The sequence below is a fragment of the Spirochaetae bacterium HGW-Spirochaetae-1 genome (genome assembly GCA_002839375.1).
Taxonomy (GTDB): domain Bacteria; phylum Spirochaetota; class UBA4802; order UBA4802; family UBA5550; genus PGXY01.
In genome coordinates this window covers 246063-361405 of record PGXY01000002.1, presented here as the reverse complement: position 1 = coordinate 361405, position 115343 = coordinate 246063, and the positions used below count along the sequence as shown (strand labels likewise).

Annotated in this window: 98 protein-coding genes and 2 tRNA genes (1 of these 100 only partly in view); 58 read left to right on the top strand and 42 right to left on the bottom strand. The window is 47.2% G+C overall.

The features are described from left to right. Positions 1-115, bottom strand: the beginning of a protein-coding gene (locus CVV44_03585; GenBank protein PKL40698.1) for a hypothetical protein. 494 nt of this gene lie to the left of the window's left edge; only the first 115 of its 609 coding nucleotides appear in the window; it begins with the start codon at positions 113-115; the stop codon falls past the left edge of the window. Between the two features lie 258 nt (positions 116-373). On the opposite strand from CVV44_03585, the gene CVV44_03580 reads away from it, so the two are divergent. The 3 genes from CVV44_03580 (at position 374) to CVV44_03570 (ending at position 2176) form a co-directional block, all read left to right on the top strand. Then, positions 374-745: a hypothetical protein gene (locus CVV44_03580; GenBank protein ID PKL40697.1), complete on the top strand. Its 372-nt coding sequence runs from the start codon at positions 374-376 to the stop codon at positions 743-745. Between the two features lie 80 nt (positions 746-825). Beyond that, on the top strand, positions 826-1617 hold the full coding sequence (locus CVV44_03575; protein PKL40696.1) for a TIGR02757 family protein: 792 nt from the start codon (positions 826-828) through the stop codon (positions 1615-1617). Positions 1618-1723: 106 nt separating this feature from the next. Next, positions 1724-2176: a hypothetical protein gene (locus tag CVV44_03570; protein ID PKL40695.1), complete on the top strand. Its 453-nt coding sequence runs from the start codon at positions 1724-1726 to the stop codon at positions 2174-2176. A 36-nt stretch (positions 2177-2212) separates the two neighbouring features. Here CVV44_03570 and CVV44_03565 read toward each other — a convergent pair whose 3' ends face one another. Continuing rightward, positions 2213-3382, bottom strand: coding sequence for a 2-hydroxyacyl-CoA dehydratase (locus CVV44_03565; GenBank protein PKL40694.1), 1170 nt, complete (start codon positions 3380-3382; stop codon positions 2213-2215). A 263-nt stretch (positions 3383-3645) separates the two neighbouring features. Here CVV44_03565 and CVV44_03560 point away from each other — a divergent pair, with 263 nt between their 5' ends. From CVV44_03560 to CVV44_03515, 10 genes are all read left to right on the top strand, one after another. Continuing rightward, positions 3646-4386 carry a hypothetical protein gene (locus CVV44_03560; protein ID PKL40693.1) on the top strand — a complete coding sequence of 247 codons (741 nt, stop codon included), beginning with the start codon at positions 3646-3648 and terminating at the stop codon, positions 4384-4386. Between the two features lie 142 nt (positions 4387-4528). Then, complete coding sequence (locus tag CVV44_03555; protein ID PKL40692.1) at positions 4529-5692, top strand: MBL fold metallo-hydrolase; 1164 nt, start codon at positions 4529-4531, stop codon at positions 5690-5692. Between the two features lie 12 nt (positions 5693-5704). Next, positions 5705-6877: an NAD(P)/FAD-dependent oxidoreductase gene (locus CVV44_03550; protein PKL40691.1), complete on the top strand. Its 1173-nt coding sequence runs from the start codon at positions 5705-5707 to the stop codon at positions 6875-6877. A gap of 112 nt (positions 6878-6989) precedes the next feature. Continuing rightward, positions 6990-7397, top strand: coding sequence for a transcriptional repressor (locus CVV44_03545; GenBank protein PKL40690.1), 408 nt, complete (start codon positions 6990-6992; stop codon positions 7395-7397). A gap of 476 nt (positions 7398-7873) precedes the next feature. Continuing rightward, a complete protein-coding gene (locus CVV44_03540) occupies positions 7874-8032 on the top strand; it encodes a rubredoxin (GenBank protein ID PKL40689.1) in 159 nt (52 codons plus the stop codon). A 78-nt stretch (positions 8033-8110) separates the two neighbouring features. After that, positions 8111-9436, top strand: coding sequence for a cytochrome ubiquinol oxidase subunit I (locus CVV44_03535; protein PKL40688.1), 1326 nt, complete (start codon positions 8111-8113; stop codon positions 9434-9436). Positions 9437-9452: 16 nt separating this feature from the next. Further along, positions 9453-10451 (top strand): cytochrome d ubiquinol oxidase subunit II, encoded by a 999-nt coding sequence (cydB, locus tag CVV44_03530; GenBank protein ID PKL40687.1) that lies wholly within the window; start codon positions 9453-9455, stop codon positions 10449-10451. A gap of 58 nt (positions 10452-10509) precedes the next feature. Next, a complete protein-coding gene (locus CVV44_03525; protein PKL40686.1) occupies positions 10510-10887 on the top strand; it encodes a desulfoferrodoxin in 378 nt (125 codons plus the stop codon). A 158-nt stretch (positions 10888-11045) separates the two neighbouring features. Further along, positions 11046-11198 (top strand): transcriptional regulator, encoded by a 153-nt coding sequence (locus tag CVV44_03520; GenBank protein ID PKL40913.1) that lies wholly within the window; start codon positions 11046-11048, stop codon positions 11196-11198. Positions 11199-11298: 100 nt separating this feature from the next. Beyond that, on the top strand, positions 11299-11877 hold the full coding sequence (locus CVV44_03515; protein ID PKL40685.1) for a rubrerythrin family protein: 579 nt from the start codon (positions 11299-11301) through the stop codon (positions 11875-11877). Positions 11878-11951: 74 nt separating this feature from the next. On the opposite strand, the gene CVV44_03510 is transcribed toward CVV44_03515, so the two are convergent. The 4 genes from CVV44_03510 to CVV44_03495 form a co-directional block, all read right to left on the bottom strand. Beyond that, positions 11952-12332, bottom strand: a complete 381-nt coding sequence (locus tag CVV44_03510; GenBank protein ID PKL40684.1) for a hypothetical protein — start codon at positions 12330-12332, stop codon at positions 11952-11954. A 252-nt stretch (positions 12333-12584) separates the two neighbouring features. After that, complete coding sequence (locus CVV44_03505) at positions 12585-13271, bottom strand: DNA-binding response regulator (protein ID PKL40683.1); 687 nt, start codon at positions 13269-13271, stop codon at positions 12585-12587. A gap of 8 nt (positions 13272-13279) precedes the next feature. Continuing rightward, positions 13280-14668 (bottom strand): hypothetical protein, encoded by a 1389-nt coding sequence (locus tag CVV44_03500; GenBank protein PKL40682.1) that lies wholly within the window; start codon positions 14666-14668, stop codon positions 13280-13282. Positions 14669-14691: 23 nt separating this feature from the next. Beyond that, positions 14692-15645 carry a hypothetical protein gene (locus tag CVV44_03495; protein ID PKL40681.1) on the bottom strand — a complete coding sequence of 318 codons (954 nt, stop codon included), beginning with the start codon at positions 15643-15645 and terminating at the stop codon, positions 14692-14694. 265 nt (positions 15646-15910) lie between these two features. On the opposite strand from CVV44_03495, the gene CVV44_03490 reads away from it, so the two are divergent. Continuing rightward, the gene (locus CVV44_03490) at positions 15911-18631 is read left to right on the top strand and encodes a UPF0182 family protein (protein PKL40680.1); all 2721 of its coding nucleotides are present in this window, start codon (positions 15911-15913) and stop codon (positions 18629-18631) included. Then, positions 18632-20191: a 4-alpha-glucanotransferase gene (malQ, locus tag CVV44_03485; protein PKL40679.1), complete on the top strand. Its 1560-nt coding sequence runs from the start codon at positions 18632-18634 to the stop codon at positions 20189-20191. It begins immediately after the preceding gene. Between the two features lie 15 nt (positions 20192-20206). On the opposite strand, the gene CVV44_03480 is transcribed toward malQ, so the two are convergent. From CVV44_03480 to CVV44_03455, 6 genes are all read right to left on the bottom strand, one after another. Further along, a complete protein-coding gene (locus CVV44_03480) occupies positions 20207-20725 on the bottom strand; it encodes a hypothetical protein (protein PKL40678.1) in 519 nt (172 codons plus the stop codon). A 48-nt stretch (positions 20726-20773) separates the two neighbouring features. Next, positions 20774-21970, bottom strand: coding sequence for a hypothetical protein (locus CVV44_03475; protein ID PKL40677.1), 1197 nt, complete (start codon positions 21968-21970; stop codon positions 20774-20776). Between the two features lie 20 nt (positions 21971-21990). Further along, entirely contained in the window at positions 21991-22221 is a 231-nt protein-coding gene (locus CVV44_03470) for a hypothetical protein (protein ID PKL40676.1), read from the bottom strand. Then, entirely contained in the window at positions 22221-22784 is a 564-nt protein-coding gene (gene efp / locus CVV44_03465; GenBank protein PKL40675.1) for an elongation factor P, read from the bottom strand. The genes CVV44_03470 and efp overlap by 1 nt, the downstream gene beginning before the upstream one ends. A 9-nt stretch (positions 22785-22793) precedes the next feature. Further along, positions 22794-23867 carry a hypothetical protein gene (locus CVV44_03460; protein PKL40674.1) on the bottom strand — a complete coding sequence of 358 codons (1074 nt, stop codon included), beginning with the start codon at positions 23865-23867 and terminating at the stop codon, positions 22794-22796. Between the two features lie 165 nt (positions 23868-24032). After that, a complete protein-coding gene (locus CVV44_03455) occupies positions 24033-24392 on the bottom strand; it encodes a single-stranded DNA-binding protein (protein ID PKL40673.1) in 360 nt (119 codons plus the stop codon). Between the two features lie 156 nt (positions 24393-24548). Here CVV44_03455 and CVV44_03450 point away from each other — a divergent pair, with 156 nt between their 5' ends. After that, positions 24549-25118: a TIGR00730 family Rossman fold protein gene (locus CVV44_03450; protein ID PKL40672.1), complete on the top strand. Its 570-nt coding sequence runs from the start codon at positions 24549-24551 to the stop codon at positions 25116-25118. A gap of 15 nt (positions 25119-25133) precedes the next feature. On the opposite strand, the gene CVV44_03445 is transcribed toward CVV44_03450, so the two are convergent. Then, positions 25134-26114 carry a hypothetical protein gene (locus CVV44_03445; protein PKL40671.1) on the bottom strand — a complete coding sequence of 327 codons (981 nt, stop codon included), beginning with the start codon at positions 26112-26114 and terminating at the stop codon, positions 25134-25136. Continuing rightward, positions 26104-26940, bottom strand: a complete 837-nt coding sequence (locus CVV44_03440) for a hypothetical protein (protein PKL40670.1) — start codon at positions 26938-26940, stop codon at positions 26104-26106. The genes CVV44_03445 and CVV44_03440 overlap by 11 nt, the downstream gene beginning before the upstream one ends. 395 nt (positions 26941-27335) lie before the next feature. Between CVV44_03440 and CVV44_03435 the strand changes: the two genes are divergently transcribed. The 5 genes from CVV44_03435 (at position 27336) to CVV44_03415 (ending at position 32441) form a co-directional block, all read left to right on the top strand. Then, positions 27336-28052, top strand: coding sequence for a hypothetical protein (locus CVV44_03435; GenBank protein ID PKL40669.1), 717 nt, complete (start codon positions 27336-27338; stop codon positions 28050-28052). 172 nt (positions 28053-28224) lie between these two features. After that, positions 28225-28809 (top strand): hypothetical protein, encoded by a 585-nt coding sequence (locus tag CVV44_03430; GenBank protein PKL40668.1) that lies wholly within the window; start codon positions 28225-28227, stop codon positions 28807-28809. Positions 28810-28991: 182 nt separating this feature from the next. Then, complete coding sequence (locus CVV44_03425) at positions 28992-29825, top strand: magnesium/cobalt efflux protein (protein ID PKL40667.1); 834 nt, start codon at positions 28992-28994, stop codon at positions 29823-29825. 4 nt (positions 29826-29829) lie between these two features. Further along, a complete protein-coding gene (recO, locus tag CVV44_03420; GenBank protein ID PKL40666.1) occupies positions 29830-30564 on the top strand; it encodes a DNA repair protein RecO in 735 nt (244 codons plus the stop codon). A gap of 86 nt (positions 30565-30650) precedes the next feature. Beyond that, positions 30651-32441 carry a hypothetical protein gene (locus CVV44_03415; GenBank protein ID PKL40665.1) on the top strand — a complete coding sequence of 597 codons (1791 nt, stop codon included), beginning with the start codon at positions 30651-30653 and terminating at the stop codon, positions 32439-32441. Here the strand turns inward: CVV44_03415 and CVV44_03410 are convergent. From CVV44_03410 to CVV44_03390, 5 genes are all read right to left on the bottom strand, one after another. After that, complete coding sequence (locus CVV44_03410; GenBank protein PKL40664.1) at positions 32428-33303, bottom strand: short-chain dehydrogenase; 876 nt, start codon at positions 33301-33303, stop codon at positions 32428-32430. The two genes, CVV44_03415 and CVV44_03410, sit on opposite strands and share 14 nt — an antisense overlap. A 79-nt stretch (positions 33304-33382) precedes the next feature. Beyond that, on the bottom strand, positions 33383-34165 hold the full coding sequence (locus tag CVV44_03405) for a short-chain dehydrogenase (protein PKL40663.1): 783 nt from the start codon (positions 34163-34165) through the stop codon (positions 33383-33385). Positions 34166-34319: 154 nt separating this feature from the next. Continuing rightward, entirely contained in the window at positions 34320-35156 is an 837-nt protein-coding gene (locus tag CVV44_03400; GenBank protein ID PKL40662.1) for a hypothetical protein, read from the bottom strand. 33 nt (positions 35157-35189) lie between these two features. After that, the gene (locus CVV44_03395) at positions 35190-35897 is read right to left on the bottom strand and encodes a hypothetical protein (protein PKL40661.1); all 708 of its coding nucleotides are present in this window, start codon (positions 35895-35897) and stop codon (positions 35190-35192) included. A 134-nt stretch (positions 35898-36031) separates the two neighbouring features. Further along, positions 36032-37819: a hypothetical protein gene (locus CVV44_03390; protein ID PKL40660.1), complete on the bottom strand. Its 1788-nt coding sequence runs from the start codon at positions 37817-37819 to the stop codon at positions 36032-36034. A gap of 224 nt (positions 37820-38043) precedes the next feature. On the opposite strand from CVV44_03390, the gene CVV44_03385 reads away from it, so the two are divergent. The 3 genes from CVV44_03385 to CVV44_03375 are packed head-to-tail and all read left to right on the top strand — an operon-like array spanning position 38044 to position 41878. Then, a complete protein-coding gene (locus tag CVV44_03385; protein PKL40659.1) occupies positions 38044-39726 on the top strand; it encodes an adenylate/guanylate cyclase domain-containing protein in 1683 nt (560 codons plus the stop codon). Beyond that, on the top strand, positions 39705-41048 hold the full coding sequence (locus tag CVV44_03380; protein PKL40658.1) for a hypothetical protein: 1344 nt from the start codon (positions 39705-39707) through the stop codon (positions 41046-41048). The genes CVV44_03385 and CVV44_03380 overlap by 22 nt, the downstream gene beginning before the upstream one ends. Then, complete coding sequence (locus tag CVV44_03375; GenBank protein ID PKL40657.1) at positions 41045-41878, top strand: hypothetical protein; 834 nt, start codon at positions 41045-41047, stop codon at positions 41876-41878. The genes CVV44_03380 and CVV44_03375 overlap by 4 nt, the downstream gene beginning before the upstream one ends. Before the next feature lie 52 nt (positions 41879-41930). Here the strand turns inward: CVV44_03375 and CVV44_03370 are convergent, their stop codons facing one another. Next, positions 41931-42995 (bottom strand): hypothetical protein, encoded by a 1065-nt coding sequence (locus CVV44_03370; GenBank protein ID PKL40656.1) that lies wholly within the window; start codon positions 42993-42995, stop codon positions 41931-41933. Positions 42996-43223: 228 nt separating this feature from the next. Between CVV44_03370 and CVV44_03365 the strand changes: the two genes are divergently transcribed. The 10 genes from CVV44_03365 (at position 43224) to CVV44_03320 (ending at position 54517) form a co-directional block, all read left to right on the top strand. Further along, positions 43224-43592: a hypothetical protein gene (locus CVV44_03365; GenBank protein ID PKL40655.1), complete on the top strand. Its 369-nt coding sequence runs from the start codon at positions 43224-43226 to the stop codon at positions 43590-43592. Positions 43593-43694: 102 nt separating this feature from the next. Beyond that, a complete protein-coding gene (locus CVV44_03360; protein PKL40654.1) occupies positions 43695-44174 on the top strand; it encodes a hypothetical protein in 480 nt (159 codons plus the stop codon). Further along, positions 44174-45025 carry a hypothetical protein gene (locus tag CVV44_03355; GenBank protein ID PKL40653.1) on the top strand — a complete coding sequence of 284 codons (852 nt, stop codon included), beginning with the start codon at positions 44174-44176 and terminating at the stop codon, positions 45023-45025. The genes CVV44_03360 and CVV44_03355 overlap by 1 nt, the downstream gene beginning before the upstream one ends. 298 nt (positions 45026-45323) lie before the next feature. Then, entirely contained in the window at positions 45324-45851 is a 528-nt protein-coding gene (locus CVV44_03350; protein PKL40652.1) for a hypothetical protein, read from the top strand. 175 nt (positions 45852-46026) lie between these two features. After that, positions 46027-47817 (top strand): long-chain fatty acid--CoA ligase, encoded by a 1791-nt coding sequence (locus CVV44_03345; protein PKL40651.1) that lies wholly within the window; start codon positions 46027-46029, stop codon positions 47815-47817. Positions 47818-47976: 159 nt separating this feature from the next. Beyond that, positions 47977-49005, top strand: a complete 1029-nt coding sequence (locus tag CVV44_03340; protein PKL40650.1) for an ABC transporter permease — start codon at positions 47977-47979, stop codon at positions 49003-49005. Between the two features lie 3 nt (positions 49006-49008). Next, positions 49009-49833: an iron ABC transporter ATP-binding protein gene (locus CVV44_03335; GenBank protein ID PKL40649.1), complete on the top strand. Its 825-nt coding sequence runs from the start codon at positions 49009-49011 to the stop codon at positions 49831-49833. A gap of 434 nt (positions 49834-50267) precedes the next feature. Beyond that, positions 50268-51212 carry a hypothetical protein gene (locus CVV44_03330; protein PKL40648.1) on the top strand — a complete coding sequence of 315 codons (945 nt, stop codon included), beginning with the start codon at positions 50268-50270 and terminating at the stop codon, positions 51210-51212. 96 nt (positions 51213-51308) lie between these two features. Continuing rightward, positions 51309-52100: a hypothetical protein gene (locus CVV44_03325; protein PKL40647.1), complete on the top strand. Its 792-nt coding sequence runs from the start codon at positions 51309-51311 to the stop codon at positions 52098-52100. 32 nt (positions 52101-52132) lie between these two features. Then, positions 52133-54517, top strand: coding sequence for a hypothetical protein (locus CVV44_03320; GenBank protein ID PKL40646.1), 2385 nt, complete (start codon positions 52133-52135; stop codon positions 54515-54517). A 6-nt stretch (positions 54518-54523) separates the two neighbouring features. Here CVV44_03320 and CVV44_03315 read toward each other — a convergent pair whose 3' ends face one another. Together CVV44_03315 and CVV44_03310 are read right to left on the bottom strand one after the other, a co-directional pair. Beyond that, positions 54524-55270, bottom strand: coding sequence for a hypothetical protein (locus CVV44_03315; GenBank protein PKL40645.1), 747 nt, complete (start codon positions 55268-55270; stop codon positions 54524-54526). Beyond that, a complete protein-coding gene (locus CVV44_03310) occupies positions 55267-56493 on the bottom strand; it encodes an iron ABC transporter substrate-binding protein (protein PKL40644.1) in 1227 nt (408 codons plus the stop codon). The genes CVV44_03315 and CVV44_03310 overlap by 4 nt, the downstream gene beginning before the upstream one ends. 56 nt (positions 56494-56549) lie before the next feature. Here CVV44_03310 and CVV44_03305 point away from each other — a divergent pair, with 56 nt between their 5' ends. The 5 genes from CVV44_03305 (at position 56550) to CVV44_03285 (ending at position 66048) form a co-directional block, all read left to right on the top strand. Continuing rightward, complete coding sequence (locus tag CVV44_03305; protein PKL40643.1) at positions 56550-60374, top strand: hypothetical protein; 3825 nt, start codon at positions 56550-56552, stop codon at positions 60372-60374. A gap of 258 nt (positions 60375-60632) precedes the next feature. Further along, positions 60633-61928: an adenylosuccinate lyase gene (locus CVV44_03300; GenBank protein PKL40642.1), complete on the top strand. Its 1296-nt coding sequence runs from the start codon at positions 60633-60635 to the stop codon at positions 61926-61928. 285 nt (positions 61929-62213) lie between these two features. Next, complete coding sequence (hypB, locus tag CVV44_03295; GenBank protein PKL40641.1) at positions 62214-62885, top strand: hydrogenase accessory protein HypB; 672 nt, start codon at positions 62214-62216, stop codon at positions 62883-62885. A 34-nt stretch (positions 62886-62919) separates the two neighbouring features. Beyond that, positions 62920-65631: a pyridine nucleotide-disulfide oxidoreductase gene (locus CVV44_03290; GenBank protein PKL40640.1), complete on the top strand. Its 2712-nt coding sequence runs from the start codon at positions 62920-62922 to the stop codon at positions 65629-65631. Between the two features lie 75 nt (positions 65632-65706). Beyond that, the gene (locus tag CVV44_03285) at positions 65707-66048 is read left to right on the top strand and encodes a hydrogenase nickel incorporation protein HypA (protein PKL40639.1); all 342 of its coding nucleotides are present in this window, start codon (positions 65707-65709) and stop codon (positions 66046-66048) included. 50 nt (positions 66049-66098) lie between these two features. On the opposite strand, the gene CVV44_03280 is transcribed toward CVV44_03285, so the two are convergent. After that, positions 66099-66524: a hypothetical protein gene (locus CVV44_03280; GenBank protein PKL40638.1), complete on the bottom strand. Its 426-nt coding sequence runs from the start codon at positions 66522-66524 to the stop codon at positions 66099-66101. Continuing rightward, the gene (locus CVV44_03275) at positions 66521-67303 is read right to left on the bottom strand and encodes a class D beta-lactamase (protein PKL40637.1); all 783 of its coding nucleotides are present in this window, start codon (positions 67301-67303) and stop codon (positions 66521-66523) included. The genes CVV44_03280 and CVV44_03275 overlap by 4 nt, the downstream gene beginning before the upstream one ends. 391 nt (positions 67304-67694) lie before the next feature. On the opposite strand from CVV44_03275, the gene CVV44_03270 reads away from it, so the two are divergent. Beyond that, positions 67695-69944 (top strand): alkaline ceramidase, encoded by a 2250-nt coding sequence (locus CVV44_03270; protein ID PKL40636.1) that lies wholly within the window; start codon positions 67695-67697, stop codon positions 69942-69944. Between the two features lie 287 nt (positions 69945-70231). Here the strand turns inward: CVV44_03270 and CVV44_03265 are convergent, their stop codons facing one another. From CVV44_03265 to CVV44_03250, 4 genes are all read right to left on the bottom strand, one after another. Beyond that, positions 70232-72253, bottom strand: coding sequence for a transmembrane ion channel (locus CVV44_03265; GenBank protein PKL40635.1), 2022 nt, complete (start codon positions 72251-72253; stop codon positions 70232-70234). A 48-nt stretch (positions 72254-72301) separates the two neighbouring features. After that, complete coding sequence (locus CVV44_03260) at positions 72302-75334, bottom strand: hypothetical protein (GenBank protein ID PKL40634.1); 3033 nt, start codon at positions 75332-75334, stop codon at positions 72302-72304. Between the two features lie 338 nt (positions 75335-75672). Continuing rightward, positions 75673-75846: a hypothetical protein gene (locus tag CVV44_03255; protein PKL40633.1), complete on the bottom strand. Its 174-nt coding sequence runs from the start codon at positions 75844-75846 to the stop codon at positions 75673-75675. 113 nt (positions 75847-75959) lie between these two features. After that, a complete protein-coding gene (locus CVV44_03250) occupies positions 75960-77537 on the bottom strand; it encodes an arylsulfatase (GenBank protein ID PKL40632.1) in 1578 nt (525 codons plus the stop codon). Positions 77538-77828: 291 nt separating this feature from the next. Between CVV44_03250 and CVV44_03245 the strand changes: the two genes are divergently transcribed. The 6 genes from CVV44_03245 (at position 77829) to CVV44_03220 (ending at position 87233) form a co-directional block, all read left to right on the top strand. Beyond that, positions 77829-78170 (top strand): hypothetical protein, encoded by a 342-nt coding sequence (locus CVV44_03245; GenBank protein PKL40631.1) that lies wholly within the window; start codon positions 77829-77831, stop codon positions 78168-78170. A 355-nt stretch (positions 78171-78525) separates the two neighbouring features. Continuing rightward, positions 78526-79851 (top strand): tRNA (N6-isopentenyl adenosine(37)-C2)-methylthiotransferase MiaB, encoded by a 1326-nt coding sequence (miaB, locus tag CVV44_03240; GenBank protein PKL40630.1) that lies wholly within the window; start codon positions 78526-78528, stop codon positions 79849-79851. Continuing rightward, positions 79841-80965, top strand: coding sequence for a hypothetical protein (locus CVV44_03235; GenBank protein PKL40629.1), 1125 nt, complete (start codon positions 79841-79843; stop codon positions 80963-80965). Before miaB ends, CVV44_03235 begins: the two co-directional genes overlap by 11 nt. Continuing rightward, positions 80955-83546, top strand: a complete 2592-nt coding sequence (locus CVV44_03230) for a DNA mismatch repair protein MutS (GenBank protein PKL40628.1) — start codon at positions 80955-80957, stop codon at positions 83544-83546. Before CVV44_03235 ends, CVV44_03230 begins: the two co-directional genes overlap by 11 nt. Before the next feature lie 368 nt (positions 83547-83914). Then, positions 83915-85141 carry a cAMP-binding protein gene (locus CVV44_03225; GenBank protein ID PKL40627.1) on the top strand — a complete coding sequence of 409 codons (1227 nt, stop codon included), beginning with the start codon at positions 83915-83917 and terminating at the stop codon, positions 85139-85141. After that, on the top strand, positions 85113-87233 hold the full coding sequence (locus tag CVV44_03220) for a hypothetical protein (protein ID PKL40626.1): 2121 nt from the start codon (positions 85113-85115) through the stop codon (positions 87231-87233). The genes CVV44_03225 and CVV44_03220 overlap by 29 nt, the downstream gene beginning before the upstream one ends. Here CVV44_03220 and CVV44_03215 read toward each other — a convergent pair. Genes CVV44_03215 through CVV44_03205 form a run of 3 tightly spaced genes read right to left on the bottom strand, consistent with a single transcriptional unit; the run spans position 87230 to position 89657 of the window. Continuing rightward, on the bottom strand, positions 87230-87754 hold the full coding sequence (locus tag CVV44_03215) for a 3-isopropylmalate dehydratase small subunit (GenBank protein PKL40625.1): 525 nt from the start codon (positions 87752-87754) through the stop codon (positions 87230-87232). The genes CVV44_03220 and CVV44_03215 overlap by 4 nt on opposite strands. Positions 87755-87767: 13 nt before the next feature. Beyond that, positions 87768-89054 (bottom strand): 3-isopropylmalate dehydratase, encoded by a 1287-nt coding sequence (locus CVV44_03210; GenBank protein PKL40624.1) that lies wholly within the window; start codon positions 89052-89054, stop codon positions 87768-87770. A gap of 18 nt (positions 89055-89072) precedes the next feature. Further along, positions 89073-89657 (bottom strand): XRE family transcriptional regulator, encoded by a 585-nt coding sequence (locus CVV44_03205; GenBank protein ID PKL40623.1) that lies wholly within the window; start codon positions 89655-89657, stop codon positions 89073-89075. Positions 89658-89911: 254 nt separating this feature from the next. Here CVV44_03205 and CVV44_03200 point away from each other — a divergent pair, with 254 nt between their 5' ends. Continuing rightward, the gene (locus tag CVV44_03200) at positions 89912-90361 is read left to right on the top strand and encodes a hypothetical protein (protein PKL40622.1); all 450 of its coding nucleotides are present in this window, start codon (positions 89912-89914) and stop codon (positions 90359-90361) included. Between the two features lie 4 nt (positions 90362-90365). On the opposite strand, the gene CVV44_03195 is transcribed toward CVV44_03200, so the two are convergent. From CVV44_03195 to CVV44_03185, 3 genes are read right to left on the bottom strand one after another with little or no spacing between them, the layout of a single operon-like run. Then, positions 90366-92864: an ATP-dependent Clp protease ATP-binding protein ClpC gene (locus tag CVV44_03195; GenBank protein PKL40621.1), complete on the bottom strand. Its 2499-nt coding sequence runs from the start codon at positions 92862-92864 to the stop codon at positions 90366-90368. Continuing rightward, positions 92857-93924 carry an ATP--guanido phosphotransferase gene (locus CVV44_03190; GenBank protein ID PKL40620.1) on the bottom strand — a complete coding sequence of 356 codons (1068 nt, stop codon included), beginning with the start codon at positions 93922-93924 and terminating at the stop codon, positions 92857-92859. Before CVV44_03190 ends, CVV44_03195 begins: the two co-directional genes overlap by 8 nt. Next, positions 93921-94469, bottom strand: coding sequence for a hypothetical protein (locus tag CVV44_03185; GenBank protein ID PKL40619.1), 549 nt, complete (start codon positions 94467-94469; stop codon positions 93921-93923). The genes CVV44_03190 and CVV44_03185 overlap by 4 nt, the downstream gene beginning before the upstream one ends. 315 nt (positions 94470-94784) lie before the next feature. On the opposite strand from CVV44_03185, the gene CVV44_03180 reads away from it, so the two are divergent. From CVV44_03180 to CVV44_03150, 7 genes are all read left to right on the top strand, one after another. After that, the gene (locus tag CVV44_03180; protein PKL40618.1) at positions 94785-96032 is read left to right on the top strand and encodes a hypothetical protein; all 1248 of its coding nucleotides are present in this window, start codon (positions 94785-94787) and stop codon (positions 96030-96032) included. Between the two features lies 1 nt (position 96033). After that, complete coding sequence (locus CVV44_03175; protein PKL40617.1) at positions 96034-96678, top strand: hypothetical protein; 645 nt, start codon at positions 96034-96036, stop codon at positions 96676-96678. A gap of 162 nt (positions 96679-96840) precedes the next feature. After that, on the top strand, positions 96841-97635 hold the full coding sequence (locus CVV44_03170) for a hypothetical protein (protein ID PKL40616.1): 795 nt from the start codon (positions 96841-96843) through the stop codon (positions 97633-97635). A 96-nt stretch (positions 97636-97731) separates the two neighbouring features. Next, complete coding sequence (locus tag CVV44_03165; protein ID PKL40615.1) at positions 97732-98292, top strand: chalcone isomerase; 561 nt, start codon at positions 97732-97734, stop codon at positions 98290-98292. 250 nt (positions 98293-98542) lie between these two features. After that, positions 98543-99586: an N-acetyl-gamma-glutamyl-phosphate reductase gene (locus CVV44_03160; GenBank protein ID PKL40614.1), complete on the top strand. Its 1044-nt coding sequence runs from the start codon at positions 98543-98545 to the stop codon at positions 99584-99586. 66 nt (positions 99587-99652) lie between these two features. After that, positions 99653-101434, top strand: a complete 1782-nt coding sequence (gene ptsP / locus CVV44_03155) for a phosphoenolpyruvate--protein phosphotransferase (GenBank protein PKL40613.1) — start codon at positions 99653-99655, stop codon at positions 101432-101434. Between the two features lies 1 nt (position 101435). Continuing rightward, a complete protein-coding gene (locus CVV44_03150) occupies positions 101436-102191 on the top strand; it encodes a hypothetical protein (GenBank protein ID PKL40612.1) in 756 nt (251 codons plus the stop codon). Positions 102192-102251: 60 nt separating this feature from the next. Here the strand turns inward: CVV44_03150 and CVV44_03145 are convergent, their stop codons facing one another. From CVV44_03145 to CVV44_03110, 8 genes are all read right to left on the bottom strand, one after another. Next, the gene (locus tag CVV44_03145; GenBank protein PKL40611.1) at positions 102252-104699 is read right to left on the bottom strand and encodes an endopeptidase La; all 2448 of its coding nucleotides are present in this window, start codon (positions 104697-104699) and stop codon (positions 102252-102254) included. Positions 104700-105022: 323 nt separating this feature from the next. Continuing rightward, complete coding sequence (locus CVV44_03140; protein ID PKL40610.1) at positions 105023-106279, bottom strand: ATP-dependent Clp protease ATP-binding subunit ClpX; 1257 nt, start codon at positions 106277-106279, stop codon at positions 105023-105025. Positions 106280-106293: 14 nt separating this feature from the next. Next, positions 106294-106875 carry an ATP-dependent Clp endopeptidase, proteolytic subunit ClpP gene (gene clpP, locus CVV44_03135; GenBank protein ID PKL40609.1) on the bottom strand — a complete coding sequence of 194 codons (582 nt, stop codon included), beginning with the start codon at positions 106873-106875 and terminating at the stop codon, positions 106294-106296. Between the two features lie 250 nt (positions 106876-107125). Continuing rightward, positions 107126-108490 (bottom strand): trigger factor, encoded by a 1365-nt coding sequence (tig, locus tag CVV44_03130; protein ID PKL40608.1) that lies wholly within the window; start codon positions 108488-108490, stop codon positions 107126-107128. 410 nt (positions 108491-108900) lie between these two features. Continuing rightward, positions 108901-111501: a hybrid sensor histidine kinase/response regulator gene (locus CVV44_03125; protein ID PKL40607.1), complete on the bottom strand. Its 2601-nt coding sequence runs from the start codon at positions 111499-111501 to the stop codon at positions 108901-108903. 148 nt (positions 111502-111649) lie between these two features. Continuing rightward, a tRNA-Gly gene (locus tag CVV44_03120) sits at positions 111650-111721 on the bottom strand. A 14-nt stretch (positions 111722-111735) separates the two neighbouring features. Next, positions 111736-111817 (bottom strand) — tRNA-Leu (locus CVV44_03115). 77 nt (positions 111818-111894) lie between these two features. Continuing rightward, positions 111895-112395: a hypothetical protein gene (locus tag CVV44_03110; protein PKL40606.1), complete on the bottom strand. Its 501-nt coding sequence runs from the start codon at positions 112393-112395 to the stop codon at positions 111895-111897. A gap of 57 nt (positions 112396-112452) precedes the next feature. On the opposite strand from CVV44_03110, the gene CVV44_03105 reads away from it, so the two are divergent. The 4 genes from CVV44_03105 (at position 112453) to CVV44_03090 (ending at position 115257) form a co-directional block, all read left to right on the top strand. Further along, a complete protein-coding gene (locus tag CVV44_03105; GenBank protein ID PKL40605.1) occupies positions 112453-113205 on the top strand; it encodes an RNA pseudouridine synthase in 753 nt (250 codons plus the stop codon). A gap of 55 nt (positions 113206-113260) precedes the next feature. Beyond that, positions 113261-113755 (top strand): hypothetical protein, encoded by a 495-nt coding sequence (locus tag CVV44_03100; protein ID PKL40604.1) that lies wholly within the window; start codon positions 113261-113263, stop codon positions 113753-113755. 60 nt (positions 113756-113815) lie between these two features. Beyond that, complete coding sequence (gene alr / locus CVV44_03095) at positions 113816-114964, top strand: alanine racemase (GenBank protein PKL40603.1); 1149 nt, start codon at positions 113816-113818, stop codon at positions 114962-114964. A gap of 92 nt (positions 114965-115056) precedes the next feature. Then, positions 115057-115257 carry a hypothetical protein gene (locus CVV44_03090; GenBank protein ID PKL40602.1) on the top strand — a complete coding sequence of 67 codons (201 nt, stop codon included), beginning with the start codon at positions 115057-115059 and terminating at the stop codon, positions 115255-115257. Positions 115258-115343 lie beyond the last annotated feature (86 nt).

The following is a 115343-nucleotide window of genomic DNA, read 5'->3' as shown; positions in this document are numbered from 1 at the left end:
CCGTCATAGCCTCGGCTGCAACGCCCTGCTCGGCAAGTGTATTAAGAATGGTGCGGGCAACACCTATGGTGGAGCCCGATTTAGTCGAATAGACAATGAGGATTTTTGAGTTCATTTTTTCTCCTGCTGGATTAGCGACACATTTACAAAATTCATCTATAAAAATCAGTCAAGCAGTAAACAGGGCCGGCTGTCTATAATCAGACCGGATTACTTGCATAATACAATAAAAATGCAATAAAACATCACAAAAGCATGAAAAACCTTTGACATTTCATAGAATTCATTTAAGAATTGTACTCAAAATCAGTATTATGTCTTAATATAAGATATAACTATTAATTTTTTTACTATTATTCATGTTGAGGGTTCCATGTCAGACGCAAAAGATAGAAGAAAGTATAACCGCTTCCGGATTGAAGATGGAGCCTATGCGATTATCAGTCATGATGTATCCCGTCTGGGTCATATCATCGACATAAGTGAAAAGGGGATTTCCTTCAGCTATCTCGGCAGCGACACCATTGAGCAGAATGAAATTGATATAGATATATTCATGTACCATCACAATTATTACCTTGATAAGGTTCCTTCCAAGGTTGTTTCCAATTTTCGGATTACCAATGATTCCCTTTTCAACTTTGTCACCCTTATGCGCTGCTGTCTTGAATTCAAAGACATGCCCGAGGAGAAACAGGCTGAAGTGGAATATCTCATAAAAACCTTTTCAACGGGCGACAACTGAATCAGGCCCGGCCTGCGGAATACCATAGCTCTCCTGACTGAACAACCCCGCACACTATTTACACAGCAGGAATAATATTTATGCCCCGGTTAACGCGTCCGATTCTCGATACCATATACAGAAAGTACAACAGGAAAGAACTGGTTTCCCCCGATCCCCTGCAGTTTCTCTACGAGTATCCCCGGAAAGAGGACAGGGAAATCGCTGCCCTTATAGCCTCATCCCTGGCCTACGGCCGTGTAGCGCAGATATTGACATCGGTATCACGCGTCCTCGAAGCGGCGGGTCCTTATCTTCGCGACTTTATCCTCGATAACGGCGATAATCATTTCCGCCGGGAATTCCGGAATTTCAAACATCGCTTTACCACGGGTGAAGAGATGTCGGCCCTGTTCATCGGCCTGAAAAAAATCCTGGAGACTCATGGATCGCTGGAGTCCTGCTTTGTATCATACCTTGAGCAAGGAGCACCATCTCTGCTGCCGGCCATCACTGCATTCACAAAAGAAATCAGGCATGCATCAGCCATGCCGGCAAGCAGTCTCATTTCCGACCCCTCAAAGGGAAGCGCCTGTAAAAGGCTGCACCTTTTCCTGCGCTGGATGGTCCGTGAAGACAGTGTTGATCCCGGCGGGTGGAAAAATATCCAGCCCTCGATGCTCATTATTCCCCTTGATACACATATGCACTATTTTGGAACCTGTTATGGATTCACGTCGAGAAAGGCAGCCGATCTGAAAACCGCCCTGGAGATCACTGAAGGGTTTTCCAGGCTTAACAGCGGTGACCCGGTAAAATACGATTTTTCCCTTACGCGGTTCGGAATCCGAAATGATCTCTGCTGGGATGACCTTGAGTCCATGATAAAGTAACAGAATTTTTTATCGATACGGTAAAATGAATTGCCCTCCCGGGGCTTCATGATATAACTTAATGATATTTTCCAGAACGGAGATCAAATCCTGATAGATTACAATATTGGAGATCCGTATGACAAATAAAGAGCTTCTGTCTCCCTGCGGATTATATTGCGGTGTGTGCGGCATCTATTATGCCGACAAAAAAGATGATGCGGCACTGAAGATCAAATTCGCCGCAGCCTACGGGGACACCCCGGACAAAATAGCCTGCAACGGCTGCCTTTCTTCCTCCCCATACTGGTTCTGCAAATCCTGTCCAATCAAGAGCTGCACATCGGGAAAGGGTATTGAAGGATGTCACCAGTGCGGTGAATTTCCCTGCTCCACAATTGAATCCTTCCCCATCCCGGAGGCAAGGAAAAACATGCTGCGCGCCATTCCAAGATGGCGCGAGCTGGGTACGGAAAAATGGATCATGGAAGAGGAAAACCTCTTCACCTGCAAAAAATGCGGCTCACTGAATTTCCGTGGCGGCCGCAAATGCAGGCAATGTGGAGAGATGATGATCTGATATCAGGGACCGTCAAATGAGACCTGCCCATTCTTTTTAATTTTTTACTATGGTCTCAAAAAGGGCTTCGACCCTGTTTCTGATCTGAGCCGCATCGGAGCCGCTGTAATCTGTTTCTATTTTCAGGAAAGGAAGATGGTGTTTTTCCCTGACATGCGTTCCTACCTTATAGGATTCAACATTATATGAATGACAGGCGTGAAGCACAACGTCGATAACCACATCAATGCTGAACTCATCTATCATTCGGGACAGCTCATCAAGCCTGCGGCCATTGGGAGTCATGCATGAACAGGGCAGCGAGAGATATTTTTTCGACAGCGCCATGAGAGGATCAGCGGCATTCTCCTCCGTATCGGTGACATAGGGCTTCATGCCCGTACATGAATCAATGGCAACAACGGCCCCGCCGGCCTCTTCAATGATTTTAAACACTTTCGTTGCATCGCCGCCCAGGGGGCTCCCTGTAACCAGGACGCGGGGCGCTCCGGAGCGTTCACTGTAGGCCCCGTCTTTTACACGCTGTTCCAGTTTCTGCAATACTTCTTCCAGTACCGGTTTCATATCCTTTCCCGTAGCAACCATGGCCAGAAAAGTCAGGTCATAGACTTCGCCCCAGGTCATTACCGATGGTTTGCGTGCGGCATATGTAAAGATTTTCCGCATCATGCGGTTTTTTTCATTGGTGTCAATAATGGCTTTGTGAATATCCTCATCATTGGCCTTCCTGTTCAGGTTGATTTCGAGAAAATCTTTTACCTTGCCGATCATGGCGCCCCACCCTTCCTGCGCTTCACGCGTATCAGGGACCTGGGGAAGGTCCATAACATGGGTCGGCTTGATATCGGCGATGAGTTCGAACATCTTCTTTTTACCATCGCAGGTAGTTTCACCGATAACAACGTCCGATATCGAATAGAAAGGACACTTGTCGGTCTTGATGAAACCGTAACTCGATTTGATGAGAGGACACAGGTTCCCGGGCAATACCGATTCTCCCGCCTCGATAGTTGCCTGGGCAAAGGCGCAAAGGACAGCCGGATATGCACCCATGGCATGAATCACCTCTATGGGCGCATAGCCGCAATAGAGGCCCGCTACAGGACTACCCTGTTCACGTTTGCTCAAAATATACTGCAGGGATCTTTTTGCCGGCGCTCCCTGAAATTCATCATTAAAAAGCGGTTCTACATTCTGATCTTTCATTGGCTTCCTCTGTTATTATAATTTCAAAAACATGACGTACTCTGCGTTGTCTCTGAACAACAAATTGTGAAGCCGTTTATGTCAATTATTTTTTAAATACTTATTATTCTATTATTTGATTTACAAAGTCTTGACTACAGCACTGAATTTATTAAACAATCAAAAGCAATGGAATAGCCGGCTGTTGCCATTGACAGAATGAAAATATGTTGCCAATTATCATGCGTGCTTTACATTCGGGAAAAAACTGAGGCGGTTATTTCATGGACAGGTTCCGATGGTACATTTCAATGGTAGCGGGATTGTTGGTTATTTCTTCTGTGACCTATTTCGCCCAGATAACCCTTTTTCATAAATCGGAAGACACTTTCTTCTATATGATGCAGGATTTCGCCTTTGTTCCCGTCCAGGTTGTCTTTGTAACCCTTGTGCTGGACCGTCTCCTCAAAAAGCAGGAAAAACAATCCCTCCTGAAGAAATTGAACATGCTCATCGGAATATTCTTCTACGAAATGGGCACGGATATCATAACGACTCTGAAAAAATGTACTGCCAACTTCAATGATGTAAGCAGCCATCTGCAAATTACTCCCTCCTGGACCGAAAAAGAATTTGAAACACGGTTGAAATTTTTCTCTTCATTTAATTATTCAACTTCCCTGACCCCCGATTTCCTCAGGGAAATGAAGGCAATCCTGATACGGGAAAAGGAGTCCATCCGGGACATGCTGAAAAATCCCAATCTCCTGGAGCATGAATCCTTCACGGACCTTCTCTGGGCCCTATTCCATCTTTTTGACGAACTGCGTCACCGCTCAGATATGGACAATCTGCCCGAGCCCGACATTAAACATCTCGAGGGAGATCTTCGGCGGGTATATTCCCTCCTTGTCGTTGAATGGCTCCGCTACATGAAACATCTCAAGATGGAATATCCCTATCTTTATTCCATTGCCGTACGGACAAATCCCTTCAATCCCGATGCCCATATCACCGTCACATGAAGGAAAGACCATATTTCAGTTTTTTTTAGTGACAAGTGAAACCCTTTATATAGATTTTACACGTAACATGAAACAGTATAATTTAGAGATAAATACATAAAAAAGTAAAACTGAAATTCAAAACCATAACGGAGAAAAAAAAATGAAACCTGTACAGATAACCAAAGATGTATACTGGGTCGGTGGAATCGACTGGGACCTGAGAAACTTCCATGGATATCTCACCCAGCGGGGATCTACCTACAATGCCTATCTCATCGTCGATGAAAAAATAACTCTCATCGATACCGTAAAATACTACCTGGTGGACGAAATGCTGGAGCGCATATCGGCCGTTGTTGACCCGGCAAAGATTGATTACATAGTATCTAATCATGTTGAAATGGACCATTCCGGCGGCCTTCCCCGCCTCATGGAGATGCTTCCCGGAGCCACCATCATTACATCACCCAAGGGAGAAGAAGGACTGAAGAAGCATTATAAGAAGGATTGGAAATTCAAAGTTGTACAGTCTGGCGAAACCGTCAACATCGGGAAACGGGACCTGACGTATGTTATGACACCCATGGTGCACTGGCCCGACAACATGGTCTGCTACAGTGCGAAGGATAAAATTCTCTTTTCCAATGACGCCTTCGGCCAGCATGTAGCCACTTCTGAACGCTTTGATGACGAATACCATATTGACATCATCAACGAGGAAGCCATGAAGTATTACGCCAACATCGTACTTCCCTACTCGGTACAGGTACAAAAGGCGCTGGCTGATCTGGAGGGTCTCGATATCGATGTCATTGCCCCGAGTCACGGCATACTGTGGAGAAAGAACATCGCCGGCATTATCGAGAATTACCGGAAATGGTCTTCCAACGAAACGGATAACAAGGCCCTCATTATCTATGATACAATGTGGAAATCCACGGAAAAAATGGCCTTCGCAATTCAGAATGCCTTTGAGAATAAAAATATTTTCGCCCGCATGTTCAACCTGCAGCACAACCATATTTCCGACATCATGACCGAGGTGCTCACGGCAAGATACATCTGCGTCGGTTCCCCCACGCTGAACAAAAATATGCTCCCCACGGTGGCCGCCTTTCTTACGTACTTCAAGGGCCTGGCTCCCAAGGGAAGAAAGGGCCTGGCCTTCGGATCATACGGCTGGGCTCCCTTCGGTGTCAAACAGGTCGACGAAGCTTTGCAGTCATGTAAATTCGACATGATGGATGCAATCCAATTGCAGTATGTCCCGAATCCTTCCGATCTGAAGGAGATTACAGCAAAAGTCCAAAGTCAGATATCCTGAAGGAGAAACGGGATGAAATATGTTATAATAGGAAACGGCACTGCCGGTGTAGACGCGGCACTGACCATCAGGAAAAATGATCCCCTTGGGGAGATTTCCATAATTACCGAAGCGGAAAACCTGCACTACTACCGGCCGCGCCTCGTGGAATACCTGGCCAACGAGGTACCCCTGGAAAAATTCACCCTGTACAAGCCGGAATTTTATGCTGAAAAAAATATTTCCAATATCCTGAACACCAGGATTACGGCCATTGATCCAGCGGAAAAAACAGTGACTGACGAGAAAGGCGTCGTGTACCACTATGACAGGCTTCTGCTGGCCACGGGAGGCAATCCCTTTGTTCCCCCAGTCCAGGGCATTGACCACGAAGGGGTCTTTACCCTGCGCAATGTTGCCGATACGGACAGAATCCGTGACTTCAGCACTGAAATAGAATCCATTGCCGTCATTGGCGGCGGACTCCTGGGTCTCGAAACGGCCAATAGTCTGCAGAAACTGGGGAAAAAGGTGACGATTATAGAATTTGCCCCCTGGTTGCTCCCCCGCCAACTGGACCGCACCGGGGGGGAACTTCTGCAAAAGATGCTGGAAGACAAGGGCCTGCAATTCATCCTGAATGACAGCGTCGCGTCAATCGACTCAATCGGCGGCAGGTTTGTCGAGCAGATATCCCTGAAATCGGGAAAAACCCTCAAGGCTGACGCTGTTGTGCTTTCCGTGGGCATCCGCTGCAACTGTGAGCTGGCACGCACGACGGGCCTTTCGGTCAATAACGGCATCGTGGTAAACGATCACATGGAGACATCACAGAAAGATATATACGCAGCCGGTGACGCGGCTGAACACAACAATGTTGTCTACGGACTATGGAATGTTTCCAAGGAGCAGGGAATCGCCGCGGGTCTTAATATGAGCGGCGTTCAGGCGGAATACAAGGGCTCGGCCATTTCCACTATTTTGAAGATCACGGGGATAGATCTCTTTTCTGCCGGTGTTATAAGCGATGAGGGAAACACGGTAAATACCTCGGTAGATACATCCTCATACAAAAAACTGCTAATGAAAGAAGATTCTCCCGTGGGTGCCATTGTACTGGGAGACCGGGAAAGTATAAAAATAGCACAAAAGGTCATGAACAGAAATGCCTCAGTAGAGGAATTTCTTAAACATTTAAAAAACTGACGAAATAAACATCCGGAGTCGCAAAGATATATTTTGCTTTTATAATTGCCAGACCCTGATTTTATGGTTGAATTTTGTAAAATCCTTCGTATATTAGACTATTGATACAAATATGGAATCATTACAATTAAAATCATTTCTAGAGGATAAGGGCATCAAGCCTTCTCTTCACCGGCTGAAGATACTGGAATATCTGGTAACTCACAAAACTCATCCCACCGTGGACATTATATACCAGGATATCCACGGTGAAATACCCACACTATCAAAAACCACCATTTACAATACGCTGAAAACATTTCTTGAAAAAAATGTCATCCAGGCAATTACCATAGAAGATAATGAAGTGCGCTACGATGCCTTTATGGAAAATCATGCCCATTTTAAATGCATGCAGTGCGGTGAACTCTATGATATTTTCCTCGACAGCAAATCAATGGACCTGAAATCCATAGAAGGACATACCATCCTGCAGAGCCATCTCTATTTCAGGGGCATATGCAGGAAATGCAAATCGTGAACGCTTCTTTCATGTAGATTTTTATACTACAGCCAATTTAGACATTATATCCACAGTTATCTGCCAATAAATTATTGATTTTTCCCCATAATTGTCATTATATAAAAATAAGAGCTTTAAAATATTATAGTAACAGTTTTATATTAAATGTATACTATGATTTAAGGAGCAACATAGTCTTTATTAAAGCCATCTCCAATCAGTTAAGTTTATATATTAAAACTTTTCTCTTAATAGTAAATTTTTCTTGACTTAATATTACATTTATAATGATTATATTTTTGTAATTATTACAGCATGCATTTATACGTCATGCATTCAAATGCATATTTCTTATGGGCACCTCTGAAAATTAAGTTTTTCATTAACAACAATAATGAAGAAACCTAATTTTTCCGATGTTTGTGCCCACAAGGGAACATCAAATAATAATTTATAGAGGTTCCCTTATATAAAGAATCTGGAGGAACTATTGTATGAAATACGAGTGTTCAGTCTGCGGGTACATTTATGATCCGGAAACGGGAGATCCCGACAACGGGATTAAACCGGGCACTGCCTTTAAGGACATCCCCGATGACTGGGTTTGCCCGGTCTGCGGTGTTGGCAAGGACTCATTTGAACCGGCTGATTAATCGGGAAGCATGGGGATACTATCCTGTTGGGAGTATCCCCATGCTTTATTGGTTAAAAAATAACTGAGGAGAGACCCCATGGATGCTGTGTTATTATCAAGAATACAATTTGGTTTCGTCGCAGGATTCCATTTTTTATTTCCACCCCTTACGTTCGGTCTGACATTTATTATTTTTCTCCTGGAATCATTTCACCTTAAAAACGGAAACAATCAGTATGAGAAAATATCATCCTTTCTCGTTAAGATACTGGCCCTTGTATTCACCATGGGGGTCGCAACGGGAATAGTCCTGGAATTTTCCTTCGGCACGAACTGGTCAGAGTATTCCCGAATGGTGGGAGATATTTTCGGCGCCCCACTGGCTGCCGAGGGAGTTTTCTCCTTTTTCCTTGAATCGGTCTTTCTCGCCGTACTGGTCTTCGGTAAAAAGAAGGTAACACAGAAGGTATATTGGCTCTCGGCTTTCCTGGTATTTTTCGCGGCACACCTTTCGGGATTCTGGATAATCATCGCCAATTCATGGATGCAGACTCCGGCGGGATTCAAATTTGAAGGCGGGAGGGCCGTATTGACCAGCTTCTTCGATGCCGCGTTTAACCCGTCAACAATAATAAGATATGTACACGTGGTCGCCGCAGCATGGCTCACGGGCTCTCTTTTCGTCGCCGGCATCAGCGCCTGGTATCTTGTGAAGGATAAATACAGGGAACATTTCCAGCCTCTGCTTAAGTTATCACTTATAATTTTTATTGCCATGGCCCTGCTCCAGTTCGCCACGGGCCACATGCATGCTGTTCAGGTAGCCAGGACACAGCCGGAAAAGATGGCATCCTTTGAGGCCCTCTGGAAAACACAGAAAGGTGCCCCCATGTCGCTCATCGGCATCCCCGATGAAGATGTCGGCAAGACATACCTCGAAATAAAAATTCCAAAACTGCTGAGCCTGCTCATTCACTTTAATTCCGATGCCGAAGTAAAGGGCCTCAATGAATTCAGGGAGGATGAGCGGCCCCCGGTTTTCATCACCTACATGACATATCATTTCATGATCGGCCTCGGTTCCCTCTTTGCCGCCATTGCCATGATCGGCGCATTACTTATGGCCACGGGACGTCTCTATTCCATGAAGTGGTTCCTCTGGACACTGGTAATCACTTCACCGCTGCCCCTCCTGGCCAATGAATTCGGCTGGATGGCCGCGGAAATCGGCCGGCAGCCCTGGGCCGTATACAAAATACTGCGGACAGCTGATGCTGCGTCGGTGGTAGTGCCGGCCTGGCAGATACTTTTTTCTCTGGCACTTTTCGGGATAATATATCTTCTGCTCTTTCTGGTATTCCTCAAGATATTCTTCGACCTGATAAAGAAAGGCCCGGAAGATATAACTCAGAGAACGTATTGATAGAAGGAGTGGAAATATGCAAACACTGGAAATATTACAGAATATATGGTTCATACTCATTGGTGTTCTTTTTATAGGGTACGCCATTCTGGACGGATTTGATCTGGGCATAGGCAGCCTTTTCTCCCTGCTGGCAAAAAATGACGAAGAGAAAAAAACGCTCTTCAATGCGATATGGCCGTTCTGGGACGGAAACGAAGTCTGGCTACTCACGGCCGGCGGCGCACTTTTTGCCGCATTCCCCCATGCCTATGCAACGGTTTTCAGCGGTTTTTACCTTGCACTCATGCTGGTTCTCTTCGCCCTTATTTTCAGGGCCGTATCCATCGAGTTCTGGTATTACGACAGGGAAAGAAGCAAGATATGGGAATATGCCTTTATGGCCGGCAGTTTTCTCCCGTCACTCCTTTTCGGCGTTGCCCTTGGTAACGTGATCGTCGGCATTCCCCTTGACGGCAACATGGATTTTACCGGTTCCTTCTTCACCCTGCTCAGGCCCTATCCACTGGTACTGGGACTTCTCGGCCTGACAGCAATTCTCATGCAGGGAAGCACCTTCGCAGCCATGAAAACCACCGGAACCATTCAGGACAGGGCGCGGGTCATTACCGGCAAAATATGGATCATATTCATAGTCCTGCTCGCCGCAGCACTTGTTCTTTCTATGATGCTAATACCAGGGAGCGCTGCCAGAATCCCGGCATGGATTGCCTTCGCAGCAGTTGTGGCCTGTGCCTGGATGACAGGTAATTTCGCGAAAAAGGGAATGGACGGCAAATCATTCATCACATCATCCCTGGGTTTTGCCGGACTCTGGGTCATTGCCGGTTCAGTTCACTATCCGCATCTCGTAAGAGCCAGCAATGATGTCAATGCCGGTATTACCATTTTCAACGGATCATCGACGGAACTCACACTGAAGGTCATGCTCATAATCGCACTTATCGGCATGCCCCTGGTGATCGGATATACAGTTTATGTGTACAGGATTTTCAAGGGAAAAGTAACCCAGTAACCCGATGATATTTTTCAACTCATCGGCACTATACTAAATTTTTTAAAGGAGTCGTACCATGACTAAAAAACTTGAGGTTTACAAATGTTCAGTATGCGGAAACATAGTGGAAGTTCTTACAGCCGGCGGCGGCGAGCTCGTCTGCTGCGGACAACCCATGAAGCTGCTCAAAGAAAACACCACCGATGCCGCTACGGAAAAACACGTACCCGTCGTTGAAAAAGTGAGCGGCGGTATAAAGGTTAAGGTCGGATCTGTCACTCACCCCTCGGAGGAGAAACACTATATAGAGTGGATACAGGTTATCCTTAAGGACGGCAAGGCACTGCGACAGTTTCTTAAACCGGGACAGGCACCTGAAGCAGTTTTCACCGGCGTTGATGCCGATGTGGAAGCGCGGGAATACTGCAACCTTCACGGCCTGTGGAAAGCGTAAACAAAATCGAAATTAACTGCCTGCCTTAACATGGGGACAGGCTTCCTTCGGCCCGGTAGAAACCCATTACCATGCCGCAGGAATATCATAGCATCGCATATTCTATATTCTGGAGTGATCTGATTGTGGACAAAACCGCGCAAAAAGTACTGAATGCCATGAAAAAAGCCGGGGAGCCCATGAGGCCCGGCGAAATCGCAATCGCCGCAAAGATTGAAAAGTCTGAAGTGGATAAAATTATTAAAACGCTCAAGGGTGAAGGTAAAATTCATTCACCGAAACGCTGCTATTATGCACCCGTAATAGATTGAACATCTCTATTTCAAAGCCGGGGATATTCGTATCCCCGGCTGCTTATTCAACAGTGGGCGTATTGAAGCCCGAACATACAAGTTTAATTTCAGAGAGGAAATAATGAAGAGTGTAAAAGGAACAAAAACCGAGAAAAATCTCCTGGCGTCTTTTGCCGGTGAATCACAGGCAAGGAACCGCTATACCTATTTTGCGTCAGCTGCAAAAAAAGAGGGATACGAACAGATCGCAGCGATTTTTCTCGAAACCGCGGAAAACGAAAAAGAACACGCCAAACGTTTTTTCAGCTACCTCGAAGGCGGGATGGTGGAGATACAGGCTACATACCCGGCTGGTGTTGTGGGAACGATCGTTGAGAATCTTAAGGCTGCGGCAGGCGGAGAAAACGAGGAGCACACGGTGCTCTACCCCGAAGCGGCGCGTATCGCCGAAGAAGAAGGGTTCGTCGAGATCGCGGCGCTGTTCAGAAATATTGCGAAAGTTGAAAAACACCATGAGGAACGCTATCTCATGCTGGCCAAAAACATCGAAACGGGAAAGGTATTCAAAAAAGACCAGAAGTCCCAGTGGATGTGCAGAAACTGCGGATATATTCATGAAGGCGAGGCGGCTCCCGAGAAATGCCCAGCCTGTCTGCATCCCAAGGCATATTTCGAACTGCTGTGCGACCATTTCTAGCAGACTTTTTAAACTTAGAACTTACAACGGGCACGAAATCAAATCGTGCCCGTTTAATTTACACCGCCACTCGATCAACACCTGTCCCTGGATTCCATTGCTTTTTTAATCTTATTCAGGGTTGTGGTGTATTCCAGGGGTTTTTCCAGCAGAAAAGTATACTCATCTTCGAACTGGCTGAAATTGAGGGTTTTATTACTCGCTACAGAAACAAGTATGAAAACCTTCATAAAAGGACGGTAGCTTCTCAGTTTTCTGAACAAACAGTAATCATCGGATAGTATCATCATAAGATCGATGAAGGCCATATCCACGGTTTTTTCATCGACATACTTTGCTGCAGCATCTGTGCAGTTGAATTCATTGAGATATAAAGACACTTCACCGGAAATTCTTCGCAGTATCTCGCCGGTAGTACCGTCGTCATCAATCAATAATGCCTCTGCAGTATTCATCGCCTCTCACTCTGATTACAAATTCAGATAAATGAATACCTCCACATTACGAGCTATCGAGGCTCCTTTATCTTTAAAAATATAGCTGATGAATACAATAAGTATGTATTTATGGTAGTCTCAATGGCTGGAAAAACTATATTCTTGTAGAACACTATACTAAATAGATGTAGGATAGAGTTCTACAAGCTGAGACTTGTTTATGGGCACTTCAAAAATTAGGTTTTTCATTAACAACAAATAGAGGTTCTCTTATGCTTTCTTTTCACCCAACACCCATTGAACGGCATACCTGATCAATTCATTGGGACTGTGAATATCCAGCTTGGATTTTATGCGTTCACGGTAGGTCCCTACCGTGGATGTGCTGAGACTCAGGGCGACGGCTATTTCCCGTGTATTAAGTCCTTTTCCTATGAGCTCAAAGATTTCAAATTCACGGTCCGTCAGGAGTGCCACGGACTTTTCCTTTTCTTCCGTTGAATGCCATATAATTGATTCAAGCATGTTGTCGCGGATACCGCTGCTCAGGAATATCTTGTTATTCATTATATGATTGATGGCGTCTATGATCACATCCTCACTGTCGCTTTTCAGCACATAGCCCCGGGCCCCGGCCCTCATGGCCCTTTCCACATATTCATTCTCGTCATGCATGGAAAGCACCAGGATGTGAATGGAACGGTGGCGGTTTCGGATTGCTTTTATGAGATCGATCCCGTTGATTCCCTTAAGATTGATATCCACTATGACTACCTGGGGCGCATGGCGATTTATCTCCACAATTGCCGTATTTGCATCAGCCGCGTCACCGCATACATGGAAACCTTCCCTGCTGTCGATGTACTGGCCCAGACCACGCCTGACCACGGGATGATCATCGACGATAAAAACTTCCACAATGTCATTTTCCATAATCTTCCCGTAAAGGAACCTCATCACCCTTCCTACACTGAAGCCAGCATAATGGTGACCGTCATCCCCTTTTCATTGTTTTTTTCGACACTCAGCAGTGCGTTTATTACATCGGCCCGGTATTTCATAAGTTTGAGTCCCAGGCCCGTATCCAGATCGGCCGTGTCGCTGATGCCGTGACCGTCATCACAGATGGTGATCATGAGGCCCTTTTTATATTCTTTAATAATAATGTCAATATTTTCCGCTTCACCGTGGCGGATTGCGTTGCTCACGGCTTCCCTTATTATGTAATAGATGTGAGTTGCCGTGGCGTTATCATTGATTCCAAGAGCCTTGTCATACGTAAAGGAGCACCTGCATCGGAACATTTTTTCCGTATCGATGCACAGATCTTTCACCGCCATAAAAAGCCCCTTGGTATCCATCTGGACGGGGCTCAGCCCCCTGGCGAGCATCCTTACATGACCTTTTGCTTCATCAATGAGTGAAAGGAGCTCTTCAGCCACGGAAGCCTGGGAATCATTTCTTTCCTGCAGCCTGTCCCGGAGTATCCGAACCAGGTATCCCATGCCGGTGAAATACTGGCCTATGCCGTCATGAAGATCATGACCGATACGAATACGTTCATTTTCACTGATATTGAGTATCTCTCTTTCAAGCCTTTTCTTTTCAGTAATATCCATGGCAATGGATATTCTCACGGGGCGGCCGTCGATCCAGTTGATGATTCTTTCAAGGGCCTGGTACCATTTACCATTCACAGAACTCTGGTATTCCCATCGCATGACATCTCTGTCGCTGCCACTTACTGCGTGGACCTGCCTGTTTATACAGAAAAAGCAGGGACTTTCCTTCTCGCCCTGGATCACGGCATGGCAGGTCCGCCCGATTACATTCTCTCCAAAAGTATCCTTAAAATGCTTGTTGGCAAAAATGATTTCATAATTTTTCGTATCCGCTACATAAATATTCGCGTCCATGCCGTTAAGAACTGTTAGAAACTGTTCATGGGATTCCTTCAGGGCTGTTTCCGCTTTCACCCTGTCACTGATATCGTGTATGATGGACAGAAGCAGCGTCTTTTCCTGAAAATCGACCCTTCCCGAATTCACCACTACATCTCTCATTTCTCCGCCGGCGAGCCGGTGTTTAAAAACAAAATTTACCTGCTCACCATTTTTTACCCTGTCCATGCGTTCCCGGACCACATCCAAAGAAAGGAGGTTGATCTTTGTGATATTCATACCGCGCATTTCGTTGCGGGCATAGCCGTAAAAATCGCAGGCGGCGGGGTTGGCGTCAATTATAGCCCCGTCGGAAGGATCGATCAGGAGCTTGATGGCCCTGTTTCTCTCAAAAAGGGCGCGGTACAATTCATCGTTCTCAATACACGGATGATCGTTTTTAGGAGATGTCATAGCTGTTCACGCATCGTATTTGTTTAATCCAGAACATTCTTAAGCGGCTCATATTTTATTTCCGTGAGGTCATAGTCCATGGACTGCCTCTCCCCCTTTTCGTCGATAAACATAGCACTGAAAGAATCTGAAATCCTGGCCCCGTGATGAAGTTCAAGAATGCCGTAGTCCTGAAGCTGCTTCAGGTATGTCCTCATTATACCAAAGGCCATCTTCTGAATATTGACTTCGCCGTGATGTTCATGATCGTACAGGCCCAGGTTCACGTCGGCCACGCTGTAGCTGCGAAAGCATGCGTCTATATTGATTCCCGTTTCCACGCCGTAGATCTGCCAGAAATGAACGCTGTTGAAAAACTCCAGGGAGCCTGCCACCTCGCCGGAAAGAGGATATGCAAACATGCGCAGCTGATCAAGGGTTTCGTGCTCGATGACGGAGTAGAGGGGCTGCGCAACGAATTTTTTAACCCTGCCCATGGCCCGCCAGAAACTGGCCTTGGCAAAATCATGCCCCTGCAGCACGGCCCCCCCCAGGCCCAGAACAAAATGGGAGCCGAAATACTCCTGCACCACATCTGCGTCGAGGAAGATTATGACCGAATCGCTGCTTGCGCCCAGTTCCTTTGCATGGCTATTGACATGGTACAGGGTCCTGCGCATATCGGCACCCTTCCCTCTTTCCCCTCCCATGTCGGGTACAGAAAGATTATTGCAGATGAGTATTGCCGTCCCGGGATCCGCTTCCCGGGCCCGTTGCTCGGTCCGTTCTTCAGTCTCGCCTGTTCTCCGGTGGGAAAGAATTATTTTATCGATAAAAGCGCCCGTTTCCTTCCTGAGCAACGAAATTTTATCATATATAAGATCGGCCTCCCGTTCCCCCAGGGTGGAAAAGATTACAAAGACTTTCCTGGTATTTTTAAGCTCCAGGCATCGATGCAGCGTATACTCCCTGGAGTCATATTGCATCAATTCCTTCATTCTTTGCACCCCTTCTCATTTTATTTACGATGGATAACCCGCAGCTTGCCTGGTGACAGGGATTTGACTGCCAATGCATACACTATGCAACAATGGTCCGGGAATTGCAAATATATTTTCCTTGCCGTTTTAACCGTATTATATTGTCATTAAGGATTGACACATGGAGGGTTTGATATTATTATATCAATCTTCAGCATCTTTGCCGGGAGCTTCCGCAATCCCGGGACCATCGTAATTGATACATAATAACAGGAGACATGGCATGAACAAAAAGGTATTATGGTTTTTGGGAATCTTTATCGTCCTATATTTTTCGCTGGGATCAATGTCGGAATTTTATATAAATTATGAATGGTTCGATATCAATAAAGGGCTCAATATATTCTGGGTACTCTTCTTCTCGAAATTCAATGTGGGTGCCGCCTTTACCATTTTCTTTATCCTGTTGTTCTTCCTCAACTTCCTGCTGATACGGGCTCTGGGCGGCAAGGGACGTATTTTTACCAACAATATACTGGACAGGCTGCAGATACCCGTTCTGGGATCGCCCCGCAGGGCTCTTTTTATTCTGCTGGCTCTGGGAGTTGTCACCGTGGGCATTATAATGGGCAGCGCCGGCTCAGCTTTCTGGAAGGAGTTCCTTCTGTTCCGGCACGGGGTTTCCTTTGAAGGATTTCCCACGGACCCGATTTTCCATAAGAACATCAGCTTCTATGTATTCTCACTTCCTTTTTACAAGTTCCTCTACGGCTGGTTTATGAGTTCACTGGTCCTCATATCGGGATTTTCCCTCTTCTTTCATTTTTTAAACGGGGGGATACTGGTGCAGCAGGGAAGTTTTGAATTTTCCCTTTTTGCCCGTGCCCATATATCAACCCTGCTGGGCTCCATAGTATTCCTTAACGGCCTGGGATACCGTCTTTCTGCATACGAGCTTCTCTTTGAACAGAAAGGAAAATTTTTCGGCGCTGGTTATACGGCCGTCAATGCCAATCTCCTGGCATATAATGTGGCCATGATAATATCCTTTATAGCTGCTGCTCTTCTTCTTTTTAATATTTTCAAACGGAGTTTCAAGCTGCCCCTCATCGTGCTGGCCGCCCTGCTGCCGGCCTATTTCATAATAGGGACGATATATCCCTCCCTGCAACAGCGCTTTGTCGTGGACCCCAACGAACTTGAAAAGGAAAAGCCTTTCATCGAGCATAATATAAAATTTACCCGGATTGCCTACGGAATAGATAAAATAAAAGAAATTGAATTTCCCAATAAAAAGAATCTCACCTACCGGGACATTCAGAAAAACAGGGAACTCGTAGAAAATATCCGCCTCTGGGACTGGCGTCCACTGAAACAGACCTACAAACAGCTCCAGGAACTAAAACCCTATTACTATTTCAATGATGTGGACGTTGACCGCTATATCGTTAACGGTAAAAAGACCGCTTTCAACCTTTCCGCACGGGAACTGTCCATTGACAATATCAGTAAAGCCGGTCAGACCTGGCAGAACAGGCAACTTATGTATACCCACGGTTACGGCCTGGTAATGAGCAGGGTCGACAGGATTACCTCCGAGGGACAGCCGGAGATGGTTGTATATGACATCCCTCCCAAAAACGACATCGGCATTAAAATTGACCGACCCGAGATATATTATGGCGAGCACAACAACTCCTACGTCATAACAAAGACCAATATCAAACCCGGAGAATTCGACTATCCCTCGGGTGATGAAAATAAGTACACCACATACCAGGGGAACGGTGGTACGGTCCTGGATTCGTTCTTCAAAAGAATCATGTTCGCCCTTTCCTTCAAAGATATAAACATCCTCATATCGCAGGCTATCACCAGAGAGAGCCGCATCCTCTACCGGAGGAACATTCTGGACATGGTCCAGACCCTGACACCCTTCCTTGAAATCGACAGCGACCCTTATATAGTCCTCTCTGAAGGAAAGATGTACTGGATGATAGACGCCTATACGGTCTCGGACCGGTTCCCCTATTCCATGACCGTCAAAGTTGCGAGGAAGGAAATCAACTACATCCGTAATTCCGTAAAGATAACCGTGGACGCCTACAATGGCACCATCAATTATTATGTCGTCGATGAGAAGGACCCCATCATCAAGACCTACATGGGCATGTTCCCCGGTTTCTTTAAAAAAATCAGCGAGATGTCGCCGGATCTTCAGTCTCATGTACGGTATGCTGCAGCAATGTTCGAAGTACAGTCCAGCATGCTCCTGAGATATCACATGACGGACCCTAACATGTTTTACAACAACGAGGACGCCTGGCATATCGCGCGCCAGGTCTATGAAGGGAACGAAGAGGAAGTGCGAAGCTACTACCTGGTCACCAGGCTTCCCGGCGAAAAAGTGAGTGAATTCATCCTCACTATTCCCTTTACTCCCTATAAGAAAAATAACATGATCGGCTTCATGACTGCCAAATGCGATATGCCCGATTACGGTCAGTTGCAGTTGTACACTCTTCCCAAGGAAAAACTCAGCTACGGCCCTCTGCAGATCGAGGCCCGCATTGATCAGGATGCTGAAATATCAAAACAGCTCACCCTGTGGGGGCAAAAGGGATCGGGAGTCATCCGGGGAAACATGCTGGTCATCCCCATTGAGGAATCACTGCTGTTTATTGAACCCCTGTACCTCAAGGCAGAAACGAGCGAAATGCCGGAACTGAAACGAGTTATCGTATCATTCGACGACAAAATAGTCATGGAAAAGGACCTGAACACGGCGATAGAAAAAATATTCTATTCCGGTTCTCTGACCTACATGATCGAGGAGGACTCCCGGGGAACGTACGCCGAGCGTATAAAGGACCTGGCAGGAAAGGCCTACACTCACTATACCCGGGCAGAGCAGAGCATGCGCGACGGTAACTGGAAACAGTACGGTGAAGAACTGAAAAACCTGAAAGATGTCCTCACCATGATGAAGAACATCAGGAATTAAATGGACCTGAAAAGAACCTGCGGAGTTCTACTGCATTTAACGAGCCTTCCCGGAACACGGGGGATCGGCACACTGGGAGTCGAGGCCTTCCGGTTTGCCGACTTTCTGATAGAAAGCGGCATGACCTACTGGCAGATACTGCCCCTGGGTCCCGTATCTCCCGGCATGGCCTATTCCCCTTACGCCTCAACATCAACCTTTGCCGGGAACTGGCACTGTATCAGCCTGGAAAAGTTATCGGAAAATAAATGGTTCGGGCCGTCTCTCCCGGAAAGTGCCTGCATCGATGGGAATACGATTGACTTCGAAAAGGCCCTTGAGGAAAAAACTGTATTGCTTCAAAAAGCTTCGGAAAAATTTTTCGGCAATGCTTCCGAAAAGGAGCTGGAGGATTTCGAAAACTTCTGCTATTATGAATCCTACTGGCTCGACGATTACGCCCTGTTCGCCGCTCTGGCCGATCATTTCGGCACCAATAACTGGATGGAATGGGAGCCCAGCATTTCCCGACACAGCCCGGGTATAATAGACGATTACAATCACAGCCTCTTCAGACAGATACGATTCCAGAAATTTCTTCAGTATGTTTTTTATACCCAGTGGCGGGAACTCAAGGAATACTGCAACAACAGGGGCATCGGGATAATCGGCGACATCCCCATCTATGTAACCCTGGAGGGAGCCGATGCCTGGGCTCATCCGGAACTATTTCAACTCGACGAGGAATCGGGGAAACCAGCGGCCGTTTCAGGCGTCCCGCCTGACTATTTCAGTGAAACGGGCCAACGCTGGGGAAATCCCCTGTACCGGTGGCTGAACCGCGATGAAAGTCTGAATGAAATCACCTTCCAGTGGTGGGTCAAGCGGATAAAACATTTAACGGGACAGGTCGATATCCTCCGCATCGATCACTTCCGTGGATTTGAATCATATTGGGCCATCCCGGCCGATGAGCCGACGGCTATTAATGGCAAATGGGTTCCCGGACCGGGCCTTCCCTTTTTCCAGGGCCTTAAGAAAGAACTGGGAGACCTTCCCCTCATTGCCGAGGACCTTGGCGTCATCACCCCCGAGGTTGAGCAGCTCCGCGACGGGTTTGGGCTTCCCGGCATGAAAATTCTGCAATTCGCCTTCGACTGGAACAGCAGGAACAGTTATCTGCCTCAGAATATAGAAAATCCCCATTGCGTACTCTATACCGGAACACACGACAATAACACAACCAACGGATGGTTCTACGGCACTGAAATCAATGATACTACCCGCGCTTATATCCTGGATTACCTGGACATAAGCGATTACAGCGACATGCACCGACATTTCATCAAAGCGGCATATCGTTCAACGGCACGCCTGGTAATCATTCCCATGCAGGACATCCTGGGCTACGGCGGAGAATTCCGCATGAACAGGCCCGGCACCGTGGAGGGAAACTGGCTCTGGAAGCTTACCGGGTCATGCATTAAACCCGGTTCGGCGGGGAAACTCAGGCAAATTGCCGTCATGTACAACAGGGTCCCTGCAGGAGATACGGATAAAAACGGCGGGGAGAATTCTTGATACGTACCGGTCTTTTCACAGGCCAAGACTTCTCCGTATCCTGATTATATTTTTAAGCACGGGGATACGCAGGGGACAAAGGTTCCCGCAGAAAAATCCCTTGCCGAAAAGGCTTTGTGAGAGCAGGGCGATTAAGAGCATTGCCATCATAAGCTGCAGCATGGCAATCCATAACGTCAGAGGCCTGTCCCTGAAGAACCAGGCCATAGATACCGCTCCTCCCCAGAAAATGATTGTCATTGTATAAAAGAACACTTCCGTCATCCATTTCTTTCGTATATGAAAATGTTTCTTTTTTCTGTAAAAACCCTGCTGAAGCGTTGCCATGGGACAGTAATAGGCACAATAACCGGCTCTTCCCTGAAAGGCAGTGAGAATAACAGCAAAGGCGAAAAGGATGAACATGGTAAACCAGAGTTTTGCAATACACATGAGGAAGAAAGTATATAGAAGAAAGAGTGTTTTTTTCCGCTGCTTCTTTTTTTCGTGTATACTTACCGTTTCCATGGATAATTTCCTCTCATACAGCACCATAGAGGATTTAGAATCGATATTGTCAATACTATTTAAGTATTTTAGTGCTTACTTATTGTTTTTCTTTACATCATGGGCGACAACATATAAACGCTGATCATCTCCCATGGTATTGACAAAAACACCCCTGAGAGTTACCAGGTCTCCATTGGCCAGATCAGGGTACGGGGTAGCGGAGTAGACATCGGCGATCCCTGAGAAGATATCATTATTTTTATAATCGATGAGAAGCGTAAAACTCTGGCTCGACCGGGTGTTTTTCAGATTGGTTATTTTCCCTTCCCAGTTCAGGGCAAACCCGCGATACAGATGCAGTTTGCTCCTGAGCGTATTGTAGGGAATATTTTCAAAAACGCGGTCTTCCATATCGACTATGAATTTAATGAGAAATTCAAATTTTTCCTTCACGGTAAAACGGGCATTACTGTTATTGAGCCGATTCAGTATCAACAGGGCCTCATTGTACCGGCCGTCCTTGATGAGCCGCTTAGCCTTTTCAAAATCGGTCACGACATCGTGGTTGGAATAATAAAACTCCAGGGGTTTTTCACGACTGACAGGGTTAAGAAGGGAATACCCCGGTTCCCCCAGGTATATTTTATCCACCGTATCGGTATTCAGATTTTTCCCAGCCGATACAATGGCCTGCCACGGTGATGTATCACGGAGCGCAAAGAATGTAAGTAAAGCCGCGACAATCACGATGGCAGAAATACCAGCGAGAAGCGGGAGCCGTATTTTGAACCGCCTTTCTCCTCTTCCCGGAAGTCGGGTATGGATTCCCGATTTAACCGTTTTTATCAGACGTGGTTTGGACGGCTGTGGGATGTCGACAAAATCCTGGAGGCGGGCATGTTTCTGCAACTGAGCGAAGTCACTGATCTTCCTCACGGACTGCAGGGCCCTGTTCAGCTTATGATCGGCGGGATACTTTTCCACCAGTTCCATATACCGTGCCATGGCGCTTTCATAACTCGTGGCGGATTTCAAATACAGGAAAGCCTGTAGCTGCACCAGGGGAAGGTAATCGGGATTCACACGCTTCAGCCTGTCCATGATGCCATGGGCGCGGTCGAATTTATCGGAGAAGAGGTACACCACGGAGATAAGGAAATAGGGATAAGGATCGTCGGGCCTGGCGGAGAGTACATTTTCCAGCAGGACCAGGGCTTCCTGGTACCGCTTCTTCTGAAGTGACCTGTAGGCTTCCTGGATGAATTGGAAATGACCGGCTTGTGACTTCACAGCTTATTTACCCGGCATCTTCAATCCCGCCTGTCGCGTTTAAACAGGCCTCTTATTTCATCTTTGACGGAAATCCTGTCATCGAGCATTTTCCCGATTATAAGGCCTGTCAAAGAAAGTATTATCACCAGGAAAGTTTTCACCGGCCCGAAAAGAAGGATCAGTATACCGATGATAAATCCGAGCAAGGCCCCCAGGGCCTGTCCCGGATGTTCATTCGCCCAGTTCGCCAGATTAGACAGGAATTCCATTATTTTTTTACCCGCTCTAAATACTCACCGGTTTCAGTGTTAATCTTGATATAATCACCCTGGTTAATGAAAAGAGGAACCTTGACTTCCGTCCCGGTCTCCACCTGCACAGGTTTCGTTACGTTTGTGGCAGTGTCCCCTTTGGCTCCCGGTTCCGCATAAGTAACCTTCAGTATAACCGAGGCGGGGGGCTCAATGGCGATGGGCAGTTCTTCATAAATAGTAATATCCACCACGTCCTCTTCTTTGAGGTACTGGAGATAATTACCGATGGCATCCTTGGCTATGGAGATCTGTTCAAATGACTCCGTATCCATGAATACAAGGGTATCCCCTTCGTCATAAAGATATTGCATGGGCCTTTTTTCCAGGCGAACATCTTCCAGTTTTTCACCGGCGCGGATGGTTCTATCAATAACTGTTCCTTTTTTCACGTTTCTGAGTTTCGTCCTTACAAAGGCGCCACCTTTTCCGGGCTTCACATGGAGAAATTCGATAACCGAGAAAAGTTCGCCTTCCATTTTGATGACGACACCTTTCCGTAAATCATTACTTGATATCATTGTCTACCTCTATATTACAATTATGTCTTTGTTCGATCCCGTGAGGACCTCGTGACCCCTGGAAGTAACCAGGACCATATCTTCTATGCGGACACCGCCAAGACCCGGCAGATAAATGCCCGGCTCAATGGTGATGGCCATATTTTTTTTAAGGCGAAGGCTCCCGTTTTTTTTGATAGCGGGCAGCTCATGAACTTCCATGCCAAGCCCGTGTCCCAGGCTGTGACCGAAATTTTCACCGTATCCCCGGGATGCAATGTAATCACGGGCCGCACTGTCCAGCTTTCCCGTGGTGATACCGGCTCTGACTGCTGCAATGGCCTGTTCCTGAGCCTCCCGTACGATGTGATAGATTTTTTCAATCTCAGCATCAATGCTATTGAGAAATATGGTTCTTGTCAAGTCTGAATTATACCCCTCATAGGTGCAGCCCATATCAATGAGAATGACATCCCCGGCCCTCACCTTTTTTTTCATGGATGTCTCGTAGTGAGGCATGGAGGAGCCATGTCCTGATGCTACAATGGAATCAAAGGATGTCTTGCGGCAGCCGTTCTGGCGGTAAAAATGTTCTATTTCCACGGCGATATCCCACTCATATATGCCGGGTTTTATGAACTTAAGCAGGTGATTAAAACAGCGGTCTGTTATTTCCGCCGCCTTGCGCAGTATTGGCAGTTCCGTTGCATCCTTTTCCATTCTCAGGATATTAATTTCATTTTCGCCGGGGATGATCTTTGTTCCTCGCAGCTCCTTTCTCATTTGCAGGTATGTTGACAGGGTCAGAGCCTGTTCCTCCAGGTATACCTGCTGAAATCCGTTATCTTTAATCATCCCTTTCAGAAGAGAAAAGATATCCCCCTTCTGCAGTGTAAACGCTACGGATTTAGGCAGGATGCTCCTGGCGTATTCCTCGTACCGTGAGTCTGAGATAAAAAATGATCGTCCTTCATTCAGCAGGAGCCAGGCATAGGAACCGGAAAATCCCGTCAGGTAGCGAATATTGCAAATATCCGTAACCAGGTAGGGAAGCCTGGCCTTTTTTTTCAGTGTATGTATCGCTCTGGACAGACGATTACTCATTGATTCTTCCTGTTATTAAAATTATATCCCGGATGTACAGGAGTCAATGAAGATGGCTGTATTGAATTTGTCAAGAACAATGGGCACCCCGCCGGGTACCCATTGAACTAGAAAGAGACTGAGGCGTTTCCACCGGGAAGGTAAGAAACAATGACTGCATTTTGTCTAGACCTCTTGCTGGGAAGCGCCTTCCTCCTTCTTTTTAAACGGCTCTAGGAACCTGACTTCACTTCCCACAATTTTTATTTTCGACTGAATCTTTCCATCCTTCCCATCCCAGCGGTCCTGTCGGATCGGACCTATCACCATGACCCTTCTTCCCTTCGATACATTGTCTGAACAGATTTCCGCCACCTTGTCCCAGGTCTCCACATCAATATATGAAACCTTCGGGTCTGAATCGGCTTTAGTAAAATGATTGACCGCAAGAGAAAAGTTGCATACGCTTTTCCCCGTCTTCGTCTTCTTGAGGGTTGGGTCCTGTGTCACAAAACCCTCAACTGTTGCAGTGGCATAGTTTTTCATAATACTACTCCTTAAAATTAAATTTTGTGTTTACCGGGCCCCATTCTCTGTCCCGGATGTATAGATTAATACGGACGGCCCTCATGGGGATTGAAAATATTTTTAAAAAAAAACAAACTATTCCAAAGAACAACTAACAGGAGTTACAGAAAATACATGAAAAATATTTGTGTTTACTGTTCATCAAGCAGCGCCGTGGCCCCGGTATTCACCGAACTTGCCCGACATCTTGGAGAAATGATCGGGAAACGAGGACATGCGTTGATATACGGCGGTGCTAATATAGGCCTCATGGGAGAAGTATCCCGGGCCGTTACGGCCGCAGGAGGAAAGGTCACCGGTGTCATTCCTGAAATTTTTCATGAACGGAATCTGAGCTATGAAGAAGCCGACAGCCTTATCATAACGGCCGATCTCCGGGAGAGAAAGGCCCGCATGGCGGAACTGGCCGACGCATTTATTGCCATGCCGGGCGGTTTTGGCACACTGGAGGAAATAATGGAGGTATTAACGCTGAAGCAAATAGGCCTGCTCAATGTTCCTGTCGTGTTCATCAACACGAATAATTTTTATTCTCATCTCTTCTCACTTTTCAATTCCATGGCCGAAGGATGTTTCATGAAGAAGGAGTACCTTGATCTTTATCATGCTGCATCTGATGCAGTGGAAGCACTGGACTACATAGAAACCTTTGTCCCGGGAAAACTTCCGTCAAAATGGTTCTAACAAGTACCGGCAGCTTCAGCGGGACTTCAGAGCCCGCATAACCATGATACTCTTCAGGACACGGGCATGTTCCAGGGGAGTCTTTCCGAAATTATCCCTGAGGCCCGGGCGGGCACCGCTTTCCAGCAGCATGATAGCTATTTCACCGCTGTCCTGGTAAGCTGCATGGTGCAGCGGAGTGCCGCCATTTTCATTCTTGGCGTTCACATCGGCCCCATTTTCCACCAGGATGCGGGCAACGGCTGTTTTCCCGTTAAAGGCGGCAAAATGCAGCGCCGTCATCCCGTCCATGTCTCTGGCATTTATATCAGCGCCGCTCTCGAGCAGCACGCGTACGATGGATATATCGCCCTCAAACGCCGCAAAATGCAACGGGGTTTGATCACGCATACTGTGCTCATTCACATTGGCTCCTCTCTGTATAAGCAGACGGACCTGTGTCAGGTTTCCACGTTTGGCAGCACTATACAGCAATGTCTCTCCATACCGGTCCCTGCTAAAGACATCACTGTCGTGAAAATTGACATTTTTACCATAAAAACCATTATCCCTGAATTCGCCGGCATAGCGGCCGCCCCGGGAATAAGTCCAGTATCCCAGTCCCTCGAATTTTCCTTCGCGGAAATCTCCCGAATACCTGCTGCCATTAAAACAGCGATACACACCCCAGCCATGCTCCCTGTGTCCTTTCATCTGCCCCACATAGACGCTCCCGCTGGGGTAACGCATCACGCGCAGGGAATCGATGAATGCAGCAACTTCTTCATGCCCGTTCTCCCTGGCCACATCAGCCGGAGTTTTCCCCCGGGAGTCCGCATCCACGGGATTGGCACCGTTTTCAATGCATATTTTGATTTCCGGCACGGCCCCGTTCGCGGCGGCCATGAATATATCGCGGATTTCGGTTTGGCCTGCGGCATATAAAGGCGCAGTCCACAGTAAAACCAATATGGCGCCTAAAGACTTTGCAGCCCGCACACCTGCTTTATTTCTCATTGTTTTCCACCAGAACTTTTGCCTCTTTTATCAAGGTACTCGTTTTTTCAACATCATCGGCCACGAATCCGTTCACACCGAAGGTCATGAGGCGCTCGACTTCTTCAACGGTTTCGGCGTTCCATATAAATACATGCAAACCTCTCTTTTTCGCCTCACGGATGAGTATCCTGTTCGCCATATAGGATGGGCCTATCGCTTCAGGAATAAGGAGAGCGTCGCTTTTAAATTTTTTTTTGAAGTAAAGAAGTCCCGAACGAAAAAGCGCGTAAAATCCCACAACGCCCAGGGGAGTAAAAGAGGTTGCCATGACGGGCAGATTTTCACGAACAATTTTTATATTCGCTCCATGCGGAGAGCCGGCAAGAATTCTTCCTTCGGCCTTCATCTTTTCCACAATAGCGCAGAACTCAAGGGCACACGATGCCGTCTTATCCATAAGCTCAATACTGAAACGCGTATCGGGAAAGCGGGAAAGAAGTTCTTCAAGGGACATAAGTGTGACGTCCTTTCCGCGCCAGGGATAACTCCGGTCCAGGGCAGGATCAAAACCATGGGCCGCATCGGCGCGCTCCAGTTCAGTCAGGGAATATTGAATTGGTTTCCCCGCAAGATTCGTATAGTTCTCCAGATCGTTGCCGGGAGAAACGATAAGTTTGTTATCGGCTGTAAGATGCACGGGAACAGTGAGCACATCGGCTCCCAGTTCCAGGGCCCTTTCATAGGCCTGTATAGAGCATGGCGGCAGGTCGGGAATTCCTCCCTTGTTGGCAAGAATAAAGGCGTTCGATAAAAAGAAGGGCTTCATGACCATACTCCTGAACATAGGTGAATTCGTATAAGGAAACCTCTATAAATTTAATTTTCAAGGTGCCCATAATCCACTATTTAATTTTAACGGACGGGATCAATTACTTTTTTCTAAATCGTCATTGCCGGGAAGAAAATTAGATTCTGTATAAACTGCACATAAATATAGCCACAGAGACACAGGGGCACAGAGGGTTTTATTTATCAGAATATGTATATACCGAATAACAAAATTAAGGTGGAGCAGATTTTGAAAAATAATTCATACACCTCGAATGCCTTGATAAATGAGTAGCCATGAGACTATATGTTGGATACGTTTGCAGCAATTTTCGGCAGGCTTATATATCATGTGGAACATGAATATTGCACCACCTGAACCGCCGTGAAAAACTGCTTTGTTTATACAAGATGATGAAAACAGACACCGAAACCATACTCTTCACAGCGCCGGACCCCGATGCACTGATCACGGCCACACTGGTTCAAAGCGGATTCCGGTTCCCGGAACAGGCCAATGATCCTCTGCGCATAAAAGCAGGGGAAGCGGCCAGGCTTGCCCTGGGAACAGTCACCCCTGCATCACTGATCAAGTTCTATCCTGTCGGTGACATCATCGATGGTATTATTACGGTTGATACCATTTCCCTGAGAAGCAGGAAGCTTTCCCACTTTGCCGGGCAGAGTGATAATCTTCAGACAATTTGCATCTTTTTAGCCACGCTGGGACACGGCTTCGATGAAGCCATGGAAAAACTGCCGGAAGATTCAATGCTTGAATCCCTTTTTCTCCATGCGGCAGGTTCCGTACTGGCCGAGCATTATGTCCACATCATAGAGGAAGGGGTGAAACGCCGTTTCACCGGGGAAGGGCTCGAAACATCCCTGCGCTTCAGTCCCGGTTATTGCGACTGGGATACCGGTGAAGGTCAAAAGGCGGTTTTTTCACTTATCAATGGCGGATCAATCGGTATTGCCTTGAACGAATCGGGGATGATGGAGCCTGTAAAATCCGTATCAGGCATTATCCTCGGAGCGAAACACCTATCCTCCCGCACTCCCTGTTCCTTTTGTTCCCGAAAGGAATGCGGCTACCGCCGTGAATCCCGGGTCGGTATTGAAGAGTAAATTCCCCTATTCCATCTTCTCTCCTGTATAAAAACCATCCATGCTTTAAAATAACTATTTAAGAAAAAATACGCAATTTTTTAATTGATTTTACTGTTTAATGTAGTATACTGTTTTATTGTTTGACGGTGCTTTCCGTCTCCGTGTTTTCCCGGAGTACAGGAAGCTTCCAGTGTATTATCAAAACACGTATAAGGATACCATTATGGCAAAAGCAATGGCACTTCTCAAGGCATACATGACCGAAACTATCCCCCCCGACGGTGCATTTATTGTATCCGCCATGTTTGAACCGGGTACCGCATATGCCATTTACGAGATAACGGCATACCGCAATGTAAAGGATATCTTCAGAACCCCCGATGGCGTTGTATTTAAAACCGATGGCAGCAGGACCCATATGCTTGTTGAACCGGCTATTTATTCAAAAAAATACGAGGAGCCGGTCAATCGCGAAGTGGGCCGATCAATTCCCTACCGTTTCGACGATATGACGATTATAACCACAAAAAAGAGCGAAAAGTTAATGATACCCAAAGAACCGATGATGCTCTATTCGTCATTCACCGTTGTTGAAAATGCCTCGGACAGCTTTTCCTTTTTATTCCATGCCACGCAGGATGTATATGTGGCGCTGAAAAAATTTATCGCCGACAGTCTCTATAATGATTGCAACATCACGCAGCATGAGGCCAAAAAAGCTTCGGAAACACTGCTTGACACAGTTAAAAAATTTTCCGTCTGGAAGGCCCAGTAAACCGGGCCTTTTCCCATCTTCATGACTATTATTTCTCTATCATCAACTCCCGCGGAATAAAGTAAACATGTCGATAAAAATTCGGACCTTCATGTATAATTAAATTTTGATGTTGACAAAAAGGACAGCAATATTACCCTTCTATTCATTAACAATAAAACTAAGGATTGATAAAACCCTCTATGACCGCTGATACTCCCGAGCCTGCTAATCGACTGACAATATTCCGGCGTTTAGTTGATTTGATCAGGCGATCCCTTTCAAACTACAGTAATGACTCCTACAGCATCAAGGATTACGAAGATCTCGATGGCCCGCGCAAAGAGATGATACGCGGTATTTTTGAGCTTTCCGATAAAAACGCCCGCGACATCATGATTCCCCGTGTTGACATGGTCGCCGTCGATATAAACATAGCCCTTCTCCCACTGGTGAAAACCGTATATGAAGCAGGCCACTCGCGCCTTCCCGTATATGAAGACCGGGTGGACAACATTGTGGGCATTCTCTATGCTAAAGATCTGCTGAAACAGATATCGGATAAATCTAAAAAATTCCAGGTTAAGAAATTACTCCACGCACCTTACTTCGTTCCCGAGACCATGCCCCTGGATGAACTGCTCCTGGAATTCAAACGACGAAAACTGCATATCGCCATTGTCGTCGATGAATACGGCGGAGTCGGTGGTATCATAACCCTGGAAGACATCCTTGAAGAAATAGTCGGGGACATCAACGATGAATATGATGTTGAGACTCTGCCAGAACTTGAAAAAACCGGCGTCAACACCTATGAGGTGGATTCCCGCATGACCCTGTCCGATTTCAACGACCAGATGAACCTGAATCTTCCCACCGACGATTGTGATACAATCGGCGGTTTCGTTTTCGATCTTTTCGGGAAAATCCCCGAACAGGGGGAAGAGGTCTCCCATGGAGACATGGCATTCATGATAAAGGACATAAAGGGCACCGTCATCAACCGCATCACCATCACGATGACCGGAAAAAAATAACCGAATGAATATCGAGAAAACAACGGGGGTTGTCCTTTCCTCGAGGGTCATCGGCGAAGCTGATGTGTCCTGCAACATCCTCACCCGTGAAGGCGGAAAGCGAAAATTCATTTTCAAGGGTCTGAAAAAAAGCACCAAACGGCCGCTTAACGCTTCTCAGCCCGGCTCCATCCTGGGGCTGGTCTACTACGCCAATGAATCCCGCGAAGCCGCTATCCCCAGGGAATTCACTGTTGAAAAACATTACATGACCATCCGCGAGGACCTGGAAAAAATTTTACATCTCTGGTACATACTCGAACTGGTTGATAAAACTACGGGATACCATGACTCCCATGATCTGCTCTTTGATCTGGTCACGGCCGGACTTAAAACACTTTCAGAAACAACATTTCCCCTGCATCTTTCCGTCTTTTTCACGATCCACCTTATCAGGATTCACGGCATCCTTCCCCTCATTGAGGAATGCAAAAAATGCGGTTCCAAAAACTTTTCCCGTTTTTCTTTTGATGTCGCCGACCTGGGACTCCTGTGCAGCGACTGCACGGCCGATCACGGTCATGAGCTCGATCGGGACGTGAGGGATTTTATCATGTTATCCCTGAGAAACAAGTTCGTTGCCATGGACCATGAACGCTTCGCCAGGAAAAATATGATGGACCTCCTCTTTTATCTTTCACTTTTCATTGAGCATTATTTTAACATGGAAATCCGCTCCAAGGCAATGATTTTCCGGTAATATGTATTGACAACCGGCACAATCCCGGGTATCATTCCATAATACACCGTTTCCAATCTCATTAAAAAATAAAAGATTAACCGATTATGATACTGAACGAAAAGGACATTGTCAAGCTTCTGCAGTTTCCGCGCCCCGACATGAGGCGAAATTTTCAATCTCTTGACGGGACGTGGAAAATATACTTTGCCAAGAGCCGCTCCCGGGCTAAAAAAATTATCAGGGAATGGAAAGATAAGGAAACAATCAATACATCGTCGTGGGAAAATATCCGCGTCCCCTTCTGTATAGAGTCCGAAGCCTCGGGCATCGGACGACGCATGGACCGTGTTCATGCCCTGTATTTCCTTACTTTCACCCTTGATCCGTCATTTAACCGGGAACTGGTGCATATCCGCCTCGGCGCTGTTGATCATTACTGCGAGATTTATCTCAACGGTGAATACCTGGGATCACACGAATCGGGCTATACACCTATAACCATGACTGCGCCCCTGGAAACTTTCCGGCAGGGAGAAAACAGCCTGATGATATACGTGGAGGATGCTCCCTCGTTCTCTTTCCTGCGGGGAAAACAGTCCCCTTTCCGCAAAAACTATTTTGTCTTCTACACGCCGGTCTCGGGTATCTGGCAGAGCGTCTGGCTTGAAAATACATCCATGAGCTACCTGAAGCATTTTCATGTCCATCCCGGACTCAACTCCTTTACCATGGAGCTCTTCTTTTCATATACGCCCGAGGATTTTTCCTGTGAATTTCGTTTTGACTCGAAAACCACACTGCTCACAAAAAAAGATTTCCGTGCACACCCTGAAGGATTTATCTATTCATGCACCGTGAACTATCAGAAAGCCGGAATAAAACCCGAATTCTGGTCACCGGGAAGCCCCCACCTGTATCCCGTAAAAATCAGGATCATGGGTCAGCAGGGCGGGCAGAAATCCCTTTCCGATACTGTCGAATCATTCATTGGCCTGCGGATAATAGAAAGACGCGGCAGCGGTATCTTTCTCAACGGGGAAAACCTCTATCAGCGCCTTATTCTCAACCAGGGATATTATCCGGACGGCTGGTATTCACCGGTCAATAGAGAGAATTATCTCAAAGATATCAAGGCCATCAATGAATGCGGCTTCAACGGTATGCGCATCCATGAAAAGCTCGAAGATCCGGCATTTCTCTTCTGCTGCGATGCCATGGGCATGCTGGTATGGGAGGAATTTCCTTCATTTTACCTTTACATGAGAAAAAGCAGGAACGAACTGAAAAAAACCATGCAGGAGATTGTAAACCGCGATTTCAATCATCCCTCCATAATCACCTGGGTGTTGTTTAATGAAACCTGGGGTCTGTACAATCGATTACTCACGGGTACATTCAACTCTATTCTACACCGGTTCTTCAGTTTCATGAAAAGCCTTGATCCCGGCCGGCTGGTTATCGATAACTCGGGTTTTTTCCACGCCCAGAGTGATATAATCGACATACACCATTACCTCCCGGAAAACAACCTTATCACCGATTATTATACAGCCATCGCCGAACGCCGCTTCAGAACCTTCAATTTAAAAAAATTCATCGGCATCTTCTTCCACATGGAAACAGCCATGCCTGAATTTTACAGTGATGACAGCGGAGACAGCGGACAGCCCGTCATAATTTCAGAGTTCGGTGGATTCGGTTTCTATGAAACGGAAAAACGCCAGTTTCCCGATCTCTACCGGGAATGGATATCATCCATCATGCAGCACGACAGTTTTGCCGGATACTGCTATACCCAGTTCACTGATATAGAACAGGAGGAGAACGGCCTGTTCACCTTCGACCGTAAACCAAAAACCGACATGAACATCATCAAGAAGATCAACCTGGGGTAGTTTCCCGACGATAGCTGCCAGCCGCACCATCATTGATTGTTTTTTTCACCAGTCCCTTCAGCACAATCCGTACTACAAAGATGATGAGCCTGTTCGGTACCCAGTGAATGAAATAAAAATGGAACCTGTTTGACAGGCCCGGTATGATTCGCCGCCTGCCCCGCAGGATACCTTTAAAAGCAGCCCGGGCCACCTTCACCGGATCCATGGCCGCGGCATGGATCATCGTTCCCGCGGTGATACCCTTATGGGGTCTATGGATGCCCGCTGTATCAAGAAAAGCGGTGCGGGTCGTCCCCGGATAAAGGCATGAAACGATTACTCCGCAGGGACGCAGTTCCGCGGCAAGGGATTGGGTAAAATATGAAACATAGGCCTTGGTAGCTGAATACATGGCAAGATACGGAAGGGGCTGAAAAGAAATAGTCGAGGCCACATTGAGGATATGGCCGCTTCCCCGCTTCTTCATCGTGCCGCCGAAAAGGCGGCTGAGCTCAGTGACAGTCATTATGTTGAGATACAGCATCTGCGTGAGCCTCTCAGACGGCAGTTCTACAACTTCCCCCATGAGGCCGAAACCGGCGTTATTAATAAGGACATCGACATTATATCCCCTGCTGTCGCACCAGGCAAAAACCTCACCGGCTGCTCCCGGCCTGGCAAGATCCATGGAAAGAAATTCTGAATTATTCCCCTCTCCTATGAAATCGAGCTCGCTCTCCAGAGATTCCAACTCCTCCTTTACAAGGCTCACGGCAAGGAGAAAATATCCTGCCCTGTAAAATAACCTTGCCATTTCCCGTCCTATACCGGCCCCTGCGCCGGTAATCAGTACTGTCTTCCTGTTCTTTCCGCTCCGCATATTCCTGTACCGTTCCTTGCAATCAGCATATCATGGGAAAAGCTTCCTAAGAGAAATTATCATTCATCATTACAAACAATTAATGCATAACCCTGTCCGCTAAAGACGCCATAAGTGCGCGGGGCACAAGCCTCAGACTCAATACCGTGAGCCTGTTTAACAGTCCGGGCACCACATGGGATCTCCCCTTCAGAAGTCCCTTGAGGCCCTTGATAGCCACAACGCGGGGATCCATCAAAGTCATGGCAACCATGGAATTGAGGGTTTGCCCGGAAACAGAAAAGAAATCCGTACGGGTAGCACCGGGACAGAGCGTGGTTACTGCCACATTGTGTTTCCCGAGTTCATGACTCAACGCTTCGCCCAGTATCAGTACATAGGCCTTGGTGGCATCATAAACGGCCATCCCCGGGCAGGGTGTAAAACCGCCGATAGACGACGTAAGAAGAATATACCCTGATTTCCTTGCGGCCATTCTCTCGGCAAAATGTTTTGAAAGAAATGTCAGCGTGGTTATATTGAGAGCAATCATATCCTCCAGCCTTTCATAACTCTGAGAAATAAAATCCCCGTCATAGCCGAACCCGGCATTATTGATGAGGATATCGACAACTATCTTTTTTTCATCAATGCCACGGATCAGATCATCACGGCCCTGTGAAGTGGACAAATCCGCGGAAATTATGTCGACCCGGATATCAAAAGACCGCTCAAGGTCTTCTTTGAGTGCCTGCAGATGGTCCTCCCGCCTCGCCGTAAGCACCAGATGGCATCCGGCCCGGGAAAGAACCCTGGCGAACTCGGTTCCAATTCCTCCTGAAGCGCCGGTGACCAGTGCTGTTTTACCTGAAATTTTTTTCATACGATCCCCCCCTGGAAAAAATACCTGGATCACGTTTGATAATGTGTATCACCAATACCCGATGATACACCTTATTCATTGATATGTCCGTTCCTGGCAAGAACGGACATATCCTTTTATAGATTTTTTCGATAAATTCGTCCCATTATTGAGACTATTTCGGCTCCTCGATGAAAAAAAGTTTCGCATAGGCGTAAAGGGGTCTTCCCCGCTTCAGTAGCAGAAAATAAACAAGGACCCAGAAAAGTGGCAGACCTATAAGATACGCCAGCCCCACACTGCCCAGTGCGTCGCGGATGAAGAAAACAAGAAGACCGTTCAGAATGGCCAGGGCAAGTGTGATGCCGAAAGACCCGATGGCGCAGTAAATCATGAGCATGAGGAAAGAAGGAATCCGGTCCGCTGAAATTAACGGATCAGCCTTTGCTCCTTCCCTGATCCACAAGGCGATGGGAATGGACAGGGCCGGCGCGATGAAAACGCCCATACCCACGAGGGTCATAAATACATTGCTGGTGAAGAAATTCAGCCCCATGTGCATACCGGGCTGCCACAGGACACCGTTATTCATGGTCGAATCATAGAGGAAACGCTGCCAGCCCGTCGTGTCCCAACCCATGACCAGGATGGACCAGAAAATTATCCAGGCGACAATCCAATTCACATAGGCACCGTAAAAGTTCTTTTTCCGTATAAGCTTCCAGGTTACCCAGTAGCCCAGGATCCCCTGCGTAATGTTTGTGATGCCGAATATCACTACAAGCCATGCCGGGATATCCCCGTGACACGTGGCCACCTGCATGGTCTCCCAGTTGGGGAACTGCCAGAGCAGGTACAATCCCGACGGTGCGAATAAAATTGACAGAAAAAGAAGTATATACGTATAATACTTGTTATCAAAGGGCTTCACCTCATCCTTCAGCTGCCGCGCCGCTGAGGCCGCCAGGGTTGCTCCAAAGGCATAGCTCCAAACGATATCAACCTGTACCATATCAATCCTCCATTATTTTTTTACAATCCCTGATCAGGACTGTTTTTTTGATGCGAAATATTTTTCGATGAACTCCAGGTATTTTGATTTTTTCCCTAATTCAACGTACTTGTCGAGTTTAACCATTTTTTTGAGTCCCTGCAGTGTGCCGTAGGGATTGTCATCGACAAAAAGGTTTACCACTATTGCAGGAAGACCGCTGGGATCGGCATGAACAACATACGTCATTCTGCATTTGTTCCTTTCAAGTATCTCACACTGAAATGTCCCCGTGAGCTCATGCATGCGTACATGTCCCTTTATGGGAGAAACATAGCGTTCGCTTTCGGGCGACTTCAGTCCCACCAGTGCCACCTCAAATCTGCCGTTGGTGAAATCCTTTTTCACTTTTGTGGTAACAACCACATCGCGGGGCTCCAGGGGCCAGGGAAGTTTTGTTACATTGAGGATGATGATATTCTCATCATCAAATTTCTTGATTTCTCTTCCCTCGATGCATTCGTACATGAATTCGGGGTAAGCCGGAATGTCCCGGATAACCGCTTCGATCACCTCAGGTGCAGCATCGATGATGGTGACTGCCTTCACTTCGATGATACCCGAATTGGGGAAACTCCGTTTGAAAAGCTGTACATCCTTTTTCGTCTTCCAGTACTTCCAGGCAATTTCAGTTTGACCTGTCTGAGAAAATAAAGCCGTTGTGACCAGTAGCAGTAACACTGCAATAAAATTCCTGCGCATTATTCACCTCCCGTAAAATTGAATTCCAGGATACCATCCGGACGGTTGGAAATTAGCACGCATGGCATGCGTCTGTCTGGCCAAAAAAAGAGCGGCTCTTGAATTGTCCAATGAGAGAGGAAAATAAAATGATGCTATTCAGGATTGCCGAGAAGGCGGCGATATTCGCTGGGAGTGATTTTCATGATGTGCGTAAAGGCCCGGTTAAAGGTCCTTAGACTTTCGAATCCCACGGCAAAGGCGATATGTATGATAGTATCTTCGCCTTCCATGAGAAACACCGCGGCCTTTTTAACCCGCAGTTCATTGATATAATCGATTATTTTTTTCCCCGTGTACACCTTAAAGGCCTTACCCAGGTGGTCGGGGTTGACGTCCAGCCAGCCGGCCAGGCCCTCGCGGGATATGTCCGATGTAAAATTTTCATTGAGATATACAACGGCCTTACGAACCTTTTCTTCCATGCCGGGAGAAATGGAATTCCGCTCCCCCTTCCCTCTTTTTATCCGCTGATCCATGTACAGGTTGTTCAACATGGTGGTCATGTTGTTCAGGCTCTTTTCCAGTTCCATGGTTCGCTCCCGGACCTTTTCCTCCAGGTGCAGGTTCAGGTCCTCGACCCGGTCCATGGTATTCATAAACCGGTACACCAGGATCACCGAGGCGCCTACAAACATCATGAAAGCGCTGTAGCCGAATATCAACTCGTCGAACCCGTAGCCGAGAAGGGAAAGTCGGGGCGCGCCGAAACGCTGCATATAGGCGATGCCGTCATGAGCGGCTCCCAGGGAAAGAACTATGCCGGGAACGATCAATATCTTCGCGATGATGCTGCCCCTCATGAACTGCTGTACATGAATGGAGATATTATACAGGGCCAGGGGCGTTATGGATACAATAACGACGATGCCGATCCACCGGTGTTTCAGGGGGTCATGCCCGTATATGATGAGAACTGTATTGACGGCCAGGATGAGCCAGAGGAAAACCTCTGTTTTTTTTCTTTCCAGATTATACAGCCGGTGAAGGAAGGTGAGCTGGAACACAACCACGGCGGTCCACGCGAGGCCAAGGACCTTGATGCGGGTCAGAACATCGCCGGCAAAGGGCCAGTAATAGCCGCAGACCTCGTAGAGAGTGAAAAAACCCGGAACAAGCTGCAGCACAAAATATTGATATTCCTTCCAGCCTGGCCGCCTGATCCAGATCAGCAGGAAAATGAGCCCCATGGCGGCCAGCATGGCCATGACCATGTAATGAACCATGGTGACCATCTGCGAGGCCGTGCGGTCCCGGTTCCAGGACTCCATATCGGCCAGCGCCAGTTTCCCCCGGATCTCGCTGTACAGGAAATATGATATGCGAAGGGCCACCACATTATCCCCGCCGGGTTTCAGGAGGTTCGACGGTATCATATAGTACCGCGTATGATTCCACATGGATATTTCCCCGGGAGGAAATTTCCCCGTTGAGCCCACCATGATCCCGTTGAAATACGTCATGTCGGCATTGCCTATTTTACCCAGGATAAGGCCCATGGGGCGTCCCGCCATATCACCGTCGATGTGGATATGTTTCCTGATCCAGAGAATGCCTCGGACGGAGCCCGTTTCTCTCAGCGCGTAGTCGTAAAAGCTGTCGGGAAGGGATATATCGTCCCAGGCGGAATCATCGTAAAGCCGTTGCGCGAATTCGTTGCTGTCGGCGGTGCTGATTTTCCAGGTTCCACGAAGTGAGACTTCACGGCCTCCATCATGCACATTACCCGTACAGCCGGATAGGAGAAGTACCGGCAATACAATGATCATCGTTCTCAGCGTTTTTCTTATGTTCATCATGATACTGGCGGAAAATGAGCTCTGCCACAATGTTTTCCACATGTGCCATCCAAAGATGGCGTTTACAATGGAACTGGAGTACATATTATGCAATTACTTTTTCCATGCCTCGGGTAAATGCCGAATGCTTATCATTTTCATTTCACTAAACATCGTTAAGTCATGCATCGGAAAAATTTTTACCATTAATTTCTTTTAATTTAATAAGAAATGTAAAAAAAGTTAAATTAACCCTTGACGATAATAAAAATTTTAATACCTTAAATTAAGATACCGCCCAACTAGGCTTTTTATATTAATTACACAATATGATCGGCAGAAAAATAAACAATACCCGCATTGTACCGGTTACGGTTAAGATAGTAATGGTATTTACTATCTTTATACTTGTTTCCAATTTTACGACGAATTATATCAATCTCGTCTTTACCCGAACCGAACTGATAAATCTCATGAGTCAGCTTCTTACAAAGGATCTTAAGAGCATATATGAATACTGCAATAATCAACATGAGATTTACCAATATGATCGCAGACTTGACAAATCCCTTGAGAGCATCGAACGAAAAGGACTTCATGAGCTGAAAAACGATAAAGCCGTTATCTTCGGAGTGAAACCGGAAGGAAGGATTCTCTTCCAGGCATCAAAAATCAACCACAGTGATTTCTTTACCGACACCAGGGTATTGGACGAGATCAATAAAAAATCATCAAAAAATATCAACGACGGTTATACCTATTTCACGTTCAACAATGAGGAATATTTCGGCATCTACAAGTATAATTCAAAGTGGGACATTTTCATCTTCAGGGCCGAGGAACTGAACGACTTTTACAAGGAGACCACGCGGATATTCCGTGACGTAAGCATCATAATCATCATCATAACCATTGCCATTGCCGGCATCGGCATCTTTATCATCCGATACCTGTTGCGATATATCCAGGTGATTACCAGCAATATCATGAAGATGGTGGAAACGCAGCAGCTCAGCGTCATTGACATGAGCAAAGCCACCAATGACGACATCACCTACATGGGCCTGGCCTTCAATTCCCTCTCCAACACCGTGGGAAACCTCATTTCCATTTTCCGGAAATTCGCCAACAGGGACATTGTCATAAAGGCCTATCGCGACCGCGAGGTTCGACTTGAGGGTACAAAAAAGGACCTCACCATCCTCTTTACCGATATAAAGCGGTTTACCTTTATAACAGAAACACTGGGAACGGACATTATCCGCCTGCTGAATATGCATTATGACCGGGCGATTCGTGAAATCATCAAATATGACGGCGTCATAGGCTCCATCATCGGCGATGCACTGCTCGCTGTTTATGGCGCGCTTGAGGATACCCATAAAAATAAATCATACCAGGCCATCCAGTCCGCCTATGCGCTCCATCGGGTTGTTGACGAGCTTAAAAGTAAAATGACGAAAATACGCGATGAGATTATTGCTGAAAAGGGAACGCTCGATGAAACCGAAGAGGCTGTATATCGCGCGGTACTGCTTGAAATCGGTGTCGGCATCGACGGCGGCCAGGTTTTCTACGGAACGCTTGGTTCATATCTGAGGATGACCAATACCGTTATAGGAGACAATGTCAACGCCGCATCGCGCCTGGAAGGACTGACCAGGGTGTACAATATCCCGATAATATGTTCGGAATATGTGAAAAACGACATAGAGGAGAATGTTGAGGACGCAAAACTCCATTTCATCGAAATCGATACCGTAATGGTAAAAGGAAAGACCTATGGCAGGAAAATATACTGGCCCATCCCATACAGGGAAATGGACGAGCCCCTGCGGAGACAGGTAGCGCTTTTCCAAAACGCCCTGTCCCTTTATTACAGCGGAGAATGGAAAGAGGCGTCGATTAAATTTCAGAAATGCAAACTTCCTCCGGCTGAAGAATTTAAACAAAGGACATCAACGACATGTCCGACTAATTGGAACGGCATATGGCAGATGACGACAAAATAACATCAACCGATCTCATTCAACACAGGTTTCTTCCGCAGGACATCGAAGATACGGAAGGACAGACCGAGATTTATTCCCTTGACTCCGAATTCTCAAAAACAAGAAAGAATAAGAATACCACGCTCTATTTCTTCATGATAGGCTTTCTCAGCGCCCTGTTCGTAAGCACGATTTTCTACACCGCCTTCATCAGGGAAACGCACCAGGACCGCAGCGTGAACATAAGTGAATTCGAGGACCTCCGGATAAAAGATCTCATCGATTCAGCGAAAAAAAATGAAACAAAAATAGACCAGGCCTACCGGGAGCTGGAAAATATAAAGGTCGAGATGAATGAAGAGATAATTTCGCTGCACGACCGTTACTCTCTCGGCAGGGAAAAAATCCTCTCCGAAGACCTGTCCCAGGATGAGAAAAACGAACGTACGATTGAACTGAAAAAAGAAAAGGAAGAAAAACTAAAATCGCTGAAGGATAGATATGCCCGGAGAATGGAAAAAAAGGGAGAGGAAATCGCCAGGCTTAAAAAAAGCATGAATGTCAGCGAAAGCACATATAAAAGCAATATGAAAGATTCCGGAGCGGTTCTTAATAATTACGATGAACTTCAGAGCATAAAAATGAACTCCCTGCGTAATATGCACCAGTCGGAGAAGCAGTCACTTGAGCAATATTACCGGCGGTATACCCAGGCCATGGTTCTTAAATATAATCCCGTAATTAAAACCGAAAGGCTCCTGAATATACTGAAAGAGAAAATCAACGTTTCCCTTGCGTCAGTTATAAACCGTCTCAAGAACTATCCCCCCATACTTGGCTCGGAGGGAATTTACTCCCGGGACCGGTTCAATCTCCTTCGCAGGCATATAGATGACTACGACATTCTTCTTCAGCGTCTGAAGTCTGTCCCCTATGAAAACTCAATCCCCCCGGCATTACAGCAGATGGACCGGCTCTTCGCATATATGGTGGAGGAATATGAATTTGTCATTTCCAGGCTCACGAATCGACTTGACGAAAGGAACCACGAAATATCCCGGCTGAATTATTCTCTTGATTACCTGCTGCAGACGAGACCGGAGAGCGGCTACATCATTGATCCGCGTGACCCCGAAAATATCATCATATACATGAACAGGGTTCTCAATATAAAAACCGGGAGTTCGGCTTACATCTTCCGGGATGACGATGAATATATCGGCAAGATACAATTCCATGGTTCAGGCGAAAAACTCCGGGCGCGGATGACGGAAAAATCGGGAAACAAGGTCATACGTCCCTTTGATAAAATACTCATTCGATCCAGGCAGGACAATAAATGAAAAAAATAGTCGGCACACTGTTCATTTTACTTTTCCAGATAACGGCACTTTCCGCCGCTGATCTGAGCTGGGAATCCCATGGAATCCAGGTGAAAAGCTCCAGAACCGTTGAAAACCAGACCATACTTGAACTCGCACCCGGAAAGGGACTCCCGTTTTCTTTGAGATATTATGGCGATATCACACCGGAAATGATGGAAAATGTTCTGAAATCCCTGGCATCAATTAATACATGGACGGTCATAAAACCGAGGGAAATTGGAATGGTCGTTTCCAATGACCTGCTTGATATAGTCATTCAGCCCGAACAGTTTTTGTATAAAAAGGTAAACCTCCTGCCCCATGTACCGGCCGGGCTGCTTATGCAGTTTGATACGAACCTCAAATACAATTTCAGGTTTACCAGGAACAATCTCTTTGTCCGTATCCAGGGTACCTACCGGACGGAACAGGAACTGTGTGAGAATGTCCTGGAGGCCTACACCGATCCGCTCAAGTACCTGAAAAAAAGGGACCCTGAATTTTTCCTGACGAAACTGAACCAGTTTGAGGAGGAAATTACTTCCCTTAAAAACTCCGTTAAAGACCTTGAAGAAGAAAACAGGCTGCTCAAGTCAGCCGTAGCAACTCTTCACAATACGGGATTCCTCGGCTTCGGCAATAAGCCCATAAATCAAAAAATCGTCAAACGGACCATTGCCGTTAGAAAAGAAAAACCCGCAGCTACAGCGGAAGAAATCACAGATATCCTGAATGACGAGGGTTTAAAAACCAGCAAAAAAGAAGTGTCCCTTGTGCTTCTTGTATATTGTAATGAGTTCAAAAAATAGCAGCATTCATCGGTGAGACCTGCCATTAAGAAACTTCCATAAAAACGCCGTCTTACAAACACCTGCGGTATTCCGCGGGTGTCTTTCCCGCGTGCCTGGTGAACACGGAATAAAAGTTCGACTTGGAATTGAAACCCACGCGGTATCCGATGGCCAGGACCGTCATGTCCTTTTCTTCACGAAGAAGCCGCATTGCTTCATTGATTCGGTACGAATTGACATAGGCTTTAAAATGTATATTAAGACGTGAATTAAAAAGCTCCGAGAGCTGGTGAGGCGACATACAGAGCATTCCGGCCAGAATCGGAAGCGTGAGATTTTCATCGCTAAAAATTTTTTCTTCGTCCATGAGACGGGTGAGCCTGTCCATGGCGCAGTTCACATCAACACCGCCAAGGAGTGACCGTTCGTACCGGTTTTTCCGTATCTCTTCTTTTACCAGGAGAAAGAGCTCGGGAACATGGATTTCCACGACAATCCACAGGGCCATATGCAGCGTAAACAGGACGAAGCCCGCACGTTTCAGAACCTCTTTTCCAGTTACCGATGCCAGGAGTACCAGTATGACAGCCAGAACAGGAATGATATAAGTCAGGAATGCATAGCGTACTTTCCGGTCCATGGAGCCGAAATCGCCGAACCGCAATACCCTGACAATGAAGATGACGAGAAAGGCAAGCAGATATAAAAGTCCCGCGACCCTGGATGCGGTGAAAACCGAAAAAAGGCCGTCGCCGGAAAAAGAAGCCACTGACGCGTGCTGCTCAAGGAAAAAGCTGAATTCAAAAATAAGGGCTGCCAGTGCCGGTGTCAGAAGCAGGTAAAATTTCGGTTCTATGTGAAAATCAGCTTCAGTCAGGTTGCCCGTGTGCGCATATATGACGGGCCCCAGGATGAACCAGAAAAAAAGCTCGGGGATAAAAACACGGGGATACAATACGGACAGATCGCTGGCAGCATAGACATACCGGGCCTGGAGCATGGCAATACATACCAGTATGAGTGAAAATACAAGATTCCACACATCCCGGCGCGACGAGAAAACCTGGCTCAGGAGCATAATGGCCGTGAGCCCCAGGCCGAACAGAACAAGCATGGTGTGCCATGGCAGAAACATGACATTACTCCTTATCGAAAATGCATTTTCTGATCCCGTTAACCGGTCTCTGTGCCCATATCTCAACTATGTCGTATCACGGGTAAAAATGACAAGGATATTTCTCCGGCAAGAGACGCTAATACGGCACATATAATCATTGACACTATTTAAGCGGCAATATATTATGCCCCGTTCAAACGACCTGCTTCGGCAGATCATAATTCTCTCATTATAACGGAGTAATCCATGATGAAAAATATTGCGTGTCGTCGCTTGCTTCTCACTGTTTTATCCGTAATCCTTATATTTCCCGCCCTGACCTTCGCTGCGGAACCTGAAACGAGTCCCCTGACAAACACCTATAAGAAATCACTGGCAGACCAGATAATTGAGGACCCGTCGGCATACAGCAGAAAATTCCTCGTCTTCGGCGGATACCACAACCATCTTTACGGGTATACCGATGTGCGATACGTTGGCGACGATAAGGGAGACTATATTAAAACCGACTCGGAACAGGCCGGCATGGAATTCTACATGACCAATTTCTCCAACCTCATGGGAATCCTGGAAGGAGCCGGCTGGGGAGCCAATATCTCTTTTTATCGGCACTGAGAAATTAAAAAGCGTGATCTACCGGCAATAGATGACCCGGTTATTGATGATGAAGAGGTACCAGCAGATATCAATGACCGGGTTTCCAAGTTCTGGCTTAATATGGGTGTGTTCCTGTGCTATCACATGAAATGGTACGCCACAGACCTGGGAATCACCGTAATAGCACGAGCCTATGATGAGAAGTACAGAACCAAGTATACAGGCGGTGGATTTACGGAGGAGGTTAAGGGACGCGGTCTTATATGGGACAATCCCAAGGTATACCCCAATTTTTATCTGCGCCTCGGTGCTGAATCCATTCCCCACTTCACCCTGGATATATTCCGCGGCGACTATGATGCCAGGTACGGCATTATCCAGACAAAGCTCATCATACCCATTCATTCATTGTTCACAATGAAAGTAGGCGGGTACCTGTACAAGACCAATGCCTTTTTCCTGGAGCCCACGGTGAACTGGGAGGGAATCTCCGTAGGATTTAAATTCGGCTCCATCATGAATTACCGCAACAAGCATATCGAACGCACGGGAATCGTGGACAGTTTCTTCTACGCGGGTTCCGTAGCATACCAGTGGTAATGACGCGCTTCCTTTTCGTCATCGCGTTATACATTGCGGTACTGCTTCCCGGTGGAGGTACTCTCCTCGCCGGGGATTTGCCGCGGTCCCGTGTCATGCTCCACGGCGAAATCGGTTCGTACAATAAGAGTTATCCGGACCTGCAGTACGTGGACCGCGAGATGATATCGTTCGGCACTCTCATGACGAACTTCGGCGGCGAGTACCGCTACCGGTCAGCCGAGGGGAACCTCGTGGGAACCGGTATTGTACAAACATCTATCAGCAGTGGAAAAGCCTATAACTTCGATCACTACGAATATCAGCCGCTTACGCTCATCACCCTTCCCTACGCCTTTGTCGGAAAGGATTTCGGCTTTTTCACGTTTGAAATCGGCATAAGCTGGTATTTCTATTTCAATAAATTCGACGCGAGAACCTATTATAATACGGACGGTTCCGAATATGAAAAAGATGACGCCGGCATAGCCCTGAACCGCCGGGAGTCACATGCTTTTATAAATTTCATGACGAGGATATTTCCGGAAAATTTCATCCATCTTAAAATACGCGTATGCCGTGAAAGATTCAATGCCGCCGATTCCATCATAAACATAGGTGTGGTCTTCCCCGTGGAACACCACACCGGAGAGCTCTTCGTTTCACTCCTGCCGCCGCGTAACTGGTTTGAGAACAGGGAGGGGATTTTGCGGAGCAACCAGCGCCTGAACATGGCCTACTCCTATTCCTTCCCGTTTCTGCGCATCGGCCTGGAAATGGGCATACTTATCAACAACCGCATGGGAGGCGAAGGAAGCATGGCTTTCTTCAATCGCCTGAGCTGCGGTCTCTTTACGGAAGCAGCCTGGTAGCAGCCCTATCCTGCATTGTTCTCCCCTTCGTTATACGCCCCGCGCATAACAATACTCAATCTCACGCATCCATGCACGGTCTTCCCAGGTCCGCACCCCGATCCCCGGCATAACAATGAGCGATATCTGCCATGACCGCATAACAGTTTTTTGCCTGAAAGCTCAAATAAATATTTGACTGTTGATGAATTTTGTGATTATACATTATATAAGGGATTTTCTATTATTGAACTGAATCATCATACCGCCCGGCATTGCGGGTGATTCCTGGAATTTTTTATGTAACAAGGAGAGGATTATGCAGAAATTAAGCAAGCGTGAGATGAAACTGTTTGGCTCGAAAACCCCCAGGGAATATATCGACAATTCATTGAAGGTGAGCCTCAAACCGGCGGAAAAGGCAAAAATCACACGCCTGTGGCTTCAGAAGACCCGATTTACCATAGAAGACATACAGCACGCCAGAAATATCCACCCTTACTGGAAAAAGAAAAAAATGGAGGGAAGTTACGAACGAAACGAATCGCGAAAAATCAGCCATGACTACACGCAATTCGGGACCGTGGAATGGAACGAAGACTCCATTAAGGAATTCATTGACCTGAACCAGAAGGACAAGAGCGGCCGATATATCCACAAAGATCATGAACTGGCTAAACATTTTCACTCCACAATTCCGGGAATACAGCATTACCGCCGCAAGTATAATATGGCCGTTAAACTCCTGCAGAAAGAGAAGAAAAGCATTACCACGAAAAGAATCAGCGACCTTATAACACAGAGTGAGCAGATATTGAGAAGAATGCTCAAAAAACACAAAAAGTGAAAAATGATGCCTTCCAGTCTCTTGCACTTCGCCCGGAAAGAGAATAAAAAGGTTGCAATAAGTGGCAGTTATTTTGTAAGAGTCATTATGCACCATACTGCTCTGGGCAGTATATGCTGTTGTAAAAAAATAAAAATATACAATCTTAAATCAAATTTTTGTGGAGGAGCTTTTTATGTGGCAATACGAAAAACCTGATAATCTCGTGAGCTGGTGGGAAGAGAGTGTTAAAAAATACGGTAAAAACACACTTTTCTGGGTCAAAAACACCAAAGGCACACTTGATTCCATTACGTACAATGAAATCGGCAAACGCATCGACAATGCCCGTGGCGGGTTGGCTCAATTAGGAATTGAAAAAGATGATTCCGTGGGCATCATTTCCACTAACAGGCCTGAATGGGTCGTTCTGGCCTATGCAACGTACGGCAGGGGTGCACGGTACATCCCCATGTACGAGAAAGAACTTGTTCAGACCTGGAAATATATCATTACTGACAGCTTAGTCAAGGTACTGATAGTATCGAACCAGAAAATTTATGAGAAGGTCAAGCATTTCATCCAGGAGATTCCCTCCCTGAAGCGCATTCTCATAATCGATGCCGAAGGCGAAGACAGCCTGAAGGCTCTGGAAAAAGCCGGTCAGGAAAACCCCGTAGCCCCCGTTCATCCCGATGCCGAAGATGTGGCGATTCTTATTTACACATCAGGAACCACGGGAGACCCCAAGGGAGTTCTTCTCTCACACGGCAACTGCACCTACTGCTCTCGGGCGGGATATAGAATCTATCCTGACCTGAATGAAACCCAGATCGGTCTCTCCATGCTTCCCTGGGCCCATTCCTATGCCCTGAGCGGAGAGCTCAACAACTGGATACAGTTCGGCGGTTCCCTGGGCTTCATGGAGGACGTATCCACTCTTCTCGATGACCTGAAGCTGGTGCGCCCCACCTATCTCATTTCAGTGCCTCGTGTTTTCAATAAGATTTATGATGCCATCCAGAACAAGATGAAAGAAACGGGAGGCGCTAAAAAGAAACTCTTTGATGCGGCGTGCGCCACGGCGAAGAAAAAAATAGCCCTGGCCCAGGACGGGAAAAGCAGTTTTTCCGTAAACCTGAAGTTCTTCTTTCTCGATAGGCTGGTTTTTTCAAAAATCAGAGCGGGATTCGGCGGGAGGCTCACAGGAGCACTTACGGCAAGTGCCGTTATGAACAAGGAAGTGGGCGAGTTCTTTTACAGCATCGGCATTCCCACATACGACTGTTATGGTCTGTCCGAAACATCGCCTGCCGTTACGATGAACGCGCCCGACGCCTGGAAGATCGGCAGCGTCGGCAAGGTTTTAGAGGGACAGCGCATCGTCCTGGACAAATCCGTTGTGGAAGACGGTGCCGATGACGGCGAGATAGTTGTATACGGTCCCAATGTCATGAAGGGATATCACAACAAGCCGGCGGAAACCGCCCAGGTCATGACTCCCGATGGAGGGTTCAGAACCGGTGACCGGGGCCGCTTCGACGCTGAAGGCTTCCTCTATATCACGGGACGCATCAAGGAACAGTACAAGCTGGAAAACGGGAAATATGTTTTCCCGGCCTCCATCGAGGAGGATATCCGCCTCCTCCCCTTCGTGGCAAACGCCATGGTTTACGGAGAAGGAAAAGCCTACAATGTCTGCATCGTTATCCCCGATTTTGAGATGCTGGGAAAATGGGCAGTGCAGAACAACCTTCCCGCTGATCCGGAACAGCTTATAAAAAACAAAACAGTTACGGATATGATCGAGAAGGAAATCACCGATCAGCTCAAAGGAAAATACGGCGGATATGAAATCCCCAAAAAATATGTTTTCATGACCAGTGATTTCACCCTGGAAAACGGCATGCTGACCCAGACTATGAAACTGAAGAGGCATGTGGTGGTCAAGGAATACAAGGATCAGATCGCTTCGCTTTACAAGTAATTGAAAATCATTATAACCCCGTCATTGTAAGGAAGGGTTTGAACCCCTTCCTGCAATGACGGGGTTTATTACTTCCGGCAATTCCATCCAAATCCGACAAAATATACCCTTCCAGGAAATAACAATTGACGGTTTTCGCACCTGATCTATTTTTTTATTATGACCGCCAGGAAAAAGAAAATTCTCAAGAAGGCCGGTGTCACCGTTCTTCTTGTTGCAGCTCCTCTTGCCTGCATAGTGCTCTCCCTTTTCCTGGGAAGATACCCCATACATTACACTGAAGTTTTTCCCCTTATCTGGAGCATAATCTCCCGTGGACCCGACGTGGCAGCTTCCATCCAGAGTTCCATCATCTGGGAGATACGGCTCCCCCGGGCCTTCCTGGGCGCCCTGGTAGGCGCAAGCCTGGCTGCCAGCGGCACAGCACTCCAGGGGCTCTTCCGCAATCCCCTGGTGAGCTCCGGTATGCTGGGCGTCAGTTCCGGGGCCGGTTTCGGCGCAGCCCTGGCCATCATCATGTTCAAAAGCACGGCCGCCATATATATCTGCGCCTTTATCTTTGGAATCTTGGCCGTCATCTTAAGCTACCTGGTGGGGAAAATTTACAACAGCGCACCGACCATCATGCTGGTCCTGGGCGGAGTGATAATATCATCGATATTTTCCGCCATGATTTCATTCCTCAAGTTTCTGGCCGACCCCTATGAAGATCTTCCCTCCATCGTATTCTGGCTCATGGGGAGCCTGGCCTCGATTCAGGGTCATGACGTACTGGCGGCGTCGATTCCCATGCTGGGCGGTATCATGGGCCTCATGCTCATTCGCTGGCGCATCAACGTTCTCTCCATGGGGGAACGGGAGGCCAAAACCCTGGGAATCAACGTGAACCTCAACCGCGCAGCAATAATTGTCTTCACAACTATCGCCACGGCCGGTGCAGTCTGCATCAGCGGCATCATAGGATGGGTTGGACTGGTGATCCCCCACATGGGAAGAATGATTGCCGGCAACGACAACCGTATTCTCATGCCCGTGAGTATTTCCCTGGGTGCCTGCTTCATGGTGATCATCGACAATATCGCCCGCAATATATCGGGCGGCGAGATTCCCCTGGGAATATTGACATCACTGATCGGGGGTCCCTTCTTCATCTATCTCCTGCGGAGAACGCGCGGCGGAGGATGGTAGACCATGACGGTCCTTGAAGTAAGCAATGGACATTTTTCATACGGCAGCCGCAGTATCTTTTCCGGCATCAACCTGAAACTGCGCGAAGGCGAAATAGTCATACTCTTCGGTCCCAATGGCTGCGGCAAGACAACCCTTCTCGACTGCATCCTGGGAATTCATTCCCTCGAAGAGGGTGAAATACGCGTCTACGGTAAAACTATAGCGGATTACCGTCCCCATGAACTGGCGCGCCGCATGGCCTATGTGCCGCAGATACACGAGCGCACCTTCCCCTACCTGGTCCGCGAAGTGGTTCTCATGGGAAGAACGGCCTATATCACCCCTTTCAGCGGCCCGTCCCGTGAAGATCACCTGCTCGCGCAGGAGGCCCTGAAGGACGTGGGAATCGAGTCGCTGCAGGACAGGCTTTACACACAGCTGAGCGGCGGCGAGGTACAGCTGGTTATGCTGGCGCGGGCCCTGGCCCAGCGGTCGCCCATTATCATCATGGATGAGCCGGCTTCGCACCTGGACTTCCGGCACGAGATAATGCTCCTGGAAAAAATCGCCTCCCTGGCGAGAGTACGGGGCCTTTCCTTTATCATCGCGACCCATTCTCCGAACCATGCCTTCTATTTCGAGAATAACGGCATTCCCACGACCATGGCAATCATGAACGAAGAAAAAATCTTCGCCCTGGGCAGTCCCCGTTCCGTCCTCACCGAAGAGACCATGATGAAAATATTCAGGGTAGAATCAAAGATTCTCTCCTATCGGCAGGCAAGCAAAAAGGCCGGTGCCATCATCGCCCTGGCCACGGCTGCCGATGACAATGACGGGGAATAAAACTTTTAAGATGCAGGCGCACAATCCCGGCCAGACTCGAATACCATTATACATCGCCTTGTTTTAATGTATGGGCACCTCAGAAATTTGGTTTTTCCAATGCTTATGTCCACAAGGGAACATCTACTGATCACGATGATCGAATGTGCTGAGCAGGACACTCGAATGCAGTGCCTGAACAGGATGTTCAATAAAGGCGCTGCCCAAAGCCAGCTTAGGATGAGCTAAAATGGCTCTGCCTCAAAATGATTTATAGAGGTTCCCTTATCCTGATAGCGTATTATCGCTGTATTTTTTTGTAATATATTGTAATCTTTTTCATTCTTCTAAAAATTGTTTTCAAATTATCTGCTAATTCTATTGACATAAAATCATCGACTTTAAATCCTGAAAAATATAAAATACGAACATTTAATTCTAATAGCGAGGAACTTATGAAAAAAAGAAGTCTTTTAATTCTGACGGCGATAATGATCGCTGCACTTTTTACTTTTTCGGCCTGTGAAGGTGGCAGCAGTGATGATCCAGGGGCAACTCTTTCAGTGACGGTTAATTATCAGGGCAATTATGGTGATGACTATGATACGCAAACAGGATATGCCGGTCAGAAAATCAATTATGTGCAGCTCTATTCCTGCGCAGATATGCCGGACCCAAATGTACTTCCCACTACAGTCGATGGTGATGTATCCAACGATATGAATGATTATCTTTACAGCGAAACAGCCATAAACAATGATAATAATACGGCAACGGATATTACTGGCATAGAACCGGGTGACTATTATGTTATTGCCTTCTATGATTACCGTACGGGTGGAGATGATTCCAACCTGATTACCAAGGCTGACCGCTATGCATTCTATGACGGCGGTACCGGTTCCCCCCTGATCTCCGACACACAGAAACTGACAATCACAGAAGAAGGTCCCAATGCCATATCCCTCACCATTCAGCGTAACTGGGAAATGGGAAGTTCAAAAACTTTCATTACATCACTTACCGGAAACACAATGACAATAAATGTTGATTATTCAAGTAGCGGCGCATACAATGCCTATGCTTTTGTTTACCGTCAGCTTGAATCCAATTCACCGAGAAATAATATTCTTTACCAGGGAAATATTGTCGGCAATAATGGGGCCATCGTTATTGACAACATTCTCACCAATTACTCCGGTAATTTTTATGTAGTATGCCTGCTGAATTCTGCTACAGGTGGTAGCAATATAATCAATACAGGAGACCTGTATGAGATTTATCATGATATCAGAAACGGGACGACTGGCTCAACCGTTGCTTCAACTGCAACTATCAGCGAAGATGATACAATTATTTATACTATCGGTGACGGAGCTACATGGGCGGTAACTCCCTAAGGGATATTCCATCATCCACCCGGGGTCTCCCTGTCAATGAGGAGGCCCCTGGAGATGGTAATATGCGATTAAGTATGCCATGAGAGAATTCTGATAATGAAAAACTTCATTCTACTGCCGTGCATATTTTTAAGTCTTATAAGCGCAATATATATCTCCTGCGATAACACAGGAGATACTTACCAGGGCAGGATATCCATAACGGTACAGACCGACTCTGATATGTGGGGATATCCCCGCGTAGGACAAACACTGGCGAATACCGGATCTTATGGAGCAAAAGACGGCACTTGGATGTATGCCGAAACCGGCGGTGTGGGCTGGGATGTGCCCCCCGACCATATCGGCGACTGGCAATGCGGCGAGGATGATGCCTGGCTCGAGGACCTGGCCGATGAAATGATCGGACCTGATGACCTGGGCGATAAAATAAACATTGTGTATCTTTTCGGGACACTTACCGCTGATATAAATGGTGATTATATCTCGAACATCCAACCGGTATTGTACAAGGGAACTTCTTCATCGAACAACAGTACAATTACCATTAAAAATATCGCACATGGCGACTATTATGTGGTGGCCTTTTACGATTATAATTACGGCGGCAACAGAGAAAACCTTTTGAACCGTTACGACCGCTATTCCATCTATGACAATGATCCCGCCAATGAAGACATTGGAACTCCCTTCGCGGATCTTGCCGACACCATCACAGTCAATGAAGACTCCCAGGGCATAACCCTCACTATAGATGCAAACTGGGTCCTGGGAAAACCCAATACAGGAAGCGGCGGCATGGGCAGGATTTTTTTAAGATCAGATGACGCGACCATGTCAGCCGGGGACAAGCTGCCAATACAGAGTGTCGCGGACTATTGCCCATAAAATTCGGAGATCGCCCCGTTCGGCCAGTTTGAATGAAAATCAAAACTAATCTATTTGTCCATTTCCCGGTCCTCATTTTATCGCTCGTCTTCTGCTTCTCTCCGCTTCATGGAGAAAACACCGACAAGAAATCTCCGGAGGAACCCCCAAAGGAAAAAAAAGAGAACCAGGCAAAACACATCTATTCTGCCGGTGAAATCGTCATATACGGGCGTGCCATCCCCCAGATAGAAAAAGCGACCAACACCACGGTTATATCGTCCGAGGAGATCGAAGAGCATTCCGATAAGACCCTGGACGACTCCCTGAAGTCTGTGCCGGGTATCCAGGTGGGCGTGCATAAAAAGGGCTATGTGCGGGCCCGCTTCCGCGGCTTTGACCAGAACAAGGTGGCAATCCTCATCGACGGGGTCCCTATCAATGACGTTTTTTCCACGGACATAGACATCTCGAATATTCCCCTGAATAATGTTGAACAAATCATCGTGAACAGGGGCGCCACGTCAGCCCTGTTGGGAACCTACGGGGCCGTGGGTGTCATCAACATCATCACGAAAAAACCCGACGCGCCCTATTACGAGATCGGCGCCGAATACGGCCAGTATAACAACTGGCTCATTAACGCGGCCCATGGAGCGCCTCTGGGGAATTTCTACTACTGGATCAACGCCTCGGTACAGCACTCGGGCGGATATGAAATATCGGGAAAATTGGACAGTAAAAAACGCCGTGAATGGTTCGACCGCCTGGTGCGCTACGACCTTTACGGTTTAAACTTCGAAGATCTCAATCTTCCTGCCGTGGAGGGATATATAAACGACACGGGTATCTGGAATCACAATGACTCCACCCAGTATTCCCTGGCCACGAAGATAGGGTACCGCATCGATGATAAAAGCGAGGCAGGGATCACTGCCGAATACTATTTCAAAACAGCCAATACGTCGAGCTACCAGCTCAATGCATACAGTAATTTTAAAGCAAAAAACACAGAATGGGAAGATCCGATTTTTGATGTTTCTTCTGATCCGCGGGATATAAAAAGCGCTGCGTTCCGAAACCGTTCCTTCGTGTGGCCGGCCATCCACAACGTGCGTGTGTCGCCTTATTTCACACTGGATTATAATAAATGTAAACTGAAGGGAAACGCCTATTACACATACATGACGGCCAAACAGGAAAAGTACGCCACCACGGACCATACCTGGCCCGGCGACACGGTCCTGGCCGACACGGTCCTTGAGCCCTTTTACACCATAAAAGAATATCTCACTGCAGGCGCAAACCTGTACCCCTCATGGAAAATAGCCCAATGGAACACCCTTAACTTTGCCCTGCTGGGGCGTTATTCCCTGTACCAGGAAAACGAACAGGCCATTTCTGCCACAGTTTCCCCGGCTATCGCGGCCACGCTCTTCGGCACTGATCCCTACCCGGTTCAGCGGCTCGATGTATCTTATTTTACAATAGCCGTCGAAGATGAAATAAACTATAAGGACCGGCTGAACATTTCCCTGGGCGTCTCGTATGATATGCAAATACTGCACAGTTTCAAGAACCGCGAGGCCCTGTACCAGTTTGAAGATGCCTACATCGTTGCTGCTGACTCGAAACTTCTGGGAACCAAGGACTCCATCAATCCCGTGGCGGGTCTTATATTCACACCGATGAAAGAACGGCTTATCCTTCGTGCCGCCGGTTCCATAAAAACACGCTTTCCCGATCTCAGTGAATATTCAAAAATCGTCGATGACAAGCGGGACAACCGGCTGAAACCTGAACGATCATACAACGGCAACACTGGCTTCGAACTCTTTTTCTTCGATAGCGCCCTTTCCCTGCGCGCCGACTATTTTGTCAGCGTGGTTAAGGACCGCATCGAAAAAATTTCCGGCGGCATTGATCCGCCCGTGAATATCGGCAGGGTCGATTCGCAGGGACTGGAATCCATTATAACCTACACCAGGGAAGGAATTTTCGATATTATGGATATGACCCTGGTCTGCTCCTACACATACCTTTATACGCGGAACAGGGATAATTCTGAAGAGGAGAAAATCAACAAAGGTGAGATAATAGAATTTACACCATCACACCAGATTTCGGCGGATCTGCGGTTGAAGTTCAAAGGGGGCACGGGCCTGAACATCTGGGGCTACAGCACCGTGAATCAGTATGTGTACTGCATGAAGGAACGGCCCGAGCCCGGACCGGTTCAAACACCCTTTTCAACGGAATACTTCGAGGCGGTACGGCTGCATGACCCGGTCATGCTCAATATCAGGCTGAGCCAGTCTTTTCTCATTTATTACGAGGTTTATGTCATGTGTAAAAACGTGCTCGACGACTACGAGGCCGACCCCTTTATCCCGGGTCCGGGACGCATGTTTTATGGAGGATGTTCAGCAAAGTTTTAATCACCCTTAGTCAAGGCCCTTGATTTCATCCCGGTTAAGATTCACCCAGAACGATTGCCCGTTGTCTTTCTTTTTTTTCACCAGCAGAACCTGGCGACCTCTCCTGGGCACGGTCTTTACCTTGCCGTTCAGCCGCACTAAATCCGATCCATTAATAACCGCTCCGGCCAGGTCGACAACTTCCCGAACCGGCAGCTGCTCCAGGCATTCCCGGACAGTCATCTCCGTGTCGGCATTTTCAAATATCCAGCCCCGGAACCGGCCGTCATTGCCTTCGAGCCTGAGGCCTGTTCCGGCCAGGGCGCCGATTATTCCCTGTCCGGTTCCTCCGTGCTCTGAAAGATGAATGCCCAGTTCGGCGGCCAGGCCGTAAGCCTCTTCCTTGGTGAGAACGGTCCGCTTGGCACGATGACCGAAATCCATGAGTCTTCCGGCGCCTTCTTCATCAAGTTTTTCAAGGTTAAAGATGCAGAAACCAGGATCAGATCCGTCGGCGCTGCATGTCTCCAGCATATTAATCGTATGTTTCACTATTCCCTCAAATGCATCATCACCGATATCGGCGACAAAACACATGGAACTGTTATGCGATGTATAGGGGATATCGTCGCATACGAAAAGCTGGTGGCGCGATATATTCTCGCATGTCCCGGAAAATATCGAGACAATATCTCTTCTGATGTCTTCAGCAAGATGTCCAGTGCCCCGGCTTCCCAGGATATCGGTGTCGTCTATTGCCATGTAAATTTTCATTTCTTCTTATTCCTTTTACTTTTTGCCGTTCTCATCCCTTTTCCGCTGAGGATGCTGTCGGTCATTGTGTCGGAGAGTTCATAATTGAAAAAGGTATTATAAAATCTTTTCGTCTCGGTCCTGAGATTGATACTTACGGCATATTCAGGATACAGTGTTTTTACCGTCCAGAGAAGGGCCAGTGGCGTTTCCACCGACCCGGGATGCCCCCACCGCGATATGCCCGTGGGCATTTTATATATCCGCCCCTGCTTTACCGCATCCATATGGGACCAGAGGGAGTTATTCTTCATATAGTCATCAATGCCTTCTTCATTGACCAGAATTACCCGGGGATTCCACAGGAGAACCTGCTCAATGGTTGCATAGTAATCCTCACCGGACGTTATCAGTTCAGCTCCCGCAGATACATTGATAACTCCTGCTGTTCTTGTCCATTCAGCGGCCAGGGAACGCGGTCCGTCGGTTTTCAGCGGTTCCAGGGTCGAGTGGTAAAGAGAGAGTTTCCGGTCCCCTGGTATGCTTTTCACGATAGTACCGACGCGGTCGATCGTTTCCCTGTAGTAGGAATTATAATCTGCAGCGGCACGCGTCTCTCCGATGACCTCTCCGATTATGGCAACGGCTTTCTGCTGCTCCGCCATTGAGTTGAAGGATATGACCACCCAGGGTATGTGGAACCGGTCAAGACCTGACGTCTCCGATTCTTTTCCGGCCATATCCTCCTTTAGAAAAACCACGTCGGGGCGGGACTTCAACAGTTCCTCCACGTTCAGTGCTCCATTGTATCGCGGAACAACGGCGTCGGCAATGGATGGACAGAGATATGTCAGCATAACGTCACGCTTGAGCCCGCCTACAACGGCAACGATATCGGTTCCCCTGCCCAGCATGGTCACGACGTGGCCGCTGAAGGCATAGAGGCAGGCTATGCGTTTCACCCGGCGGGGAACCTGGACTTTTCGGTTGGCACAATCGATAATCGTCCTGGTATTTTCCATGGCCCGCAGAGTCCCTTTGTCATGTCCGCCGAAAACGGGATGCAATATCATCCCCCCCGCAAGAAACAGCATAATTAAATTCCTGAATCTCATATCCGCATATCCATCCCGAATCATTTTCATTCTTTTTATCTGAAGTCTAATGACATGTACTTGTGTATTTGTCAAGTATTCATTTTCACGAAAAAGAGCCGCCCTTACACATAAAGTATTGACTTTCATTCATTTTTGAATATAATGAACTGAATAGCCATGATGAAGATATCCGGGAACTATATATGAACAGCGATAAGCACCTCACCACCATATTTGATACACTGCCTCATGGCATTGGGCTCATTAAAAACCGCCGCATCATCTGGCACAACAGGAAACTTGAAGAATTACTGGGGTACTCAACAGAGACTGTCATAGGCACCGATGTCCTGCCCATCTATGAAAGCAAGGAGGAGTATAATCGTATCGAGCGTGAATTTTATAAATCGATACATCAAACCGGCAAAGGGCAAATCCGCACCCGCGTTAAAAAAAAGGACGGCTCTTTTTTCCACGCCTGCTTCCTCGGCTCCGCAGTTAATCCTTCCAACATTGAAGACGGTATCGTCGTCATTGTGACGGACGTAACCGAAGAAACAAAACTGAACGATGAGCTGAAGAGCACCATAGAAAAACTTGAAGCATCAAAAAATGAACATCAGGCCCAGAGCATGGCCCTTCTCATGGCCCAGGATGAGCTGTGGCAGACCCAGGCGGAACTGCAGAAAATCCGAAAGAACCTTGAGCGAGCCCAGGTCAGGGCATTACTGGGCACATGGGAATGTGATCTGGTCACTGGAATATTTGAGGGTTCCGAAGAGGCCATGAGGCTTTTCAGCATCAAAAAAAACAGCGGTCCCATGGATTTTGAATCAATTCTCACCCATGTAGCCGGGGAAGACAGGGAGAGACAGAGGATCAGCTTTAACCGTCTCCTCCATGGCGAAAACCCCGATTATAATGAAATCTACACCGTCATCAACCCCGAAGACGGCCGCCGCATTATCCACAGCGTGGCGGAATTGGTTCATAATGAATATGGAGACACGATAAAGATCTCAGGTACTGTCCAGGATATAACAAGAATAATGCAGGCTGAACAAACGATAACACTTCAGAACCAGGAACTCCAGGAACTGAACATCCAACTAAACACAACCATAAAGGAACTTGAAGCCACCAACGAGGAATTTGAAGCGCAGAACGAAGAGCTTATTGCCGCCAACCAGGAACTGGAACGTACCGAACACCGCTACCGTTCTGTTGTAGAAGACCAGACGGAACTCATCGGCAGAAGCAGGCCCAATGGTGCCATTACTTTTGTCAACGAGGCCTACTGCCGTTATTTTAATGTTGAATGTCAAACAGTTACGGGAACATTTTTCAGCCCCAGGGTTCATGAAGACGATACCGACAGGGTTGCAAAAATCATCCATTCCCTTTCTCCTGAAAACCGGGTATCCGATTTTGAAAGCAGGACAATTCTGGAAAATGGGGAGACCCGATGGCTCCAGTGGACCGTGAGGGCCATCTTCAACAAGGCCGGAGTTTTGATTGAATATCAGTATGTGGGACGGGATATTACCGATCTTAAAAAATCACAGCTGAATCTTCAGTATAAATCGGAGTTTGAGCGCCTTATCACCGCCATTTCTGCAGGATTTATAACTACGACAGCGGAAAACTTTGAGCCGGAATTGACAAAAGCGCTTCAGGATGTAGGACTGTTCACCGGCGTCGACCGTGCTTATATATACCTCTTCAACGAAGATTTTTCCAAAGCCCTATGCACCGCGGAATGGACCGCCGGGAAAACTGCCTCTGATCCCGCCATGCTGCGGGAACTTCCCGTGGAACATCAGACATGGTGGTATAAAAAACTAAACAGCGGAGAGATATGCAATATCCCCTCCCTTGAGGTCATTCCCGACAGCACGGCGGAATTCTATCTCCGGCTGCATGAGGCCGGGATTAAATCCCTTGTGGACATACCCCTCATTTATGGCGAGAACATGATCGGCTATATGGGACTTTGCACCTTGCATGAAGAAAAAATATTTTTTGCGGGAGCAATCCCTCTCCTTCAGAATGTTGCCAACATAATTGCCGGTGTCCTGACCCGCCATAAAATGGAAAAGGCCCTGCAGCTGAGCGAGGAACGTTTCAGAAGCATGGCGGACAACATCCGGGACGGGCTGAGCATCATTGAAAACGGCAGGCTCGTATACTCCAACAGCAGGGTCTCGGAAATAACCGGTTACTCCCACGAGGAGTTAAGAAACTTCAATATCGGCGATATCTATGCTCCTGAAGAAAAGGAACGTATACGGCATATCTACATAGAATCAATAAAAAGCGGAAGCCCGCCCCGTGAACTTGAATTCTGGATAATCCGCAAAGATGGAGAACGCCGCTGCATACTCAACCGCTATAGCGGGAAAAAAGGGAGCGACTGGAACTCAGACCAATATATAATCACCACCGATGTAACCGAGAAAAAAGACTCGGAAGCAGAAATGAAACGACTTGCCACGGCCGTTGAACAGGCAGCAGAGGATATTATTCTCACCGATACGGAAGGCAACATCCAATATGTCAATCCCGCCTTTGAAAAAACAACGGGCTATTCCCGCGACGAAGCACTGGGGAAAAATCCGCGCATACTGAAGAGCGGCAGGCATGAAGAGGGTTTTTACAAGAATCTCTGGGATACCATAAGCACGGGCCTTACCTGGACCGGAAAAATCATCAACAAAAGAAAAGACGGAGAATTCATAACTCAGGACGCCAATATCTCCCCCATCCGTAACCAACTGGGCCATATCATGGGATATGTCTCTGTAAAACGCGATATAAGCGAACAGGTCCAGATGGAGGCGCAACTCCTTCAGGCTCAGAAGATGGAAGCCATCGGGACCCTGGTAGGGGGCCTGGCCCATGACTTCAACAACATCCTGGGGGGCATCCTGGGCAGCATTGACATGCTTAACATGCTTTTACGAAAAGAAACCCTGAGCAGCGGTGATAAAATACGGAAATACATCGACACGGCCCGTGACGCCTCCTTCAGGGCAACTGACATGATCAAGCAGTTGCTGACCCTGTCGCGCAAGCACGATATACAATTCGCTCCCGTTGACCTGAATTATTCGGTCAAACATGTCATGAAGATATGCCAGAACAGCTTTCCTAAAAACGTGGAGCTCCATACGGAATACGGCCCATCGCCCATGCGAGCCTTTGCGGATCCCACCCAGATTGAGCAGGTAATTCTCAACCTCTGCGTAAACGCCTCTCACGCCATGACTATCATGAGAGATGATAATGAAAAGCAGGGAGGAAAACTGACGGTTTCTCTCAGAAAACTTCAGGCCGACCATCATTTTTGCAAAATGCATCCCGATGCCACTGAAGGAATAAGCTATATGATGGTTTCCGTGACCGATACGGGCGTGGGCATATATGCGGCCGTGAAAGACAGGATATTCGACCCCTTCTTCACGACAAAAGACAAAGATATGGGAACAGGGCTCGGACTTGCCATGGTCTACAATATTGTCAAACAACACGGCGGGTTTATCGATGTGCTCTCTGAACCGAAAGTGGGGTCGACTTTCAATATATACCTGCCGGAAATGACCGATAGGATGGGCAAAGGCATCTCCACGGCAACGAGCCACGAGATGATTCCTGGAAGCGGGACGATACTGGTCATCGACGATGAAGAGGTCATGAGAACGGTGGCAGAAGGCATACTCATGGAGGCCGGCTACCGGGTCATTCTGGCTGAATCGGGAAAGACAGGGCTCAGTCTTTTCAAGCGTCATAAAAAGGAAATAAGAGCTGTTATTCTCGACATGTCCATGCCGGTCATGTCGGGACTGGAGGTTTTTCAGTCTCTTAAAAATATTGTTCCCGAAGTAAAAGTGCTCCTGGCATCGGGTTACAAACAGGATGAACGGGTACAGAAAGTCATAGACCTGGGAGTTACGGCATTTCTCCAGAAACCCTACTCGGGCAGGACCCTGACGGAAAAACTGCATGAGATTCTGGAAAACGGTGCTTGATATAGTACCATCATACATCAGTCCATAACGACACGTTACACATAACAGCTGTCAAAATACACAATATCCTGAATAGCCAATTACGGAGGAAGGGTAATTATTCTGACAGCCGGCAGGAACGCGTTGCATCGCCTCTCAGCCGGCATTTTCAAAAAATTAATAAATTTATTGCAAAGATATATCCCGCCATTCCCATGGTTATATTGACAGCTTAACCTGTCTGTGCATACACTGAAAAGAAAACACCGCGAGGAAAACATGATAGATCGATATTCACGACCGGAAATTTCCAAAATATGGGACCTGGAAAACAAGTTCCGCATATGGCTCGACATTGAAATCGCCGTATGCGAAGTCTATGCCGGCAGGGGCATGATCCCGAAAGAAGACCTGGCAATAATCAAGGAAAAGGCCGACTTCGACGTAAACCGCATCCTGGAAATAGAAAATGAGGTGCATCATGATGTCATCGCCTTTCTCACGGCCGTGAACGAAAAAGTAGGTCCTGCGGGGCGCCATATTCATTACGGCCTCACTTCCAGCGATATCGGCGATACGGCCCTGTCCATCCAGATGCGCCAGTCCGGGGAAATTCTCGTCAAGGACGTCGACCTTCTCATGGAGGCCCTGAAGGCCCGGGCCCTGGAATTCAAGGATACGCCCTGCATGGGCCGCTCCCATGGCGTGCACGCCGAACCAATGACCTTTGGCGTCAAGATGGCCCTGTACCACGAGGAATTCAGAAGAAACCGGCAGCGACTTGTAACGGCCATTGAAAACATATCCTTCGGCAAGCTATCCGGCGCCGTGGGCACCTTCAGCAACGTATCACCGGAAATAGAAGAAGAGGTTTGCACGAAGCTGGGTCTGAAGCCCGATCCCGTTTCAACGCAGGTCATACAGCGGGACCGTCACGCCGAATTCATGGCCGCCCTGGCCATCACGGCCGGAAGCCTGGATCAGCTGGCAACGGAGATCCGCCATCTCCAAAGAACCGAGGTTCGCGAAATCGAAGAGCCCTTCCAGAAAGGTCAGAAGGGATCATCAGCAATGCCCCACAAACGGAATCCCATCCTCTCGGAGCGCGTTACAGGACTTTCACGTGTCATAAAGGCCAACATGAATGTGGCCCTGGATAACATTACCCTGTGGCATGAGCGTGACATATCCCACTCCTCGGCAGAACGTGTTATCATGCCCGATTCCACGATCGCCCTGGATTATCTCATGCACCGCATGATCTTTATCATCAACAATCTCCACGTGTACCCGGAAAACATGATGGATAACATCAACCGTACCGGTGGTCTCTTTTATTCACAATCCCTGCTCCTGAAGCTCATTGAGAAAGGACTCTCTCGTGAGGATTCCTATAAGCTCGTTCAGGACATGGCCATGCGCGTGTGGAAGCGCGAAGGAACCCTGCGGGAACTCACGGAACGTGAACCCGCTGTGGCGGGGAAAATATCAAAAGAAGAACTCGATGTTATTTTTAACCTGCAGCGGTACCTGAAAAACATTGACGCCATCTATAAGAAGGCCGGATTGCTATAGGGAAAACTTTTCGACATCATCCCCCTTTCCCTTTCTCCCACAGGGAGAAGGGGAAAGGCAGCCAAAAATTTATCCGTGATTCTCGACAATCTGCATCGACTGAGCCATGCAGCTATGGTGTTCAGAAGTTTCCCTTCTTTTTTATGCAATATAAAATACACACTACTCCCTTTTGTTATAAGTGAATTCCCCCTATAGACAATACAGTTTTCCCCTATTTACATTTCTCATAATTTTTTGTTCTTTATATATATGGCTTGTTCCGGCGATGGAGGTAAAAACGATATGGATGCATATAAAATACTGGAAATCAAACAAAGTGTTTTTGAAGACAATGACCGGCAAGCTGATTTGCTCAGGAATGAATTGAGAGAAAACAAGACCTTTTTACTGAATTTAATGTCGTCTCCAGGTTCCGGAAAAACAACCACTGTTATACGAACAATTGAGGCGCTCAAAGATGAAATGAGCATTGGAATTCTTGAAGCCGATATCGATTCCGATGTCGATGCCCATACTGTCGCGCAGACGGGCACAAAAGTAATCCAGCTCCATACCGGCGGCATGTGTCATCTCGATGCCGATATGACCAGGCAGGGTCTCTCGGGGCTCGGAACAGAAGGCCTTGATCTTGTCATCCTGGAAAATGTCGGTAACCTGGTATGCCCGGCGGAATTCGATACCGGCGCATCGAAAAACGCGATGATCCTGAGCGTTCCCGAGGGTGATGACAAACCGCTGAAATATCCTCTCATGTTTTCCATTGTTGATGTCTTATTGATCAACAAGATAGATACAATAGATTATTTTGATTTTGATCCGGATGCGGTCAAAGAGCGCGCAAAAAAATTAAACCCCGACATCAGGGTTATCCCCATCTCGGCCAAAACGGGAAAAGGAATTGATGAATGGGCCGACTGGATTCGCACCGAAGTCAAAAACTGGAAAGAAAAATAAAACATACTGAAAATTTATTAACGGGGTACTATGCATGGTAAATGAAAAGGTAATGGATCTTGCCAATAAGATCAGCAGGACAAAACGCGGAACAAAAGACGAGATAAAACCGGACTATCCGGAATATAAAATTCTGGAGCCCGTTGTTACGGAAGCAATGGCGGAAGTGGGACTCTGCCTGAAATTGCGCAAACCCATGAGCGCCGCGGAGGTTGCTCCCCTGTGCGGCAAATCCGTAGAGGAAACGGAAAAGCTCTTATGGGAACTGGCCGTTGCCGGTGTGGCTTTTGTCAATAAAATCGACGGCGTCGATAAATACTGGCAGGACCTCTGGGTTCCGGGCCACATGGAGATGATGGTCAACAACAAAGAAAACGTTAAAAAGTATCCGCAGATAGCCGAAGCCTTCGATGCCTACGGCAAAAGACGGGGACCGGCGACTGCAGGAATATTCCCCGTGGGTCTGGGGCCTATGCGTGTCATCCCCATTGAACAATCCCTAAACGGTGAAAGCAGAACAGCATCCTACGAAGAAGTTTCCACCTATCTCAACGAAAACAACCTTTTCTCGGTTTCCGATTGCTCCTGCCGCACTTCAAGGGAAATCATGGGAGAGGGATGCGGCCACCTGAAGGAGGATATGTGCATCCAGATGGGCCATGCCGCCGAATACTATATCCGCACGGGCCGGGGCCGGGAGATCACCCGCGAAGAGGCTTTCGAAATCATTAAAAAAGCCGAGGCGAACGGTCTGATGCATTCAATACCGAACACCGACGGTCCCGGAAAAACGCACGCCATATGCAATTGCTGCGGTTGCGGTTGCTTCTCCATGAGAGTCGCCGAGATGTGGACAAACCCCGACATGGTGCGTTCGAACTACGTTTCACACGTGGATCAAGACAAATGCGTGGCCTGTGGAGAATGCGTCGAGAATTGCCCGATGAACGCCCTCCGGCTCGGTCAGAAGCTCTGCACAAAAACGCCGATTCCTGATCGATCAAGAAAAGACCTTCCCTACGATACGGAATGGGGCCCTGACAGATGGAATTACGAATATCGCACCAACAGAAAAGTTGTTGTCGATTCAGGCACCAGTCCCTGCAAAGCGGAATGTCCCGCCCATATCGGCATCCAGGGATATATCAAGCTGGCATCACAGGGAAAATATACCGAAGCCCTTGAACTCATCAAGTACGAGAATCCCTTCCCTGCAGTATGCGGACGCGTCTGCCCGAGATACTGCGAATCGGCCTGTACCAGGGGCGACGTGGATGATCCCATCGCCATCGATGATATCAAAAAATTCATTGCTGAACAGGATTTGAACGCGGCCACCCGCTTTGTTCCAAGGATAAAACATCAGTACGGAAAAAATATTGCCGTTATAGGCGCCGGGCCCGCTGGACTTTCCTGCGCCTACTACCTGGCCGTTGACGGGTACAGGGTTACGGTTTTTGAAAAGCAAAAAGCACTGGGCGGCATGCTCACGATGGGCATCCCCTCCTTCAGACTGGAGAAAGATGTAGTGAACGCTGAAATTGATATCCTGAAAGAACTGGGTGTAGCGTTCAAAACAGGTATCGAAGTTGGTAAAGATGTCATTCTCAAGGACCTGCGCGGCCAGGGCTTTGAAGCGTTTTATCTCGCCATCGGCGCCCAGGCCGGCCGTAAGCTCGGCATCGAAGGTGAAGATGCCCGGGGTGTCATCACCGGTGTTGAGTTCCTTCGCAATGTCAGCCTCAATGAAGGGGTAAAACTGGAAGGGCCAACCGTGGTAATCGGCGGCGGAAACGTGGCCATTGATGTGGCCCGGACCGCCCTGCGCGTCGGCGCATCACCGGTAGAGATGTACTGCCTGGAGAACAGGAAAGAAATGCCGGCCCTGGAAGAAGAAATTGAAGAAGCGGTGTCTGAAGGCATCATCATCAACAATTCCTGGGGCCCCAAACGAATCCTTGCGGAAAACGGACGTGTTACCGGTGTTGAATTCAGAAAATGTACATCCGTCTTCGATGAAAAGGGAAAGTTCAATCCCGTCTTCGACGACAATGAAACAAAGGTTTTAAAGGCAAACAATGTCCTGATCTCCGTTGGTCAGGCAATGGATTGGGGCAACCTCATCGCCGGCAGCAACATTGAACTTAATCCCAACAAGACAATTAAAGCCGATCCTGCCACGTATCAGACAGGCGAGCCCGACGTTTTCGCCGGCGGCGACGCATTGACCGGGCCCATGTTCGCCATTGACGCCATCGCCATGGGTAAGGAAGGAGCGATCTCTATCCATCGCTTTGTGCAGCCGGGACAGAGCCTGCTTCTCGGCCGCACCATGAGAGATTATCGCTCCCTGGACAAAGAGAACCTTGATCTGGAGGGTTACGATCGTCTTCCGCGGCAAAAAGCAAATCATGTCGACGGCAATGTATCAAAGGAAACTTTTAAGGATTTACGCGTAACCTTCACGGAAGAACAGGTCAAAATGGAAACGGAACGCTGCCTCAGCTGCGGCGCTACGGTGGCCGATGAATTTCTCTGTGTGGGCTGCGGGGTTTGCGTTACCAAGTGCAAGTTCGACGCGATCAAGCTGGTCAGGAAATACGACAGCGCAAGCGTGGAACTCAAGGACCTGAAGCCTGCTGTCATTAAATATGCGTTAAAGCGCAAGGTAAGAATCGCTCTCATGAAGCCCGTTAAATTTCTGAGATCGGCATTTTCAGGCGAAAAGACGGACTTGAGGAATTGATTCCGAGAATGAAATAATGGGCAGGGGATTTCTGTTCCCCCTGCCCTTACACATTAACAGAAGAGGTAAATTCCTTTGCATGAATTGGGTATCGTGATTGAGATCGTCAAAACCGTTGAAGATTTCGCAAGGAAAAACGGTGTTACCAGAATCGACACCCTGGTTCTCCAGATCGGCGAACTCTCATCGATAATCCCGCGGTATATCGAGTCATGCTACCCGGTTGCCGTGGACGGTACATTATTGCAGGAAACAAAATTAAAGATTGAGATTTTGCCGGGCAATGCCATCTGCAAAAAGTGCAACGCGGTTTATAATCTCATTGCGAACAACAGGAAGTGTCCCGACTGCGGGAAAAGTGAGTGGGATTTATTGTGCGGAAGGGAGTTCAACATCAAGGAAATCATCGCCTGCTGAGAAGAAAGCTGCCAGCGAAAGTATTTCCCTGTCACAAACCCCGGGTCAATTTATTTTTCAGGCCACAACCTGCTTTCATACTCCTCACTGAAGGCCGGTGAATTGGCCGTCAAATACTGCAGTGCGTCAGTGCCGACATTTCTGATTCCGTGTTTTTTACCGGAAGGAATATGAACGGCGTCTCCGGCATTTACATATTCTTCATCATTGTCGATACTCATCAGCCCATTACCGCTGATAATATAATAGCACTGTTCAGGTTCGTGGCTATGAATGGGCTGCCCGGAATTTACGGGTATATATGATATCTGAATTGATATGCCGGCATCCTTGACATTACGACTGCCTATTAGCATGTATGATTTTAATATTTCAAGGGAGCCGGTGTTGCGTGTATTATCCTTATTGAAAATTTCCATTTCTGCCTCATCATGATACGAAACACTAAAAAGTATCCCGGACTTGCCCCGGTTCAAAGTAACCCTGCTTCCCTCAATGCCCTGTACACCGTTTCCTTTCTCAGCTTCGACTGTTCCGGCCTTTCCATATCGATATTGCAGGCGAAAAACCAGACATCGCCTTTCGTTTCAATGTAGCCCACGTACCAGCCTGTCACGGGCTTCACACGCATTGCCGTGCCGGTCTTGGCCCGTACGATATAGTCGCCGGTCCGGTCAACGATCATAACCTCTTTCAATATTTCATAATTTTTTTTATCGAAGCCGTATTTCTCATTATAGATATTTTTCAAAACCGAAATCTGTTCAAGGGCAGAAATCTGCAGACTACCGTCAAGCCAGAATGTATCGATATGCTCTCCTGTTTTCTGATTACCATAGTTCATCCTTTTCAGATACGACATATAGGCTCCATTGCCTACCCTCCTGGCCAGCTCCTGGTAAAACCACACGCAGCTCACACCAAAGGCGCTTTTAATACTTTGATCCCTGTTCCAGTCGGCAAATTCCGAAACGCGACCGTCCCATTTAATGATTTCATTTTCATCATTCACAGCCTTTTCCTGCAGGGCGATAAGCGTATTGACAATCTTGAAAGTCGAAGCCGGCGTAAACCTCACCGCGGCCCTCTTTTCATCGTATACAAATTTTTTATTGGTCTGCAACGATTCGATCACCACGGTGCCCGTGATGTTGTTGTCGCGCATATAGTCCCGGAGAAAAGGGCCTTTATTGCTGTTCGCCGGAATGGCGGCTGAGAGTAAGATGCTGATTGCGGTTATGATGAGATGCTTCATGAAAGGAGTGTCCTTGTGATGATGTATTATTATGGCCCGCCATGAATGGCGGGGTTAGACTTGAGTCAAGTGAATACTAACACAAAACAATTCATTTCCAGAATACAAATCTCATAAGTCAACCACTATATAGTAGTTTATCTTAAAAGGTAATATTACTGATTACAATGTTAAATGATAGAATGATTCTGTTAGTATAAACACATCATCAAAATACGACCAGCGTAATATGAAAAACTTAATTGAAAACAATAACATCATCAACTATATGTTATGTGATTAGCGGCGATTGAATCTTTTTTAAAAATAAAGTCACCAGTTTTACACAATTATGCCGCTAAACAAAGAGACATAAACAGTATAATAGAATTTATTTCATGGAGGCTATCTAATGAAACAATTTTTTTTACCACTGTATCGCAAATCTCTGGCGGCCATGGTCATGGCAATAATTGTTTTCTCCGCCTGCGGCTATGACTCACAGGCAACAGGGGATTCAACTGTGAAAAACACTCCAAGATCCACAGTTACTCTGAATGCCGCTGATGGCCAATATATGGTAGGCACCGGAATCTTTGATATTACAGGACCTGCCGCGGAGGTCGTTATGGGCGGCTACGCTATTGAAGATCAGAAAACTGAAGGAATTTCAACGCGTCTCTGGTCACGGGCGTATATCATCAATGACGGAACAACCAGTGTTGTCTTTGTCAGCGCCGATACGTGGATGATCGACCTGGGCGTCAAACTCGAAGTGGCAAAGAAAATTGCCGCCGATTCTGAATTGAGCCAGTATTACAATGAAAAGAATATCCTTATCAGCGCGACGCATACTCATAATTCAGTCAGTGGTGCTTCATGGTATTTTCTTTACAACGCGACTCAGAAAGGTTTCCTGAAAGATACCATGTTCGCCACTGTTGAGGGCATCTATGAGTCAATCAAACGCGCTCACAACAATATTAAACCATCGTATATTTATGTCAACCGCGGCATCATCCCCAATGCCGGATGGAGCAGAGACACCCTTGCTTATAACAACAATCCATCGGAAGAAAGGGCTCTCTACGATTTCAACACAGATAAGGAAATGATTCTCCTCAAGTTTGTAGGAACAGACGGTACAGAACGCGGTATGATCAACTGGTATGCCGTGCATCCCGACTGCATCGGCCCGGAAAACAAACTCATCAGCGGTGACAGCAAGGGGCTTTCATCATATCTTTTTGAAAAAGACAAAGGTACCAATTACTTATCCGGAGACACGTTCATTGCCGCTTTTGCCCAGTCCAATTCAGGTGATGTAACACCGAATGTCCCCTTTACAGAGTTCCTTGGCTCAGCTGAAGAAGCTGCCGCGGAATTGGGATGGACCCTGGAGGAAGCTGAGGATTTCGGATTTCCATTTTATCAGGCATATAAAGAACCCAGAATCGAAAACAATCCCATTCTCAATGTAATCGTGGAACGCCAGTACACGATGGCGAAACATCTCTATAATACTGCAACGGAAAAAGTCACCGGACCTCTGGCTTTCAGACATGAATATGTCGATTTCAGAAGCCTCTATGTCACAGAAGCCGGGCGTACTACCTGTGCAGGCGGGATGGGGGCCTCGTATTCTGCGGGCTCTCCCGCCGACAATCCCTCGCCGTCACCACTGTATCCGCTTCATATCACCGTTAACAGTCCCAGCTGGCAGGATGAATACTCCACTGACGTCATCAACGGATTTGTCGGCACCCTCATCGGAGTTTTCTGGACTGAATCGGCAGATCCCGCATACAAGGAATGCCACTATCCGAAACCGGTCATACTTCCCGTGGGAGCAATGGGCATCAACTTCGATCCGGAAGTTGACATGATTCCTCAAATTCTGCCCATTCAGGTTCTGAAAATCGGTTCTGTAGCAATTTCAGCCCTGCCCTTTGAAATAACAAGCATGGCCGGACGCCGTCTCAAGGCAACCGCCCTTGAGAAACTTCAAAGTGCCGGTGTAAAATACAGCGTCGTCTCCGGCCTTGCCAATGCCTATGCCTCATATATGGCAACATGGGAGGAATACCAGATACAATCCTATGCCGCAGCAGGGACATGGTTCGGCCCGAATCAGCTGAAAGCCTGCCAGCAGGAAATCAGGAAACTGGCCGACGCCATTGTATCGGGCTCACCGGTAGAACCCGGCCCCACACCAATGGATCTCTCAAACAGTCAGTGGAACTTTTCCTCGGGAGTTTTCTTCGACGACAAGGAACTCTTCACTGACTGGGGTGATCCCGTAAAAGAACCGAACAGCACATATAAAGTCGGGGATACCATTGCGGTGACCTTCTGGGGTGGGCACCCCCGTTCAACGCTCAACTATTTCATTAAGCAGAAAAAGCATGCCATCTATCCTTTCGGGATCATCGAGAAGTATGAAAACGGCCAGTGGAAACAGGTGTATTTCGACTGGGATCCCCAGGTAGAATATCACTGGAAACGCGACAGCGTTGCCTGTAACCACTGCACTGTCACCTGGTACACCAAGGGGGCAGCTCCCGGAACATACCGAATCGTACAGCAGGGGCACCAGGAATCGGGCTGGACACACATTATACGGCCTTACAAAAACAATACACGCTCATTCACACTCCAATAAGGGAACCTCTATAAATTAGATTTTGGAAGTTCCCTTGTGGGCACAAGCATAGGAAAAATTAGGTTTTTTCATTTTTTAATTAATGAAAAACCTAATTTTTAGAGGTGCCCATAAGATTGCACAACAGGAGAGAAATCAACCTGATGTATATTATCTGAAAAAAATCGCCCTGATACGTAAAGAGGAGGCTGTTAACGGCCTCCTCTTTTAATTTACGGAGCTCTTGAACTCTTCTCACTGAACAAGAAAGACAGGACGTATGAAACCGCTAAAATTGGATTATTCTTTTATTTATCATCACCATTTTTATCCTTTTTAATCAACTTATCAATAATTTTTATAACAAAAGGAGGAGCCTGGTATGTTTCCTGTAAAGATTGACCTGGTATTGTAGAGGCATTTCCATCACGAGCAGCTGTATAGTGAGGGGATAGTATTTCAATCCCTGCTTCGCTGCATTTATCCTGAATATTCTGATGTAATTCGGAATATATACGAGCCATTATCTCAGGTCTGTCAGTATAACAGTTGACCTCATAACTTACGTAAAAATCATCAAGACCCGTTTGAAGAACAAAAGGGGAAGGTTGTTTTTTTATATCTGCCGTAGCAAGTGCTGCATTAATTAAAGTATCATGTACCTTTTTCCATGGAATATCATATCCAAGCGTAATGGTTGTACATAGAATGAGGCCTTCACCATGAGTTGATGAAGTGGTATAGTTAATAATATGACTTCCCATTACAATTGAATTTGGGATTGTGACCATTATGTTTTTAACTGTTTTGACTCTTGTTACAAGGAGTGTTTTTTCAATAACATCACCGACAGTATCGCCAATTTTTACCCGATCACCGATTCTAAATGCATACATATATGTTAGAATTGTACCAGCTACTATATTTGCTATAACAGAAGTAGAACCTAAAGAGAAGAGAATCCCCAGAAATATTGAGATACCTTTAAATGCGTCGGATTGAGAACCCGGGAGATATGGGAATACGACAATTATTGTAAAAATTATTATCATGCTGCGAACAATTTTAAATGTCGGTTCAGCCCAATCCTGATGAAAATTATGAATTGCAATATTACCAGCTGCAATCTCATCAAAAATAACTTTTGTTAATTTGATGACGTATCGATTGACAAAGATAATTACAAAAATAAAAAATAAATTGGGAAGAAATCCGGCAAATGCTGAAATCATCATTTTCAGTGGTGTTAAAATATAGCCGAATAGAGAATCCGCCCAGGTACTTGTAAATTCGAAATAGCTGAAAATAATGGGGATAAAAATATACAGAAGAAAAATGTTGAGTATTATATAAAAAGCAAGGATCATTTTCTTTAGAATATTAACACTTTGCTCCTCGGTAAGAACACTTACAGTTTTTATTTTTAATGGTTTTATAAGCGTCCCTTTCCAATTTGAAATATTATCCTGAAGAGCTTTCATTCCAATTTTAATTGTTTTAAAGATTCCAATAGCAATAACAGTAGTCAAAATTGTGAGAAGGATACCTTTTATAATATTCATGACGGAAGCAGATTTTGCCCAGGGGAAAAGAATAAAAATTATGGTTATGAGTAGATATAAAAGCCCAATAACAGCTGAAAGTTTTACAGCTTTAAGAATTGATACGAGGAGCGAAACTAAAGTAGAATCACTTATAATTTCATTATTTTTGATTATAATAGATTTGAATGTAGTCCCTTTTCTTTTTTCTACTACCGTGTATATCTTAGAAAATAATTTTGATAAAAAATAATATATAATTAAAAAAACAATCGATGAAAATAATGCAACAACCGCTTTTATTAAAGTATCTCGATTATTAATAATAAATGTATAAATATCCTCCGGTTTATTGACAATTGTATGCTGGGGTCGAGTTTTCTGAATATCGGCAATTGTTTCAATATATGCATTTGCCAGCTCATCGGGATTTTTATTTTCTTCTTTTGCATCGATTGCAGTAATTGACATAATAATTGCATTGTCATAAACTATGTCAGTTGTAAATTCCGAAGTAATCACCTTAAGTTTATCACGATCAAACAGTTTCTTTTCCAGTATTCTATTTAATCTTTGAATAGTAGCTGATGCTCTCTCTTTAGAAGAGAAAGGGCCTAGTACAGAGTGAATTCTAAATAATTCCTTATCTCCGACGATGACAGGCTCACCTTTAGGAATAGAATCAATATCTATCTGTTTATTATCAATATAAGGTGTAATCGTATTTTCTTGTGCATAAAGCATGCTTGAAAAAGCTATGACCAAAATAATTATTGGTAGTTTTTTCATACTAACCTCATGATTGATAAAATATTTTTAAAATGATATTTACACAACTTACCCTTCCAGTACTTCCCGTACACCTGCGGCCAGATCCTTCATGGAAAAGGGCTTCTGTAAAAAATGCATCCCTTCGTCGAGCACACCGTGCCGGGCAATCACACTGGCCGTGTATCCCGACATGAATAGACACCGTAGATCGGGATATATCGACAGCAGTTTATCGGATAATTCACGACCGTTCATCCCGGGCATAACCACATCGGTTATGAGGAGGTCAATTTTGCCGTGGTTCTCTTCAGCGATGGCTATGGCATCGCCGGGAGTTCCTGCTGTAAGAACAGCATAACCCAGTTCCTCCAGCATGACAGCCGCCACTTCCAGTATGGTTGTTTCGTCCTCCACGACGAGAATGGTTTCATGACCGCGCGCCGACTGGTCTGCCTGGTTTTTGTCCTGCAGTGATTCATGTACGGCTGTATGCCGCGGCAGGTATATGTTAAATGTCGTTCCCCGGCCCGGTTCGCTGTTTACATCGATAAAGCCGTCATTTTGCCTGACAATGCCGTAGACTGTGGAAAGCCCCAGTCCCGTGCCCTCACCCATCTCCTTCGTCGTAAAGAAAGGCTCATAGATATTGGTCAGGATTTCCCTCTCCATGCCGCAGCCGTTATCGGCAATGGAAAGCATCACATATTCCCCGGAAACGCAATCGGCTTTTCCTGCGCAGTAAACCCCATCGATGATCCTGTTTTCCGTAGCGATAGTGATGTTGCCTACACCCTTAATGGCATCGCGGGAATTTACACAGAGGTTGGCCAGGACCTGGTCGATCTGTGACGGGTCCATTTTGACAGACCACAGGCCTTCGCCGGGCCGCCATACAAGTTCGATATTCTCGCCAATGAGCCGTCGAACGATTGTCAGCATGCCTTCCACGGTGCGGTTGAAATCCAGAGGCCGCGGAGCAATGGTCTGTTTGCGCGCAAAGGCCAGGAGCTGCCGGGTCAGATCGGCGGAACGCTCGGCCGCCTTGCGGATCTCCTTCAGGGATTTATGGAGCGGATGCGACGAATCAACCTTTCCCAGGGCCAGTTCTGTGCGGCCCAGTATCACTCCCAGCATATTGTTGAAATCATGGGCGATGCCTCCGGCCAGACGGCCGATGGATTCCAGCTTCTGGGCCTGGACCAGCTGTCCCTTCAAGTTTTCACGCTCCTCTTCATCCCGTCGGCGTTCCTGATTAATGAAATGCTGGGCTGTAATGGATGCCATGGTGCTGATAAAGGATTCCTCATCGGCATGCCACTTCCTTCTGTCTCCGATATGTTCACAGCTTACGAGACCAACCAGTCTGCCTTCAACAAAAATACCGGCATCAAGAAGAGATGCGATGCCCAGCGGCCTCAGGTAAAAATCGGTCAATTCACGGGTCCGCGGATCGTTTTGGGCATCTTCCGCATATACCCGGTTTTCGGCCATAATGGCTTCGAAGTAGGAGGAAAATGTATTCGGGTCAAGAATCTCTCCTGAGCTGAACTTCTTTTTATCTGCCTCATAGAGCGAGAGGCAAAGCAATTCAGACTTGTTATCACTAAGTTTCCAAACACTGGCACGCGCTACACCAATGGTTTCGGCCATGACTTTTGAAATATGCTCAATCCCGGAAATCTGGTCCACACCGTCGGTATACTGCTTAACCGCCAGATGGGCAATTGCTGTCCGCTGCATCCCGGCGCGTTTCTCGCTCTCGCGCAATGCGTTCTCCATCCCTTTTCGCTCGGTGATCTCCGTGGACATCCCGCACAGGCCTTTCACATTTTTATCATTATCCAATAGGGGAAATTTTATCGAGAGAAAATACCGCTTCCCGGCCGCGTCTTCCAGTATTTCTTCAACCTGCATGACTTTTTTTGATTCCATCACCTGCAGGTCTACTTTTCTGAAATCAGAACCAACTTGTCCCGGAAAGAGCTCTTCATCGGTTTTACCGAGGATGAAATCCCGCGTTAAAAGAGTGACCTCATCCCATTTTTTGTTCGCCATCTCATAGCGGCCATTCCTGTCTTTTACATAAATGAGGGTGCCGCTATTTTCAATCACCTCGGAAAGAAAACGCTGGCTCTCACGCAATTCGTTCTCGGCCCGCTTTTGTTCCGTGATATCGGTATTAACACCGACCAAAACCGAAACATCTCCATTTTCATTTTTCCCCGAATAGGCCCGCTGAAAAATATCCAGAATTCTTCCATCAGCGGCATACAATTGAATTTCACCGCTCCATTGCCCTCCCGCCATTATTGTGCTGAAAACCTCTTCTCCTACCTTTTTATCGACGTAGACGGTTTCACGTGGATTGTCGCCGATTTTCCCGAGAAGTTCATCAAACGCCCTGTTTTGATAGTAGTGTCTGCCTTCGGGAGTGGACATTCCTATTGCATCAGAGGAGTTGTCTACGGACTCCATGAAAATTTTCAGGTTCTCTTCCGCCAGCTTGCGATCGGTGATATCGACGAAACAGACAAGAATCACCTCCCCCAGACCGGCAGCGTTTATTTCCATGAAACGTTTCGAACCGTCCCGGCAGATTATCTGGATATCCTTCGGACTCCGACTCCCGTTGTCGTCGCCCCCGGTTGCCTCCTGCCATAAATCCATGGCTCTTAGACGATACTGCGGATCGGGAAAGGCTTGGGCGAACCATTCATCAACTGACGGAATATCGTCGATCTTAAAACCCATAACCGCTGTGAAACGACGATTCAGATACAGTATCTGACCGCTCTGTGATATGAATGCCATGGGGATCGGTGCCAGGAGGAAAAGTGATCTGAAACGCTCTATTGCCTCACCTTCCTCTTGTGATTTATTTTTCCGGGAAAGCAGGATTAGCAGCCAGACAATGACGGCTCCTCCCAGCACAATGAGCGCCTGTTCTGCCGTGAATTGTGTTTTTTCAGTTCCCATGCCCGTGGTTTCCATGCATAAGGCCGGGAGTGCTGCTGCTGCCAGGATCACGATTATGGTCACCGGTATACATCGATGGTGATTCCCGCCTCTTTCTTTTCCACACCGGAGCTTTATGCTCATTCGGGCCCTGCCTCACTTTGTTAAACCATTGTCATTCCAGCACTTTTTACTTAGCGCTGACTTATAATTATAGGAGATTTATCATCATTTTGTCAATACGACAAATCGATGTTTTCTCGTATAATATACAAGATATCATTATTCCTTGTCATTTTATGTATTTTAAGCTATCCTTGTATTGTTGACAACTGTAAAATACGCCTGTCATTCTGAGTGTTCCTCGCGGCAAAAATCAGCTTGAATGCCCCATAATTGTTAAAATATCCTTTCCAACGGGCATGACATTCCACACACGACTTCTACCGAGCTTCTACCGAGCTTCTACCGAGCTTCTATTCCTAATGGTACAGGAATATTCCCTTTATACCCGTGAAGATAAAATTCACGGAACAGCTGATGGTGATGATACCCAGGAGGGTGGACATGATCTGGATAGTAGTCCGGTCCAGAAACCGGTTGAGCAGGTCGGCGAAATAAAGCATGAACCCCGTGACCATCAGGGAGATGATCACGGCCAGTACCGTGAGGAGCCTGCCGTGGCCACGGTGAACACGGAGAAGCTTGCCAGGGGATTAAAGATGACCAGAAAAAGCACTGTCAGTTTCAGCAGATTGCCGAGCTTGATCTATAACCACCCCCGGGGATTTTCTCTGAATTTCTTTTCAAAATCCCGAATCTTCTGAAGAAGTGTATCACCCTCTCGTGGATACTTCTTCATGACATTGTAGCTCTCGCCGCAATCACGCTCCATGTTGTACAGTATGGGCCATGACGCCATAGTGGGAACCGATTTATCCGAACCCTCGGGCCTGTAATCGTGGCCTCCCGCTGCTTTCCCAAAAAACGTAACCGGTTTATCCAGGGGAATGGGCCATGCAAGGTTGTTGACATAACGAAAGTATTTCCATTTCCCGGAACGAACTCCCTCAATTTCATTATAATGAAAATAAAACAGCGCGTCATGGGGGCTCTTCTTTTCCGTGCTATCGAAAAGACCCATGATATTTTTTCCATCGATCACACGGTCAGACGGCAGGGTGAGCCCTGCCAGGTCCAGCATGGTTGGGAAAAAATCTATGTTCATGGCCGGTTCACGGCAGACACTGCCCGGAGGAATGTGACGGGGCCACCGGGCTATCATGGGCACCCTGAATCCCCCTTCAAAACTCATCCCCTTCCTTCCGCGCAATCCGCCGGGACTGCCGTCGAACCAGGGGCCGTTATCGCTGGTAAAGATTACCAGGGTATTTTTATCGAGGCCGTTTTTCTTCAGGGCCTTCATGATCTCTCCGACACTCCAGTCCACCTCGGTGACCGTATCGCCATGGGGGCCCCCTTCCGATTTTCCTTCAAAATCTTTTGAAGGAATGCAGGGCTGATGCGGGTCCTTGTGGGCCAGGTACAGGAAGAAGGGCCTGTCTTTCGAGCGTTCTATAAAACTCACGGCTTCACGTGTGAACAGACCGGTGTACTTCCCCTGGTCAAGTCCGATATCCTTTACTATTTCGGTTTTGTCGCGCCAGAAGGCCGCGGGCCAGTCATCATTGGAGGCGTTGAACCCCGTAAAAAAATCAAAGCCATAGTTATGGGGATGATATTGAGGATTGTTGACAAAATCTCCCAGGTGCCACTTGCCGATGGCTCCCGATGTATATCCCGCTACTTTCAGCGCCTCGGCAATGGTTATTTCCGAAGCGGGCAGTCCACTGACGACATTCTCGGCGTTACGCATATCAAAGATGCCCAGCGAGCCGAACATGTAGCCCATCTGTCGGGTTACTTTTCTCATCAAGGTATCTTTCCCGGGCTGCAAGGGAAAGGTAATGCCGCTGCGGAGAGGATAGCGGCCCGTGAGAAGCCCGGCCCGGGACGGTGAACAGAGTGGACTGCTGCAGTAGAAATCGGTAAAGCGGACACCCTCCCGTGCCATGGTATCGATATGAGGTGTCTGAATGGCCTCGTTGCCGTAACATCCCGGGTCACCATATCCCATGTCATCGGTGAGGATTACAATGATGTTTGGTTTTGGGGTCCCGATACCGGGTTTTTTACTAATTACCGTATCGGCTGCAAGGGCGTCACGGACTGTATCGTTAAATATGTCCTCATCCACAGTAATGGCGAAGGATTTATTATCATCCCCCGAACAAAAAAGAGTATTCGCCAGGGCAAATCCCACTGCAGCGCTTACCCCTTTCTTCATTGCAGATCGCCTGGTTATTTTTTTATCACTCACCCCGCACCTCCCTGAAGTTCACAAGTAAATTTTTCAATACCAGAAACTGTCCTTTATGTGCAATAGAAACATTGATATCCCAATTCAATAAACGAGTGAATACTTACTCGTTGCAGATATAAAATCAAGCAAAAAAAATTCTGTTTCTTATCCGGAGAAAAAATCTGCCGATTCTCATGCTTGACAATTACCCCGGGAATAGTATATGTTTTACCAATACAAATGAGTATATGACCCGACAAACCCGGAGGATTATTAATGAAAAGGTACCTTTTTCTCCTGAGTTCCATCATGATTGCCGCATCCCTCTCCCTGATTACCGGCTGCGGAAAAGAAGATAAAAAGGATACTGACCCCTCGTCCTGCCTCGCGGGCACCTGGAAAGTGGTGGAATCGGGAAAAATTAAGCTCTTGACGTTCAACAGGGATAAAACCGGTTTCGAAAAACAGGGAGATGACAGCCCCAGCAACTTCACCTGGGAGATGAAGGATGGCAAGCCGGTAATAAAATATGCCGGTCAGACAGCGGAATGGACCTTCGCGCTGGACTGCAAAAATAATCATCTCAACGTCATGGGACTCATGTACAGCAGGGAATAATACCGATCCTGCCATGACCCCCGGCGTATAGAGGGAATGTGTTTCATATACCCTCTATCGCCGCCCCTGAAGGGGCTTTAAACTTACAGATCAATTACACCGATAATCTCTCCTGATTCATTAAAAGCGGATATCATTTAATTAAAATTACATATGCCTGATACATCTGTTTAAAAACCCCCTAGGGGGGTGGCGCCTACCGATAAATGTAAAAAATGAGAGTATACGCCGGGGGCTGCATCTCCAATTTACAATATTTTTACTTTACTGTTGACATATTCTCCCCGTAAATGGTATCTTCAGTCGCCTTTTACCTTTAAATCAGCATATATTTTGACACTTCCTGAGGAATATTTTGCATAAAACCTTTCACATAGAGACCTTCGGCTGCCAGATGAACAAGAGCGATTCAGAACTCATGGAATCGTCGCTGATAAAAAACGGATTTCTCCCTGCCCCGTCGGAAAGTGAGGCCGATGTGGTGGTCTACAACACCTGCTCCGTGCGGCAGCATGCTGAGAACAGGGCCACGGCCCGCATCCGGTCCATACGCCCCGCCGTTAATCGCAAAAATGGCATCATCGTGGTCACGGGATGCATGGCCCAGAGGATAGGGACAAAGCTGGTACAGGACGGTCTTGCCCATCTTGTCATCGGCCCCTACCAGTCACCGAAGATCGGCGAAATCGTAGGGAATTACCTCGAAGGAAAAAAGGGGCGGGCCTTCCTGTCCCAGGAAGCGGCGGACTTCCAGGGACGGCTCTTTGACTCCATAGCGACGGAACATGAAGGACAACGATGGCATGAATGGGTCACCATCACCCACGGCTGTGAAAACTACTGCGCCTACTGCATCGTTCCCTATGTGCGCGGCAGGCTCATCTCTTTTCGTTCACAGGATATTCTAAAACATATAAATTCCCTGGCTGCAAAGGGCGTGAAGGAGATAACACTCCTGGGACAGAACGTAAATCAGTTCGGCCACGACAGCGGCGATATCCCGTTCTATGCCCTCCTGGAAAAAACGGCCCGCATTAAAGGTCTTGTCAGGATCAACTACCTCACATCGCATCCTAAAGATTTCGATCCTGAAATCATCGGCGTCATGAAGGACCACGGCAACATCTCGCGGAGCATTCACCTGCCCCTGCAGAGCGGCTCCGATAAAATCCTGGCTTCCATGAACCGCAAATATACCCTTGACCGTTATCTTTCCATCGTGGAACTCATTGACAGCGGACTGGAGGATTATTCCATTACCACGGACCTCATCGTGGGGTTTCCCGGCGAGGATGAAAGCGACTTCGCCGCAACCATGGAAGCGGTGCGCCGTGTCCGTTTCGACGATGCCTTCATGTACGCCTACTCTCCCCGGGAAGGAACACCGTCGGCCGGCCTTCGGGAGCTCCTGACCCGCGATGAAAAAATAGCCCGTCTCAATGAACTGATTTCGGTACAGCGCGCCATATCGCGGGAGAAACTGGAGGCGCGCATCAACAGGATTGAGGAACTCATTCCCGAAAGAATAAGCAGAAACTCCGGAAACGAAATTATGGGCAAGACCTTCCTTAATCATCCCGCCGTGTTTCCCGGCGATGATGAAGACATCGGCAGATATACCAGAATAAAAATCCTGGGTATAAACGGTTCAACGCTCCAGGGGATGAAAATTGCCGGTTAAAACGCACATGATACTGATTCTCTGCGCCCTGGTCGCAGCGTCATCCCTCCATGCCGCCGGCGACGATGACTTCTTCAGGCGCATTGTAAAACAGCAGGCGCATGACAGGTCAGGCGTCAGCCCCCTTTGCGGCGAATTCCTGAAAAAATATCCCCGCAGCGGACATGTTCCATCGGTCCGCCTCATTCAGGCCGATGCTGAATCCAGTCCCGCTGCGGCCCTTGCCCTGTTCAGGTCCATTGTGCGCTGGTACCCCCGTTTCGATAAACGTGATTACGCCCAGCTCCGCATCTGCGAGATACACCATCTCTCGGCAGACTGGAATGCCCTGAAAATTGATTCTCAATACGGCATGGGAACCTTTCCCCGATCCGTCTACCTCACCGATTTCCGTTTCTTTTACATAGCTGCCGCGCTCAAGATGTACCGGTACGACATTGCCGGAGATACGGCACGGGCACTGACGGAAAGCACCCATAACTACGAGACCCTGGCAAAAACCCTTCTTATCCAGGCCAGTCTAAACCGGAAGCAGGACGGCTATTCCCGCGGCTATATATACACTCTTCGCGAGCTTCTCCTGGGCTACAAGGATTCAGCGGTCCATCCATCGATTCTCTTTCTTCTCGGAGATTTTTATGACCACACGGGCGACGCCGGCAGGGCCCTTACGGCCTACGAGGACCTGGAGAAGCTCTATCCCCGCTCACCCGAGGCAGACCTGGCCAGGGAGAGACTGAAAGAACTGAAGGGAAACAAAACCGTCGGGGTGCCCTATTATCCCGATGAGAAGACCATAGCCGGGACCGACAGTATCGATATTTCACCCGACATGGCCGTCCGGGAAAATGAAGACGGCGCCCCTTTCTTCGCCGTGGCCATCGGCCCCTTCCAGTCCCTGTCGCAGACCTCGGAAATCAAAAAGCTATTGATGGGGTTCGAACCGGTAAGCACAGTGCGTCTCCGCGAAGGGTTTATTCATTATGTGGGAAAGAGCCCCACCCTGGAAAAGGCCCTGGGCGTAAAAATACGCCTGGCCGAAGAGCTGGGCATAAACGGCAACATAGTCCGGGTATCGGGCAAAAACGGCAGTCTTTACATATATGGAGAATAGCATGGATTCCACCCTGACACCCATGATGAAGCAGTACATGGAGATAAAGAGAAAGCACCAGAACGAGATCCTCTTTTTCAGGATGGGTGATTTCTATGAAATGTTTTTCGACGACGCCCACGCCGCCTCGAAAATACTGGACATCGCCCTTACCTCACGCCAGAACGACGTTCCCATGTGCGGCATCCCCTTCCATGCCGCCGAGAGCTACATCGTACGGCTCATCAAGGCGGGCAAACGCGTGGCCATATGCGAGCAGATGGAAACAGTGCCTTCGACGGGCACCGTTGTAAGACGCGAGGTGGTACGCATCATCACGCCGGGGACGGTTATCGAGCAGAACCTGCTCCACTCCGATGAGAATAATTTTCTTGCGTCGGCCATAATCGGCGAAAAGGGCATCGGCCTCGCCTTTGTCGACATTTCTACGGGTGATTTTTTCCTCTCATCAATCGACAAGTCCCTGGGACTCTTCCGGGGGGAAATCGCCCGCTTCAATCCCACGGAAATAATTCTCAGGGAAGGAAGTGATCCCAATGACGGCTCTTTCATCGAATTCATCAGGGGCCGGGATATCCCCGTGTACCGCATCAACGAGTGGCTCTATGATACGGATTACATGCGCGACCTCATCTGCGATGTCTATAAAACAGCCGGCACAAAGGGACTGGGCATACAGAGCGACATGGAGATAATGACGGCCGGATCGATCCTGCAGTATCTGCGCGAAACCCACCGGAAGGCCTTCGGGCATCTGAAAGCCCCCCAAAAGCTCCTGTCGTCGGACAGGATGGTCCTGGATGACGCCACCATCGGCAGCCTGGAGCTGATACTGAACCAGCAGGACGGTTCAAAGAACCGTTCCCTCTTCTCGGTGCTGAACCACACAAAGACCCCCATGGGCAGGCGCGTCCTGGAACGAAGCATCCTGCAGCCCCTTCTCAGTCAGGCCGAAATCGAAAGAAAGCTCGATATAGTGCAGTACTTTCATGAATTCCATGACCTCACGGTAAAGCTCCAGTCCGTGCTTAAAAACATCCATGACGTTGAGCGCATCCTCTCGCGGTTCATCCTGGGGAAGACTTTCCCCCGCAATTTCATCGCCCTGGAGCATTCCGTTACGGCGGCCCTGGAAATACAGGCTATTCTCCTGGAACAGCCCGTTGATTATTTCAGCGGCCTCCTGGCGGGAATTCCGGACCTTCGGGACCTTGCCGCGGCCATCAGCGCCGCCATTGCCGATGAACCGGCCCTGTCACCGGAACAGGGCCGCGTCATAAGAGAGGGATATTCCGCCGAACTGGACCGTCTCTACAACCTGAAAACGCACGCCAAGGAATGGGTTCTGCAATACCAGGAGGATGAAAAGAAAAGGCTGGGCATCTCAACCCTGAAAATCAAGTACAACCGTATCCTGGGATACTATATCGAGATAAGCAAGGGCCAGACACACGGCGTTCCCGAAACCTATTTCAGGAAACAGACCCTGGTGGGAGCGGAGCGCTATACCACGGAGGAACTGCAGAAGTTCGAAACCGACATTATGTCCGCCTCGGAAAAGATCGTCTCCCTTGAAAAAGAAGAAATCGAAAAGCTGCGGGGCTTGATACTTGCGCGCCGCGAGGATATCCAGAAGCTGGGAGAAACCATGGGACTCCTGGATTTTTACGCCTCCCTGGCCTTCGCCGCCATAGAGAACAGGTACGTCAGGCCCGCATTCAACGGCGAAGGCATAACCGACATTAAAGACGCCCGGCATCCCGTCGTGGAAAAATATTATACCCGCGAAGTCTTCATTCCCAACGACATCCATCTGGACACCGGGGAAAACATGATCCAGGTAATCACGGGCCCCAACATGTCGGGAAAGTCAACATACATCCGCACCTGCGCCATGGTTCAGCTCATGGCACAGATCGGCTCCTTTGTCCCGGCCCGCGAAGCCGATTGCTCCATCGTGGACAGGATATTCACGCGGATTGGCGCCTCGGACAATATCTCCCGGGGAGAATCGACCTTCCTGGTGGAGATGAATGAAACGGCCAATATCCTGAACAACGCCACGGAACGAAGCCTTATAATAATGGACGAGGTGGGTCGCGGTACCAGCACCTATGACGGCCTCAGCATCGCCTGGGCTGTTACGGAATACATTCTCCGCTACATCAGGGCGAAAACCCTCTTTGCCACGCACTATCATGAACTTACGCAGCTGGGCTCCCGACAGGGCATAGTTAATTACAATGTCATGGTCAGGGAGCATTTAAGCGGCGTGGACTTCCTGCACAAGGTCGCCCCGGGTTCCGCCGATAAATCCTACGGCATCCATGTGGCCAAACTGGCCGGGATACCTCAACAGATAGTAAACCGTGCCGCGAAGATACTGGACAAGCTGGAAAATGCGTCGTCGGGACGCAAAAAATTCGACGCCGGAGAAGATTCCGCCTCGGAACAGCTGGAGATTTTCAACGCTGCGAATCACCTGGTCATTCAGGCCCTGGAGAATATCGACCTGAACGCCGTAACCCCCCTTGATGCCCTGAATGAACTGAACCGCCTGAAAAAACTGATCGGGCGCTGATAGATAATGCATACATATGCATTTTAGTTATATTGTCCACATATTTGAGTCGCGGTAGGGCCGAAGAAATATGATTGACTAATATTGTCACGCCCGTTATGTTCACTATGTTGTAAATTACTATTTCGCCCCTCGGGGGGGCTTTTACATTATACGATTGTTCATCACCTCCTATGGGGTGGTGACTGTTGATATATCAATAAATCAGGATAATACGCCGGGGGGCCTGAAAGCTATCCCGGCCGTTTCAGTGTTATCAAGCAATTTATGCAATATGGTGTTGATAAAATCATGGAAATATACTGGTATTGTGCCGAATTTAATGATAGTGTATTCCTTAATTTCTGAATTGTGAACCAAGAGGCTCCATGGCGGATATGCAGTTTAAAACAGAGAATTATCTTGCCAATTCATTCGTTATGATCGAAGGCAAGAAAAATGCTCATAATTTCTACATAATCAGAAGCGGGCGCGTGAAGGTAGCCAAAGAAAACCCGGTTATGGCCGAAGAACCCTATGCCATCCTGGGCCCCGGTGATTTCTTCGGCGTCATATCGTGTATGAGCGGACACGCCCGCCTTGACACAGCCATCGCCCTGGAAAATGTCTCGCTCATATCCGTTGAACGCGAGCTGTTCGGCCTGCTTATCCAGAAAAACCCCGCCGTTGCCATGAAAATAATCAGGTTTTTCAGCAGAAAACTGCGGGATTTCGACCATGCCATAACCAACCTGACCTTCAAGAACGCCATAACCGAAGATCCAACCCATCTTTTCAACATCGGCGATTATTATCTTAAAAAGCGTTCCCCGAAACATGCCATATACGCCTTTCAGCGCTATCTCCAGTACTGTCCCCGAGGGGAGAACGCCAATGCCGCCATCCAGCGTCTCCAGACCATGAAGGCACCCCTCAAGATCAGCGATCAGCCGTTAACGGGCCAGATGAACAGGATCTACAAAGACAATACCATGATATTCAGCGAATACGAACCGGGCGAGGAACTCTTCATCATCCAGTCGGGAAAAGTAAAAATTACCAAGATAGTCGACGAGGAAGTGCTCCTGGCCGTACTCAAACCGGGCGATATCTTCGGCGAGATGGCCCTCCTGGACAATAAACCGCGCAGCGCCTCGGCCATCACCTTCGGCGACGTGACCGTGCTCGCCATCAATAAGCAGAACTTCGAGAATATGGTTCAGCAGCAGCCCCAACTGGCAACCCGTCTCATCCAGCTCCTCAGTGAGCGGATATGGACCGCTTATCGCCAGCTCGAAAACCTCATGATCAAGAGCGATGTTGGACGCATCTACGACACGCTCCTGATCCAGATAGAAAAACAGAAAATACCTATCGAAGCAAAAAAAGCCCACAACTTCGAGTTCGGATCAAAAGAGCTTATCAACATGGTAGGTCTCCCTCCCGACAAGGGCGATGTCATCATGGTCCAGGTCCTGGAAGACAAGCACATGAAGCTCGAGCAAGGCAAGATATTCTGCACTGACCTTCAGGAACTGGAAAAAACCGTGCATTTTTTCAAGAAGCAGGCCGCACTGGAAAGAAAGCGTGAAGCCAGTAAAAGCAAAAATTATTAAAAATTTTATCATATCTCTCGCCGTTTTCGTTGTAATCGTAGGAGCCGCATCGGCCGCTTTTCTCTACCTTTACCCCGAAGAAAAAGTCAGGGATATGGTGGTGAACCAGATAGAGAGCTCCCTGAAAAGGCGGATTTCCATTGACGGTTTTCATTACGGTTTCAGGGGAATTATCCTCAGGGGAATAACGCTCTATGACGGAACTGATTCATCGGCCCCGGTCCTGGTAAAGGCCGCTGAGGCCAGCCTTGGTTTTTCCCTTTACGATCTCCTCCATAAAAAACTCAACATCAATGACATCTACCTGCAGGACCTCAGCCTGAACATCGTTTTTAATGAAGAAAACAAGACCAACCTGCAGACACTCGTCGAAGATCTGAAACAGGGGGGGAAAAAAGAATCCTCTATCAGCACAAAAATAAACACAATCCGTCTTTCCAACGCCCTGATCAGTGTGATAAATCCACAGAAGGTCTATAAGCCCCTGGCCGGTACATTTCGTATTGACGGTACTATAGATCTGTCGCAGAAGGGAATCATTGCCGTTAACCACTGCAAGATAACACTGCCGGAAGAAAGGGGGATGGTTTTCCCCGATATAGCCATTGCTACTGAAGGCGGCAAGGTTATTATCTCCGGCGACGTGGGTCTTGAAAAGACATCCCTTCTTTGGGTATACCAGTGGTCCTCAAAACCGCAGCCCCAGCCCTATCACATAGCCAACGGCGATGTTAAAAATCTCCGTATCATCATCACGGATAAAAATGATGTGGATATCGAGGGAAATGCCAAGGCATCATCGACACTGATTAATTCGAAAAATATGGTTTTTGCCGACGGCTTTTGCCGCGTCAGCGTAAAAAACAGGACGGTATTTCTATCAAACATAAAAGGTAAAATCGACACATCTACGTTTCTTCTTCATTCTCTCCTGTTTACCTTCGACGGCAGCCTGAAAAATTTTGATGCCCGAAATATTGATGCTGCCCTGAACAATGTAAAACCGATTATCCCCGGGTTCCCCAATAAATTATTCGGAAAAGTCAGCGGCAATCTTTCCTATGACGCCGGTGTTTTCAGCGGGAATCTGTCACTCAATGATGTTGGATATGATCCCGGACGGAAGCTGATATCGGGTGTAAACACGGAGCTCGTCATTACGGGAAATATGTTCAAGAAACAGGGGATTCCCGTTACCATCATGGGGAACCCGTGTACCGTTTCCATTGCATCGACTGAAACAAGCATGGAACGAATCTTCCTGAATATTAACGGCGGCGACTTCCGCCTCGAGGAGCCCGGCGAGACCAAGCCCGCAGAATCTCCGGCGGCAACAGCCACAACATCTTCCCTGGGCATGAAGATACCCATTACCGTTTCGGGAGTGATCAACCTCAACTCCATTCAACGCGGTAAGATCGTTGTAAATAAACCCCAGGTCAATTACCGTATAACAGGAAACCAGATAGTCTTTGAACGATTCACGGCAAATTTTATGGAAGGCACGGTCTCCGGCAATGGAGATATCCAGCTCAACGGAGAGTTTCCCCAGGCATCCTTTATGTTCGGATTTAACGCACTGAAGATCCAGAACATAGCGACGCTGAGCAGCAGCTTTCAGAACCGCTTTTTCGGAATCGCCGACGGAAAGGGTCAGCTTGCCTTTCTCATCGCCCCGGATATTCTCAGTACCATGAACGGTAATATCGAGTTTTCCATTGATCGGGGAAAGATTGTAAATACGGGAATACAGAACGGCCTGGGCCTGCTGCTGGCGGAACTGAAATATAAATTGAAGGACCTGGAATTTAATAAAATTTACGGGAACATTTCTTTCGACCGGAATAATTACATCATCAGGTCATTTATATTCAATTCCGAGGATATCAGGCTGAAAATACAGGGACCAATAAATGACAAGCTGGATACGACCCGCCTGGACATCAACCTGGAATTTACCGACCATTTTATCCAGGACCTTCCTGCCGTGGCTCTCGGACTCCGGGGCAACAAAAGAGGACAATGGTACATCATTCCTTTTATTGCCCAGGGCAATATCACCGAAGGAAAAAATATAAAACGATCGAACTAGTACCTCGAATCGGCGTAGCCGAGCCAACCCCCAGCCGTGACAAGGGATCGGTCAAATTCTGAAAGCTCAAAGGGAACGACTTCCTCTTTGCCTGCGGCCCGGAAGATAAATCTTCCCCTCTCAAAATCCGTTTCCACTTCCGCGTCCTGTCCTGCAAATTTGCTGAAGAGCCGGTCAATAGTAGCGCCGGGAAGCTCCACTGCCATCATGCCGCAGTTATACATGTTCTGACGGAATATCCTGGCATAACTTTCCCCGATGACCAGGTTGATGCCGTTGACCTCCAGGGCCCAGGGAGCGTGCTCCCGTGAAGAACCGCATCCGAAATTTGCCCTGGTCACGATGACACTTCTGCCCTGAATATCGCGATCGGGCCTAAAACCCTCGACCTTCAGATCTTCCAGCAGAAAGGGCTTCAAAGCTTCTTTATCAATCTCCGTGAGATATTTTGCCGGTATGATTTCGTCGGTATTTATATCGGACCTGTCCAGGAAAAGTATTTTTCCACTGAATGTTTTCATTGATGAGACCTCCTCAACCCCTGTATAATTCTGAATTGGTAATATGACCGGCAATGGCCGTGGCCGCGGCAGTGGCGGGGCTCATGAGATGAACCATTCCGCCCTTACCCATCCTTCCATTAAAATTTCTGTTCGTTGTGGATGCCGCCACTTCTCCCGCAGCGAGTACGCCATTGCTCATACCGAGACAGGCACCGCAGGTAGGATTGGTAACCACGAAACCGGCATCCATGAATATCCTGATGATCCCTTCATCCAGGGCCCTGCTGAAAATATCAGGTGTGGCAGGAGATACTATGCCGCGCACATGGGAGGCGATCTTTTTGTCCTTCAGGACCTTTGCGGCCTCACGCAGGTCCTCGATACGCCCGTTGGTGCATGAACCGATATACACCTGGTCCACGTGCGAGCCCTCCATTTCCTTCACGGGCTTCACGTTGTCGGGCTTGTATCCGAAGGTCACCATGGGCTCCAGGCCGGAAACATCATGCTCTATGACTTCTTCATACAAAGCATCGGTGTCGGAAATCCACTGTGAGTATTCCTCCAGAGCCGCCTCTTTGCTTTTAAAATCATTTTTAATGAAAGGCCACAGGTAATCCACGGTGACCATGTCGGGCATGCACACACCGCTGGTCCCTCCGGCCTCGATGGCCATGTTGCAAATGGTCATGCGTGACTCCATGGTCATGGAATCAATTACGGGGCCGGTAAATTCGATGACCCGGTTCGTGGCGCCGTTCACTCCGATCTTCCCGATGATTGAAAGGATAACATCCTTGGCATACACGCCGGTTTTAAGTTTTCCCGTGATATGCACCTTCATGGTTTTCGGCGTCTTGAACGTACACACTCCCTTGAGTATGCCCACTTCGAGATCAGTCGTTCCCACGCCGGCTGCAAAGGCCCCGAAAGCGCCATGTGTACAGGTATGAGAGTCGCCCATGATGATAGTGTATCCCGGACGGACAAAGCCCTTTTCCGGAAACAGGGCGTGGCATACACCGTTGCGGCCGATATCATAGAAATCCCTGATATTGTTTCTCCGGGCCCATTCACGAAGCACCTTCCCCTGTTCAGCGGTTTTGCTGTCCTTAGCGGGAGTCACATGATCGATGACGGCCTTGATTTTCGAAGGGTCAAAAACCCGGTCCTTGCCACGCGCCGCCAGGTCATTTATGGCGATAGGTGTCGTTATCTCATGAGCGAATACCGCGTCCAGTTTCAGAACATGGATATCCTCCCCCAGCATTTCAACGCGATGAGCATCAAAAATTTTTTCAGCAATTGTTTTTCCCATGCCAGAACCTCTTAATATCTATTTTTCAACAAATAATTTTCTCGGCGGTGTTATGACCCAGAGGGCCCGGAGAATCGTATCTCCCGTATTTTTCAGAATGTGAGGGATATCCGACGCAAAAGCAATACTATCCCCCTCGCCCAATTCATATGTTTCAGTTCCATAGAGCAGCTGACCCTGCCCTTCCAGGATATAGCCGAACTCCTTGCCGACGTGTCCATATTCCTGGCTCCCCTTTTCCGCGCCGGTATTGACATCCATGAGAAAAGCCTCTATGGAGTGCTCCTCGGACTGGTCCGGCAATACGGAAAGCCGGCTGTATGTGACCTGCGGCGTTGTAATACTGCTGCGTTCCGATTTCCTCACCAGGTCCACGACCTTGTTCTGCTTCCGGAAACGGAAAAGATAATCCAGGTCAATCTCCAGTATATCCGTCAGGGTAAGAAGAGTATCGATAGAGGGCGAAACGCGGTTTCGTTCTATCTGGGAAACCAGGCTTTCGCTCACGCCTGCCTTTTCTGCCACGCTTTTCAGGGTGACACCGCGTCGTTCCCTCACGGAACGCAGAATATCACCAAAATTGTATTTTGCATCATTCTTCATATATATTTAAGCATCTTAAGTATTTGTTAATAATCTACAAATTCATGCCAATATCGTCAAGTATTTTTCTCTTTTTTCTATTATGGGCACTCTAATAATCAGGTTTTTCATTAACAACAAAATAAAGAGCATACCACCATACAATGATATTTCCCTTCCACACATTTACATACTTGACCGGCATTATTTCATGCATTATAATAAAATACCAGAACAGGGGACTTTATTAAACGGCCCGAAAGAGAGGAATCCCAATGGAAATGAACGTATTTGATTTTATCGCTCAACTGGAAAAAGATCTGGCTGACCACTACATCCGCCTCAAATCTACGGCTCGTTTCAGGGAGAGTCATTCCGTTTTCGATTTCATGAACTCCCACTCCCGCGGACATGCGGAAACAGTTGAAACCATGCGCGAAAAACACGCAAAACCCCACTTAGACAATTCCTTTTATCTTCATGTGAGCAAACAGATTCAGGATTCACTGACCCGGGAAATTGCCGAGGCTAAACGGGCTTCAGAAGCCTTTGATGTCCTGGCCCGGGCCGAGGAACTGGTGGGAAAAATGTATATCATTCTGTCAAATCATTACAAGGAGCTGGGTGATTTTTACCATTCCATATCTGAGGATATTTCCCAACTGGCTGAAGAAGAGTTCAATCACCGCGATATATTGAAAAAGGAAAAAACAAAATATATATAAGCCGCTACTTTTTCATTTCCACTACAGGGGTATCGGCAGACTCATCATCCCTCCCGGACAGGTTTTCATCCCGGGAGTAGTTCTTTTCCAGTAATTTAAAGGAGACATTCCCCCCCTTCATAACGACACGGAGTCTGCTGCACCCGTCAAACTGTCCTTTCAACATCTGCAGGGCCAGATTGTCTTCTACTTCACGCCGGATGGTCCTCCTGAGATTCCGGGCACCATAATTTTCACTGAATCCCATGTCAATCAGGTGCTTCTTTACACCTGGAGCGAATTCAATTTCGATTTTTCTTTTTCCCAGTGCAAACTTCACTTCATTGAGCATTAAATCCACAATGATTTTAATGTGCTTCTTTTCCAGTTTATGAAAAAATACGATTTCATCGACACGGTTGATAAACTCGGGACTAAAAAGTTTTTTAAGCTCCTCTTCCACCTTGTCATTATTGTCGACGGCCTGGATCTCGGCGCTGGAAAATCCCAGTCGTGACATCTTCTGGTACTCCCTGTTCCCCAGGTTCGAAGTCATGATAATGATAGTATCCCTGAAACTCACGGTCGTCCCGGCGCTGTCGGTAAGCTCTCCTTCATCGAGAATCTGCAGCAGTATATTGAAAATATCGGGATGAGCCTTTTCAATTTCATCAAAAAGAACGATTGAATAGGGTTTTCGGCGGACTTTTTCCGACAGCTGTCCCCCATCGTCATAGCCGATATATCCCGGGGGTGAGCCTATGAGCCTTGCCACGGAATGCTTTTCCATGTATTCCGACATATCGAGCCGTATGAGATTCTTCCCATCATCAAAAAGAAATTCCGCCAGGGCCTTGGCAAGCTCCGTTTTTCCTACACCCGTGGGCCCCAGGAATATGAAAGAACCCAGGGGACGGTCGTCGTCGGTCAGTCCCACGCGGGACCTTCTCAATGCCTTGGATATGACCGATATAGCCTGGTCCTGTCCCACGATCCGGTGGTGAAGCTCGCTCTCCATGCGGATGAGCTTTTCCGTTTCCGACTCCTCCAGGTTTTCTATGGGAATTCCCGTACTCTCGGCCACAACGGCGGCGATTTTATCCAGATCAACTATGATGGCATAATCATTTCGTTTCTCGTTCCAGTCTTCCAGCTTGTGGTTAAGCTGTTCCTTCTTGACAATAATAAGGTCCCTGACAGCTGCGGCCTGTTCATACTCCTGGATCAGGACCAGTTCGTTCTTTTTCCTGTTCAGCTCCTCTATTTCATTTTCAAGAGATGTGATGTCCCCGGGCCGTTCATAGTTCTCCAGCCTGGCCATGGCGCCCGCCTCATCGATTATGTCGATTGCCTTGTCAGGCAGGTACCGGTCATTGATATAGCGCGATGAAAGATGCACAGCTTCCTCAAGGGCCTCCTGCCGGTACTGAACCTTGTGGTGTTCCTCGTACCGGAGTTTCAGTCCGCGGAGAATGGTCAGGGACTCATCAATGGTGGGCTCGTCGACCATGACGGCCTGGAACCGCCGCACCAGGGCTGCGTCCTTTTCCACATGCAGACGGTATTCATTCAGCGTAGTGGCACCAATGCACTGGAGTTCACCCCTGGCCAGGGCGGGTTTCAGTATATTGGCCGCATCAATAGCACCTTCGGCAGCGCCTGCGCCGATAATGGTATGTATTTCATCAATAAATATAATAACATTCTTCAGTTCCCGTATCTCCTCAACGACCCGTTTAAGCCGATCTTCAAATTCTCCTCGGTATTTCGTTCCCGCCACGATGGCGGCCATATCAAGAGACATGACCCGGCAGGCCTGGAGCTGCTCCGGAACCTGTTTGGCTACAATCCGCTGAGCCAGGCCTTCGACAATGGCCGTCTTCCCCACACCGGCCTCGCCGATGAGGATCGGATTGTTCTTTCTTTTCCGCGACAGAATCCGTATGACGCGGTTTGTTTCCTCATTACGGCCGATAACGGGATCAAGCATATTCTCCGAGGCAAGCTTGGTCAGGTCCTGGGCGAACTCCTCCAGTGCCGGCGGCTTGGTGACGGTCTTGGGCTTGCCGACTTTTTCTGTCCCCACCTTTACACCCAGCACCCTGAGAATCTCGTTCCGTATCACATTGTAATCGATCCCGGCCTTTATAAGACTGTCAAGACCAGCCGATGTACCGTCGCGGAAAATCGAAAGCAGCAGGTGCTCGGTCCCGATATAGGAATTTTTTAATTTTCTCGCTTCCTCCTTGGAGAGCTCGATGATTCTTTTATATCGCGGACTGATGGGAATTTTTCCAAGAATTATCGTGGTACCCGTTTGCCGGATGGCCTGTTCAATCTCTTTTTTTAAACGCTCAAAATTTATGCCAAGATTTTTCATGATGCGGGCAGCAACGGAGTCTTCATCGTTGAGAAGGGCTATAAAAATATGTTCCGGGCCGAGTGAATCGGAATTGAGCCTTCGTCCCTCGGATTGAGCCATTTCCTCAAGGACTTTTCTCGATCGTTTTGTGAATTCAAACATTACCGCACTCCATGGCTGAAAAATTCATTCGCAGATAATTGCTTCTTGCTTCATCGCTCTCCAGCGTGCTGTTGAAAGTTCTTTTGAACATTTCCTGAAGATGGGCCCACTGGATGGTAACCATCAGGCTGTTGATCTGCACTATATCGACATTCTTCACGATGGCCAGGATTATTCCCAGCCGCACATTGGAGAGATGCTCTATGGCCTCGGCATAGCTGATACGCTTCGAGTATTGTAATATCCCGAAGGAACGCCAGATGCGGTCCTCCAGCTCAAGACGCGACTGTGAAACATATTCATCGCGAGCCGAATCCTCGAGATCGATTATGCGGCTGATAACGCCGTCCATTATCTCGATAATATCCACCTCGGAGATTCCCAGTGATACCCTGTTGGAAAGCTGGTATATGGCGCCATAGGTCCTTATGCCTTCCCCGGCTGTCCCGGCTATCACGACTCCGGGATTCTGAAGCTGTCCCGTGAGCAGGGAAAGATTCTTTTTCATGGTAAGAACAGGCAGATGGAGCAGTACCGATACCTTCATGCCCGTTCCCAGGTTGGACGGGCATGCCGTCAGGTATCCATATTCGGGAGAATGGGCATAGGGCACAAACCTGTTGAGTTCATCGTCAATCCGGTCTGCCATCTCATAGGCTTCCCGTATCTGCAGGCCGGGACGTATGACCTGTATCCTAATGTGGTCTTCCTCGTTGAGCATTATGGAAAAGTCGTCTTTTTCATTTATGATGACGGCGCTGTTTTCGGCAAGCTCCATTTCCATCGTTATGATATTTCTCTCCCGCAGGAGTCTTTTCCTGTGCTTGTCCATGCCCGAAAGATCCATGAGAACGGACTGCTGAAATAAAGAATCCCTGATAAATTTTTCCCCCAGGGCCTTTACGATCTGGGCTTCACTCTCGTCAAAACGATTGGGGAATGGTACGGAACGGATATTCCTGGCAAAGCGCACCCTGCTTGACAGGACAATGTCATTATAGGGACCCGCTCCGGTCCAGAATCCCCGCGGCAGCAGTTTTTTTTCTTCCAGCACTGTTATATCCCCTTATGAGCTTCCCGTTCTGTTTCTTCCCTTATGCGGTCCCTGAGCAGCGCCGCTTCCTCAAACCGCTCCTCCATCACTGCATTCTGCAGCCTGGTCTGGAGTTCCTGAAAGGATTGTCTTTTCACTACGACTTTTTCCTGCCTCACGGGTTCATGATTCACACTGACATGGGCGGGTATTTTACCAATATGCTTTTTATCCCCATGATAGCTTCGTATGACCGAATTGAGGGAATTATCAAGCTGGGTATAACAATCGGCGCATCCAACCTTACCCTGTCTTGTATACTGGACAAAGGTCATTCCGCAGGTCATGCAGCGGTTTCCTTCATCCATATCCGTCACATCATTGACCTCGAGAAAGGACAGCATTTCCGGTACGGAGAGAGAAAAATTGGACAGCTTGGAATTCAATCCTATATCACGGGCGCAGGACTCGCATAGATGTACTTCTGACTTTACATCTTTTATGATTTCCGTCAGATGAATGGTTGCCTCGATCTTTTTACATCGTTCACAAAGCATAGTAATATAGTCCATATATTTGATTAAAAAAACGCAATTATCTTCAAAAACCTTCAAATATCGGTAAAAAACCAGCCTATTTCGTCATGATCACGGTTTTTCACAGACATAATATACTATATAATAAAACAGATGTAAACAATTATTTGAAGCCGTGAAAATGCAACTTTAATTCATCAATCTTCAATCATATCGTTATTGAAAATTTAATATATTCAATTTTCAATAAACTAGTTGACGACAAATGAAAGAGTCTGTATAGATTTACACTTGTTATATGTCGATCGCCGGTACATTCTGAACGATATTGCCAGACGGCTTCAATAGCACATGATAGCATCATATACGCGAAATGTAAATATGTTCTGGAACAAAAAACACAACCCCTATATTAATTTTTTCGTATCAATTGGAGCCGGACTTAACCAAATTCCGTTAATCCGTGAGGCAAAAAAACACGGTTTTCATGTCATAGGTGTCGATACCAATCCCCTTGCTCCGGGATTCATGCATTGCGATTTAAAAATACAGGAATCCATTGAAAACCATGAGGATATATACAAAAAACTCATTGAAACGCTCTTCGACGGCAGAATAGCCGGTGTAATGACAAAATCATATGGTATAGCCATTCGCTCCACGGCCTTTCTTGCCGAAAGATTCAATGTTCCTTACATGCCGCTGTCACGAAGCGAATATTTCATCAATAAAAAACTTATGAAGGACCTGTTCCTGCAAAACAACATACGCACACCGGAAATCTTCGCCCTTCCTTCAAAAAACCGTATCGAGAAAATAGAAAAAAAGAAATTCCCCATTATTAAAAAACCGGTAATCGGCCACGCAAAAGTAGGGATCCACTTCCTCAAAAATGCGGCAGACCTGAAGAAACACTGGCCTGAAACTCAGGAAAAGGAGAAAGTTCTTTTTGAAAAATTCATTAATGGCGATGAGATAATCGCCGCCGGAATCGTCCACAAGCGGAGATTCCATCTCGTCGATATAACGGACAAGGAGACAACGGAGCTTCCCCATTTCGTCGACATTATGCATATGTCCCCGTCGCGATACTATCATCTTTTCGATGAGATAGCTGGTATAGGACAGTCCGTGGCCGATGCCTTCAACATCGCCAATTCACCCCTCATAATGGAATTCGTCCTGGATGACGACGGCAGGCCATGCCTTATAGAGGCAGTGCCGGAATTCGGCGGAGAGTTTCTCACCGATGTGGTTATCCCCGCCAGGACCGGTTATAACTTCATCGGGGAAGCGATAAAAGCCAATACCGATACGGGCTTCAAACCTCCCCTCAGGAAAAAAGCACGAAATGCCGTTGTGGTAAAATATATTACAGGAACCAGTGGGACACTTCTCTCCTTCAATCCCGATGGACCAAAAAAAATGAGAAATGTCATTTTCTCAAGAATATTCAAGGAAATCGGGGCCGAGGTTAACAGGCCCGAAACAAATCTGGACAGGCTCGGTGTGATAATTACCCGGGATAAAAATCCAGAGACTGCTCTTGCGGCGGCGGAGCAGGCATCGGAAAGTATGCAGATCCGGATAAAAAAATAACATGAAAAAAAAATCCTGGCAATCACATTATACAAAGGATAAATCACGCCTAACCTATCCCGATGAAAACCTGGTGCGCATGCTACGGCGATATTTAAACACGCAGGACGATCCCCAATCACTGGCAGCCCTGGATATGGGATGCGGAAGCGGCCGTCATTGCCGACTCCTCGCGGAACTGGGCACCGGCATCGTCATGGGAATGGATGTAAGCGACAACGCGCTCCGTTTGACTGAAGAGCTGGGAATTGAATATCTTATTCACGGCGACAACAGGCAAATCCCCCTCAAAAACAACTCTCTCGACATCGTAGTAGCCTGGGGTTCCCTGCATTATAACTACAAGGAAGAACTTTCCCATATGACGCAGGAAATATACCGCATCCTCAAGCCCGGAGGCCGGCTCTTCGCCACTCTCCGTTCCGACAGGGACACATACCTGAAAAGAGGCTCCCACCTGGGGAACAACATGTGGCAGACTGACCTGCCGGATCTTCAGGGGACCATCGTATCTTTTTACTCCGAGGATGAATTAAAACGTCACTTTACTCTCTTCAATGAACTTGAATACGGCATAAGCGAGAGAAGCCTCATGGGTGATACGGGAAGCATCATATCCCACTGGATCATCCATGCATTAAAGTAGCTTCCCACGGCCTGTAACTGGAACCGGGAAACAGCATAGCTGCTGTTATTTTTTAATTACTTCCCGGTTTACCGAAAAACAGGTGATATGCTTGACAAAACGAATTATCTTTGTATCATTCATATATATCATCATGAGTAAAATCTCTCCGAGGATATTCGCATGGATGTGATACGAAAGATTAAAAACCACGATGGCAGCAATCTAAAAAGCGCCGTTTTTCAGTTGGAAACGGGAATAATGGAAATCGTGCGGAAACAGTTTTCGGCAGTGTGGGACGCGGACCTGATGAGTGCATCACTGTCGGAAAAGCTGTGCAGCCTTTTCAACGAACGAACAATCCATGTCCCGGGAGGTTCCCTTTTTACAAAATGGAAGGCCTACTGTACGGCAGACCCCCCGGAAAAGATATTCAGCTCCATGGCCTTTATCCTGCATATATCCTTCCATGACAGAGATGAAGTCACCGGTGCAGCCTTTCTCGACATCCATGTAAAAGATCCCGGAAAGAACACTTTTTCCGACATTAAAAAAGACGCGATCCGTCGTTTAAACACAAGCGCTCCCCACTCACAGGTCCTTCTCTGCGACTATGACGCCATTGCCGGAATGGCTTTCGCCACATCGCCGGAATATATTGTGGGCAACGCAACTCATACCTGGAACAACTGGATGCCCGTAACCCATGCCGCGTGCATACAGACTGAGCTGGCCCTGGCCCTGGGAGAAAAAACAACATCGTTATACAAGGGGTCCTTTCCTTTTTCCTATCAGCTCTGCCACCGGTACTTTTACGGGCTCGACCTGGAATACCACGGCACAGCCATGGACATCGCCCGGGGGGAAAAAACGGATAAAGGAACTCCTCACTATCTCATAACGGTATCTTTAGGCGACAACGCCAGCACATGCGATGATGATTTCGGCATAAACAGATCGTTGTACCGTGAAATGTAGACTTCTTTTTTTTCATTGACATCACCTTCAACGGGCGATAGATTCCTCAATCAGTATTTAACATCATCAAAAACACAAAACTCAAGGAGAGACCCTATGAAAAAACCGGCCATTATTTTTCTTATTTCCATTCTCACCGCTACCGCCATCTACGCAAGACCCATTGGCGGCATCAATATGCCGGACACATTGAAGGCTGAAAAGGAAACACTGGTGCTCAACGGTGCCGGAATAAGGAATAAATTCTTTGTCGATGTCTATGTAAGCGGCCTCTATCTCAAAGCCAAAAACAGCAACGCCCAGGCCATTCTCAATGCCGATGAGGCGATGGCAGTCAGGCTTCACATAACGTCGAGCATCATAAACGGGGAGCGAATGGCAAAAGCGACCAATGAGGGATTCGTAAAATCAACGAACGGCAATACGGCCCCGCTGCGCACGCGTATCGATCAATTCATCGCTGTGTTCAATAGCGGTATTAAAGTAAATGATGTATATGACATCATATATATACCCGGTGAGGGAATCAAGGTTTATAAAAACGGTGCATACAAAAGCACGACGAAGGGCCTGGACATGAAAAAAGCTCTTTTCGGCATCTGGATAGGTGCGAAACCTCCCCAGGCAGACATGAAAAAAGCCATGCTGGGCTTATAAAAATCGTGCCTGACATCATCGCTGATGATGTCAGGCACCACGTAAAGACTGTGATGCACTCACGCCAGGACCAAAACCGAAAGATAATCTGCTTACCCGTATTTTACCCCCTTTCCCATGTCCGTACAGCCCGTATACATAAATCAGGAGAGAACACCGTAATGATTAAAAAATATCTTTACAAATCAGCATGCCATAGTAGATAAGTTTTCTTTCATCTTTTTGATACATAATCGTTGCGGAGGACGTCATGAAGAATGTCACAATAATCGGCGCAACAGGGTTCGGCGGACTGGGCCTCATCGAGATACTGCTGAGACATCCGGAATTCAATATCAAACAACTCGTAGCCCGAAAGGATACGGGCATCCCCGTCAGCGACGTCTTCCCTCATCTCAAGGGATACTGTGACATCATAGTCGATTCACCGGAAAAAACCGATTACGATACAGACCTGGTTTTTTTCTCCACCCCGGACCGGGCAGGCATGACTATTATAAACGACTTCCATAAAAGAAGCATTCCGGTTATCGATTTCAGCGGCGACTTCAGGTTCAACAATACCGCCGACTATGGCATTTATGCGCGAAACAAGGGGATGGAGGACACGCACCTGGCCCCGGATATATTGAAGGAAACGGTCTACGGGCTTCCCGAAAAATTCCGTGACGAAATACGAAACGCCACGGTAGTGGGTAATCCCGGGTGTTTCGCCATTAACATGATACTGGCCCTTCTGCCCGCTGCAGAAGAAGGCATTATTGTGTCAGACACCATCATCTGTGACGGTAAGACCGGCGTTTCCGGAGCCGGGAAAAATTCGGGCGAGGCCAATCTGTATCCCCAGAGACATGAAAATGTCAACACATACCGGGAGGGGAAACACCAGCATCTGGTAGAGGTGGAAAACATCATAAACCTCAACGGGAAATCGGAAAAAAAGATACTCTTTGTTCCTCAGATTGTTCCCCTGAACCGGGGCATCCTGGTGACCATATATGCAGACATACGGGAAGGCTATACTACTGATAAAGTCCAGAAACTCTATCGGGATTATTATCACAATGAGCCCTTTATTCTTATTACGGACCGTTCTCCCAATACGGCTGATGTTCGGGGTTCTAACAGGTGCGAAATCAGGACCATGGTTGACAAAAGAACGGGAAAACTTTTGATCACAGCGGTAATTGACAACCTTATTAAAGGACAATCGGGAAATGCCGTTCAAAATGCCAATTTGATAATGGGATTTGAAGAAACGCTGGGCATCAATAACCCGGCCTTTTATCCTTAATTTAAATCTTGACAACGTACATACTGTATCGTAAGGATTGAATTTCATCGTATCCAGACGCGCGTGATGTATAAAAGCAAAAAAATCCAGAAAAATAACATAATGTCAATAACAATCACCAGCGGTAAAGTAGCTTCACCGGGAATCAGAATGGGTAAGGCCTATGTCATACACGGGCACAAGGTTTTTATTCCCAAATATATGCTACGCGATGATGAAATAGACAGGGAACTGAAGCGATATGAAAATGCCCTGGAAAAAACCAAGCATGATATTTCCCAGATTCAGCAGCAGATAGCCCAGAGCCTTTCCAATGAAATGTCCGATATTTTCACCAGCCACCTCATGGTTCTCGAGGACCCCAAGATCGATGAAAGAGCCAGGGAGATAATCAAAAAAGAAAAGAAAAACGCCGAGTGGGTCATCAATGATATCATCCTCGAGTTAATCCAGAGCCTGGATTCCATAGAGGATGAATACATCCGGGAAAGAATTATTGACATCTCCGACATCAACAAACGCCTCATATCGAATCTTCAGAAAAATCAAAGCACATCCCTTTCTGACATTCATGAAGAAGTCATCGTATTTGCACCGGACCTGACCCCATCGGAAACGGCCTTAATGAACAAGGAATACATACTTGCCTTTGTCACTAACAAGGGAGGAAGAACCTCTCATACGGCAATCATGGCCCGGGCCATGGAAATCCCCGCCATCGTGGGAACCCTCAATGCCACATCGCTGGTTAAAACAGGGGACACGGTTATCGTCGACGCCATACACGGCAGTATCATCGTCAATCCCACAAAAAAAGAGGTAGAACAATTCACCCGGTCCCAGCGGGATTTCCGGAAAATGGAACAGGAGCTGGCAAAGCTTACAAACCTTGCTGCTCAGACCCTGGACAAGGAAGATATTTTTATCTATGGTAATATTGAAATCCCCGAAGAGATGAAAATAATTCTCGATCACGGCGCACAGGGGATAGGACTTTTCAGATCCGAATTCCTCTTTCTCGATAAATCTCTCCCCGATGAAGAACGGCAGTTTATTGAATACCGGAAGGTTGTGGAATTTTTCAATCCCCTCCCGGTAACCATTCGGACGCTCGACGTGGGAGGAGACAAAATATATGCCTATACGCAGCCACACAAGGAACGTAACCCCTTCCTGGGATGCCGGGCGATCCGATTCAGTCTCGAACACGAAAATCTCTTCCGTATCCAGTTAAGGGCCATTCTTCGCGCCAGCCATTACGGCAATGTCAAGATGATGTTTCCCATGATTTCCACCGTTGAAGAATTTCACCGCGCCGAATCTCTCACCAGGGAAATAATGCAGGACCTCCGGGAAGAAGGCATTCCCTTCGATGAGAACATTCCCGTGGGAATCATGGTAGAAGTTCCATCGGCCGTCATCAACGCCGACGTCCTTGCCGAGTATGTCGACTTCTTCTCCGTGGGCACCAATGATCTCGTACAGTATATACTTGCCGTGGATCGCATAAGTGAAAAGATAGCATATCTGTACAACCCGCTCAATCTTGCCGTACTTCGCTTTCTGAAGCAGATAGTCAATGTGGCCAATGCGAAGAATATTCCGCTTTCCATCTGCGGTGAAATGGCCGGCGAGCCCCAGTACACCATGGTCCTCCTCGGGCTCGGGTTCAGGCACTTCTCCATGAGTCCCACCTACATGTTCCAGGTAAAACGGATAATCCGGTCAGTAAGCATCAAGGAATGTGAAGACATGGTCAACAGGCTTTTTGACATCAGGGAAACCGCTGAAATAGAGGATGAAGTAAGAGAACGCTTCAGGGATAAATTTAAAGAGAACTTACTCTAGCATGAAACTCTACCACGAACTGGCCTATTATTATTTCGCCATTGAAGCCAACCATCGGGACATCAACAACGATATCAATCTGATCCGCTCCCTCCTGCCGGATCGCAAGGATACTCGATTACTCGACCTGGGATGCGGCACCGGGGAGCACCTGTCTATTCTGAGCAAATACGGCATCAATTGTTACGGCCTGGACAACAGTGACGACATGCTTAGCATCGCGCGAAGAAGGTTCCCTCAACAAATAATATTCGTCAAGGGGGACATCGCTGATTTTGACTTTTACAACGACTTCGACATGGTGACATCACTTTTCGGGTCCATGAATTACCTTCTTTCCGATGAAATCGTTGATAAGGCCTTCTGGAACATCTGGCGCGCCCTGAAAGACGAAGGCACGGCACTGCTTGAAATATGGAATTCGGAACCGCTGCTTCAGATCAATCACAAGGACATATCGCGTGTATCAACGACCGCGTATGAAGGAACGCGTATCGACAGGGAGAGGGGCTTCCGCATGCTTAACGATCCGCATGGAAGAACACTGTTCGAGGTCAACTACCGGTATTCACTCCACAACGGCGGACAGAGCCGGGTCATAACCGACCAGCACGTCATGCGCGCGTTCAAACTGGAGGAAATCAGGCCCTTCATCATGGATAACGGATTTACCATACGCAACATATACGCCGGCACACTAAAGGAACCGTTCCAGCAGATGTCCAATAAGATGCTGCTTTTATTAAAAAAGGAATAGCGCCAAAACAGAAGAGGATGCCCCGGGGACATCCTCTTTACACATAGAATATATTTCAGGTCACATCTGTATCGTGCTTTCATCGAAAGCGATGCTGCTCACGTCAACGATCCAGTCACCCAGCGTATCTTTCCACTGCTTATACAGACGCTTTGTCTTTTCCACATCTTTGAAGAATTTTTCCGGTTTTTCCAGGGCGAGGAACAGTACCTCCTCCATGGTGCTGACGGGGTGAAAAATCATCTGTTCCCTCACGTATACCGGAATCTTTTCCAGGTCCTTTTCATTATCCTTGGGGATAATGACATGTTTAATATGCCCACGGTGAGCTGCCAGAATTTTCTCTTTCAGTCCGCCGATGGGAAGCACTTTTCCCCGGAGCGTTATCTCGCCCGTCATGGCCACATCACATCGGATGGGTATGTTGCTCAACAGGGACGACAGGACGACGCCCATGGTAATTCCGGCCGACGGACCATCTTTGGGAATGGCCCCCTCGGGAACATGGAGATGGACATCATGCTCCTGGAGCACTTCATCCTCGACATTAAAAAACTGGTGATTTGAACGGACATAGGTGAATGCGGCCTGTGCCGATTCCTGCATGACTTCTCCCAGTTTCCCCGTCAGGGTAAGCTTCCCTTTCCCCCTCACCAGTGACGCTTCAATGTTGAGAATATCCCCGCCGACTTCAGTCCATGCCAGACCATTTGCCAGGCCGACCTCATTTTTCAGTTCCTTTACCATGTACTTGAACTTGATGGGACCAAGGTATTCCTGAAGCACCTGCTGCGTTATGACTTTTTTAAAGTTGATGTCGTTTGCAACCACCTCTCGGGCTACCTTTCGGCATATCTTGGCAATAACGCGCTCCAGGCTTCTTACACCGGCTTCACGTGTATAATGACGGATGGTATACAGTATTGATTCTTCGCCGAATTCCAGGTTTTCCTGCCTGATACCGTTTTCCTCTATCTGCTTTTTGAGGAGAAATTCCATTGCTATGCGAAGCTTCTCGGGCTCCGTATAACTCGATATCTCAATTATTTCCATCCTATCCTGAAGCGGCGCCGGAATCTTGTGCTGAGCATTGGCCGTGGTAATGAACATTACGTCTGTGAGGTCATAGGTGACCTCCATGTAATGGTCTATGAAGGCAAAATTCTGCTCGGGATCCAGTACCTCCAGGAGCGCCGATGACGGATCTCCCCGGAAATCCATGGACATTTTATCTATCTCGTCGAGGAGGATAACAGGATTTACCGTCCCCGCCTTCTTCATCATTTGTATGACCCTGCCGGGAAGAGCACCCACATAGGTTCTCCGGTGACCCCGGATCTCGGCCTCATCACGAACTCCTCCCAGGGACATTCTTATAAATTTCCTGCCGAGAGCGCGGGCCACACTCTTCCCAAGCGAGGTTTTTCCCACACCGGGAGGGCCCACGAAACACAGGATGGGGCCTTTGAGTTTCTTGGACAGCTGGCTTACGGCGAGATATTCAACAATCCGTTCCTTCACCTCTTCGAGGCCGTAATGGTCTTCATTGAGTATCTCCATGGACTGCTCAATATCCTTCCTGTCCCGTGTGCGTTTATGCCACGGTACATCCCTTAGCCATTCAATGTAAGTGCGCACGACAGCGGACTCGGCCGACATGGGGGGCATCTTCTCCAGTCTCTTTAATTCCTGCAGAGCCTTGGCCTTAGCCTCGGTGCTCATTTTAGCTTCTTCAATGGAATTTTTAAGCTCGGTGATTTCATCGACCTCATCATCGCCGCTGCCGAGTTCCCGCTTGATAACCTTCATCTGTTCATTGAGATAGTATTCCTTCTGGGTCTTCTCCATCTGTTTGCGAACCTGACCCTGTATCTTTTTCTCAATATACATCACCTCTATTTCGCCATTGATAAGTTCAATAAGTTTGGTGATGCGCTCGGCTGCGTTGCCGATATCCAGAACAGCCTGTTTAAACTCTATTCTCATTTCCACATGGGAGGCGATGACATCGGCCAGCTGAGAAATATCTTCGATGCTTGACGCCGTTGTGAGTGCTTCCTTGGGGACTTTCTTATTCAGTTTTATGTATTTTTCAAATACGTCAACAAGCGCTTTTCTCAACGCCTGGGCGTCGGGACCGGCTTCAATATTACGCTCTATTTCCTTAACCTGAACCTCTAACACTTCATCTTCAGCATCGAATTCCGAGAGATATCCACGGGCAACACCTTCCACCAGGACCTTGATGGTTCCATCAGGAAGCTTTAAAAGCTGGAGTATTTCCGCAATAGTGCCGACGTCATAGAGGTTTTTTCTTTCGGGAACACTTATCTGTGCATCCATCTGCGTGGCTAGTACAATGAGACGATCGCCTTTCATGGCCTTGTCAAGAGCGTTCACCGATTTTTCCCGGCCGACAAAAAGCGGCACGATCATGTGGGGAAACACCACTACATCCCTGAGTGGAAGCAGTGGATATCGTTTTGTAAAATCTATATTTTTTTTCATTATTCTCCTCTTTGAGCATTCACCTTACAGGGCCCAGGATGCAGACCAAAAAATCCGGCCGTGCAAGGAGCCCATAGCCTTATAACCGGTTCACTGACTCCCCTGCCCTTCATAGACATGCCGATGCGGGATGAGAGCGCTTTCCCCGTTAATTAATGTAATAGTCTATAACCATTGCATTAATTATATTGAAGATTTTTTAAAATGTAAATAAAAAATTTCCTTCTGAGGTAATCGGAAGATAGCCCGGTTCTGCGTTAAATCATTTATCGTTTTGAATTGTTCAATCCTTACGATCCCATCAAATCGGCAATTGAGTCCAGTTATGCCGATTTTTCTTCTTCCCTGTAGATAATCTCGGCCTGCTCCGTACCCCGGACCATGTTCCGGGCAATTATAATTTTTTCAATATTATCCTTGGAAGGAATATCATACATGAGATCCAGCATTATCTTTTCCAGTACAGCCCGCAGTCCTCTCGCTCCCGATTCCCTGCTCATGGCAATAGTTGCAATTTCTTCAATGGCGTCCTTGCGGAAAACCAGTTCAACTTCTTCAAATGAGAATATTTTATTGTACTGTTTGATCAGGGCGTTTTTCGGCTCCATGAGTATCCGCACCAGCGCCTCTTTATCCAGTTCATCCAGGACGGCCACAATAGGCAGACGTCCGACAAATTCCGGGATAAGACCGTACTTTATCATATCCTCGGGATTAACCTGCCTCAGTATATTGCATTCATTAATTTCTTTTTTAGATTTTATTTCAGCGCCGAATCCCAAAGTCTTGTTACCGATCCGCTGCTGGACGATTTTATCAAGACCGACAAAGGCACCGCCCACAATGAAAAGTATGTTCTTCGTATCGATGGATATAAATTCCTGGTGGGGATGCTTCCGTCCTCCCTGGGGCGGAACATTAGCGATTGTTCCCTCTATGATCTTCAGGAGCGCCTGCTGAACACCTTCGCCCGATACGTCCCTGGTTATTGAAGGATTATCGCTCTTGCGCGAAATTTTATCGATCTCATCAATATAGATTATTCCTATTTCGGCTTTTTTCAGATCACCATCGGCATTCTGAATAAGCCTGAGAAGAATATTCTCCACATCCTCTCCCACATATCCCGCTTCAGTAAGCGACGTGGCATCAACAATGGCAAAGGGAACCTGGAGTATCCTGGCCAGGGTCTGGGCCAGAAGTGTCTTCCCTGAACCGGTAGGACCGGCAAGAAGGATATTGCTCTTTTCCAGTTCCACATCATTCTTTTTCAGATTTGTATTGCTGAAAATTCTTTTATAATGGTTGTAAACGGCCACGGATAATACCTTTTTGGATTCTTCCTGGCCAATCACATACTGATCGAGAATATCTTTTATTTCACGGGGCTTGGGCAGATTGCTGAAATTGCTTTCAAAGGTGCTGTCCCTTTCTTCTGCCACAATTTCATTGCACAGCTCGATGCATTCATCGCATATATAAACATCAGGACCGGCTACGAGCTTTTTAACCACTTCCTGACTTTTGCCGCAAAATGAACAAAATAATTTTGGTTTCATATCTTTCTTTTTAGAAGCCATGCTAACTCCTGGACTTATTTTCTTTCTATAACCTTGTCAATGATCCCATATTCTACGGCATCCTGAGCTGACATGAAATAATCACGATCCATATCCTTTTCTACTTTTTCCAGCGGTTTACCCGTATGCTTGGAATAAATACCGTTCAACCGCTTTTTAACTTTTATTATTTCCTGGGCATGTATTTCAATATCCGAAGCCTGCCCTTCAAATCCGCCCATGGGCTGATGAATCATTATCCGGGAGTTGGGGAGCGCTGAACGTTTTCCCGCGGCACCGGCATTGAGCAGCAGGGACCCCATTGAGGCGGCCTGGCCTATGCAGATGGTGGCCACATCGGGTTTAATATACTGCATGGTGTCATATATGGCAAGTCCTGAAGTGACTACGCCACCCGGTGAGTTGATGTAAAGATAGATGTCCTTGTCCGGATCATCGGCCTCAAGAAAAAGCATCTGGGCTATTATCAGACTCGAAATATGATCATTGATCTGTTCACCAAGAAAAATAATTCTATCCTTCAGAAGACGTGAATAGATGTCATAGGACCTCTCGCCACGACTCGTTTGCTCAATTACTATTGGTACCAAACTCATAAAAAGAACCTCACTTATTCATTGTCTATACATTAATTCGGCACATACCAGGGAATAGAGGAATTCATTTTTCCGTAAAAACCATTAATTTCCCACATTGTCCTGATAGAACAAATATTTTTAAAGAAGTTACTCTGTGAAAATAAATAGTATCATTAAATACAAATATATATAGCCATTACCGGCAATAATGTTTCACTGTCTGCCACTTATAATATACGGATAATAAGTGGCAGCAGCAATCCATTAATTACTGCTGCCGCACCAGGTCCTGAAGAGATATGGGCTTCAGTTTTTTGATTTTTGCATTGTCATATAAAAAGTCCATGGCCACCTCAAGGATGAGTTCATTTTCAATGTTTTCCCTGGAGTTGTTTTTCTGGATCATTTCCTCAACCTGCTCGGCAGCCATACCGTATCCCTTGGCAAATTTTTCCACAAATTCCTTGAATCTTTCTTCGCTCACGGCAAGATTCTCCTTCCTGACCACCTCGGCCAGCATCAGGGTGGTTTTCACCGATGCCTCGGCCTCGGTCTTGATTTTAGCCCTGAAGTCTTCGGGATTCATTCCCATTATTTCAGCAAAATCATCCATAGGATAGTCGCTGAGATTCTGTGCCGGAATTCCCATTTGATATGCTATTCTATCCTTTGTCTTCTTGTAGATAGCGCTCATTTCGGCATAGACCATGGATTCGGGAATATCAAAGGTACAATTTTTAACTATCGATTCTATAATCTGAGATTTGGATTCCCCCCTGGTCTTGGTGGACACAAAATTATGGATATACTCCGAGGTCTTAGTCTTCATATCGTCCACTGACTCATAGTTGGCTTTTTTAGCCAGGTCATCATCGAGAGGCGGCAATTCCATGGTACTGACCTCTTCAATTTTGACCAGGTATTTGACCTTTTCTCCCGCCAGTTCCTTTATATGATAGTCTTTGGGATATTTGACTTCAACCTCTTTCTCTTCACCGGCCTTCATTCCGACAATTTTCTTGTCCAGGGCTGAATCATCCTTTGTTTTTCCCACAATTATGGAATAATCTTTAAAGTTATCATCCTCTTGAGCCTCATCAACTCTTTTAACCTTGATCTTGGCCAGGTTGCCATTCTCAATGATTCCATTTTCATCCTTTTTAGTCACTGTGGCATACCGTTCACGGATGGAATCTATTTCATCTTTTATATCCTCATCGGTAACATTACAGACCTTTTCGTCGGCGTGAATCTCTTTATAGGTGGCCAATTCTATGGTGGGATATACTTCAATCACTGCTTTGAAGGAAAACGGATCACCTCTTCTGACCGAATCAAAACTGTATGCCGGCTCAGAGATAGGATTGAGGGTTTTTTCAGTTATGGCGTCTACAATAGCGCTTTTCATCAGGTTTTCAGCCACTTCCTGATCGGCATATTCCATATATTTTCTTTCAACCATCTGAATCGGGGCCTTCCCTTTCCGGAATCCGTCTACTTTAGCGTTTTTCTGTATGCCGTCAAAAACAGATTTATACTCTATCTCCACGCGCTCTGCGGGAAGTTCGATTTCCAGTTCTACCCTTGAGTTTTCCAGTTTTTTATCCCGAATATTCAATGTTACTACCTCTATACGTTAATATTGTTAACTGCCGTGAATTCAGGCAGTTCCTTTGCGCACTGCTGTGAGTTTATATGCAGCAGATTCCCCGGTTTCATACACCAAAATAATGTATAGACTCCGTCAGGACAGGTTAAATCTACAGTTACCTGACTTATGCAAACATTCCAGACAGGCTGCATTCATCAAGGTCAGCAGGCTTGCTTATACTGTGTAAAATTTACACATGATTTAAATCCAGCGTCACAGTCAAACATTTTTTCCCCGTTGCCGGCTGTTTTATCGCTGAATTCAGCAGAAGAAAAAGTGCGGTAAAATCATTACCCTCCCGGGTATGGTTTCCCTGATCCACAATGAGTTTTATGCAGATTTATTGATAGGAAATAAAGAGGATATTACCCGCTACGAACCAGCGTAGCCCATCAGAACTTCTCACTCAATACGGCAATCACTTCTTTGCTCAGTTCATCAAGACGATAGGGTTTGACGATGACGGCCCGGAACCCGTATTTCCGGTATTCCGCCATTACCGGATCATTGGAATATCCGCTGGAAACAATGGCCTTCACATGAGGATTGATTTCTTTCAGTTTACCTATTGCCTCTTTACCACCCATGCCTCCCGGAACGGTCACATCCATTATAACCAGGTCATACGGTACCATATTTTTCATGGCTTCAGAGTATTCCCGTAAAACCTCACCCCCGTCCGCAGCAGTCTTCACCTCACAGCCCAGACTCCGAAGCATCTTCTCAGCCACCCGGCGGACTCCCTCTTCATCATCCATGAAGAGAATTTTCCCGCTCTGGAAACAGGCGGCTTCGTCTTCCTGTTTTTTTTCGGCAAGTCTGTCTTTAGTGGCAGGAAGATAAATGGTGAACATCGTCCCCTTGCCCGGTTCGGAATCCACGGTCACGTATCCGTCATGTTTCGTGATTACTGAATATACGACGGAAAGACCAAGTCCGTGCCCCTTCTTCTTCGTGGAAAAATAGGGATCGAATATTCTCGCCTGCAGGTCCCGGGGAATCCCCCCGCCCTGGTCCCGGATTGAAATTTTCAAATAATCACCGGCATAGAGATGGAACTCATTCTGTTCCGGCAGCGATACATTTTCAGCCCGTATCTGCAGAAGCCCGCCTCCCGGCATGGATTGCTTCGCATTGATCACGAGATTCTGTATAACCTGGCTTATCTGCGCCTTGTCCACGACACCGTGCCAGAGATCGTCACTGAATTCATACTGGCATTTCACATTGGAACCGCTCAGACTGAAGATTACCGAGTCAGTGATGATATCTTTTATCTCAGCTGTTTCACGGACGGGCACCCCCCCCCTGGAGAATGTCAACAGCTGGGAGGTGAGATGACGCGCCTGAATTGCCGCTTTTTCCGCATCATTTATGCACTGCATTCTCTCTTCCTGTGTCATCGTCTCCAGTTTTGCCAGGCTTACATTGCCCAGGATCGAAGAGAGAATATTGTTGAAATCATGGGCTATGCCGCCGGCAAGAACACCAAGAGATTCAAGCTGCTGCATCTTGTTCAGTTCCTTTTCTATAAAATCACGCCTGGTAACATCACGAAACACCAGGACCACGCCGATGATTTCACCGTCGATATTTTTAATGGGCGCTGCACTGTCTTCAATGATCCTGGCGATACCGTCCCTGCCGATCAGTTCTATATCCCTCTCGAGGTTTACCGTGTTGCCCGACTTTATCACCAGTTCAACGGGATTAATCGTGAGTCCTGCGCCTCCCCGTGGCTGTATCCTGAATATTTCTATAAAATGCGTTCCCACCGCCTCTTCCTGAGAAAAGCCTGTCAGAACCTCGGCAACCCCGTTTATCAGGGCAACCCTTCCATCCAGGTCAGTGGTAATGACTCCGTCGCCTATGCTGCGTAGCGTAACGGCCAGTTGCTCTTTTTCCTTTTGGAGAGCGATTTCTGCTTCTTTCCTGGCGGTAATATCCCTGAACTCCGTTACCCTGACAACGGCCCCATGATAAGGAATCTGCTTTCCCAGAATTTCCAGATAGTATCGCGTCCCATCCTTTCGCACTCCCATGGCATCATAGGACTCCTCGTACCCGCTCATGATGTTCTTCATAACCATGTCGCGGAAATCCTCGGCGATGAGCAATAAGCCGTTCATACCTATGAGTTCATCATAAGTATATCCCGTGAGGTCGCATAGTCCCTGGTTGCAGTCTATCAGCATTCCCTTGTCATGAATGCCTATACCGCCCGATGATGCCTCATGCAAAACTTTGAAGCGATATTCGCTGTCTTTCAGTTCGTGCTGCGCTTCCAGGAGCTCCTGATTCTGTCGCTCGAAGGCTTCATTGGTAGCTTCCAGTTCCTCCATTGATGCCTGCAGCTGTTCATTCACCTGCTCCATTTCATTTTTCTGACGCATTATCTCATTGGCGTTTTCAATATATCTTTCCAGAGCGTTGATGCTGATCTTATGCACATGAAAGGACACGATGCCGGAAAAAAGAAAACCTATTGTGGCGTCGAGAAGAAACTCGACGGATTCCGCCGGTAATAGTTGTCCCTGCTTCATCATTGAAAATACTATCACATACAGGACCAGGACGTTGACCCCATAATAGAGAATTATTACTTTTCCTCTGCGCACGATTACAAGAGGCGAAAGAGCCAGGATTCCCATGACCAGAAGTACTGAATCCATGCGTGATAATACTTCACCCTTATCCAGAAAAATGGCCATCCAGATACCCGTTAGTATTGAGATAAGGACAAAATGAGCCACAAAAGAAAAATGTCCCCTGTACAGCAGATATATGAAGAGATACATGAGCAGGTGCATAAAAACAAGGGGGATCAGTATGGCCGTATTTTCAGGGTATTCATAGAGAAGATAGAAAAAATAAATAATGGTCACAAAAAGCAGGGCAAAGCATACTCCATAAATCACCTTTACTTTCTGGATGATTATATAATTATTCTTATCATAGTGGACCAGTAATCTTTCGGACAACGATGACATCATTTTCTGTTTCTCTCCGTCTGGATGGCCTTACTATAACAGAAAAAACCAGGATGTAAATAATTTTATTTTCCAGATTTGTTTGAGCTGCAGGGGGGGATAAAAAAAATGCCGTCCTCGATAACCGAAGACGGCATTTTTATTCTTTCTGAGCGGGAAACGGGATTCGAACCCGCGACGTCAACCTTGGCAAGGTTGCACTCTACCACTGAGTTATTCCCGCAAATGTGTTCCCTTTGCGAGCGAAGGGACTTGAACCCCCACGCCTTTCGGCACTAGATCCTAAGTCTAGCGTGTCTGCCAATTCCACCACGCTCGCTGACAGAAAACCAATAACAGTTTGTATGGTAAATATGCAAGTATTTTTTAAAATATTTTTCCGTAAAAATTTGAATGCTATGGGACAGTTATAGGAAGGTAGTTACTATGATCACTCTCCCATCCTCCGTCCCAGATGGTCATCCAGAAATAATATGTTCCATCAGTAAAATGATCCGGAAGAGTTTGCGGCCCCAAAAGATATGTGTAAGCAAAAAGATAATACTTATTATGGAAAATATCATCATCAAGAGTGGATGGGTCCTCTGTTGAGGCATAAATTAAGTACTCTAAATCATCTTCAGCTTCATCAGCACACTCCTGAATCAGGTGGTCCTCCTCAAAAGGGTCACTATAGGACAATGTAAGTTTATAAAACTCCCCTGAAATTGCATATGAAATTTCATCGAAATGGGGGGCACAGGGTTTATAAAACCCGCCCATAACCTTACTGGGATCATTAAAGAAATCCTCGCCAACCGGATCATTGATACATCCTGCCGCAAAAAGCACCAATGCGGCGGCCAAAACCCAGGTCCATATTCCGGTTGAAGTTAAATATTTCTTTACAGATATCATGATGACAATACTCCATGATTGTTATGGATAAAGTCAAACAGAATTGTAATTCCTCTCATGAAGAATGTCATGATTGAAGTTATCTACGAAGACAATCATATTATCGTCGTGGACAAGAAAGCCGGTGTCCTCACCCAGGGCGACAGCTCCGGCAAAACTTCCCTCTATGATCTGGTAAAAGACTATATACGGGTGACATGCGGGAAACCCGGCGAGGTTTTCCTGGGGATTGTACACCGCCTCGACAGGGTGGTTTCCGGTGTTATCGTCTTTGCCCGGACATCCAAGGCGGCCCGGCGACTGCATGATCAGCTCCTTCATAAAAGAACCATAAAAATGTATCTTGCCCTGGTACCTACAGGTCCTGCATTGCCCGAAGAATGGGTAAATCTGGAGCATACCATTCGAACCGACGATGGCAGGTCCGTCATTACCAAAGAAAATGACACTAAAGGGAAAAAAATATCACTCAGGTATATCACCCTTGTCCGGGACAGCACCTATGCCCTGCTTTGCATTCATCTGATTACGGGGAAAAAACACCAGATACGCCTCCAGCTGTCTGAATCGGGTTCACCTATTGTGGGCGACGGACTGTATGGTTCCCGGGAAAAAATGAATGATGCCATTTTCCTGCATTCATATTTTTTAAGGATAAAACATCCGACAAAAGATGAATTTTGCGAATTTATTGCCGAAATCCCCTCAATGTTCCATGAAAAATTAAATATTACCCCCGAAATAGAAAAAATAATTATTGACACGATTCAGAATGAGGCTGCAAAGTACAGCGCTTATACAGATTCATAAATATAGAAAATAATTCTTCAACCAGGATTTAATTTTAATGTGTAAATTTCGTTTTATGTCTATTTTGTTTTTACTTTTTCTGTCTCTGAACGTACAGGCTCTGACCCTCGATGACGCCTTCAATGGTACTATAAAGATCGATTACGAAAAATCATCATCGGATCGTTTCAGCAGGATAAACAGCACCATAGATACCATAACAGCCCGTATTTCGCAGATAAGCACCAGCCTGACCCTGTTTACCACGAGTCTGCTCCATATAACCGGATATTCACAGACTGAACTGGAACAGGACATGGGGTACAAATATCGCAGCTATCAACAGCAGGATTCCAGCATCGATTCTGCCGGGATGTTCATGTTTCTGGGCGCACTGGGGACCTCACTGGTCAACTACCGGTTCGGCTTTGATAATGATATGCTGGCCATCATCCCCGTATTCCCAAAATTAGTTGATGGTCCCAATGGAAGGAGCTTCCTCTCACCTGAAGAAGAACAGTATGACCATCTCCAGTATGGTGTTTATTTCTATTTTTCACAGAATTTCTGAACTTCATTTGCATGTTTTCCATTTGACAGTGAATTACGTATCAATTAATACAGTATTCCCATGCCAACTACCATTGAAACCTACAAAAATCGTCCCACCAGGGCGGAGATATCCCTTTCCCGGCTGAAAAACAATTTTCTCATCGTCAGGTCCCTTATTGGACCGCAGGTACGAATAATGGCCATGATCAAGGCCAATGCCTATGGACATGGCATACTCAAGGTAGCGGAAGAACTGCTCGCACTGGGAGCCGATTACCTGGGTGTGGCCTATCTCGAGGAGGCGGTATACCTGAGAAAATGCGGAATCACTGCACCGATACTGGTCCTGGGCGCCATTAATACTGACCAGATTGCCGATTTTCTTGTCAATGATATTGAAATAACCAGTTCATCCATGGATAAATCCCTGGCCATATCAAAGGAGGCCCTGAAACTGGGAAAAAGGGCTTCCGTACATCTGAAGATTGATACGGGCATGGAGCGTATCGGGGTCCACTGGTATAATGCCGAATCATTCATCATGAACTCCCATGACCTGCCCGGTATTGACATAAAAGGAATATTTTCCCATCTCGCCAAGGCTGAATCGGACCCGGTTTTCACCGGCGAGCAGATTGCCCGTTTCGACAACACCCTGGAAATCCTGGATAAAAAGGATATGCTGCCGGAACTGGTCCACCTGGCCAATTCGGCCGGAATCATAAACAATGCGGCGTCCCATTATACCATGGTGAGGCCCGGCATCATGCTCTACGGGTATGATCCTCACGGCTACCTTCCCCAACGGGAATTCGGGTCGCGCAGGCTTCTCCCTGTCATGACCCTGAAGACAAAAGTATCATATTTCAAGGTGTGTCCCGCCGATACGGGCATCAGCTACAATCATTCTTACCGGACAAAATCCCAGACCCGTATCATCACCCTTCCCATCGGTTACGGTGATGGATACAACCGGCTGCTCTCCAACCGGGGCGAAGTGGTGATCCGGCACAAACACTATCCCGTGGCAGGAACCATCTGCATGGATCAGACCACGGTGGATATCGGCAGCGATGGGACCGCCTATAATGGCGATGATGTGCTCCTTTTTGGCAGCGATGGTTCCGACAGCATCCCCCTGGAATCATTATGCGAGAAGATCCCCACCATTACCTATGAGTTTCTCTGCAATATAAGCTCACGGGTTCCCAGAATTTATATTCCATGAGATTCCATATTAAACTTGACAGATTTTCACTACATTCAGCGTTAATATAGACAATAGATACATTCGAGATAATTTCACCGGATTGCATAATTATGGAGAAAGCAATGGAGATCAAACTTTACGATGCGGATACAATGGAGTATGCCGGGTCCATACTGGTTAATGGGGGTGACTGGGAGTACCGGGATGTTGACCATGAACACCTCATATCCGTCACTAAAGGGATGCCCCTGAAAGCCGTGCTTTCCAACCTGATCATGTTCAATTTCGTATATGACATATTGGAAGGCTGACCAGGGTACGGTTTCCAATTTAAGTATCCCCGGTATTAATATTCCGCAGCCTGTTTTTAAATAGCTACAGAAAAATTTTTATATTG

Bases quoted from the DNA above. Each gene is read 5' to 3' on its own strand.
- CVV44_03345 (PKL40651.1), top strand. From the start codon at position 46,027: ATGTGGCAATACGAAAAACCTGATAATCTCGTGAGCTGGTGGGAAGAG.
- hypB (PKL40641.1), top strand. From the start codon at position 62,214: ATGGATGCATATAAAATACTGGAAATCAAACAAAGTGTTTTTGAAGAC.
- CVV44_03490 (PKL40680.1), top strand. From the start codon at position 15,911: ATGAACAAAAAGGTATTATGGTTTTTGGGAATCTTTATCGTCCTATAT.
- CVV44_03510 (PKL40684.1), bottom strand. From the start codon at position 12,332: ATGAATACTGCAGAGGCATTATTGATTGATGACGACGGTACTACCGGC.
- CVV44_03270 (PKL40636.1), top strand. From the start codon at position 67,695: ATGAAACAATTTTTTTTACCACTGTATCGCAAATCTCTGGCGGCCATG.
- CVV44_03185 (PKL40619.1), bottom strand. From the start codon at position 94,469: ATGGACTATATTACTATGCTTTGTGAACGATGTAAAAAGATCGAGGCA.
- CVV44_03520 (PKL40913.1), top strand. From the start codon at position 11,046: ATGAAAAAAGCCGGGGAGCCCATGAGGCCCGGCGAAATCGCAATCGCC.
- CVV44_03395 (PKL40661.1), bottom strand. From the start codon at position 35,897: ATGCGCAGGAATTTTATTGCAGTGTTACTGCTACTGGTCACAACGGCT.
- CVV44_03160 (PKL40614.1), top strand. From the start codon at position 98,543: ATGAAGAATGTCACAATAATCGGCGCAACAGGGTTCGGCGGACTGGGC.
- CVV44_03260 (PKL40634.1), bottom strand. From the start codon at position 75,334: ATGAGCATAAAGCTCCGGTGTGGAAAAGAAAGAGGCGGGAATCACCAT.
- CVV44_03470 (PKL40676.1), bottom strand. From the start codon at position 22,221: ATGGAATTCCTGTCTAATCTGGCGAACTGGGCGAATGAACATCCGGGA.
- CVV44_03450 (PKL40672.1), top strand. From the start codon at position 24,549: ATGAAAAATATTTGTGTTTACTGTTCATCAAGCAGCGCCGTGGCCCCG.
- CVV44_03535 (PKL40688.1), top strand. From the start codon at position 8,111: ATGGATGCTGTGTTATTATCAAGAATACAATTTGGTTTCGTCGCAGGA.
- CVV44_03195 (PKL40621.1), bottom strand. From the start codon at position 92,864: ATGTTTGAATTCACAAAACGATCGAGAAAAGTCCTTGAGGAAATGGCT.
- CVV44_03460 (PKL40674.1), bottom strand. From the start codon at position 23,867: ATGAGTAATCGTCTGTCCAGAGCGATACATACACTGAAAAAAAAGGCC.
- CVV44_03385 (PKL40659.1), top strand. From the start codon at position 38,044: ATGATCGGCAGAAAAATAAACAATACCCGCATTGTACCGGTTACGGTT.
- CVV44_03390 (PKL40660.1), bottom strand. From the start codon at position 37,819: ATGTACTCCAGTTCCATTGTAAACGCCATCTTTGGATGGCACATGTGG.
- cydB (PKL40687.1), top strand. From the start codon at position 9,453: ATGCAAACACTGGAAATATTACAGAATATATGGTTCATACTCATTGGT.
- CVV44_03370 (PKL40656.1), bottom strand. From the start codon at position 42,995: ATGTTTCTGCCATGGCACACCATGCTTGTTCTGTTCGGCCTGGGGCTC.
- CVV44_03425 (PKL40667.1), top strand. From the start codon at position 28,992: ATGACCGCTGATACTCCCGAGCCTGCTAATCGACTGACAATATTCCGG.
- CVV44_03560 (PKL40693.1), top strand. From the start codon at position 3,646: ATGGACAGGTTCCGATGGTACATTTCAATGGTAGCGGGATTGTTGGTT.
- CVV44_03550 (PKL40691.1), top strand. From the start codon at position 5,705: ATGAAATATGTTATAATAGGAAACGGCACTGCCGGTGTAGACGCGGCA.
- CVV44_03580 (PKL40697.1), top strand. From the start codon at position 374: ATGTCAGACGCAAAAGATAGAAGAAAGTATAACCGCTTCCGGATTGAA.
- CVV44_03400 (PKL40662.1), bottom strand. From the start codon at position 35,156: ATGGTACAGGTTGATATCGTTTGGAGCTATGCCTTTGGAGCAACCCTG.
- CVV44_03315 (PKL40645.1), bottom strand. From the start codon at position 55,270: ATGAAAATTTACATGGCAATAGACGACACCGATATCCTGGGAAGCCGG.
- CVV44_03165 (PKL40615.1), top strand. From the start codon at position 97,732: ATGAAAAAACCGGCCATTATTTTTCTTATTTCCATTCTCACCGCTACC.
- CVV44_03215 (PKL40625.1), bottom strand. From the start codon at position 87,754: ATGAAAACATTCAGTGGAAAAATACTTTTCCTGGACAGGTCCGATATA.
- CVV44_03250 (PKL40632.1), bottom strand. From the start codon at position 77,537: ATGAAGAAAGGGGTAAGCGCTGCAGTGGGATTTGCCCTGGCGAATACT.
- CVV44_03090 (PKL40602.1), top strand. From the start codon at position 115,057: ATGGAGAAAGCAATGGAGATCAAACTTTACGATGCGGATACAATGGAG.
- CVV44_03265 (PKL40635.1), bottom strand. From the start codon at position 72,253: ATGAAAAAACTACCAATAATTATTTTGGTCATAGCTTTTTCAAGCATG.
- CVV44_03320 (PKL40646.1), top strand. From the start codon at position 52,133: ATGAAAATCAAAACTAATCTATTTGTCCATTTCCCGGTCCTCATTTTA.
- CVV44_03545 (PKL40690.1), top strand. From the start codon at position 6,990: ATGGAATCATTACAATTAAAATCATTTCTAGAGGATAAGGGCATCAAG.
- CVV44_03350 (PKL40652.1), top strand. From the start codon at position 45,324: ATGCAGAAATTAAGCAAGCGTGAGATGAAACTGTTTGGCTCGAAAACC.
- efp (PKL40675.1), bottom strand. From the start codon at position 22,784: ATGATATCAAGTAATGATTTACGGAAAGGTGTCGTCATCAAAATGGAA.
- CVV44_03330 (PKL40648.1), top strand. From the start codon at position 50,268: ATGAAAAAAAGAAGTCTTTTAATTCTGACGGCGATAATGATCGCTGCA.
- CVV44_03180 (PKL40618.1), top strand. From the start codon at position 94,785: ATGATAGCATCATATACGCGAAATGTAAATATGTTCTGGAACAAAAAA.
- CVV44_03415 (PKL40665.1), top strand. From the start codon at position 30,651: ATGATACTGAACGAAAAGGACATTGTCAAGCTTCTGCAGTTTCCGCGC.
- CVV44_03140 (PKL40610.1), bottom strand. From the start codon at position 106,279: ATGGCTTCTAAAAAGAAAGATATGAAACCAAAATTATTTTGTTCATTT.
- CVV44_03405 (PKL40663.1), bottom strand. From the start codon at position 34,165: ATGAAAAAAATTTCAGGTAAAACAGCACTGGTCACCGGCGCTTCAGGA.
- CVV44_03505 (PKL40683.1), bottom strand. From the start codon at position 13,271: ATGAGGTTCCTTTACGGGAAGATTATGGAAAATGACATTGTGGAAGTT.
- CVV44_03575 (PKL40696.1), top strand. From the start codon at position 826: ATGCCCCGGTTAACGCGTCCGATTCTCGATACCATATACAGAAAGTAC.
- CVV44_03410 (PKL40664.1), bottom strand. From the start codon at position 33,303: ATGCGGAGCGGAAAGAACAGGAAGACAGTACTGATTACCGGCGCAGGG.
- CVV44_03230 (PKL40628.1), top strand. From the start codon at position 80,955: ATGGAGAATAGCATGGATTCCACCCTGACACCCATGATGAAGCAGTAC.
- CVV44_03565 (PKL40694.1), bottom strand. From the start codon at position 3,382: ATGAAAGATCAGAATGTAGAACCGCTTTTTAATGATGAATTTCAGGGA.
- recO (PKL40666.1), top strand. From the start codon at position 29,830: ATGAATATCGAGAAAACAACGGGGGTTGTCCTTTCCTCGAGGGTCATC.
- CVV44_03445 (PKL40671.1), bottom strand. From the start codon at position 26,114: ATGAGAAATAAAGCAGGTGTGCGGGCTGCAAAGTCTTTAGGCGCCATA.
- CVV44_03360 (PKL40654.1), top strand. From the start codon at position 43,695: ATGGGTGTGTTCCTGTGCTATCACATGAAATGGTACGCCACAGACCTG.
- CVV44_03245 (PKL40631.1), top strand. From the start codon at position 77,829: ATGAAAAGGTACCTTTTTCTCCTGAGTTCCATCATGATTGCCGCATCC.
- CVV44_03275 (PKL40637.1), bottom strand. From the start codon at position 67,303: ATGAAGCATCTCATCATAACCGCAATCAGCATCTTACTCTCAGCCGCC.
- CVV44_03105 (PKL40605.1), top strand. From the start codon at position 112,453: ATGAAGAATGTCATGATTGAAGTTATCTACGAAGACAATCATATTATC.
- CVV44_03365 (PKL40655.1), top strand. From the start codon at position 43,224: ATGATGAAAAATATTGCGTGTCGTCGCTTGCTTCTCACTGTTTTATCC.
- CVV44_03375 (PKL40657.1), top strand. From the start codon at position 41,045: ATGAAAAAAATAGTCGGCACACTGTTCATTTTACTTTTCCAGATAACG.
- CVV44_03500 (PKL40682.1), bottom strand. From the start codon at position 14,668: ATGACATCTCCTAAAAACGATCATCCGTGTATTGAGAACGATGAATTG.
- CVV44_03495 (PKL40681.1), bottom strand. From the start codon at position 15,645: ATGAAGGAATTGATGCAATATGACTCCAGGGAGTATACGCTGCATCGA.
- CVV44_03435 (PKL40669.1), top strand. From the start codon at position 27,336: ATGATGAAAACAGACACCGAAACCATACTCTTCACAGCGCCGGACCCC.
- CVV44_03175 (PKL40617.1), top strand. From the start codon at position 96,034: ATGAAAAAAAAATCCTGGCAATCACATTATACAAAGGATAAATCACGC.
- CVV44_03455 (PKL40673.1), bottom strand. From the start codon at position 24,392: ATGAAAAACTATGCCACTGCAACAGTTGAGGGTTTTGTGACACAGGAC.
- CVV44_03170 (PKL40616.1), top strand. From the start codon at position 96,841: ATGGATGTGATACGAAAGATTAAAAACCACGATGGCAGCAATCTAAAA.
- CVV44_03305 (PKL40643.1), top strand. From the start codon at position 56,550: ATGAACAGCGATAAGCACCTCACCACCATATTTGATACACTGCCTCAT.
- CVV44_03340 (PKL40650.1), top strand. From the start codon at position 47,977: ATGACCGCCAGGAAAAAGAAAATTCTCAAGAAGGCCGGTGTCACCGTT.
- CVV44_03200 (PKL40622.1), top strand. From the start codon at position 89,912: ATGGAAATGAACGTATTTGATTTTATCGCTCAACTGGAAAAAGATCTG.
- ptsP (PKL40613.1), top strand. From the start codon at position 99,653: ATGTATAAAAGCAAAAAAATCCAGAAAAATAACATAATGTCAATAACA.
- CVV44_03480 (PKL40678.1), bottom strand. From the start codon at position 20,725: ATGGTGCTGTATGAGAGGAAATTATCCATGGAAACGGTAAGTATACAC.
- CVV44_03555 (PKL40692.1), top strand. From the start codon at position 4,529: ATGAAACCTGTACAGATAACCAAAGATGTATACTGGGTCGGTGGAATC.
- CVV44_03150 (PKL40612.1), top strand. From the start codon at position 101,436: ATGAAACTCTACCACGAACTGGCCTATTATTATTTCGCCATTGAAGCC.
- CVV44_03525 (PKL40686.1), top strand. From the start codon at position 10,510: ATGACTAAAAAACTTGAGGTTTACAAATGTTCAGTATGCGGAAACATA.
- alr (PKL40603.1), top strand. From the start codon at position 113,816: ATGCCAACTACCATTGAAACCTACAAAAATCGTCCCACCAGGGCGGAG.
- CVV44_03290 (PKL40640.1), top strand. From the start codon at position 62,920: ATGGTAAATGAAAAGGTAATGGATCTTGCCAATAAGATCAGCAGGACA.
- CVV44_03145 (PKL40611.1), bottom strand. From the start codon at position 104,699: ATGAAAAAAAATATAGATTTTACAAAACGATATCCACTGCTTCCACTC.
- CVV44_03355 (PKL40653.1), top strand. From the start codon at position 44,174: ATGACGCGCTTCCTTTTCGTCATCGCGTTATACATTGCGGTACTGCTT.
- CVV44_03325 (PKL40647.1), top strand. From the start codon at position 51,309: ATGAAAAACTTCATTCTACTGCCGTGCATATTTTTAAGTCTTATAAGC.
- CVV44_03125 (PKL40607.1), bottom strand. From the start codon at position 111,501: ATGATGTCATCGTTGTCCGAAAGATTACTGGTCCACTATGATAAGAAT.
- clpP (PKL40609.1), bottom strand. From the start codon at position 106,875: ATGAGTTTGGTACCAATAGTAATTGAGCAAACGAGTCGTGGCGAGAGG.
- CVV44_03440 (PKL40670.1), bottom strand. From the start codon at position 26,940: ATGTTCAGGAGTATGGTCATGAAGCCCTTCTTTTTATCGAACGCCTTT.
- CVV44_03110 (PKL40606.1), bottom strand. From the start codon at position 112,395: ATGATATCTGTAAAGAAATATTTAACTTCAACCGGAATATGGACCTGG.
- CVV44_03210 (PKL40624.1), bottom strand. From the start codon at position 89,054: ATGGGAAAAACAATTGCTGAAAAAATTTTTGATGCTCATCGCGTTGAA.
- CVV44_03100 (PKL40604.1), top strand. From the start codon at position 113,261: ATGTCTATTTTGTTTTTACTTTTTCTGTCTCTGAACGTACAGGCTCTG.
- CVV44_03205 (PKL40623.1), bottom strand. From the start codon at position 89,657: ATGAAGAATGATGCAAAATACAATTTTGGTGATATTCTGCGTTCCGTG.
- malQ (PKL40679.1), top strand. From the start codon at position 18,632: ATGGACCTGAAAAGAACCTGCGGAGTTCTACTGCATTTAACGAGCCTT.
- CVV44_03540 (PKL40689.1), top strand. From the start codon at position 7,874: ATGAAATACGAGTGTTCAGTCTGCGGGTACATTTATGATCCGGAAACG.
- CVV44_03225 (PKL40627.1), top strand. From the start codon at position 83,915: ATGGCGGATATGCAGTTTAAAACAGAGAATTATCTTGCCAATTCATTC.
- CVV44_03335 (PKL40649.1), top strand. From the start codon at position 49,009: ATGACGGTCCTTGAAGTAAGCAATGGACATTTTTCATACGGCAGCCGC.
- CVV44_03380 (PKL40658.1), top strand. From the start codon at position 39,705: ATGGCAGATGACGACAAAATAACATCAACCGATCTCATTCAACACAGG.
- CVV44_03300 (PKL40642.1), top strand. From the start codon at position 60,633: ATGATAGATCGATATTCACGACCGGAAATTTCCAAAATATGGGACCTG.
- CVV44_03310 (PKL40644.1), bottom strand. From the start codon at position 56,493: ATGAAAGTCAATACTTTATGTGTAAGGGCGGCTCTTTTTCGTGAAAAT.